Annotated in this window: 93 protein-coding genes and 5 pseudogenes (2 of these 98 cut by a window edge); 79 read left to right on the forward strand and 19 right to left on the reverse strand. The window is 36.5% G+C overall.

The window, feature by feature from the left end:
- The 10 genes from CEF18_RS00520 to CEF18_RS00565 all read left to right on the forward strand — a co-directional run.
- On the forward strand, window positions 1–906 hold the 3' portion of the coding sequence (locus CEF18_RS00520; RefSeq protein ID WP_110937542.1) for a family 4 glycosyl hydrolase. 492 nt of this gene lie to the left of the window's left edge; the window shows 906 of its 1,398 coding nt (coding positions 493–1,398); the start codon falls outside the window, past its left edge; its stop codon occupies window positions 904–906.
- A 436-nt stretch (window positions 907–1,342) separates the two neighbouring features.
- Complete coding sequence (locus CEF18_RS00525) at window positions 1,343–2,299, forward strand: carbohydrate ABC transporter permease (protein ID WP_223292199.1); 957 nt, start codon at window positions 1,343–1,345, stop codon at window positions 2,297–2,299.
- 18 nt (window positions 2,300–2,317) lie between these two features.
- Entirely contained in the window at window positions 2,318–3,136 is an 819-nt protein-coding gene (locus CEF18_RS00530) for a carbohydrate ABC transporter permease (RefSeq protein ID WP_110934660.1), read from the forward strand.
- Window positions 3,137–3,164: 28 nt separating this feature from the next.
- Complete coding sequence (locus CEF18_RS00535; RefSeq protein WP_110934661.1) at window positions 3,165–4,550, forward strand: ABC transporter substrate-binding protein; 1,386 nt, start codon at window positions 3,165–3,167, stop codon at window positions 4,548–4,550.
- A gap of 115 nt (window positions 4,551–4,665) precedes the next feature.
- The gene (locus tag CEF18_RS00540; protein WP_110934662.1) at window positions 4,666–6,474 is read left to right on the forward strand and encodes a cache domain-containing sensor histidine kinase; all 1,809 of its coding nucleotides are present in this window, start codon (window positions 4,666–4,668) and stop codon (window positions 6,472–6,474) included.
- A complete protein-coding gene (locus CEF18_RS00545) occupies window positions 6,471–8,102 on the forward strand; it encodes a response regulator transcription factor (RefSeq protein ID WP_110934663.1) in 1,632 nt (543 codons plus the stop codon). The genes CEF18_RS00540 and CEF18_RS00545 overlap by 4 nt, the downstream gene beginning before the upstream one ends.
- 223 nt (window positions 8,103–8,325) lie before the next feature.
- Window positions 8,326–8,985 carry a YesL family protein gene (locus CEF18_RS00550; protein WP_110934664.1) on the forward strand — a complete coding sequence of 220 codons (660 nt, stop codon included), beginning with the start codon at window positions 8,326–8,328 and terminating at the stop codon, window positions 8,983–8,985.
- 56 nt (window positions 8,986–9,041) lie between these two features.
- The gene (locus CEF18_RS00555; protein ID WP_110934665.1) at window positions 9,042–10,901 is read left to right on the forward strand and encodes a heparinase II/III family protein; all 1,860 of its coding nucleotides are present in this window, start codon (window positions 9,042–9,044) and stop codon (window positions 10,899–10,901) included.
- A 14-nt stretch (window positions 10,902–10,915) separates the two neighbouring features.
- Entirely contained in the window at window positions 10,916–12,049 is a 1,134-nt protein-coding gene (locus CEF18_RS00560; RefSeq protein ID WP_110934666.1) for a glycoside hydrolase family 88 protein, read from the forward strand.
- A 65-nt stretch (window positions 12,050–12,114) separates the two neighbouring features.
- Window positions 12,115–13,962, forward strand: a complete 1,848-nt coding sequence (locus CEF18_RS00565) for a DUF2264 domain-containing protein (protein WP_110934667.1) — start codon at window positions 12,115–12,117, stop codon at window positions 13,960–13,962.
- 216 nt (window positions 13,963–14,178) lie between these two features.
- On the opposite strand, the gene CEF18_RS00570 is transcribed toward CEF18_RS00565, so the two are convergent.
- Both CEF18_RS00570 and CEF18_RS00575 read right to left on the reverse strand, forming a co-directional pair.
- The gene (locus tag CEF18_RS00570; protein ID WP_110934668.1) at window positions 14,179–17,973 is read right to left on the reverse strand and encodes a glycoside hydrolase family 30 protein; all 3,795 of its coding nucleotides are present in this window, start codon (window positions 17,971–17,973) and stop codon (window positions 14,179–14,181) included.
- A gap of 474 nt (window positions 17,974–18,447) precedes the next feature.
- A complete protein-coding gene (locus CEF18_RS00575; RefSeq protein ID WP_110934669.1) occupies window positions 18,448–20,103 on the reverse strand; it encodes a hypothetical protein in 1,656 nt (551 codons plus the stop codon).
- 231 nt (window positions 20,104–20,334) lie between these two features.
- Between CEF18_RS00575 and CEF18_RS00580 the strand changes: the two genes are divergently transcribed.
- From CEF18_RS00580 to CEF18_RS00595, 4 genes are all read left to right on the forward strand, one after another.
- Window positions 20,335–21,495, forward strand: coding sequence for a Gfo/Idh/MocA family protein (locus CEF18_RS00580; RefSeq protein WP_110934670.1), 1,161 nt, complete (start codon window positions 20,335–20,337; stop codon window positions 21,493–21,495).
- A 16-nt stretch (window positions 21,496–21,511) separates the two neighbouring features.
- On the forward strand, window positions 21,512–22,585 hold the full coding sequence (locus CEF18_RS00585; protein ID WP_110934671.1) for a Gfo/Idh/MocA family protein: 1,074 nt from the start codon (window positions 21,512–21,514) through the stop codon (window positions 22,583–22,585).
- An 81-nt stretch (window positions 22,586–22,666) separates the two neighbouring features.
- Window positions 22,667–23,518, forward strand: coding sequence for a helix-turn-helix domain-containing protein (locus tag CEF18_RS00590; RefSeq protein WP_190238671.1), 852 nt, complete (start codon window positions 22,667–22,669; stop codon window positions 23,516–23,518).
- Between the two features lie 43 nt (window positions 23,519–23,561).
- Entirely contained in the window at window positions 23,562–24,422 is an 861-nt protein-coding gene (locus CEF18_RS00595; protein ID WP_110934673.1) for a sugar phosphate isomerase/epimerase family protein, read from the forward strand.
- Window positions 24,423–24,499: 77 nt separating this feature from the next.
- On the opposite strand, the gene CEF18_RS25660 is transcribed toward CEF18_RS00595, so the two are convergent.
- A complete protein-coding gene (locus tag CEF18_RS25660) occupies window positions 24,500–24,658 on the reverse strand; it encodes a hypothetical protein (protein WP_183041100.1) in 159 nt (52 codons plus the stop codon).
- A gap of 369 nt (window positions 24,659–25,027) precedes the next feature.
- On the opposite strand from CEF18_RS25660, the gene CEF18_RS00600 reads away from it, so the two are divergent.
- Window positions 25,028–26,155 (forward strand): Gfo/Idh/MocA family protein, encoded by a 1,128-nt coding sequence (locus tag CEF18_RS00600; RefSeq protein ID WP_110934674.1) that lies wholly within the window; start codon window positions 25,028–25,030, stop codon window positions 26,153–26,155.
- 254 nt (window positions 26,156–26,409) lie between these two features.
- Here CEF18_RS00600 and CEF18_RS00605 read toward each other — a convergent pair whose 3' ends face one another.
- Window positions 26,410–27,477: an alanine/ornithine racemase family PLP-dependent enzyme gene (locus CEF18_RS00605; RefSeq protein WP_110934675.1), complete on the reverse strand. Its 1,068-nt coding sequence runs from the start codon at window positions 27,475–27,477 to the stop codon at window positions 26,410–26,412.
- Window positions 27,474–28,562, reverse strand: a complete 1,089-nt coding sequence (locus tag CEF18_RS00610; protein ID WP_110934676.1) for a DUF1611 domain-containing protein — start codon at window positions 28,560–28,562, stop codon at window positions 27,474–27,476. Before CEF18_RS00610 ends, CEF18_RS00605 begins: the two co-directional genes overlap by 4 nt.
- A 402-nt stretch (window positions 28,563–28,964) precedes the next feature.
- On the opposite strand from CEF18_RS00610, the gene CEF18_RS00615 reads away from it, so the two are divergent.
- Window positions 28,965–29,636 (forward strand): hypothetical protein, encoded by a 672-nt coding sequence (locus CEF18_RS00615; protein ID WP_110934677.1) that lies wholly within the window; start codon window positions 28,965–28,967, stop codon window positions 29,634–29,636.
- 159 nt (window positions 29,637–29,795) lie between these two features.
- Here CEF18_RS00615 and CEF18_RS00620 read toward each other — a convergent pair whose 3' ends face one another.
- Together CEF18_RS00620 and ric are read right to left on the reverse strand one after the other, a co-directional pair.
- Window positions 29,796–30,950 (reverse strand): MFS transporter, encoded by a 1,155-nt coding sequence (locus tag CEF18_RS00620; RefSeq protein WP_407690406.1) that lies wholly within the window; start codon window positions 30,948–30,950, stop codon window positions 29,796–29,798.
- 136 nt (window positions 30,951–31,086) lie between these two features.
- Entirely contained in the window at window positions 31,087–31,797 is a 711-nt protein-coding gene (gene ric, locus CEF18_RS00625) for an iron-sulfur cluster repair di-iron protein (protein WP_110934679.1), read from the reverse strand.
- A 360-nt stretch (window positions 31,798–32,157) separates the two neighbouring features.
- On the opposite strand from ric, the gene CEF18_RS00630 reads away from it, so the two are divergent.
- Together CEF18_RS00630 and CEF18_RS00635 are read left to right on the forward strand one after the other, a co-directional pair.
- Window positions 32,158–32,355 carry a hypothetical protein gene (locus CEF18_RS00630; protein ID WP_110934680.1) on the forward strand — a complete coding sequence of 66 codons (198 nt, stop codon included), beginning with the start codon at window positions 32,158–32,160 and terminating at the stop codon, window positions 32,353–32,355.
- Between the two features lie 15 nt (window positions 32,356–32,370).
- A pseudogene (locus tag CEF18_RS00635) lies at window positions 32,371–32,676 on the forward strand (peroxiredoxin family protein); the annotation flags it as partial.
- 124 nt (window positions 32,677–32,800) lie between these two features.
- On the opposite strand, the gene CEF18_RS00640 reads toward CEF18_RS00635, so the two are convergent.
- Complete coding sequence (locus tag CEF18_RS00640) at window positions 32,801–33,565, reverse strand: DeoR/GlpR family DNA-binding transcription regulator (protein WP_110934682.1); 765 nt, start codon at window positions 33,563–33,565, stop codon at window positions 32,801–32,803.
- A gap of 266 nt (window positions 33,566–33,831) precedes the next feature.
- Between CEF18_RS00640 and CEF18_RS00645 the strand changes: the two genes are divergently transcribed.
- Together CEF18_RS00645 and CEF18_RS00650 are read left to right on the forward strand one after the other, a co-directional pair.
- Complete coding sequence (locus tag CEF18_RS00645; RefSeq protein ID WP_110934683.1) at window positions 33,832–34,458, forward strand: YesL family protein; 627 nt, start codon at window positions 33,832–33,834, stop codon at window positions 34,456–34,458.
- Between the two features lie 24 nt (window positions 34,459–34,482).
- Entirely contained in the window at window positions 34,483–35,406 is a 924-nt protein-coding gene (locus tag CEF18_RS00650; protein ID WP_110934684.1) for an ROK family protein, read from the forward strand.
- Between the two features lie 132 nt (window positions 35,407–35,538).
- On the opposite strand, the gene CEF18_RS00655 is transcribed toward CEF18_RS00650, so the two are convergent.
- Both CEF18_RS00655 and CEF18_RS00660 read right to left on the reverse strand, forming a co-directional pair.
- Window positions 35,539–35,997, reverse strand: coding sequence for a hypothetical protein (locus CEF18_RS00655; protein WP_110934685.1), 459 nt, complete (start codon window positions 35,995–35,997; stop codon window positions 35,539–35,541).
- A 5-nt stretch (window positions 35,998–36,002) separates the two neighbouring features.
- The gene (locus CEF18_RS00660) at window positions 36,003–36,791 is read right to left on the reverse strand and encodes a hypothetical protein (RefSeq protein WP_110934686.1); all 789 of its coding nucleotides are present in this window, start codon (window positions 36,789–36,791) and stop codon (window positions 36,003–36,005) included.
- 314 nt (window positions 36,792–37,105) lie between these two features.
- Between CEF18_RS00660 and CEF18_RS00665 the strand changes: the two genes are divergently transcribed.
- On the forward strand, window positions 37,106–37,660 hold the full coding sequence (locus CEF18_RS00665; protein WP_110934687.1) for a CBO0543 family protein: 555 nt from the start codon (window positions 37,106–37,108) through the stop codon (window positions 37,658–37,660).
- A 202-nt stretch (window positions 37,661–37,862) separates the two neighbouring features.
- Here CEF18_RS00665 and CEF18_RS00670 read toward each other — a convergent pair whose 3' ends face one another.
- From CEF18_RS00670 to CEF18_RS00680, 3 genes are all read right to left on the reverse strand, one after another.
- The gene (locus CEF18_RS00670) at window positions 37,863–38,687 is read right to left on the reverse strand and encodes a squalene/phytoene synthase family protein (protein ID WP_110934688.1); all 825 of its coding nucleotides are present in this window, start codon (window positions 38,685–38,687) and stop codon (window positions 37,863–37,865) included.
- 442 nt (window positions 38,688–39,129) lie between these two features.
- Window positions 39,130–39,459, reverse strand: a complete 330-nt coding sequence (locus CEF18_RS00675) for a cyclic-phosphate processing receiver domain-containing protein (RefSeq protein ID WP_110934689.1) — start codon at window positions 39,457–39,459, stop codon at window positions 39,130–39,132.
- 193 nt (window positions 39,460–39,652) lie between these two features.
- Window positions 39,653–40,507 carry an AraC family transcriptional regulator gene (locus tag CEF18_RS00680; protein ID WP_183041098.1) on the reverse strand — a complete coding sequence of 285 codons (855 nt, stop codon included), beginning with the start codon at window positions 40,505–40,507 and terminating at the stop codon, window positions 39,653–39,655.
- A gap of 143 nt (window positions 40,508–40,650) precedes the next feature.
- Here CEF18_RS00680 and CEF18_RS00685 point away from each other — a divergent pair, with 143 nt between their 5' ends.
- From CEF18_RS00685 to CEF18_RS00800, 24 genes are all read left to right on the forward strand, one after another.
- Window positions 40,651–41,502, forward strand: coding sequence for an amidohydrolase family protein (locus CEF18_RS00685; protein WP_110934691.1), 852 nt, complete (start codon window positions 40,651–40,653; stop codon window positions 41,500–41,502).
- Entirely contained in the window at window positions 41,492–42,454 is a 963-nt protein-coding gene (locus tag CEF18_RS00690; protein ID WP_110934692.1) for an aldo/keto reductase, read from the forward strand. Before CEF18_RS00685 ends, CEF18_RS00690 begins: the two co-directional genes overlap by 11 nt.
- Window positions 42,451–43,467, forward strand: a complete 1,017-nt coding sequence (locus CEF18_RS00695; protein ID WP_110934693.1) for a zinc-binding alcohol dehydrogenase family protein — start codon at window positions 42,451–42,453, stop codon at window positions 43,465–43,467. Before CEF18_RS00690 ends, CEF18_RS00695 begins: the two co-directional genes overlap by 4 nt.
- A 17-nt stretch (window positions 43,468–43,484) precedes the next feature.
- Window positions 43,485–45,773, forward strand: coding sequence for a glycoside hydrolase family 95 protein (locus CEF18_RS00700; protein WP_110934694.1), 2,289 nt, complete (start codon window positions 43,485–43,487; stop codon window positions 45,771–45,773).
- A 190-nt stretch (window positions 45,774–45,963) separates the two neighbouring features.
- Complete coding sequence (gene kduI / locus CEF18_RS00705; RefSeq protein ID WP_110934695.1) at window positions 45,964–46,794, forward strand: 5-dehydro-4-deoxy-D-glucuronate isomerase; 831 nt, start codon at window positions 45,964–45,966, stop codon at window positions 46,792–46,794.
- 152 nt (window positions 46,795–46,946) lie between these two features.
- Entirely contained in the window at window positions 46,947–47,579 is a 633-nt protein-coding gene (locus tag CEF18_RS00710; protein WP_223292200.1) for a bifunctional 4-hydroxy-2-oxoglutarate aldolase/2-dehydro-3-deoxy-phosphogluconate aldolase, read from the forward strand.
- A gap of 5 nt (window positions 47,580–47,584) precedes the next feature.
- Window positions 47,585–48,580, forward strand: a complete 996-nt coding sequence (locus CEF18_RS00715; protein WP_110934697.1) for a sugar kinase — start codon at window positions 47,585–47,587, stop codon at window positions 48,578–48,580.
- Window positions 48,581–48,681: 101 nt separating this feature from the next.
- Window positions 48,682–49,506 (forward strand): sugar phosphate isomerase/epimerase family protein, encoded by an 825-nt coding sequence (locus tag CEF18_RS00720; protein ID WP_110934698.1) that lies wholly within the window; start codon window positions 48,682–48,684, stop codon window positions 49,504–49,506.
- Between the two features lie 403 nt (window positions 49,507–49,909).
- Window positions 49,910–51,445, forward strand: a complete 1,536-nt coding sequence (locus CEF18_RS00725) for a tagaturonate reductase (RefSeq protein WP_110934699.1) — start codon at window positions 49,910–49,912, stop codon at window positions 51,443–51,445.
- Between the two features lie 89 nt (window positions 51,446–51,534).
- Window positions 51,535–52,077 (forward strand): lipoprotein, encoded by a 543-nt coding sequence (locus CEF18_RS00730; protein WP_110934700.1) that lies wholly within the window; start codon window positions 51,535–51,537, stop codon window positions 52,075–52,077.
- A gap of 104 nt (window positions 52,078–52,181) precedes the next feature.
- Window positions 52,182–53,138: a bile acid:sodium symporter family protein gene (locus CEF18_RS00735; protein ID WP_110934701.1), complete on the forward strand. Its 957-nt coding sequence runs from the start codon at window positions 52,182–52,184 to the stop codon at window positions 53,136–53,138.
- A 282-nt stretch (window positions 53,139–53,420) separates the two neighbouring features.
- Complete coding sequence (locus CEF18_RS00740; RefSeq protein ID WP_110934702.1) at window positions 53,421–55,514, forward strand: glycosyl hydrolase 115 family protein; 2,094 nt, start codon at window positions 53,421–53,423, stop codon at window positions 55,512–55,514.
- A 69-nt stretch (window positions 55,515–55,583) separates the two neighbouring features.
- Entirely contained in the window at window positions 55,584–56,879 is a 1,296-nt protein-coding gene (locus tag CEF18_RS00745) for a Gfo/Idh/MocA family protein (protein ID WP_110934703.1), read from the forward strand.
- A gap of 25 nt (window positions 56,880–56,904) precedes the next feature.
- Window positions 56,905–58,032 (forward strand): rhamnogalacturonan acetylesterase, encoded by a 1,128-nt coding sequence (locus CEF18_RS00750; RefSeq protein WP_110934704.1) that lies wholly within the window; start codon window positions 56,905–56,907, stop codon window positions 58,030–58,032.
- Window positions 58,033–58,051: 19 nt separating this feature from the next.
- Window positions 58,052–60,070 carry a beta-galactosidase gene (locus tag CEF18_RS00755; protein ID WP_110934705.1) on the forward strand — a complete coding sequence of 673 codons (2,019 nt, stop codon included), beginning with the start codon at window positions 58,052–58,054 and terminating at the stop codon, window positions 60,068–60,070.
- Between the two features lie 308 nt (window positions 60,071–60,378).
- A complete protein-coding gene (locus CEF18_RS00760) occupies window positions 60,379–61,764 on the forward strand; it encodes an ABC transporter substrate-binding protein (RefSeq protein WP_223292201.1) in 1,386 nt (461 codons plus the stop codon).
- Between the two features lie 289 nt (window positions 61,765–62,053).
- Entirely contained in the window at window positions 62,054–62,950 is an 897-nt protein-coding gene (locus tag CEF18_RS00765) for a carbohydrate ABC transporter permease (protein ID WP_110937545.1), read from the forward strand.
- Window positions 62,951–62,952: 2 nt separating this feature from the next.
- Complete coding sequence (locus CEF18_RS00770) at window positions 62,953–63,798, forward strand: carbohydrate ABC transporter permease (RefSeq protein WP_110934706.1); 846 nt, start codon at window positions 62,953–62,955, stop codon at window positions 63,796–63,798.
- A 20-nt stretch (window positions 63,799–63,818) separates the two neighbouring features.
- Window positions 63,819–64,844, forward strand: coding sequence for a glycoside hydrolase family 88/105 protein (locus CEF18_RS00775; RefSeq protein WP_110934707.1), 1,026 nt, complete (start codon window positions 63,819–63,821; stop codon window positions 64,842–64,844).
- A 204-nt stretch (window positions 64,845–65,048) separates the two neighbouring features.
- Window positions 65,049–65,714, forward strand: coding sequence for a YesL family protein (locus tag CEF18_RS00780; protein ID WP_110934708.1), 666 nt, complete (start codon window positions 65,049–65,051; stop codon window positions 65,712–65,714).
- Between the two features lie 163 nt (window positions 65,715–65,877).
- Window positions 65,878–67,605, forward strand: coding sequence for a cache domain-containing sensor histidine kinase (locus tag CEF18_RS00785; protein ID WP_110934709.1), 1,728 nt, complete (start codon window positions 65,878–65,880; stop codon window positions 67,603–67,605).
- Between the two features lie 30 nt (window positions 67,606–67,635).
- Complete coding sequence (locus CEF18_RS00790) at window positions 67,636–69,273, forward strand: response regulator transcription factor (RefSeq protein ID WP_110934710.1); 1,638 nt, start codon at window positions 67,636–67,638, stop codon at window positions 69,271–69,273.
- Window positions 69,274–69,406: 133 nt separating this feature from the next.
- The gene (kduD, locus tag CEF18_RS00795) at window positions 69,407–70,162 is read left to right on the forward strand and encodes a 2-dehydro-3-deoxy-D-gluconate 5-dehydrogenase KduD (RefSeq protein WP_110934711.1); all 756 of its coding nucleotides are present in this window, start codon (window positions 69,407–69,409) and stop codon (window positions 70,160–70,162) included.
- Between the two features lie 475 nt (window positions 70,163–70,637).
- Window positions 70,638–70,778 (forward strand): YrzI family small protein, encoded by a 141-nt coding sequence (locus CEF18_RS00800; protein WP_110934712.1) that lies wholly within the window; start codon window positions 70,638–70,640, stop codon window positions 70,776–70,778.
- 243 nt (window positions 70,779–71,021) lie between these two features.
- Here CEF18_RS00800 and CEF18_RS00805 read toward each other — a convergent pair whose 3' ends face one another.
- Window positions 71,022–71,816, reverse strand: a complete 795-nt coding sequence (locus tag CEF18_RS00805) for a DeoR/GlpR family DNA-binding transcription regulator (protein WP_110934713.1) — start codon at window positions 71,814–71,816, stop codon at window positions 71,022–71,024.
- Window positions 71,817–72,014: 198 nt separating this feature from the next.
- Here CEF18_RS00805 and CEF18_RS00810 point away from each other — a divergent pair, with 198 nt between their 5' ends.
- The 13 genes and pseudogenes from CEF18_RS00810 (at window position 72,015) to CEF18_RS00870 (ending at window position 87,765) form a co-directional block, all read left to right on the forward strand.
- Window positions 72,015–74,084: a bifunctional aldolase/short-chain dehydrogenase gene (locus CEF18_RS00810; protein WP_110934714.1), complete on the forward strand. Its 2,070-nt coding sequence runs from the start codon at window positions 72,015–72,017 to the stop codon at window positions 74,082–74,084.
- Between the two features lie 43 nt (window positions 74,085–74,127).
- Window positions 74,128–74,496 carry a sensory rhodopsin transducer gene (locus CEF18_RS00815; RefSeq protein ID WP_110934715.1) on the forward strand — a complete coding sequence of 123 codons (369 nt, stop codon included), beginning with the start codon at window positions 74,128–74,130 and terminating at the stop codon, window positions 74,494–74,496.
- Between the two features lie 226 nt (window positions 74,497–74,722).
- Window positions 74,723–75,679, forward strand: a complete 957-nt coding sequence (locus CEF18_RS00820) for an AraC family transcriptional regulator (protein WP_110934716.1) — start codon at window positions 74,723–74,725, stop codon at window positions 75,677–75,679.
- Between the two features lie 190 nt (window positions 75,680–75,869).
- Window positions 75,870–77,282: a rhamnulokinase gene (gene rhaB, locus CEF18_RS00825; RefSeq protein ID WP_110934717.1), complete on the forward strand. Its 1,413-nt coding sequence runs from the start codon at window positions 75,870–75,872 to the stop codon at window positions 77,280–77,282.
- Window positions 77,279–78,535, forward strand: a complete 1,257-nt coding sequence (gene rhaA / locus CEF18_RS00830) for an L-rhamnose isomerase (protein WP_110934718.1) — start codon at window positions 77,279–77,281, stop codon at window positions 78,533–78,535. The genes rhaB and rhaA overlap by 4 nt, the downstream gene beginning before the upstream one ends.
- A 381-nt stretch (window positions 78,536–78,916) precedes the next feature.
- On the forward strand, window positions 78,917–79,795 hold the full coding sequence (locus tag CEF18_RS00835; RefSeq protein WP_110934719.1) for an AraC family transcriptional regulator: 879 nt from the start codon (window positions 78,917–78,919) through the stop codon (window positions 79,793–79,795).
- A gap of 174 nt (window positions 79,796–79,969) precedes the next feature.
- Window positions 79,970–81,475, forward strand: a complete 1,506-nt coding sequence (gene melA / locus CEF18_RS00840; RefSeq protein ID WP_110934720.1) for an alpha-glucosidase/alpha-galactosidase — start codon at window positions 79,970–79,972, stop codon at window positions 81,473–81,475.
- An 85-nt stretch (window positions 81,476–81,560) separates the two neighbouring features.
- Window positions 81,561–81,819: pseudogene (locus CEF18_RS00845) on the forward strand (ATP-binding cassette domain-containing protein); the annotation flags it as partial.
- 869 nt (window positions 81,820–82,688) lie between these two features.
- Window positions 82,689–82,904: a GNAT family N-acetyltransferase gene (locus tag CEF18_RS00850; RefSeq protein WP_407690407.1), complete on the forward strand. Its 216-nt coding sequence runs from the start codon at window positions 82,689–82,691 to the stop codon at window positions 82,902–82,904.
- Between the two features lie 183 nt (window positions 82,905–83,087).
- Window positions 83,088–83,615 carry a hypothetical protein gene (locus tag CEF18_RS00855; RefSeq protein ID WP_110934721.1) on the forward strand — a complete coding sequence of 176 codons (528 nt, stop codon included), beginning with the start codon at window positions 83,088–83,090 and terminating at the stop codon, window positions 83,613–83,615.
- Between the two features lie 548 nt (window positions 83,616–84,163).
- Complete coding sequence (locus tag CEF18_RS00860; RefSeq protein WP_110934722.1) at window positions 84,164–85,774, forward strand: extracellular solute-binding protein; 1,611 nt, start codon at window positions 84,164–84,166, stop codon at window positions 85,772–85,774.
- Between the two features lie 84 nt (window positions 85,775–85,858).
- Window positions 85,859–86,806 carry an ABC transporter permease gene (locus tag CEF18_RS00865; RefSeq protein WP_407690408.1) on the forward strand — a complete coding sequence of 316 codons (948 nt, stop codon included), beginning with the start codon at window positions 85,859–85,861 and terminating at the stop codon, window positions 86,804–86,806.
- A 53-nt stretch (window positions 86,807–86,859) separates the two neighbouring features.
- Window positions 86,860–87,765 carry a carbohydrate ABC transporter permease gene (locus CEF18_RS00870; RefSeq protein WP_110934724.1) on the forward strand — a complete coding sequence of 302 codons (906 nt, stop codon included), beginning with the start codon at window positions 86,860–86,862 and terminating at the stop codon, window positions 87,763–87,765.
- A 146-nt stretch (window positions 87,766–87,911) separates the two neighbouring features.
- On the opposite strand, the gene CEF18_RS00875 is transcribed toward CEF18_RS00870, so the two are convergent.
- Window positions 87,912–88,517, reverse strand: a complete 606-nt coding sequence (locus CEF18_RS00875; RefSeq protein WP_110934725.1) for a YesL family protein — start codon at window positions 88,515–88,517, stop codon at window positions 87,912–87,914.
- A 409-nt stretch (window positions 88,518–88,926) separates the two neighbouring features.
- Between CEF18_RS00875 and CEF18_RS00880 the strand changes: the two are divergent.
- Window positions 88,927–89,037, forward strand: a pseudogene (locus tag CEF18_RS00880) (alpha-N-arabinofuranosidase); the annotation flags it as partial.
- A gap of 542 nt (window positions 89,038–89,579) precedes the next feature.
- Here CEF18_RS00880 and CEF18_RS00885 read toward each other — a convergent pair.
- Window positions 89,580–89,705: pseudogene (locus CEF18_RS00885) on the reverse strand (family 4 glycosyl hydrolase); the annotation flags it as partial.
- Between the two features lie 90 nt (window positions 89,706–89,795).
- Between CEF18_RS00885 and CEF18_RS00890 the strand changes: the two are divergent.
- From CEF18_RS00890 to CEF18_RS00900, 3 genes and pseudogenes are all read left to right on the forward strand, one after another.
- Window positions 89,796–90,209 (forward strand): annotated as a pseudogene (locus CEF18_RS00890) (family 4 glycosyl hydrolase); the annotation flags it as partial.
- Between the two features lie 338 nt (window positions 90,210–90,547).
- A complete protein-coding gene (locus CEF18_RS00895) occupies window positions 90,548–91,258 on the forward strand; it encodes a gamma-glutamyl-gamma-aminobutyrate hydrolase family protein (RefSeq protein ID WP_110934727.1) in 711 nt (236 codons plus the stop codon).
- Between the two features lie 16 nt (window positions 91,259–91,274).
- Window positions 91,275–92,234, forward strand: coding sequence for a dipeptidase (locus tag CEF18_RS00900; protein ID WP_110934728.1), 960 nt, complete (start codon window positions 91,275–91,277; stop codon window positions 92,232–92,234).
- Between the two features lie 150 nt (window positions 92,235–92,384).
- Here CEF18_RS00900 and CEF18_RS00905 read toward each other — a convergent pair whose 3' ends face one another.
- Entirely contained in the window at window positions 92,385–92,753 is a 369-nt protein-coding gene (locus CEF18_RS00905) for a DUF3899 domain-containing protein (protein WP_183041097.1), read from the reverse strand.
- A 134-nt stretch (window positions 92,754–92,887) separates the two neighbouring features.
- Between CEF18_RS00905 and CEF18_RS00910 the strand changes: the two genes are divergently transcribed.
- From CEF18_RS00910 to CEF18_RS00935, 6 genes are all read left to right on the forward strand, one after another.
- Window positions 92,888–94,552, forward strand: coding sequence for a peptide ABC transporter substrate-binding protein (locus tag CEF18_RS00910; protein ID WP_110934730.1), 1,665 nt, complete (start codon window positions 92,888–92,890; stop codon window positions 94,550–94,552).
- A 154-nt stretch (window positions 94,553–94,706) separates the two neighbouring features.
- The gene (locus tag CEF18_RS00915; protein WP_110934731.1) at window positions 94,707–95,645 is read left to right on the forward strand and encodes an ABC transporter permease; all 939 of its coding nucleotides are present in this window, start codon (window positions 94,707–94,709) and stop codon (window positions 95,643–95,645) included.
- Window positions 95,635–96,645 carry an oligopeptide ABC transporter permease gene (gene opp3C / locus CEF18_RS00920; RefSeq protein WP_110934732.1) on the forward strand — a complete coding sequence of 337 codons (1,011 nt, stop codon included), beginning with the start codon at window positions 95,635–95,637 and terminating at the stop codon, window positions 96,643–96,645. The genes CEF18_RS00915 and opp3C overlap by 11 nt, the downstream gene beginning before the upstream one ends.
- 14 nt (window positions 96,646–96,659) lie before the next feature.
- Window positions 96,660–97,685: an ABC transporter ATP-binding protein gene (locus tag CEF18_RS00925; RefSeq protein ID WP_110934733.1), complete on the forward strand. Its 1,026-nt coding sequence runs from the start codon at window positions 96,660–96,662 to the stop codon at window positions 97,683–97,685.
- Window positions 97,678–98,637, forward strand: a complete 960-nt coding sequence (locus tag CEF18_RS00930; protein ID WP_110934734.1) for an ABC transporter ATP-binding protein — start codon at window positions 97,678–97,680, stop codon at window positions 98,635–98,637. Before CEF18_RS00925 ends, CEF18_RS00930 begins: the two co-directional genes overlap by 8 nt.
- Window positions 98,638–98,799: 162 nt before the next feature.
- Complete coding sequence (locus CEF18_RS00935) at window positions 98,800–99,168, forward strand: GNAT family N-acetyltransferase (RefSeq protein WP_183041096.1); 369 nt, start codon at window positions 98,800–98,802, stop codon at window positions 99,166–99,168.
- 145 nt (window positions 99,169–99,313) lie between these two features.
- On the opposite strand, the gene CEF18_RS00940 is transcribed toward CEF18_RS00935, so the two are convergent.
- A complete protein-coding gene (locus CEF18_RS00940) occupies window positions 99,314–99,961 on the reverse strand; it encodes a YesL family protein (RefSeq protein WP_183041095.1) in 648 nt (215 codons plus the stop codon).
- A 385-nt stretch (window positions 99,962–100,346) separates the two neighbouring features.
- Here CEF18_RS00940 and CEF18_RS00945 point away from each other — a divergent pair, with 385 nt between their 5' ends.
- From CEF18_RS00945 to arfA, 6 genes are all read left to right on the forward strand, one after another.
- On the forward strand, window positions 100,347–101,765 hold the full coding sequence (locus tag CEF18_RS00945; RefSeq protein ID WP_223292203.1) for an ABC transporter substrate-binding protein: 1,419 nt from the start codon (window positions 100,347–100,349) through the stop codon (window positions 101,763–101,765).
- A 105-nt stretch (window positions 101,766–101,870) separates the two neighbouring features.
- A complete protein-coding gene (locus CEF18_RS00950; RefSeq protein ID WP_110934738.1) occupies window positions 101,871–102,812 on the forward strand; it encodes a carbohydrate ABC transporter permease in 942 nt (313 codons plus the stop codon).
- 16 nt (window positions 102,813–102,828) lie between these two features.
- Window positions 102,829–103,689, forward strand: coding sequence for a carbohydrate ABC transporter permease (locus CEF18_RS00955; RefSeq protein WP_110934739.1), 861 nt, complete (start codon window positions 102,829–102,831; stop codon window positions 103,687–103,689).
- Window positions 103,689–105,002, forward strand: coding sequence for an arabinan endo-1,5-alpha-L-arabinosidase (locus CEF18_RS00960; RefSeq protein WP_110934740.1), 1,314 nt, complete (start codon window positions 103,689–103,691; stop codon window positions 105,000–105,002). Before CEF18_RS00955 ends, CEF18_RS00960 begins: the two co-directional genes overlap by 1 nt.
- A gap of 53 nt (window positions 105,003–105,055) precedes the next feature.
- The gene (locus CEF18_RS00965) at window positions 105,056–106,033 is read left to right on the forward strand and encodes a glycoside hydrolase family 43 protein (RefSeq protein WP_110934741.1); all 978 of its coding nucleotides are present in this window, start codon (window positions 105,056–105,058) and stop codon (window positions 106,031–106,033) included.
- Between the two features lie 24 nt (window positions 106,034–106,057).
- Entirely contained in the window at window positions 106,058–107,566 is a 1,509-nt protein-coding gene (gene arfA, locus CEF18_RS00970; RefSeq protein WP_220693822.1) for an arabinosylfuranosidase ArfA, read from the forward strand.
- A gap of 51 nt (window positions 107,567–107,617) precedes the next feature.
- On the opposite strand, the gene CEF18_RS00975 is transcribed toward arfA, so the two are convergent.
- On the reverse strand, window positions 107,618–108,550 hold the full coding sequence (locus CEF18_RS00975) for an ArsR/SmtB family transcription factor (RefSeq protein WP_110934742.1): 933 nt from the start codon (window positions 108,548–108,550) through the stop codon (window positions 107,618–107,620).
- A gap of 717 nt (window positions 108,551–109,267) precedes the next feature.
- On the opposite strand from CEF18_RS00975, the gene araD reads away from it, so the two are divergent.
- The 5 genes from araD to CEF18_RS01000 all read left to right on the forward strand — a co-directional run.
- The gene (araD, locus tag CEF18_RS00980; protein ID WP_110934743.1) at window positions 109,268–109,957 is read left to right on the forward strand and encodes an L-ribulose-5-phosphate 4-epimerase; all 690 of its coding nucleotides are present in this window, start codon (window positions 109,268–109,270) and stop codon (window positions 109,955–109,957) included.
- 78 nt (window positions 109,958–110,035) lie between these two features.
- Window positions 110,036–111,526, forward strand: a complete 1,491-nt coding sequence (araA, locus tag CEF18_RS00985; RefSeq protein ID WP_110934744.1) for an L-arabinose isomerase — start codon at window positions 110,036–110,038, stop codon at window positions 111,524–111,526.
- Between the two features lie 299 nt (window positions 111,527–111,825).
- Window positions 111,826–112,950, forward strand: a complete 1,125-nt coding sequence (locus tag CEF18_RS00990) for a GntR family transcriptional regulator (protein WP_110934745.1) — start codon at window positions 111,826–111,828, stop codon at window positions 112,948–112,950.
- Entirely contained in the window at window positions 112,951–114,144 is a 1,194-nt protein-coding gene (locus tag CEF18_RS00995; protein ID WP_110934746.1) for a sn-glycerol-1-phosphate dehydrogenase, read from the forward strand.
- 12 nt (window positions 114,145–114,156) lie between these two features.
- A protein-coding gene (locus tag CEF18_RS01000) for an alpha-N-arabinofuranosidase (protein WP_110934747.1) crosses the window boundary here: on the forward strand, window positions 114,157–115,343 show its 5' portion. It continues 304 nt past the right edge of the window; the window shows 1,187 of its 1,491 coding nt (coding positions 1–1,187); it begins with the start codon at window positions 114,157–114,159; its stop codon lies off the right edge, out of view.

Below are 115,343 nucleotides of genomic sequence, written 5' to 3' on the forward strand. Positions count from 1 at the left end.
TATGCTCCTAATTTAAAGACTTTTGCTTTGTGTGATTCGCATCATATGCCGCATAAGAAAATTATCTATGCTAAAAGAGCAGGGATTATCAATAACTGGAGTGAGTACTCAGAAGAAATTAACCGCAAATTCGATTTACGCATTGGCGGAGTAAATCACTTCACTTGGCTGCTAAAAGCGGAGTATGAAGGAAAAGATGTCCTTCATACTATTGCTCAATCATTGAAGCATTCGGCGGAGAAGGAAACAGTAGGTGGTGACACAGGTGCGAAGGCTCTTCACAATGATGCCATCAGCTATCAACTGTATGACATTTTCGGCTATGTTCCAACTTGTACTGCTCATACAAAGGAGTACGTTCCTTATTGGCAAGGCCTTGGCAAGCTGGAAGATATGATACCGCCATTATCAATTTGGGAAACGGAAGACCGTTATAAGCGTCATGATAAGATGTGGCAGCAGATTGATCGTTTCCTAAGCGGTGAAACACCAATCAGCGAGTATATGAATACATTTGGTCCGGACCATGCGACAGATATTATTGAAAATATGGTGGGTGGATTAAGGAAACCGTTCTACATTAACACACTTAACCAAGGCGCGATAACGAATATGAACGATAATTCATTCCTCGAACTGTTATGTGAAGTCACTATGGATGGAGTAAAGCCTTTACCTGTTGGCGAGATGCCTCGAGGGATTCGCGGGATGCAGGAGCTAGTACTGGATACACATGAATTAACAGCGGAAGCCGTTGTGGAAGGTGACCGCAAGAAGCTTAGGAGGGCTATGCTGACCGATCCTCTCGTTAACTCCATTGCAGATGCAGATCAAATCATTGAAGAACTTTTAGAGTTGGAAAAGGATATTATTCCCAAGCATATGTATGCAAAGGATCTTGTATAAACATCCAGACCAGAGCATTGCACATGTTGTTACACATTCGCACCTTTCACGAGGTGCTTTTTTCCTTGAAAAAGCAAAAAGCTTAAAAGATCTTACATTCCTATACGCCTTCCTCGTTTTCTATTATCACTTCCTTCTAATAATTAGACGATAAACGTACATAGAAGTTTCCTTATTTTTCATTCTTCCAAACAACCATCGATGAAAATAAGGCAAAAACAGAAAAAAAGACACTAAGTTTTTTATCCGTAATTTTAGACGTTATAGAAAATATTTCGAAAAGTCAATATTGTTGCATCAGTAATCAAATGCGTTTCATGTAAGCGAATACACACTGGTGTAAACTAAATTTAACGCATAGAAATGACAATCTAAATCTTACATTCTGTTTTTACTAGTTCATTTAAGTTAGCAAGTTTCGGAGGGGTGAAGTTGATTGGAAGTAGAAAAACGAAATCATAATTTAAATCGTGATAGAAAAGATCAACCTAAAGTAAAGAAACGCAAATATTTAAAAATGAATACGAAAGAGACGTGGGCTGGTTATCTCTTCATAAGTCCAATGGTAATTGGTACATCAATTTTAGTCATATTTCCAATAATAATGGCATTAATCGTTAGTTTTACGGACTGGGTGTTTATAAGAGGCATAGGAGACATGAACTTTGTTGGTTTTGACAACTACACCGCATTATTAAGTGATGATCTATTTATTCAATCAGTAAAGAATAATGTATGGCTCATCTTCGCGGTCCCGATTACAATGTTCCTTTCTTTAATGCTTGCAGTTATTATAAATAAGCATGTATATATGAAATCATTTTTCAAAATTGTATATTTTATGCCGTATATATCAAGTGTTGTCGCAATTGCAATTGTATTTCAATTACTGTTTCACCCATCCTATGGACCGATCAATGAATTTTTAATGGGGATTGGAATAGAAGACCCGCCTCGTTGGTTGGCAGATTCTAACTGGGCATTAGTATCCGTAATTATCATTAGTATTTGGACATCGATTGGGTTTAATCTCATCATATATTTAGCAGCGCTGCAAAACATCCCATTAGAATTGTATGAGGCTGCCGATATTGATGGTGCTGGGATACTGAAAAAATTCAGACATATCATGCTCCCGATGGTTTCGCCTACTACATTTTTTCTGTTGATTACAGGGATTATCTATAGTTTTAAATCTTTTGAACTTATTGTTGTACTAACTAGTGGAGGACCGGGTTATTCCACTTCGGTTATTGTCTACTACTTATACGAACAAGCTTTCGAATATCTGAGATCAGGTTACTCATCTGCGATTTCGATCATGTTGTTACTGATGCTATTTGTAGTAACCGCTCTTCAGTGGTTAGGTCAGAAGAAATGGGTAAATTATTGACGTAAAGGAGGTAAAACTATGAAATATAAATTAATAAAAATAATAATCACAGTGTTTATGTTTATTGTCGGGATTATTTTCCTTTTGCCATTTATTTGGATGTTATCAGCATCATTAAAGCCAGAAATTGAAGTTTTTGCTTATCCTATCCAGTGGCTTCCAAGTGAATGGCGTTGGGGAAATTATGTCGAAGTTTGGAGCGGGCAATTCCCACTATATTATTGGAATTCAATTAAGGTTACAGTTGCTACAACTTTAATATCGGTAATTGTCTCAACGATGGCAGCTTATGGATTTTCCAAAATTGAATTTGCTGGAAAGAATATCATTTTCCTTTTAGTATTAGCTACTTTTATGATACCTGCCCAAGCTATTCTAGTTCCACAGTTTATGCTCTATATGTATTTAGATTTATTTGATACACATTTGGGCTTAATTCTATTAAATAGTTTTAGTGTGTTAGGAACCTTCATGTTAAGACAATTTTTTGTAGGAATTCATGATGATTATATCGCTTCTGCAAAAATAGATGGTGCTGGACACTTTTTAATCTTTCGAAAAGTAGCGATTCCTCTTGTCTTACCAGCTATATCAACGTATGGTATCTTAAGATTCATTTGGACATGGAATGATTATCAAGGTCCACTAATTTTTCTGAGATCTGATCATTTAACTACCGTTCAACTAGGGATCTCAAAGTTTTCATCCATGAGTGGTGAGTTTTACAGTTTAATAATGGCAGGAACAGTGTCGGCTATTCTTCCGCTTTTGATCATTTTCTTCATTGGCCAAAAATATGTTATTGAGGGAATTGCAATGGGTGGAGTGAAAGGATAAGTAAAAAATATGAAACGGAGGGTTTCTTATGCAATTAAGAAAAATACTATTTTTAGTTATTAGTGTCATGTTTATTGGTATCTTTGTAGCTTGTGGAAATGAGGATTCTAATGCAGGTGGTAATGAGCAAGTTGATGAATCAGAGGGATCGGAAGAAAGTGGAAACAATAGTACGGAATCTGCGGAGGAACCGGTTACAATACGATTGCATCACTGGTATAATGAAGAACAAGACAATTGGGATGTAGTCGTAGATGCATTTGAAGCAGCTCATCCACATATTAAAGTGGAAACGGTTACACCTGAAAATAACGATGCAAACGAAACCATGCAGCAAATAGACTTAGCAGCAGCATCTGGAGATCAACTTGATGCAATCATTGTTAACGATGCGGCAAATTATTCTCAGCGAGTTAGTCAAGGAATGTTTGAACCACTCAACGAATATTTGGAAGAAAACGGGATTGACTATGAAGAAGAATATGGAGTCGATACGAGCGTAGATGGCAATTATTACGCATTACCAGGGAAGTTTAATGGTTTCTTCGTAATGCTCAATCAAGACGCTCTAGATGAGGCTGGACTAGATGTCCCAGAGGAATGGACTTGGGATGAGTACATGGATTATGCAGAAATTCTCTCCCAGGGAGAGGGTGCTGAAAGACGCTACGGAACCTTTTTCCACACGTGGATGGATTACTTGAAATTAGCGGCATTTAATCAACATGAAGATAGTAACCTTATTAAAGATGACGGAGTAACGTCCAATATAGATAGTGAGAATATTCGCAAATCATTAGAAATTCGTGAGCGAGGACACGAGGAGAATTCAGCTACTCCATACTCGGATACGATCTCACTTGATTTAAATTATCGACCTCAGTTTTTTGGAGAGAGTGCAGCTATGATTATGACTGGAACTTGGATGATCAATGAACGTGGTGGGGTTGAAGATGATCCAGCATTTACAACAGCTTTTGCTCCATATCCAAAAGCTAAAGAAGGAGATCCGAATACAACGCCTTCTGGAGCTGACTTCTTGACAATGTATTCTGGTTCTGAGCATAAAGATGAAGTATTTGAATTTATAAGATGGTATACAACGGAAGGTATTGTTGAACAAGGTAAATATTTACCTGACTTTAAAGGCGTAGATTTAGAGGAAGTTGTCACGAACATGCTAGAGCAAAGTGAAGAAATAAATATGGATCTAATTAATGTAGATTCACTTATTCATACTTTAGAGGTTCAAGAACCTGCAGATGTGAGTATTCCTCCCGCCTTTATTGGAGAAGTGGAGACCGCTTACCAAAATGAAGTGGAAAGCTTTTTATTAGATGAACAAGATCTAGACACAACTATTGAAAAAGCTCATGAAGCTGTTCAAAGTGTTATCGATCAAAATGTAGATTAATAGACTTACAAGAAGTTAGAAGCAATTTGCTTCTAACTTCTTGAGTATAAAAAAATAGCTAAATTCCAAAAGAGATTTTTAGAATTAATAACACCATGTTTAGGAAGTGAAGGGCATGCAAAAGTTTAAAGAGAAACTACTGTATTATATAAAAATTAATACCTTCAGAAAAAAACTTCTCTTTACTATCATTGTATGTACGGCCATTCCTTTTTTATTTAGTATGGGTCATATCATATACACGAGTCTTGATGTAGTCAAAAAACAAACGATTCAGAGTGAAGAATATAATCTTGATTTAGCGAACCTCACGATGTCAAATGAGATAGATTATATGATTCAAACGATGAATTACATCCATTTTGATGATGAAATTCGAAGTACACTGAATGCTAGCTCTCGGGGCACTTCCATACCTCCGCGAGCTTATTCAACTATAAATTCTAGAATAGACCAATTAACGCGAAATAGTAATGTTGCAATTGCAGTAATTCCCGTAACTGGAGAACACTATTTGTCCAATTATCATTTCAATGGGAAGTTTGAATTTGCGGAATTAGATCATTTATTCGAAAAACTTGAAAAAGTATCTACTTTCCAAGTACTCGGATTTAATGCAGCGGATATCGATGAAGGAAGAAAAGAAGGGCACTTATTAGACACGAATGACCAAACCATATTACTTGGTAAGAGATTAACCAGTTACTCTGGGAAAACAACCGCTTATATTTTTGCTGGTCTGAAGGATCTAAAAAATATTGAAATGGATAATCAGTCAAAACATGATCGGAGTTTATTGTTACTAGATGAAAATGGGTATATCTTATACGACCAGAATAGAGGGAATATAGGAGAAAAATTTCAATATTTTCACCGATTAGAAGACGGTCAAAATTCGAAGATAATCTCTCACGACGGAGAAGACTATTTGTATGTTCATCAGCAAGTTCCGTTTCAAGAATGGACATTGTTGAGTTATATGCCATATCATGATGCGATTGATGAGCTTAGTAATGCTTATACTTTTAATATTTATATCAATACATTTGCATTATTTATCTTAATTATGATACTCCTTTACATCGTCAACCGGTTTACCCAGCCGATTACGACGCTTGCGAGCATTGCTAAAGAAATTGAAACAGGTAATTTACAAATAAGGTCAAATATATCGAGAAATGATGAAATAGGTCGTTTGAGTTTGGCATTTGATTTAATGCTTGATCGCATCCAAGATATGTTTGAAAAATTAAAAACAGAGCAAGAAATTAAGCGTAAGGCAGAAGTTGCTATCCTCCAAGGAAAGATTAAGCCTCATTTTATATTTAACGTATTAAATACAATAAGAATACAAGCTTATAAAAATGGAGATAAAGAGACATCTCACCTGATTATGTCATTTAATAAGTTTTTAAGAATGATATATAAAGGACAGGAATGGATTACTTTTGAAGAAGAAATGAATCACTCTAAAAATTATTTGCATTTAATGAATGCCATGAGGAAAATTCCAGTTTCCCTGTATGTCGATTTAGATCCGGAAACACTTGATATAAACGTCCCTCGTTTTTTTATTCAGCCAATCGTAGAAAATTCGCTTAAACATGGGATTAAGAATGGAAATGGAGAAATTTTTATTGCTGCAGAAATAGAGAGAGCAGAAATGATTGTTACGATTAAGGATGATGGAAATGGCCTAGAGGTTAATGATCTAATGCGAGTGCAAGACAGCCTTAGAGTTAGTAAAGACAGTGTCATAGCAAATTATGATGAAGAAAATGAGCATATGGGGATTGGGTTGAAAAATATCAATGAGAGAATGATCTTAATTTATGGGGAAGATTTTACAATGGAAGTTAAAAGCATGTGGCAGCAGGGTATGACGGTTACTTTTCGTATACCATTAAAGGGGGGACGAGAATGATGAATGCATTACTAGTAGATGACAATTTTCAAATGCTGGAGTATATGAACGATTGTATTCCCTGGTTAGAGAAAGGAATTACAGTGGAATTATGTGAATCGGGAGAGGAAGCATTGAAGTACGCCACAAAGAAAAAACCAGATATTCTTATTACGGATATTGATATGCCTGAAATGAATGGCTTGGAACTCATCGATCTTCTTCATGCGATCAACCCGAACTTAGAATCATTGATTATTTCTTGTCACGATAATTTTAATTATGCTAAACATGCAGTTAAATTAAATGTCACTGATTATATACTTAAAGATATGCTTGAACCTGAGAATTTGGCAGAATCCATTGATCTACTTGTTTCAAAAATCAAAGAAAAAGAAAATTCAAATGGACAAATAGATAAATTAAAGTCTTATATTGATCAAAATCAATGGAGTTTAAAAAGGCACTTGTTACACCAAATACGAGATCATTCATTATCAAACTCTGATAACTTAAAGTCCCAATTAAATAACTTCGGGTTAAAACTTGACGAATTTAGTTATATCCCAGTCGTTGTGCAAATTACCAACAAAGATGATGTAATGAATAAATACAAATCCTCAGAGTTGTACATGTTTGCAATTGACAACATAAGCGCGGAGGTAGCAGTAAATAAAGGGGAAGAAATGATTAGTTTTATGAACGACGAGTATGAATTGATTTGTTTTGTAAAAGTAAAATCATTAATAAAAAATAATCCCTTTGTTGAAATGAAAAAACTCCTGTCTCATGTTGAGGAAGTCATAGATAAACACTTGAATATTGAGATTTCAATGGTTCATTACCATCAACCTATCAGTAATTTAACTCAGATGAAAGAGTCGCTTTCTAAATTAATGAACATAGGCTGCCACTGGTTTTATGTGGGTGGTAATGAAATAATATCTTTCCATGATATTGATTACTCATTTTCACAAGTTAGTATTTTTTCTGAGTATACGACTTTCTATGAAGAAATAAATGACATGGTCACTGACCAGAGTGAAGATAAGGTTAAAGAAGTGATTAAAAAGTGGATAAATTTGTTTGGAGAGAAACGGTATCATCCAGATGAAGTGAAAAGTTTAATCCATAGCATATTAATAAATCTAGCAATTAGACATCAGTATCTTTACCAAAGCGATTCTAATCAAGCAACAGTACTTCACTCACAAGTAAATGCGATAAGTACTATTAATCAAGTGAATTTTCACATGTATAAATATATAAAAGATATGATGGATTACTTGCGTTCCGAAATGGAAACAACTCATGAGGATATATTAAAAGCAAAGAGATATGTTGTGGAGAACATGCATAAAAAGATACGAATGGAAGAGGCTTCAACTTTTTTATATATGAACTCAAGTTATTTCAGCAGGTTATTTAGGAAAGAGACAGGAATGACTTTCACAGAATATGTGACTAAAACTAAAATCGAAAAATCAACAATATATCTTATTGAAACGGAATTAACTGTGGAGGAGATATCTCACAAATTAGGATATGAAAATACTAGTTACTATATTAAGTTATTTAAAAAGTATTTTTCAATCCCACCGATGGAATATAGAAAAAATTATAAGTTTTCTAAAGTTGATATTATTTAATCGCCTGAAACAACGGTCAATATCAATAATTTATTGAGAGATAATTTATAAAATTGGCAGCTACCTTCACACCGCACGTATCAAGGGGAAATCATCCTCCTTTCGAGTAGCACCTACACTCAGTACGTAGGTGCTACTCGGGGCGGCGGAAGCTGACGCTGTATTTAATAAAAGACGCTACGCGTTTTTCTTAACTATCTTACACTTAGAAAGAGTGATTTCTATGCAATTAGGTGGATTAATGGGTGGAATATATAAAATCAGTGATATGGTAATGAAACTGGCTTACCTTAACATTTTATGGTTTTTAGGGGTTCTATCAGGGCTTGTCGTATTTGGAATAATGCCAGCAACTGTTTCATTGTTCAGTGTCATTAGAGGTTGGATTCTAAATGATGATGAGATGACGATTCATAAAAAGTTTATTGAAACATATAAAAAGGATTTCTTTCCTAGCAACATACTTGGTCTAATTATATTATTCGTCGGGTATGGTTTTTTTATTAATTATCAATTTTTAGGAAGCATGAATGAAGAGAGTAGTTTAACACTGATTATACTTGTCGGGAACATACTCGTTGCCATATTGTTAGGAATATTCTTGTTATTTATTTTTCCGATATATGTTCATTTTGATATGAGTCTCCTTAAAAAGATCAAACTATCTGTCATGCTTGGTATTATTTACCCTCATATTACCCTGGTTTTTATCATTACTGTTTTTCTATTTTGCTTACTTTTTACGTTTATTCCAGCGCTCATCTTTTTCTTTAGTGTAAGTGGTGTCGCTTACTGTCTAATGGGAATCTATATGAAAAAAATAAATGATATAGCGGAAAAATATAATAGGAAGGAACAAGTTTTGAAGGAGAGTTTTGAGTGAAACATTATTCGAACTTTCTTGACAGATAAGAAAGTATCAGTAAAAAGAGGGATGATATGCATCGAACACATATTAGATCATTGATAGGTTCCTGTAGTGAAGAAGGGTCATCTCTTCTATTTTCAAGTAAGAATGATCAGCATAGTTGGTTTAAGGAAATTAAGCAAAAAAGTGTTTACAAACCTTTGCTAATGGAAATTGAAGCCGAAGCGCAAAAACTTATTTGTGAAAAAGATCCTGAATTACCTTTTTCATTATTTAAGAAGTATCAAGAAACAGGTTCACGTCTTGAATATCAAGATGTGTATTTTGCTAGAAGAAGACGTTTGAATACATTTACTATCATGACGTTACTTGAACCGGAAAATGTTGAATACTATGAAGCTTTACAAAATACATTATGGTCGATTTGTGATGAATATACTTGGTGTTTACCAGCTCATTTAGAACATAATCCTGAAACTAATACCTCACCAGAAAGGGAATTATCACTCCAACAGCAAACAATTTGGGAGAAAAGAAAGTATACGATAGATTTATTTGCTGCTGAAACAGCTTTTGCATTGAGTGAAATCTTAACATTAACAGAGCATTTGCTTGACCCACTGATCGTTAAAAGAATCAAAGAAGAGGTGTATCGAAGAATTTTTTGGCCCTATCATAACGATGAGTTTGAATGGGAGACAGCTACTCACAATTGGGCATCGGTTTGTGCTGGATCAATCGGTTCTGCGGCTATTTATTTAATGGATGATATGGATGAACTGGCTATTATTTTAGAACGAGTCTTACGATCAATGGATTATTATTTAACAGGATTTAATGACGATGGAGCTTGTTTGGAAGGTTACGGGTATTGGCAATATGGATTTGGGTATTATGTTTATTTTGCTGACCTGGTGAAGAAAAAGACAGGTGGAAAAATCAATTTGTTTCAGGCTGAGAAAATTCACCAAATCGCTCTATTTCAACAAAAAAGCTTTCTAAATAAAAACATCATCGTAAATTTTTCTGATGCAGTTCCAAAAGCAAATGTTTTCTTAGGTCTTAGTCATTATTTAAATAGTATTTATTCTGATGTAGAAGTTCCAGAAGAAGAGCTACGCGTGAAATACACGGAGGATCATTGTAGTAGATGGGCGCCGGCTATTCGGAATTTGTTATGGTTTAATGATGAAAAAAAAGGTAAACCGTGGGAAGAAGGAAGTTATTACCTCTCATACGCGCAATGGTTTATTTCTAGGTACTCCTCGGGTGGAGCTCGGTATGCTTTCTCTGCAAAAGGAGGCCATAATGATGAGCCACACAATCATAATGATATCGGTCACTTCATGCTGTATGGAAATGGGGAGTTGTTTTTAAAAGATTTAGGTAGTGGTGAATATACTAGTAAGTCTTTCGGAGCGGATCGTTACTCTATTTTTTGTAATGGATCTCAAGGTCACTCTGTTCCAATTATTAATAATCAATTTCAGCAAGAGGGAGAGTTATTCCTAGCCTCGCAAGAAGAGTTAACTACGAAGGAGAAATACGAACAATTTAAACTTAATATTTCACAGGCTTATGGCTTAGCTAGTTTACAGAAATTGTTGAGAACGTTTACGTGGGGAAAACATGAGAAACCTAGGCTCACTTTAAAAGACTCGTTTGCATTTTTCGAGGCCCCATGCTCTATTATTGAAAGATTGATAACACCGATTCTTACGATTGAGGAACACGCTGATTGTATCGTTCTTCTAGGGAATCAGAAACAAAAATTAAGAATATTGTTTGATGAAAAGCAACTAAAATTGCAGCTAAACAAGATGCAGTTTCATAATCATCAGGGCGAAAAAGAAACGTTCTATGTTATTGATTTCATTGTTAAAAAGCTAGAAAAGGAATGCACCGTTAAGCTTGTATTTCAATTTGAATAAGGAAGGATGAGAAGATGATAAATCAACAGGAGTGGGTAGAAGAAGCGTGGAGTAACATTATTAAAAAGATTAATAGAACGAGTATAAAAATTGGGGCAAACTTTCCACATGCAAGTGTTAACGGTACATATGAACTTGCACAACCTCATTGGTGGACGGCGGGGTTTTGGCCAGGGCAACTGTGGTTAGTATATCGTGACACAAAAGATGAATCTTTAAGAAGGTTAGCAGAAGAATGTGAAGAAAAGTTAGATAAAGTAATAACAGACTTCTACCGTTTAGATCATGATATAGGTTTTATGTGGACATTAACAAGTATTGCTAGATTTAAACTTATTGGTGATGAAGAATCAAGACGTCGTGCTCTTTTAGCTGCAAATTTGTTAATGGGACGATTTAACGTAAATGGTAACTATATTAGGGCCTGGAATCCTTGGTTTGAAGGCGATGAAAATAGAGGATATGCCATTATTGATTGTGCGATGAACTTACCGATTTTATTTTGGGCTTCGGAACAAACAGAAGATCCTCGTTATAAATCAGTAGCAATGCGACATGCAGATACTATTCTCAATCATTTTATTGAAGCAGATGGTTCTGTTCACCACATCGTTCATTTTGATCCAGCAACTGGAGAAAGAATAGCGTTTATTGGAGGGCAAGGCTATGCACCTGATTCCGCATGGTCGAGAGGGACAGCCTGGGCTATTTATGGTTTAACCTTATGTTATGAATACACAGGAGAAGAGAGATACTTACAGGCTGCAAAAAAGGTAGCTCATTTCTTTATAGCAAATTTACCAGAAGATTCTGTTCCTCACTGGGATTTTCGTATTCCTGAAGAGGTGACAGCCTATCGGGATTCATCTGCAGGAGCAATTGCCGCACCAGGTTTGTTGTTATTAGCTGAAAAAGTACCTTCTGCAGAAGCTGATATTTATAGAAAATCCGGGATAAAAATCCTTCAATCTTTGTATGAAAACTATGGTGACTGGGATAATCCGAACGAGGATGGATTAATTCTTCACGGAACAAGTCATTATCCAGAGCAGAAAAATTTGGATAGACCACTTATTTATGGAGATTACTTTTTTGTAGAAGGAATTGCAAGATTGAAAGGTTATACAGAGTTATTTTGGAGGAGATAGAGCAACGAGTTTCTTTTTCTATTAATATACTTTTTATATCATGTTATCTAAGGAGATTATAATAAATGAGAAATTTTGACTTACCCATCTATAAAAATTCTCTTAAAACGAAAGAGGATGTTAATTTAGCAGTAGAACAAATCTGTCATCCGTTAAAAGACAAATTTAGCAAGGGGAATGCGCATCTTCATGTTGGAAATACAAGTGCTGGTCATCCGGATCCTATTGCTGAGATGGAGGGTTTTTCAAGATTACTTTGGGGAATTGTTCCTCTTCTTGCCGGTGGAAGAGAGTATGATGGCTGGGAAGCTACGTTTCAAGGAATTAAGAATGGAACTAACCCAAGCCATGAAGAGTACTGGGGGAGCATACAAGATTATGACCAGCGGATAGTAGAGGTGGCTGTGTATGGTTTTGCTCTTGCGCTCATACCAGAAAAAATATGGGAGCCATTGAATGAAGAAGAAAAAAGTCATTTTGTTTCATGGATCTCCCAGATTAATGATTGTAAAGTACATGATTGTAATTGGTTGCTGTTTCCTGTTCTTGTGAATCTAGGTCTTAAAGCAGTGGAAGCACCTTATGACAAGGAAAAGATAGAAAATAATTTAGACAGGATTAATGCATTTTATATAGCAGATGGGTGGTATTCCGATGGTGTTGATGCTCACTGTGATTACTATACTTCTTTTGCTATTCATTATTATTGCTTGTTTTATGCGGAACTTATGAAATCGGAAGACCCGGAACGTTCAAAGTTATATAAAGAAAGAGCGGGATTATTTGCCCAGGATTTCATCTATTGGTTTGCAAAAGATGGGTCTGCTCTTCCATATGGAAGAAGTCTTTCCTATAGATTTGCTCAAGTTTCTTTTTGGAGTGCGATGGTTTTTGCGGAGGTGGAAGTGTTTTCGTATGGTCAAATGAAAGGTATTATCTTAAATAACTTACGTTGGTGGTTTAAGCAACCTATCTTTCTTGCCGATGGGACGCTAAGCATTGGCTATGCCTATCCTAATCAAGTGATGGCTGAAAATTATAATTCTCCAGGATCACCATATTGGGGATTGAAAACATTCTTAATTCTAGCATTAAAAGATGACCATCCATTTTGGCAGGCAGAAGAAACGTCGCTTCCACAATTAAAAGAGGTTTCTGTCCAACATCCTGCTCATTTAGTCTTGTGTCGACAAGAAGAAACGAATCACGTACTGGCCTTTAATACGGGCCACCGCTCCACAAATGATCACACACATACTTCTGCAAAATATGAAAAATTCGTCTACTCCAATTATTTTGGGTTTAGTGTACCGAGAGCGGAATGGGGACTTGAGCAAGGTGCATTTGACTCCACGCTCGCATTAAGTGAAGGTGATAATATTTATAGAGTGAAGAGAAAAGTAGAAGAATATAAGATAGATGACAATGTTATCTACACGAAATGGAAACCTTGGGAGAATGTCGTTGTGAGTACGTGGTTAATAACAGGTGCACCTTGGCACATACGTGTTCATCAAATAACAACCCAACGGAAGTTAGACGTAGCTGACGGCGGATTTGCTTTAGGGAAAACAGAGGATGACAGTCTAGAAGTGATGAAGGATAATAATGCTGCAATAGTTAATAATTCATTAGGTAAAAGTGGTGTGAAAAGTTTATATGGGAATGCTAAGGCGATTCTTGTAAACCCTAATTCAAACACAAATCTCATTCACTCACGAACCACTATACCTACAGTGACGAGTAAAATAGATGTTGGAACGAGCTTGCTTGTGTCTGGATTTTATGGAGAACCAAACGGTGAAAAAGGAAGAGGAATGTGGCAGGAAGCACCATATGTAGAGGTTAAGGATAATGAAATAAAAATTTATGCTTCGGATAAAAGTACAGTGGTTTATCGGCAACGCTTATAAATTTTCTATAAGGTTGATAAATCATTTTAAATAGATAGGAATAAGCACTTATAGAAAAATCAAGCTTTCTGTTAGAACCACTGTGGCTAAGCCACAGTGGTTCTAATCGGTTCAGCGCCTCAATACTCTTTTACGAAGCGTTTCAAACAGAAAAAACCTGGGATAAGCAGATTGTTTCTACTTATTTCCCAGGTTCGATAGTGGATAGGTTTGTACTTAATCTGTTGTTATTTCAGTTAAATCTTTCACTGCTGCCTGTAAAGAAGACCTTGCAGCAGCTACTTTCACTAATGATGCTTGCGGGTTTTTTAATGCCGATTTTGCATTTAATAGTGCTGAATGGAAGGATTTCCAACTGTCCTTGGTGTAGTCTTTATGATCTTTTTCTTTGTTTTCATCATACAATTGCTGCAGTTCAGTTTTATCTACTTCCACTTTGTTTTTTCCTGTTATGACGTCCATACCATCTAAAACAAACGTACCGCCTTTTACAACCACTTTAGCAGTATGGTTGGTATCTTTAAGTCCCCGAATGTTAAAAGAGGTTTGTCTGTCCCCTTTAGGGTAAATTCTAAAATCTTCTTCAATTAATTGATCATCGACATAGACGTCAATTAGCGCATCCGGAGTTGCACCAAATAAATTGAATCCAGATCCCTCAAAATTAAAGATCATACTGCTGTTACCTTCTTTAGGGGTGCTGTAAATATTAACACCGCGATAATCCATAAACTCTTCTTTTACTTCATTATCTCCCAATGACACTTTAAGCGTATGTGGTTTTTCTTCCAGGTCTCTAATAGAATAACTTACACCGTCAGCTCCCACGCTGTGGTTGCCTACATCTTCTCCATCAAGCTCAAATTCATATTCTGTATTGTTGTCAGTCCCCAACAGGTAATCTATACCTGTACCAGTGAAGTTAATCATGATATACGGATTGTCATTAAAACTCGCCCAAGCATTGTTACTATTTGAGCCCCAAGTCGCTCCATTCTCTCGATATGCATAAACTGTGTTTTCTTCATCGCCTACATCCGCATCGTCGGATATTGCAACAAAATTATTAGGTGCTAAGGTGGTAACTGCTTCCATAGGGACATCATCAGTAGTCTCTATTTCAGCCCTAGTAAAGCTAGTATAACTGTCTTTAGCTACTACTTTAAGTGTATGTTCTTTTTCTTCAAGGCCTTCAGCTGACCAGACCATCTTTACAATAGAACTATTATTCAAATAGTTCGCTTCTCCGACTAATTCACCGTCTAAATAAATATCTGCTGTACCATTTGTCGGATTCGTCTCACCATATAACCTGATTTCGTTCCCCTTAAATGTAATCTCAAAGGATTCTCCATCCGATCCCCAGGCATTTCCACTGTTCGATCCCCAGTTTCCAGAATAGAAAACCTTGTTAAAGGTCCCTTGTATATTTGTTGTGTCATCGTGTCCTACAGTTATTCCGTTCCAAACTGGAAAGTCTGAACTCGCTGTCATCTGCGTACGATTAAAATGCGCATATCCTGCTTGTGTATAATCCCAGTCTCCAACGTACCCAATGGGATTCCATATATCGTTATTGTTTAAAGCTTCTTCTTCCGTAGCGTAATTCTGTCCTTGAGCACTGTCATATTTGTCAGATTTATAAGTGTATCCTTTAACTGGATCGATGCGCAAGTTATCAATAAGCGTTTCATAATAACCAGACCCTAATGCAACTCTTCCAGCCATAACAGTGGCATCATCGTCCGTATAAGTTGCAATTTCTTCTCCATCAAGATAAAGGGTAAATACATTTTCTTTTGCTTCAAACGCTAAATTATGCCAAACTTTGTTATCAAAATCTTCAATCGTTCCACTGGTTTCGACGTTTCCAAAGTTAAGAATTTCATATCTTCCATCCGAATAAACACGTGCATTGTATGGTGCACTAGAGTCTGCCCAATCAGCTTTCATTTGACGTACCCCAATTAAAGCGTAGTTACTTCTGTCTTCTACTTCAGGTGTATGCGTATCAAGTAAAAAGTCGTAAGAAACTGTATAATTAACCCAGCGGAAATCACCAAGCACGGTGTTTGGATTAACGCTGGACGCAGTTCCATCTCTTCCGCCCCAAACAGACCAATCTGCTCCAATGAGGTCGTGAGCAATTTTCTGTTGCAGCATATTTCCATGGGATTTTGCTTCCGGAATGTCGAGATCCGTACGTTCTGCGCTACCACTAATTGCCTGTTGACTTGCTTTTTCAACAACTTCAAAAGCACCAATCTGATCTGTCGTATAACGCGGTGTCCCCCCGCGACGTTCTACGTAATTTCTGCCTTCTTCATCAAGACCATATTTATTATATTCAAAATCATCCTTATATGGTAAAGGCATAATCGTGTCTTTGGTTAGATCCACTGACTGTGATTGATATTCAAAGTCATTTGTTTCAGACTCCTTATCTAGTGTTGAAATGGTTACGATGGAATAAGGCTTAACTTCTAATTCATATTCGCCATTTGTTGGTGTGATTTTGTTGACATTTTTAAACCAGTTTGCATCATATTTTTCATCTGCGCCTGCTCCGCGTGTTTCCCACACATAGACAGGTGCATCCTCTTTCCCATTTAAATTCTCTGTTTTAATTTTATAGTTACGTGTGTCCTTTGAATTATTTGCAAAGATTGTTGTGTAATCATCCGTTTCGGGATCTTTTAATGTCATATAATTATGAGTACTTGTATCGACATCTACACCGCCATCGAAGAAATTTCCATCACTAAATGTTGCCTCTTTGACATACATCCAGCGCTCACTTTCAGGTGTTGTGTGGTCATCATATCCGACAAAGTTCATCACATGACGAACTCCTTGTAACCCGCCATCTGCTTCGTAAAAGCCAGACCACGGATCAAACGCACTTATCAAATGTTTCGGATTGTATTGAGAACCTTGATAAAACGCAGCCACGGAAGGTTGAAAATCAAAAGAAACGGCATTAAGTGGATTATTGCCTGCGCCCACCCAAGAATACACCGAAATAATACGTGAAGTTACATCGATAATTCCTGCTCGGCCACCAAGCCCATTATAATGTGGCTCCATATTTTCGCGATAACGTGCATTGATCATTGGTGCAATTCCTTCAGACACCCAATTTTCTTTGGGCTGTTTGCCATCAGCAATCAATTGATCTTGTAATTCAGCAAGCTCAGCTGAACCAGTCAGACCATAATGGGAACTAATTACATCAATTTCATCAATTAAATCTTCATTATCTAGTAATGTGCGACTAATCGTTGCTGTGTCTCGATAGCCATCCGCCGCAACAAGTTTAATATTTTTGTAGTCTGACTCATAGTTTGGCTCTTCTTTGATTGTTGAAGTGAAGTATTTCAACCATTCCACTTCATTTTTACCATTACCACCTTGAGCTCTTTCATTTTGAGAGATTCCAACATAGTCTAGTTTAAATCCATACTCATCGTACACTGCATCGATAGTCTGTTTATACCATTGATACCGATTCTCATATTCCTTGTCTGCGGCGCCATTCCATGTCCATCGCGGCTCACCCCAACGCAGAATTTCAGTTGTTATATCTGGATTAATTGACTTGGCATCAGCAGCAAATTGAAACCCTGCTCCTCTCAGCACATTTGCAGGTTCATCTGCATATCGCATGGTTGCAGGCTCCGTTCCAGAAGAGGAATTAATATCGGCACCTAACTCCACTTTCACATGCGCTAATCCTGCTCCTGTGTCTTTATTAAACAATTGATTCATAATTTCCCAATATGCTTCTGGATGCTCTTCTTTGTAATCTAACATTAAACGAGATGTATTATTACCCGATACCGTTCCAAAACCTTTAAATCGATTATATTTATCGACGTCGGTTCCATCAATTGTAATTGTTTTCGTGTTTTCTTCAGCGGAAGATTCATTTTCTACTAGAAAGGTAGCTAAACCAAATACAAGGAAAGTAAAAGCTAAATAACCGATACTTTTTTTAATTATATTTACCATTATTATTATCTTCCTTTCTCGTTGGTTAAGATATAACACGGTAGAATAGTATCTACTGCGATGTTATTAAAAAAATATAAATATACTCTCTATAATAGGGGGGATATGCACACATTACGTCATTTAAAATACTTCACCTCCGTTTTTAAATTAGTAGCTCAATAACAAATCATTTCTATTAGCTTGTTAAGGTACATTATACTAGTTTATGTATACGTTTACATATAACGTTTTTGCTCTATAATGGAAATATTTTGACCTTTCGACATAGTTGAAATTGCGGATAAGTCTTCCAATATGACATCTTCATTCAATATATTATCACTTTCACAGGTATATTTTTATTTTTTAATAGTAATATGACGTTTTTGACTAGGAAAATGTAGTTTTAGGAATTTTTAAAAGGCAGTCTGCTATCTGCAGACTGCCTTAATTGATTTTTTAACAATTGGAAAGTAACTGATTTGAAAATAATTACACTTCGTAATCTATAAAGTTCACGTCTTCACCGTTCACTGTACGTTTGCAGTTTTTTTCTTTCAAATCTAAGGAACTCTCTATACTAAGAGAATCAGTATGGATAGATTGATAGTTAATCTTTAATGTATTGTTATCATTAATTTGAAATATAGCTTTCTGCTTTTCCATGCTAGACTTAAACTGATTAAGTGATGTTATGTTATATTGCGAGGCTTCTTCAGTACTTATTACTTCCATAACAACACCATTTTCTTTCCCTTCACTTTTTAAAAGCATTCTATCCTCTTTTTTCTCGTGGCTAAATGAGTGCATAAGGTGAATGGCAAAATAGCTTTGATCAACAAGACCATATAAATTTGTTTCCTCAATTAGCCAACTCCCTTTAGGTAACACGCCAATGACATGGTTGCATCCCGAGTTAGTTAAGTCGTATGTTGCTGCTATAACATTTTTATTAAACATCACATTACTACGATTGCTTTCATGTCTTTCATCACCTGCAACATAATCTTCACTCGGATGAAAGAAGTAGGCTTGATTGATCCCATCAGTTTGTATTGGAAGTGTAACATCCCAGCGATGCTGCTCATTCATATGTTCTTCTGTTCTCTCCCAAATTCCTCCAAGAGCATAATCAGATGTCATATAGACATAATGATGAATGGCTTCGTGATTTACTTTATCACGCTCCATATACATGTTGATTTTCTTTTTTATTTCCAAAGCTTTCTTATGAGAAGTTGCCCGGTCATTTAAATCGTTTGATACTTGATGATTTAGAAATCCAGCACCTTCTAACCTTGGCAAGGCTTTAGGTATATCGAAATCTCCAAATTGGATGTAATCAATGACATTATTTCGATCCTCAGGGATGTCATGAGGTAGGCCACGAGAATGGGCACCAATCCAAGTTCCTTTGAAATAAAAATCAACACGATTTTTCCATAGGAGGTTTAATAATTTCGATAGGAGATCACTTGACTTAGTATTTACAACAAATTGGCGAGCAAAAGTCACGGCTTGAGTCCAATGCCACAACCAAGGCAGGGCTCCATATTCTCTAAAGCCATACTCGTTAACATGTTCGTATAGCTCTTTCATATTTTTATAGCCTCTATTCGCAAGAGCTTGATCATTAAAATACTGACCAAACATCAATTGATTTGCATATAGTTTGGATTCATGATGACTAAACGATTCAGGGACTCGGTCCAAGAATGTACTTTCATAAATATGTTGAAAGGAACGTTGCAATTCTTCTTTTAAATCAGTGGGAAACGTATCTTGGTAGACATTATAAAAGTGAAGAAAGAAACTGCTAAGGAGTTCGGCCGGCAATGGATGGGGCTGAGCAACTGATGGTTTCGGAGATAGATGAAGGGGCCAATGCCCGTAAGTATCGCTTTCAGGACTTCGATCTTGTAGACGTAATCCGTCTAAAATTACTTCAACTGCAAGTTTTTCCGAGTCTTTTTTGTCGGAAGATAAACTTATTGTATCTTCATGTACAGCAGCATAGAGGTGAGTGGCAAAATAAAAATTATCCCGTAAATCGTCTAAAAACCAAAAATTATCTTTCTTAAAAGGAAGCTTTAGCGCTTGCTCCGCAGCTAATGATATGATTTCGAGTCTTCTTTTTTCGAATGACATTTACTCACATCCTTATAGTTTTTATTTGTTTAAAAATGTTCATATAGGTTTAATTATAACAAAGAACGAAATAGGATTCCGTGTTTTGTGCTTAGTGAATAGTTGAAAACCTATTGAAACACACCAATATCGTATAAATGAAAGACTATTATAATCAATGAGAATGAAGTGAGTGACATGGCTTTTAGTTATAATAAATGTAGGTTATAAAAATGGAAGGATGGATGTTGCATGAATGATGTGCGAGTGGGAATTATTGGTGTGGGATCAATGGGGACGCAACACGCGAAATACCTAAGTACTAAGGAGATTACTGGCGCCAAATTGACAGCCGTTTTCGATCAAAGTGAGGATCATGCAAATTGGATAAAAGAAAATATTTGTCACGAGGTTGCTGTGTTTTATGATTGTGAAGCGTTCTTTCAGTCAGGATTGATTGATGCAGTAATTATTGCAACTCCTCACTACGACCATTCAAAGTATGCTATACAAGCATTTAATCATGGCCTTCATGTGTTAAGTGAGAAGCCGGCAGGTGTTTATACGAAGCAAGTCAGAGAAATGAATGAGGCTGCAAGTAATAGTGGAAAGGTCTATTCTATGATGTATAACCAGCGGACGAATCCGCTTTATGTAAAGTTAAGGGATCTTATCCATTCCGGTGAATTAGGTGAAATACGGCGCATGAACTGGCTTATTACAAATTGGTATCGCTCTCAAAGTTATTATGACTCAGGAGGATGGAGAGCTACCTGGGCTGGAGAAGGTGGTGGGGTTTTAATTAATCAGTGCCCACATCAGTTAGATCTATGGCAATGGATAACAGGAATGATGCCAACGAGAATGAGAGCCTTTTGCTATTTCGGAAAACATCGAAATATTGAAGTCGAAGATGATGTAACTGCATTTGCGGAATATGAAAATGGCGCAACCGGTGTTTTTATTACATCGACAGGTGAAGCACCAGGTACAAATCGGCTGGAAATTGCCGGAGATCAAGGAAAAGTAGTGATTGAAGATGGAAAACTTTCGTTTTGGAGACTCCGCGTTCCAGAATCTCAGTTTAATGAAGAATATAAAGGCGGTTTTGGAAGTCCAGAATGTTGGAAATGTGATATCCCTGTATTAGGAGAAGAAACAGGTCATCAAGGAATTACACAAAATTTTGTGGATGCGATTCAATCAAAAACATCTTTGATTGCCCCAGGGGAAGAGGGAATCAAAGGTCTTATGCTTTCCAATGCGATGCAATTGTCAACTTGGTTGGATAATTGGGTGGATCTCCCAATCGATGAAGACCTCTATTTTCAACAATTACAAGCCAAAATTAAATCATCTACAGTTGAAAAGAAAAACAAAATCACGAGACTAGATGTAAAAGAAACCCATTGAAGAGAGGAAGGATAAAATGAGTCGACAAGATGGCATGAATTATGCACCAAAAGGTAAGGAAAAGAAAGTTGTTCAAAAAGGGGAATTTATTTTCGGTGCCATTGCTTTAGATCACGGCCATATTTATGGGATGTGTAACGGACTAATCGAAGCGGGGGCTGAACTTAAATGGGTATATGATCCGGACCCATTGAAAGTAGAAGCTTTTGTTAAGGCGTTTCCAAAAGTTAAAGTTGCTAGATCCGAAAGCGAAATCTTGCAAGATAAAGAGGTTAAACTAATTGCTGGGGCAGCTGTACCTTCTTTACGCTGTGAGCTAGGCCTTCGAGTGATGGACAATGGAAAAGATTATTTCACGGATAAAACGCCATTTACAACATTTGAACAACTGGAAAAGGCTAGAAAGAAATCAGAAGAAACAGGTTTAAAATACATGGTCTACTACAGTGAGAGATTACATGTGGAAAGTGCAGTATTTGCCGGGCAGCTTATTGAAGAAGGTGCCATTGGAAGAGTCCTCCAAGTCACTGGTTTTGGTCCTCACCGTTTATCTGCGGAAAAACGTCCAGAATGGTTTTTTCAGAAGGAGTATTATGGTGGGATACTTTGTGATATTGGAAGTCATCAAATTGAGCAATTTCTCCATTATGCTCAGTGTAAAGACGGAACCGTCCAATCTAGTAAAGTGGCAAACTATTACAGCAAAGACTATCCTGAACTTGAGGATTACGGGGATGCAACGTTGATTGGGGATAACGGAGCTACGAACTTTTTTCGAGTAGATTGGCATACTCCGAACGGCTTAAGAACATGGGGGGATGGTCGGACATTTATTCTAGGTACCGATGGTTATATTGAAATTCGGAAGTATATTGATGTTGCACGCGAAGACGGCGGAGATCAACTGTTTCTTGTAAATGACAAAGAGGAGAAGCAATATTCACTAAAAAATAAAGTAGGATTTCCATTCTTTGGCGAACTAATTCTAGACTGTTTAAATCGTACGGAAATTGCTATGACTCAAGAGCATGCATTTAAAGCAGCTGAGCTTTGCTTAGAAGCTCAAGAGAAAGCGATAAGAGTTGAATAGACGGTGGTGGGTATTTCTGTATTTTGAATAAAAAATGGATAACTTTATGGTATCATGAGAAAAAATGTAAGTGGAGGCAGTATGTCTATCCCATCTATTACTTCAACGCAACTAAGCCTGTCCTATTGCCGGAATACTAAACCGGATATAAACTTTCATTCTCATGAAGAATATGAAATCTATTATTTTCACGGCGGAGAATGCAACTATATCATTGGTGATCAGATTCATATTCTTTCACCAGGAGATTTAATACTGATGCACGGTTTAACTTTGCATCGGCCAAAAACATTTGAAAACAAAGAGTATCATCGTACCACACTACATTTCGACCAAGTCCATTTCCGCGGGGTGCTTCGTCAAATGGGTATGGAGTACTTATTGAATCCGTTTTTCTCGTTGCAATCTTATCGGATCTCGTTTCGTGATGTAAAAAAGGAAGAAGTGGAACAACTCTTTTTATCTATGAACCAATTTAAACAGATGGATGATGCGATCTCTCAATACCGATTTCAACTCGCTTTTCTGGATATGCTAGCCTTTTTATACCCCTACTGTCAAGAATCGTTAGCTTATAACAGTGAACCACAATCTGAAAAGGAGAAAAATGTTCAAAAGATCATTACATTTATAGAATCTCATTACAAAGAGGACATTACTCTCGACCAACTAGGGGAAGTACTTTTTCTAAGCAAATACTATCTAGTTAAGATTTTTAAAGAAGTGACAGGTGTTACGATTTTTAATTATTTATTTCATCGGAGAATTAATCAAGCAAAAATAGAGTTATTAATGAATACAAAACTTTCGATTACAGAATTAAGTTATCTGATTGGATTTAAACACCCATCTCATTTCAGCAAAGTATTCAAAGAGATTACAGGAGTCACCCCTGAGCATTATAAAGAAGTAATTAAAGCGAAAATGCCTTGATCACTAGAAGCATTACAAATCTATCAAAGAAAGCAGGGGAAATATGAAATTTTCAGTATTTACAGTGATGACACCAGATGTAACCCCAGCAGAGTTAGTAGGGTATCTAAAGGAATATGGTTATGACGGAGTGGAATGGCGTTTTAAGGAAACCCCTTCGGAGATAAAGCAAGAAGAACCAAGCTTTTGGAGAAATAACTTATGTACGATTTCTCCCGATTATACGAATAAAGAACTAGCTGAAATACAATCATTGACAGAAGAAAACCAGATTGAAGTTGTAAGTGTGACACCTTATTTAACAAGTGGTGATTTAAAGGCAACGGAGCAGGTGCTACAAGTAGCAAAAAAGCTAGGTGCGTCGAGTATTCGTTTAGGTGTACCAATATATGACCGGACGCAGGATTATAATGAGTTATTTAATGAAGGCGTAAATTATTTAATAGAAGCTGAAAAAATGTGTAAGCAATACGGAATAAAAGGCTTAGTTGAAACACATCACGGGACAGTAGCACCTAGCGCTGGCCTTGCGTACAGACTAGTAAATCAATGTAATCCAGAGCATATTGGTGTCTTATATGATCCAGGAAATATGGTGCATGAGGGGTATGAGAATTACCGAATGGGTCTGGAATTATTAGGACCTTATTTAGCTCATGTTCATGTTAAAAACGCTAGTTGGCAGGTCGATCCGCAAACGGATGATGGCACAGTGGAATGGAAGGTAACATGGTCTTTAGTAGAAAAAGGAGTTGTAGATTGGAAACAAGTTTTACTCGATTTAAAAGCAGTCGGCTATGATGGATTTATTGGCATGGAAGACTTTAGTGGAGAATGTACAACAAAAGAATCTTTAAAACACAATATGGAATGGATAAAAAAACTTTTGAATGAAATAGAGTGAAGTCCTATAAAAACTTATCGCTAAAAAGAGCACTGAAAAAGTTTACATCGACTTTTTCAGTGCTCTTAAATAGGTACTCACTTTAATAGGAAAGATATAGAAATGATGACAACGGCAATATAAAATACAATCTCAAACCAAGGTTTCATTCGACTGTTCAGCAAGTTAATAGCCTTATAACCACATCTGGCAATGACTATTAGCCAAGCAATTTGAATAATGATTGTTGGAATCATGACATCCCTCCATAAAGTAAGTCAATTCTTTCTATACTTATGCAGAAACCAACATTACAGAACGGACAATCTATAAAATAGTTCGAAGCGATTGTTAAATTAGAATGCAATCAAAAATAATTTCCGTTTTATTAGGATTGACAAGAAATAAATGCCGGTTTATCATAAAATAACAACGTTGTTAAAAACGAACATGATATTTAAAAAAAGAAAAAGTCTAGACGATATGATATTGAAGTATCTGCTGGCGGGCAACTGATCATTGAAGTACATGTGAACAAAATCAATTAGAATGTTTCATTTATCGAATAAAGTGCTAGCTGCTTGCTGAGTTTTCCAATGATATGTGTGCAGAAGGGAAGTTAATTAATGAAAAATGTACGAATTGGCGTTATCGGTTTCGGATCAATGGGTACTAAACATGCTGCTAACATTCAAGGGGAACATATTAAGGGAGCAACACTAACCGCTATCTTAGTGAAAAGAGTGGAGCAGGCAAAGACTTTTGAAGAAAATTCAGGTGAAAAGATCAAAGTGTTTACAGACGAAGATGCCTTTTTCAATTCAGGTAGTGTAGATGCAGTGATTATTGCAACACCACATTATTTTCACTCTGGCTTAGCGATTAAAGCATTTGAACATGGGCTCCATGTATTATGTGAAAAACCAGCAGGCGTATATACGAAACAAGTACGAGAAATGAATGAAGCATCCAAGAAAAGCGAAAAAATCTTTTCGATGATGTTTAACCAACGGACAAATCCGCTTTATCAGAAAGTGAAAGATTTAATTCAATCGGGAGATTTAGGAGAAATCCGCAGAATAAACTGGATCATTACAAATTCGTATCGATCTCAAAGCTATTATGACTCCGCCAGCTGGCGTGCAACATGGGCTGGAGAAGGCGGTGGTGTTCTTATCAATCAGTGTTCACATCAGCTTGATTTATGGCAATGGGTGACTGGAATGATGCCATCTCGTTTAAGAGCTTTTTGTCACTTCGGTAAGTATCGAAATATTGAAGTTGAAGATGATGTCACAGCATATTTAGAGTATGAGAATGGGGCAACCGGTGTTTTTATTTCAACAACCGGAGAGGCCCCAGGTACGAATCGGTTAGAAATTTCCGGTGATCAAGGAAAAATTGTAGTAGAAAATGGAGGATTAACTTTTTGGAGACTTCGTATTTCAGAACCTGAATTTAATCTTGAATTTAAAGGAGGATTTGGTGAACCAGAGTATTGGAAGATAGATGTACCGATCGGTGGTACAACAACTGGACACCCAGGAATCATACAAAATTTTGTCGATGCAATTACTATGGAATCAGCCTTATTAGCACCTGGTGAAGAAGGTATTCAAAGCCTTGCACTGTCCAATGCCATGCAACTATCAACATGGTTGGATAATTGGGTAGAGTTTCCCATCGACGAAAATTTATATTATGAGAAATTACAGGAGAAAATAGTGGATTTGCAAGATAATAATTATATTTAACAAAGGCATCCTTCTATTCTTAGTAATAGCAGAAGGATGCCTTTGTTGGATGAGGGGACTATTTAATCGACATTCATTTAAGAAAAACGGCATAGCCGTCTTTTATTAAATACAGCGTCAGCTTCCACCGCCATCTTTTAAGTAGCAAGGGTTTCCCTTGATACGTGCGGTGTGAAGGTAGCTGCCAATTTTATAAATTCTTATCACTTAAATAAAAAACCGTGACTTAGTAAAGCAGTCACAGTTCCTAAAACTCATATATATTTTTTAGCTACATAAGGAGAGGTCATTGCTGAAAGCAGTGCTCCATAAGAAAGGTTGAAGTCAACTTCATCTCCCACTTCCAAACGGACCTCTTTTGGGTTAAGCAAGGTATGGTCACTGCTTGATCCCAGGACCTCCATATTTAGCTTAGGTTCCAATCCTGAAACAAGTACATCCTGCGAACCGATGCCAAGAATGGTTCTTTTCATTGGTCCTTGATCTGTAAATTGGGGATGGTTCCCGAACGCATCCTGTCCAATCTCTCCGTATGGCAACGATGGTTTTAGTTTAGACTCGATAACTTCGGCAACAAATGTAAATGCATCTGTATATAACCCTGGAATAGCACTGCGGTCAAGGGTTTCGCAGCCTAAGTAGATAGATTCACCGATTCTTAAATTCGTAATATTACCAGTATCTTCTGTGTTCATAAACCAATTGTAATTAGCTGAATTACCACCTGAAATACAAGAAAGTGGAATGTCGTATGTTCTCCTGATAATGTCCGCCAGTGAGGATAATTCAGCTAACTTATCTGTACTTGGTTTGACACCTCCGAAACAGGCAAAGTTAGCTCCTATACCTCTGATTTTAACTCCCGGAAGCGTTAATACTTCTTGAATCACCTCATCGAGATCAGCTGGCATAATCCCCTCCCGTAAATCGCCCATTTCAATCATTAGGATAATTTCATGGACGGAGAAAGAATTGGCAGCTGCTTCAGAAAGCTTTTTAATAACTTCTAGCTCGGTGTTCATGCTAATAGTAGCATATTGAACTACCAAATTTATTTCACTTAAAGCTGGCGTCCTTAATAAAACAAATTCTGCTTTAATGTTAGCCTCGTTCATTTTTTGTAAGTTTGCCAATTTGGTGTCTGCAATAAGTAGAATTCCTTTATCAACCATTAGCTTAGCAATCGCTGGACTTCCACAAACACCTTTTGTAACACCCATAATATCGAGTCCCTTAGTTCCATATAAATGGATGAGTTTATCTATATTATGAGCAATTTTAAGAAGGTTGATTTCGACTCTGGGCGTACCAGAATTGATCAATTATAAAGTGCTCTTTTCTGCTTATTTTTCAAATCAGGATAAGTTTCAAAAATAGATTCAATGAGTTTACCACAACCATGCTTTAGCACATCGGAAGTAGAGAGTTTAAGATCACGTTCGTATTCTGTTACCGCATCCTGTATCTCTTCATCTGACATATTCTCATGATTAATCGTTACCGCGATAACTTTTGCTTGTGAAAAGCCTTCAATAAGTTCGATTTCACTTTCAATGGAAGGCATTGGCATATATTCAAAATCACCTAGATTTTTTCGTTTTGGCGGATGCTGAATAATAACTGAACCAGGTCTTGATCCTCTTATAATTCCACATGAACTTATATATGCAGGATGACTTAATGCTCCTTGACCCTCCACAATAATGATGTCAGGTTCTTCATTTTCATAAGCTCTTAAAACTTGATTCTCAATCTCTCCGGTCATAAATTGAGACGGTATCGCATCAATCGCTACTCCGTATTTTGCACCTTGAATAAGTCCCGTTTGTCCAGTTGCAACAAAGGCAACGTTCAAGCCCATATCTAATAAAGCCTCTTCAAGCAGTACGGATGTTGTTCTTTTTCCTACGGCACTATCTGTGCCTAAAACAGCTACGATCGGTGTTCTTACATCTAATATTCTTCCTGAAAAAAGATGCATGTCTTTTTTAGCAGGCGGTTTTCTAACATCATTTATGCGAACATTACATTTCTCAGCGTGATTCATAAATTCTTCGTCATCCGTTAAGAATTCATGCAAAGGATTTACGATATGCAATCCATTTTCCATTGCTTGAAACACAATGTTTCTTTCCTCATTTTTTAGAAGTCCTTCAGAAGGAGCAAGTCCGAATACGAATTGATCAGGAATCCTTGGCAAGTTTTCGAAAGCGCTATCAAGATTCTCAAATATAGGAATACCATTCTTAACATTCTCCAGATACTCTCCAGCATCCATACCAGCTTTAGTACTATCAATCACACCGGCAATCTTGTAATTCCTAGAGCTTCTAACTAGCCCGTTTGCAGTTTTCCCGTCCATCGTTCCAAATTTACCTTCACAATAAATAATTGCAGTTTCCTTCATGCTTCCACTCCTATCATATTTGCCCGTTTCGTCTTTAAGAGGAAAAATTTTATGGCAATATATATAACAAAAAAACACCTATCCATTTTAGTAGAAAGCTAAGCAGACGAATGGGCAGCAAATGTTAAGGTGTTTTTAATATAAATATCAAACTTTTCTCTCGAATCCCAGTATAACACAGTTAAAGAAACACCCTTTTAAAAGTTCCACTAATTTACATGGAAAAGACTAGTTAAACTGTTAATTATTCAAAAACCGATGATATTCGAGCGATTAATCTAGTTCCTTAGTAACAAAAAAAGATTATGTGAAATTATTTAAAGTATTTCGTTGTTTATCAGTGGGAGAGAAGCTAGTGTGATAAAGTAAGAGAATATATTATCTTTCTTGAAGGAGAACCGTATGATACAGGAACCAGATTATGAAAAGGAAAGAAAGGGCATTCTCGAATTGATTTATGAAGGCTGTATGGTCATATTGGCTATAGGTGCAGTGGCAACCATTTGGCATCAAACGAAATATGATTCCGTGATTATATGGGGAACGTGGGCGATATTTTTCGTTGATTTCCTATATAGAATCTATCATGTCGAGAATAAATTGCAGTTTATTAAAAGTAATCCATTTATCATCATTGCCATTATCCCCTTAGATGCGATATTTCAAATGGCAAGGATTGCAAGAATTCTTCATTTTTTAAGATTAAAAGTAATTACAAAATACTATACAAAACCAGTGATAGAAAAAATACGAAAGCAACACTTTTCAGACATTATACCTGGAGTTTTTTTCGTTTTATTTGCAAGTATTATTCCGTTATATCTACTAGAACCAGGGTTAGAAAGTTATGTTGATGCATTTATAGGTGGCCTCGCATCTCTAGTTTTTTTCGGTTATTCAACGATTGATCCGCAAACAACAGTTGGAACAGTAATCATTACCTTACTGACTATTTTCGGAGTCATTATGCATGGCGTTATTCTAAGCTATTTGTTTAGTATTATTGGATCTTTGAGTGTTGTGAAGAAGTGGAAAGAAAAGAGTAAAATGAATAAACCTCGTAATCATGCCTGACATGGATACGAGGTTTTTGCTTTACTATTAGTCCAGTAACAATAACGGTTACGTAAACGAAGAATCCACGGAAAGAGAGCGGTCATTCTTCCAAACAAGCTTCCATAATAATATAGCAACAAAATAGATATTTAATTCTTAGTTATTTAACAAAAGATGCTACGCGTTTTTCTTAGATATAAATATTGCTGAAACAATAATGACTAGCAAAAGTGCACTCACTAAAAAAGACGAAGAAGGAGTGAGTGCCAGAGATCCGGCAAAAAATGAGCCACCAACAACACCTAAGGAGAAACAAGAATAAAAGACTCCAAATGCTTTTCCTCGTTCCTTTTCCTTTGAAAACTCGATCACAGTCGCACTAGTAGACGGGAAAAGTAAGGCAAATCCTATTCCGTAAACCACCATTGCAAATACCATATGGATCAGAGTGGATGATAATGAAAGAAGGAATAAGGCCAAAGCTATCGTTGCTAGTCCGTAGTTCATCAGTAATGACTTATTCAGCTTATCAAATAATTTATTCGTAGGAAGAAGAAAAAATAATATGGCCACCGTTCCAAAGGTACTTAATAGAATACCTGTTATCTCCGAGCTGATCAGAAGTGCTTCTACCTTTAGAGGTAGTGAATATGTTAGAACTCCTAGTGTGAAAAGAAGTAAGAAAATGGATATGTATGCGTGAAGAAGCGGTTTTTTAAAAAGAGTAAAACCAGTCTTAGTGACAGGCTTTATTTCTTGTAATTTTATAGAAGTTGCCTCACCTGTATTCGGTTTTTCTTTTAAGAAAAATACGGCAAGTAACCCGAAAAAGATCATCGCTGAAGCAATGATATAAAAGAGCCAATCAAACCCGAGTCTCGCACTAATTAACGCTCCGGCAGCTGGACCTAGGATTGCAGCAGTTCCCACAGAGGCACCGGAAAAGGCCATTGTTTTTCCATTAGATTTTCGTTTATCTTTAGAGCCAAAGAAAGTAAATGCTGCGGGAACAATAAATCCTCCTGCTATTCCGTGTAAAAATCGGACGAATAATAACTGATATGGGGTAGTGACAACGGAGTAAAAGAAGACAATCACTCCGACTGTAAGCATTCCGATGCAAAGAACCTTCTTCGGGCCAATTTTATCAGTCCAAATTCCTGATAATATATTGCCGATAATATTAGAAAACGAGTACATTCCAATGATGATACCTATCAAGAGTGGAGTTGCACCAAGACTGCTGGAAAAAGGTGCGATAATAGGCAACTGAGAAAATGTATCGATAAATGCTACTGCAATAATGATGTAAAGTAATTTCAATGGTTTCACCTCAAGCGAAATATTTGAAGTCATCATACCACAAAAAGCGGTTTAGAAATAAACGTAATCACTTAGATTAACCGTGAATAATACAAAAAAATACACGAAGGGTTTCCCTTCGTGTATTTGTAAATGCTAACCGTTTTTATAATGCTTCGTTTGCCAGGCGTGGAAACAGGATATTGTTTTCAAGGTGAATGTGCTGAAATAAATCTGATTCAACCTCTTCTAATTTAAGGTAGGTTAAGGTATACGTTGTGCAAGCACCTTCAGGCAGCAGGTAATCATTCGTTACTGATCGAAGTTCTTTTAAAATATCTCCAGCAGCTTCATGTTCTGACTCCAACACTTCAATCGTTTGAAGGGCAGCATCCAAATCTGACTTAGATCCATTTTTTTCATAGGCAAGTATCTTTGGAAAAACTCTTTCTTCTTCTTGAATCAAGTGATGTTCCAATTCCATTTTAAGTTTATGAAACAGGTTGAAAACAGCTTCCAATTCAGGATGTCCTTCCCCGTGTACTCGGTATACTTTTGTCACAAATCTGCTTAACTCGGGCAAAACATCACTTAGATACGCGTGATGTTTATTTATAATATGGTCAATTAACGTGGAGTAAGTTGCTTCGTTCCAATTCGTGTTTTGATTATTCAATCGTTTTGTTTCTTCGTATAATGTATTTAGTGTTGATAAGACTTCTATTCCATTTAGATTTTTTTCTTTAATGGCTTCACCTATTGGACGGTTTCCACCGCAACAAAAATCAATTCGATATTCTTTAAAAACTTGACTCGCTTTAGGAAAACGGGTAACAATATCACCAGTTTTAGTAGTTTCATTAAATATAGCTTCCATATAAATTCCTCCTTTTTTCTTGTAAGTTAAATGTATCGTATTCGTTTTTGTGAAGATGTGATTTACATCACAAACTAGAAATATTATTATTTATAGGTCTCTATAAAATCCGAACTTTGTTTTTTAAGAATCCTTGAGACCCTGGTGAGCGGATTCGAGCAAACACACTGTTCTAATTAAAGTAACCAAATTCAAGTAAATACCCTTCCTAAAAATAACATTCAATGAACGAAGTCTTTAATAAAAGACGGCTCTGCCGTTTTTCTTATAGTCACAATGTTTATAACATCCTGTTTCCTTGTGAAGATCTTCGTTTAAATGGTAATCTAGGATATAGTAATTCAAGAAAGGGGTTAAATAATGAAGAAATTAATGTTTCGTGGCATAAGTGCTGTATTATTCTTATTAATTGTTACAGCTTGTGCTTCTGATGATGAATCCGGAAGTGAATATAATGCTGATGATTATGACTTTACTCTGTTGAATTCGGCAGGAGAGGAAGTTGATATTTTTACTGATGAAAAAGCATTGTACCTGTATTTTACTGGAGTCACCTGACAACAATGTTTATCTCAGCTAGTTCAGCTGAACTCAAAGTTAGAAGAAATTGAAGAACTTGGTTATTCGGTTTATGCGATTAGTCCAAGTGATCCAGAAAGCCACTTAACACTTCGAGAAGTGAATGGATTGGAATTTCCGGTGCTGTCAGATACAGATTACGCAGTGGGAGTTGAATTTGGCTTCATTGAACTGGAAGAAGAAGCAGTTTACCGAGGTTTTACCGCCGTTAATCCCGAGACTGAAAAGATGACTACTAGGATTGATTATTTAGTGGGAGACAACTTTGAGGAATTATCGGGAATTTTAGAAGACCTTTAAGGGAGTTTTCTTCTTCCATATAAAAAAATGTTGTTTGGAAGAATCCGCGAGACTCCTGCGGATCATCCGCGGAAAGGGAGCGATAATTCTTCCAAACAACCTTTGATGATAAAGATGTAGGAAATTAAAAACTAACTCTTGTTACAGGTACTCCTGATTGTAAAAACTTTTGATAGAGATCATCATTGAGAGAAACATCCGTAATAATATGACTAAGATCTTCGACACTGGCAAATTGAATGAGTGCATCCTTTTCAAACTTCGTTGCGTCAGCTAAGAGAGTAACATGTTCGGAACAAGAAAGAGCCTCTTTTTTCCAATCGGCGTGGATGCCATTAAGCACCGTAAGACCATTTTCAAGAGAAATTCCAGTTGTCCCAAAAAAGATGTTATTCACCCGAATTCGTTTTAGAAGATTAGAGGCTTCGGATCCAAAAAGAGAACCAGAAGTCCCAATCCGGGTGCCACCTACCATCATTAACTGGACACGTTCTTTCGTTAACAACTCGTAAGCGATGTTAATATCATTTGTGATAACAGTGACAGGGAAGTCGCCTAATAATGCTGCAAGTGCTTGTGTAGTACTTCCACCGTCAATTAACAAGGTGTCGTTTTCTTGAATCATTTTCAACGCTTCTTCTGCAATTGCATTCTTCACTTCCCCATGTTGCAATTGTCTTTTTTTAATTGGCAAAATTGGATTCTCTTCCTCAAGAATGGTTGCCCCACCATGAATTCGTTTTAAAAGTCCGTTTTTCTCTAATGTTTCTAAATCAATCCGAATCGTTTTTTCCGTGACTTGAAGCAGTGCACTCAAGTCAGACACTTTAATAATGGTATTCTTATCTAGTTGATGTAAGATTTTTTCGTGACGTTCCACTGAAAGCATTGTTTCCCTCCGTAAGCGCGTATTGTATCCCTCTATTATATGAACAATAATGAATGTTTGTAAACATTACGGAACAAATAGTGTCTTGATAAGTTAATATTGCGTATTTTTACACTGCGTGATGTGTTAAATTAAAGATAGCTCTTCCATGCAGGTTTTCGTATGGATGATCCACGAGTATCTTCGAGCTAAATGCTCTGCGGCGTCTCACTTGAATCGATCAGAACTTAATAAATCTAAAGAAGCTGTAAAAGGAAGTTGATTGTATGGACAATAAAGGATTAATTGGTGGTTTTTATAAATTAACAGAGTGGATTATGAGATTAGCCTATCTAAATATTCTTTGGGTTGTATTTACCTTAGTCGGGTTAGTCGTGTTTGGCTTAGGTCCAGCAACGGCAGCAACGTTTGCTGTAACAAGAAAGTGGATCACGGAAGACGTGGAGATAGCGATTTTTCCGACATTTTGGCGTTCATATCGAACGGAGTTTTTGCGAGCAAATTTCTTTACGTTAGGAATGGCTTTTGTCGGGTGGATACTCTATATCGACTATTCGTTTATCATTACGTTTGAAGGGACAACGTTTTATTTTTTAATGGGAGTATTTTATATCGCTGTATGTATCTTTATTTTGATGTCTTTTTTCCTGTTCCCTGTGCTTGTACATTTTGACCTTAAAACTTTTACCTATTTAAAATATATGATGCTTATTAGTATTTCGTTTCCGCATATGGTTTTTGCGATGCTTGCAGGAACGATTATTATTTTTTATCTTACTTTGAAATTTCCTGCCCTACTTTTCTTTTTTGCGATAAGTACGACAAGTCTATGCATCATGTGGTTCGCAATAGTAACATTTAAAAAAATGGAAGCTAAAAAAGAGCAAGAATAGAATAAGTAAAGGAGAAATTTGACGATGAAAGAGTTTGCGGTAGGGATTGATATCGGCGGAACTAAAATTGCAATTGGTATAGTAGATAGCTTTGGTGAAATACATAAAAGTGAAACGATCAAAATGGATAAAAAAGTAACACCAGATCAAATGGTGAAAAAAATTGCTGCATCTGTGAATCAATTATTGAAAGTAAGTAAGTTGACCGCAAGTGATTTACGGGGGATAGGCATTGGAGCACCTGGTCCTCTAAATCCTAAAGAAGGAATCATTACTGCTCCTCCTAATTTACCCGGATGGTGGGACTATCACCTTGTAAAAAACTTGCAGGACTATTTTCAATCAGGAACAAAGATCATCTTGGAAAATGATGCAAATGCAGCAGCTGTTGCTGAAAAATGGATAGGTGCTGCTACCGATAGTAAAGATTTCGTTTATTTAACGATCAGCACTGGCATAGGTGCGGGCTTTTTCTCCGATTCCAAGCTTTTCCAAGGAACATCAGGAAATGCAGGAGATATCGGACATATCGTCATCGATCCATCTAGAGGGACATGTTCTTGCGGGCAAAAAGGATGTTGGGAATTTATTGCGTCTGGAACAGCTATTGCCAGAAGGGGCTCTGAACTTCAAGGTCAGAGCCTCACAACGCAAGAAGTTTTTAAACTAGCAGACAAAGGTAACCGAGAAATGCAACAATTGGTCGAGCAATCCTTTGAATATATTGGGATGGGATGCGTGGCTCTGATTAACATGCTTGATCCGGAAAAAATCGTTATCGGAGGCGGTGTATCCCAGATAGGAGATCCATTGTTCCAGGCTATTAAAAACTATGTATCGAAATTTGCCTTGAATCCTTCCGGAAGAACAACAGAAATTGTGCCAGCGGGACTTCAACAAAATTCAGGACTCATCGGGGCAGCTTCACTCATCCACGCGAGTTATTGAGGAGTTATAGAGAGGACTCGTAACTTCTCTATGCGGCACAAAGATTCTTCTGCATTTCTAAAAGCTCTCCATGAATCAGTGAAACAAAATAGATATAAAAGTCTGCTAATTTTTGTTTCGGGAACATATTCATCAAATTACTTTGGCTACACCCAAAGCCAGATGTTCCCACAAAATATTTTCCACTAAATCTCCTTCTCTATCTTCACATTCAATAATTAGAATGACCTCAGATTGTTTGCCTCTTAGAACCCTTTTTCGCTTTTTAAGGATAAACTCTGTATACAATCTAATCGCCAATCCTATGACGAAGCCAATAAATGCAGCAATTAACCCTGAAAAAATAGGTCCCCACGCCAATTTAAAACCAATGCTCACACCTATAACAGAGAAAGCAGTTGCGAGTGCAGCTGCTATATCAATGAGAGAGGTACCATCTGACTTATGGATACTGTCAAAGAGCTTACGTTCTTCGACTCGGTTATCAAGTGGAACGGCAAAGATATTTTCTCTTTTTATCCCTTTTTTTTCGAGTATTGAAATAGCCATCTCTAAATAAATAGTATTTTCAAAAGTGGACAATAGCTGCATAGTTACTATTTCACCTTTTTTCCTTTTATAATTTGAAAATTCGGCTGCTGATAATTATCTTTAAGAAATTTCCGTTGTTCTTTTTCAAAAAGCTTATTATTTTCAATCGTATTTACATAGGAATCATAGATTGAAAATCCGTAGGTAGAGGGTAGGAATAAGAACCATTGCACATCTAAAACTGCGGTTGACTGTTGAATATCCCCTAAGAATAAAAAAACTATCGCTTCAAGTGAATGAGAAAAGTAAAGAAATATTAAAGACCAAATAATCACAAAAGAGGCTGTAACAATTCGATGAATATAAAGCTGGCCTAAGCCGGGAATAAATAATGACCAGATTGCTGACATAATAGGATTTCTTTTGTCTAGATAGTTAATTTCCAGTGCAGCAATACTAAATGTATTGAAAGTATGCTGCTCCCGCTCTGCGAGAATATAAATTTTGTTCAAGTCTACCGTCGTTCGATAACTATCCCATATGCCAAAAAAATAAACAGGAGTATATAACAAGACCCACCTCGTATCTAACACGCTTATTGCCGATTCGAAATTCCCTTGAAAGGAATAAGCAATCGCTATATTAATATGCGATTGAAGATTTACAATAACTTCCCAGACAAAAAGTACAAATCCACGAAGGTATTTAGATAAAAGAAGGTGACCGAACCCCGGAAAAGCTGCGCTCCACCAAGCAACGGCATAAGGGTTTCTTTTGTGTAATTGTGTTGTACCAAGAATGCTTACGTGAGCTGTATATCGCCTTGCAGTGTTATCATTTTTATAATTGTCCATATAAAAAACCCCTATAAGAAAAACGGCATAGCCGTCTTTTATTAAATACAGCGTGATCTTTAAAGCCACCCCCCCGAGTAGCACCTACGTAGTGCGTGTAGGTGCTACTCGAATGGATGTGGGTTTCCCTTGATACTTGTGGCGTAAAGATAGCTGCTAATTTTATAAATTCTTATCTTAAAAAAAAGTCCCTTGTTAAAGGATAGGTTTTCCTTAAAAATATCATTTATCCTTGAAATTATTTTACAATGTATATATTTTTATAGAAAACAAAACATAGAGGATAAATAGCATTGGAAAGGTGACTTATATGAATGAATCCCGAAATTATAAATGATATTATTAAAGTTAAGGAAAACTATACTTATTCACAAAAAGAGCACTTTTTTGAAAATGTTCTTTTTTCCCATCAATGGTGGATTCTTTTAATAATTACTATTGCCCTATGGATGATCTGGGTAATTGTGGTGGATCGCAAACGGATAAAATCCATGTTAGTGATAGGGTTGAGTACAAGCACGTTAGCATTATTATTGGATGATATAGGTGCTACATTAGGATTTTGGGTATATCCTTATAATCTATATCCTTCTTTAGGCCAGTTATATACGGTTGATATCGCGATCGTTCCAGTAAGTTATATGCTTTTATATCAATACACAAAATCATGGTTAGCTTATAGTATTTTATTGATACTTTTAGCTTTTTTTGCAGTTTTTGTAGCTGAACCAGCATTTGTTAAAGTGGATATATTTATTCCGTTACAATGGAAGCTTTGGTATGCCGGCCCTATATATGTCGTCATTGGGGTAGTATTGAAAGGCTTTGTTGATCGGTTAGAAACGAAGTTTTTTAAAGAAAGTACTTGAATCTTTCCTAGGTAGACGTCATCAGCGGGCAATGCTTAAACGGGTACCGCGATTATATGTCACCTGCAAACCGATTGTTTCTATTCCTGCAGAACTCGGTGAGAGAAAAAAAGAAAAAAGGAACTATCACGTGGTTCACGTGATAGTTCCTTTTTTGGTAGTACGTTAGCCATCGTATAAAAAAGTAATCATGTCAATTTTATCACTGATTTACTTTGCGAATCTCATCTACAGTTTCTTCGACTTCAGTTCTGGACATCTTTTCTCTGCCGCTTTTCAATGCTTTAAGTGTTTTCTTTGCCAATTCTAACGGAATCTTACAAAATACGAGGATACTCCGGCTGTTTATATCTTTCATGTATTCATCACCTAACGCCAAATTATTCTCTGCGTATTGGAACGTATCATCGATGTCCCAACCATAAGGTATAAAAGAAACACCGCGTTCTTTATCTTCCTCGATATTGCGTAAAATATTAACTGTTTGCAAACCACGGCCATAACCTATCGCAAATTCTCTGTCTGTTTTGGTGCCATCGCGCCATTCCCAAATGTCTGAAAGCATGACACCAACTAAGCCAGCTACATAGTACGTATAATCATTTAGATCTTCTTTTGTTTTTATATGCCAGTTTTTCTTTGCCCAAAGTGCCATACCCTCGGCCATCGTACTTGTTGACTCTTTTACTTTTTCAACTATACCAGTGGGACAGAAGGCAAGCCAATCACCAAGTCTTACTGTCACTTCGGGAAGAAGGCTTTTATATGGAGCTAGTAATTGAGTGTAAGCTTCATTGTCAAAGGTGTTCTTTAAAAGAAAACTTGTCTCTTTTAACAAATGTTGTTTTGTTGCTGAATCAAGCATTTCATTATCTTCAATTTCATCTATCGCACGCATACACAAATACGCGGAGGCTACAGCCTTTTTTAATGTAGGTTCTAGAAGAGTGATCGGTATGTAAAAAGTTCTGCTAGTGAGCTTTAACATATGCATAGCTTCTTTTTGCAATTGCTTTTCGTTACTCAACTTATTCTCCCCCTCAGACATCTTTCTTCATCAAATTAGATTGATGCTGTCTCATTGATTTCAATTTCTATACTCTATTATAACTAATTTGAGGCTTGAAGTCATAGATAATAAATGACAATTAATTATCTCCATCCATAAACTGAAATCAACTTTATCATTTTCGTATGATACTAATCAACTGTTTCGTTATAAGTATTTATGAAATAGGTTATTAAAGATAAAAGGTTTAGATGAGTCAATTAACTTTAGCGAAGGTTGAATGAAGGAAGAGATATGATATTTGCAATTGGAAGGAAATAAAATGATGAGGATATGTATGAAGCACCTAAACGGATACATAACGGTCATTAACCCGTTTAAGTGCACGATAGTAATAAGTCTAGGTAAAAGAATTGTTTGAAGTGTTCATTATAATAGGACAAGATTCAACAAATCGTTCCTATCTTAAAGGTAGTGGACGTAATTTTATGATAATGTTCAGCGGCATTTTCCATTCATCTTGAGCGCTTTTTAAGTACTTATACATCGCTTTTCCGGCACCTACATTTGCTGAGTGAATCGTAATACTCTCCGCAAAAAGTTGTTTGGCGACCATCATTTCCACAAGCATGAAACCATTACGATACTTATTTTCTAAGTCATGATCTAATGATAGTTGGTTTATTTCATTATCCTTCATCATTAGAAGACAATCATCAATAGTTTCCACGAGAAAATAATCTACTGGGCACGTCCGGTAATCATCAAGAAATACATTGATTTTATCCATACTGCCTCCTCTCATGTTCACTTAAAATCTTAACATATTATTCTCTGCGTTAATACAGGTATATTTGAATATACCTAGTGAAAACCCTTTATATAAAGGGTTTTACTAATAGAAGGTAATGAATTAAGATCTGTTTCAGGTCTATTACTACAGGGTGGGAGATTTGTTTTGAAAAGTTCTCGATTATGAAAATTCACTGTTTTTTGCGGAACTCTCTTGGAGTGAGTTTTGTGTATTTTTTAAAAGTCCTAAAAAAATGAGGCATACTTGTAAACCCTGAATTTCTCGCAATTGCTTCAATAGTGTCACTTTCCTCGCTAAGTAATTTTTTAGCGAGGGAGATTCTTTTCATACGAATGAATTCGTTAATATTCATTCCGATATGAAACTTAAAGACTCTGCTGAAATGTGAGGAGGAAACAGCTGCTCTTTTAGCTAATATCTCTAAAGATAGTGAACGAACTAAATTGCTATCAATAAATTGAATTGCTTCTTGTATCCAAGGTGTTTGATTCAAATTTTCATTTTTTGTGTTGGGAACAGAATACCGATGAATGTCTATAAGAAACAGATGTAGTTGTAATATTACAGCTTGTTTGTAGTCAGATCCCATTTCTATATTTTCTTCATTTAAGTTCGATAATTGGTGTTCTAATTCAATGCTATGCTTTGCTGAAAAAGTGTAAAGAAAATTTGATTGATCTTCTTCATTGGATTGAAAAAGCTTAGTGTAAGCAAGATCATTGAAAAATTGAAATTTAGTAACTAGTTCAGGTTTAAAAAATAAGGCGGTAGATGTAATCAACTTAGAAGCATTGGGTGAGGTGAAATGTACTGTGTTTGCGGGAACAACTAATAAATTACCTGCATTTACCTCGTAGAATTCAGGGCTAATATAAAATGTTCCATTGCCTTGATGAATATATATGATTTCATGCCAATCATGAAGGTGATTAGGTAATTCTTGTTGAGCTTCTTTTGTATCTTTATATACAAGGAAGAAAGGAAGGAGATTATGTTCAGGCATTTTCTTGCGAATAACGGTCATTTTCATGTCCTCTTTCGTTTATGAAATTATTTTAAGGCTAAATCTTATCATATCAAAAAAAGGTATAAAGTAAACGGTTATAGCTATAAATATATCTTTTGATTGATGGTATGATAAATGGAAATACAATTGGAGGTTGTGCTATGAGAATAGATGCCCACCAGCATTACTGGGATATATCACGTGATGACTACGGATGGATCACACAAGATCTTTCATTGCTTTATCGCAACTTTTATCCGAGTGATTTAAAAAATGAGTTAATTGATCATAATATTGATCGGACAATTCTTGTTCAGGCAGCAGCAAGTATTTCAGAAACAGAGTTTCTATTAAAATTAGGTAATAAGGAAGATTCTATTGCAGGAATAGTAGGTTGGTTGGATCTAGAAAAGGACAATTACAAAGAGCAGCTTAAAAGCTTTCAGTCAAATTCTAAGTTTTTAGGCATTAGGATCATGATGCAAGATATGGAAGATGAAACAATTGTTTTAAATCAACGATACTTAGAGGCATTTACCTATTTTGCTAACATAGGTTTGCCAGTAGATTTACTTGTAACTCATCAACAACTGGGAACCCTCGTTAAACTGATGGAGGAAGTACCGCATCTGCGAGGTGTCATTGACCATTTAGGCAAACCGGATATTCACAGGCAACTCTTACATCCTTGGTGTGAAAAAATGAAAGCCTTATCATCCTATCCGGAGCTCTTTTGCAAAATATCAGGAATGATTACGGAATCCCGACCAAATTGGGAAACAGATGATTTTAAACTTTATATTGATCACATCATAGAGTGCTTTGGTTCTCACCGAATCATGATGGGAAGCGACTGGCCGGTATGTTTGTTAGCCGGTAGTTATACGGATGTCATTACGATTATAGAAGAAAGTTTACGTGAAAAGCTTAGCAAACATGAAATGGAACTGCTTTTCGGAACAAATGCATACGAATTCTATAAATTAGGGGAAGGTGATCAATTTGAAGTATAGAGCTTTAGGAAAAACTGGACTTTTTGTTTCGCCCTTGAGTTTTGGAGCATCTTCCCTGGGGTCTGTCTTTCGGGATATTGATGAAAAAGAAGGAATAAATACCGTACATGCTGCAGTGGATGCAGGGGTGAATTATATCGATGTATCGCCTTATTACGGCGCAACAAAAGCAGAGGTTGTGTTAGGAAAAGCACTCAAGGAGCTTCCTCGAGACAAAATAATTTTATCCTCTAAAGCGGGCAGATATGGCGGGGATTTGTTTGATTTCTCTTATAACCGGATTATCAAAAGTGGACAGGAAAGTTTACATCGATTAAATACGGATTATCTGGATCTCCTTTATTTACATGATATTGAGTTTGGAAACTATGCTCAAGTGATCGAAGAAGGTATCCCAGCACTTAAATATTTAAAAGAACAGGGCTATATTAGATTTTTTGGTGTATCTGCCCTTCCTTTACCAGTCTTAAAGAAAACAATGGAGGAAACAAACTTGGATGTGATTCTATCGTATTGCCATTATTCTTTAAATGATATGTCGTTATTAGAATTAATTCCCGATTGCATTAACAATAAAGTAGGCATTGTTAATGCATCTCCTTTATCTATGGGATTGTTACACTCAAACGAAACGCCTTCCTGGCACCCCGCAGATCATGAAGTTATTCGCACTTGTAAAAAAGCTGCAGACTACTGCTCAACTCATGGTGAAGACATCGCCAAGCTTGCCATTCAATTTTCTACAAGAAATGAACAAATACCAACAACGTTAGTGAGTAGTGCAAGTGTAAAGAATATGCAGAAAAATATAGAGTGGATGGAAGAGACGGTTAATGAGAGTTTACTTCAAGAGGTTCTTTCCATCCTAGCACCTATTAAAAATAGAACATGGCCTAGTGGAAAGCCTGACTACCATCAGAAAGTTTCTCGACTCGGAGGAGAATATCTATGAAGCAAATAATATGTAATGAACCTGAGAGACTTTCTTTCATAGATGTGGAGAAACCACTCCTGGCTCCAAAACATGCACTGGTAAAAATCCAACGTATAGGTATTTGTGGAACAGATATACACGCTTTTAAAGGAGACCAACCTTTTTTTACCTACCCTAGAATCCTTGGACATGAATTAGCGGGAAAGATTGAAGAAGTGAACGAGATGGAAACAAATTTTGAAAAAGGTGATCAAGTGGCAATTATTCCGTATCTCCATTGTGAAAATTGTTCAGCATGTAAACTAGGAAAAACAAATTGTTGTGCAAGGTTGAAAGTAATTGGGGTGCACCAAGATGGAGGTATGCAGGAATACCTTGTCGTGCCGCTGCAGAATTTAATTCAGGTTAATGATTTGACACTGGATGAAGCTGTATTACTAGAACCACTAGCTATAGGTGCTCATGCAATTCGGAGAGCCAAAATAAAGGAAGGGGACGGGATCCTTGTAATTGGAGCCGGACCTATCGGTTTAGGAGTAATGCTATTAGCTAAAGAAATTGGTGCGAAAGTTATTGCTATGGATGTTAATAAACAGCGGCTTGAATTTTGTGAGGATTGGTTGGGGGTCGAGGAGACAATAGATGCTCTAGGGGCTCCCGTCGAAGAACTGACAGACATCACAAACGGAATGTTTGTTCCGACTGTATTTGACGCAACGGGAAATAAGCAATCTATGGAAACCGCTTTTAATTACATATCTTATGGAGGGCAGCTTATATATGTAGGTCTTGTCAAACAACCTATCCAATTTTATGATCCAGATTTTCATAAACGTGAAACAACATTATTGGGAAGTCGAAATGCCACTTTGGAAGATTTTCAATTCGTCCACGATGTATTGAAGAAACGAAACATTGATATTTCTGCTTTTATTACACATCGAACATCTTTTCACAACGTGATTAAGACATTTCCAAGTTGGTTAAAAACAGACTCAAACGTGATAAAAGCTGTTGTAGAGTTAAATTAATCAAGGAGGTTGAAGACATGAGAAATAAAAAACTTTGGTACAAAGCCCCTGCTAAAGAATGGAATGAAGCATTGCCGATTGGGAACGGACGACTCGGTGGGATGGTATTTGGAACTGTTGAGACTGAAAAAATTCAATTAAATGAGGATTCTGTATGGTATGGCGGACCTCGAGATCGTAATAATCCAGATGCTTTATTGTATTTACCTGAGGTTAGAAAACTATTGTCTGATGGGAAACTTAAAGAGGCAGAAGATTTAGCGAAGCTTTCGTTTCCAGGCTTGCCATCGTCCCAGCGTCATTATGAACCATTAGGAGAATTATTCTTAACTTTGTCAGACAGTGAAAATAATATCTCGGATTATCATAGAGAACTAGATATGAAAACCGGTATCGTTCGAGTAGAGTATACAATGAACAACATCGATTATAAGCGGGAAGTTTACACCAGTTATCCTGATCAAGTGATGGTTATAAGACTTACTTCTTCAGTAAAAGAATCCATTTCTTTTCAAACTTTTTATGATCGCGGTAAAACGAGAAATATCGATAGTTTGGAAGGTTTGTCTTCGGATAAAATCGTAATGAGGGGAGTGACGGGTGGTCAAGGAGGGATTTCCTTTCAGAGTGTTGTGCAAGCAATTCCTGAGAATGGGACTGTAAAAGTCATTGGTAACAGACTTATTGTTGAAAATGCAGATGCAGTAACGTTGCTCTTAACAGCAGCAACATCTTATCGTTTTGAAGGTGTCGAGGCGCAATGTGTCAACACTCTCCGACGTGCTTCAAATAAAAAATATGCTTCTTTATTGCAAACACATCTAGAAGATTACCAATCACTCTTTGACCGTGTTGATTTACGGATAGGTGAGGAAGAAAGTTTTCACCAATTAGCAACGAATGAAAGATTGGAACGTGTAAAAAATGGGGAAGAGGATGATGATTTAATCAACCTGTATTTTGATTTTGGCCGTTACTTATTAATATCATCTAGTCGCCCGAACTCACTACCAGCAACTCTCCAAGGGATTTGGAATGAGAAAATGCTTCCACCTTGGGATAGTAAATACACGACGAATATAAATGTAGAGATGAATTATTGGCCGGCAGAAGTTTGTCAGCTATCCGAGTGCCATAAACCCTTGTTTAACCATATAGAGACGATGAGAAAACCAGGAAGGGTTACCGCTAAAAAGATGTATGGCTGTCGCGGTTTTACCGCTCATCATAATACGGATATCTGGGGTGATACAGCCCCTCAGGATATTTATATGCCGGCAACCATATGGCCATTAGGGGCAGCGTGGATGAGTTTGCATTTATGGGAGCACTATGAATTTACAGAGGATATAGAATTTCTGGAAAACGCTTATGAAACACTTAAAGAGGCGTCATTGTTTTTTGTGGACTTTTTGGTCGAAAATAAAGATGGATTGCTTATAACGACTCCATCCGTTTCACCAGAAAATATGTATATACTGCCAAATGGTGAAAAAGGAACGCTCTGCGAAGCGCCATCAATGGATAGTCAAATCATTTACGCTTTATTCACAAGTTGCATAAAAGCAAGTGAGATCCTTGAAAAGGATAATGAATTTCAAAATGAATTGAGAAAATCACGAGAAAAACTTCCACCTTTTAAAATTGGCAAATACGGACAAATTCAAGAATGGTTAGAGGACTACGAAGAGGAAGATCCTGGACATCGGCATATATCTCAACTTTTTGCGTTGCACCCCGGAGACCAGATTACCCCTTCGAAAACACCGGATTTAGCAGATGCTGCAAAAATAACGTTAGAAAGACGCCTATCACATGGTGGAGGTCATACAGGTTGGAGCAGGGCTTGGATTATTAATATGTGGGCACGTTTAGGTGAAGGTGATTTAGCATACGAAAATATGATGGAGTTACTATCTTTTTCGACTCTACCGAATTTATTTGATAATCATCCTCCTTTCCAAATTGATGGAAATTTTGGAGGTACAGCAGGAATTATAGAAACATTAATGCAAAGCCACGCTGGAGAAATACATCTTCTCCCGGGGTTACCAAAAAAATGGTCATCAGGAACAGTTAAAGGTTTACGAACAAAAGGGGCATTTGAAGTTGATATGGAATGGAGTAATAATAGGCTTCTGCGTGGTAAGGTTCGTTCTTTAAAAGGGAATAAATGCACTCTAAGAGTGAAGGGATCAATAAAAATAATCGATGGAAAAGGAGAAATTAAAGTAAATAAACTAGAAAATAATGTTTACCAATTTCAAACAAAGATCGGGAATGATTATATGATATTGCATGAATAGTTTAAAAGGCAGTAGCTAGTTCATATCTTAAAGTGACTGACCAGTTATTTTCGTTAACCTCTCTCTTTTCTAACCTATCGGTTGCCATTTTCTAAAGCCCTTGTTATAATCGAACTATAACGAACAAAAACAAACTAAAACAATCTGTTTTGAATCAATTATCGATTATTTTTTGAGAGGAGAATGTTAGATGGAAATTAGACATGCAACAAATCCGGAAGATTTCAAGCAGTATACGACGGATAAAATTAAAAAAGAATTCATGATAGAGTCTCTGTTTCAAACGGGGGAACTCAACATGGTTTATTCTCATTATGATCGTGTAGTAGTAGGAGGGGTTATTCCTACCAATAAAACCCTAAAGTTAGATGCGGGGGATGCTCTTCGGACGGAGTATTTCTTAGAACGTCGTGAAATTGGTATCGTTAACATTGGCCCAAAAGGGAAAGTTGTTGTTGATGGTGAGGAATTTGAATTAAACAAACGTGATTGTCTTTATATAGGTTTAGGAAAAAAGGATGTTACATTCCACAGTGAGGATCCTTCAAATCCTGCAAGGCTATATTTTGTTTCCGCTAATGCGCATAAGGAATATCCAACGAAGAAACTTCCAATTAGTGATGCAGCACCTACCAAGCTCGGATCAGATGCAGAATCTAACAATCGTACAATCTATAAATATATTCATGGTGAAGGAATTCAAAGCTGTCAGTTAATGATGGGAATGACGTTACTAGAGCCCAATAACATGTGGAATACAATGCCTGCCCATGTTCATGACCGCAGAGCAGAAGTATATCTCTATTTTGATATGGAAGAAGAATCGCGAGTGTTCCATTTTATGGGCAGACCCGATGAAACTCGTCATTTATTAGTGAAAAATGAACAAGCAATCTTATCACCACCTTGGTCCATTCATTCAGGTGTTGGAACAAATAACTATACATTTATTTGGGCGATGGCCGGAGAAAATTATACGTTTAAAGACATGGATTTTGTTCCAATGGATGAGTTAAAATAATCAATTAATTAGATTTGTCGTACCTGTTTATAAATTCATTCAGGTGCGACTTCTTTCTATTCAGTAGGAAAAATCTAAATTAATAGATTACTTCTATTAAAATGTAAGCGTTCCATGTTAAAATAAACAAAAACACGAAAAAGAGGTTGATGATGGCTAATCTAGTAGAACAACTACAAGCTAAAAAGATTGTTGCAATTATTCGAGGGATTTCATATGAGCAAGGAGACCCAACGGCTCAGGCGCTTTTAGATGGAGGGGTTCATTTTCTTGAAGTAACCTTGAACACAGATGGCGCTTTGAAAATGATCAGTGAAATGAATGAGAAGTATGGAGATAAGTTAAGTATAGGTGCCGGGACTGTGTTAAACCTGGATATGGCTAAAGATGCCGTAGCGGCAGGTTCAAAGTATATTGTTTCTCCTAATTTAGATGAAGCAGTTATCGATTACGGGGTGTCAAAAGGTATCGAAGTTTGGCCTGGAACGTTGACACCGACCGAAATTGTTCGCGCATATGAGATGGGAGCATCAGCAGTTAAGGTCTTTCCAATTGGTTCAATGGGAGATGACTACTTGAAAAATATTCGGGGCCCTCTACCTCATATACCAATGATGGTAACGGGTGGTATAACCATTGATAACATGAATCACTATTTTTCTCAGGGAGCAATTGCAGCTGGCCTAGGAGGTAATCTCGTAAATAAATCGCTTATTCAACAGGGCAAGTATAACGAAATTACTAAACTAGCAAAACAATATATCGATAAAGCGCAGGAGGGATAACCCATATGGCAAATGGAAATCAAGTAGATGTTGTTACGATTGGCGAAAGCATGGTCTTGTTTCAGCCGATGCCAGAGGGGACAATTACTTATGCGCCTTTATATGCGAAGTCAGTCGGAGGAGCAGAATCCAATGTAGCTTTAGCTTTGTCCCGACTTGGCAAAAGAACCCGTTGGATAAGCCGGTTAGGAAATGATCCTTTTGCTGATATTATTTTGTCTACACTAGCTGGTGAAGGGGTCGATATTTCTCAAGTAATTAAGGATCCGGAAAACCAGACGGCTGTTTTTTTCAAAGAGTCAAAAGGTTATGGAGATCCAAACGTATATTATTATCGTAAAAATTCAGCCGCAAGTATGTTATCAAAACAAGACATTGCCGAAACTTGGTTTGAAGGTGCTAAGCATTTACACGTAACTGGAATTACTCCTGCTTTAGGGGAATACACTACAGAGATGATCAAGGAATCGATGAAGCAAGCGAAAGCCAGTGGTTTAACGGTTTCGTTTGATCCTAATCTCCGGAAAAAGCTATGGAGTGAAGAAAAAGCAAAAGAAACGCTGCTCTCACTCATTCCTTTATGTGATATTTTCATGCCAGGGTTGGATGAAGCGGAGTTCCTTTTAGGGGAAAAACAAGAAGCGGATTATTTACATTTATTCCAACAAATGGGGCCCAAAGTGGTCGTCTTAAAACTCGGTACACGAGGTTCTCTGATTCAATATGGACAGGAACAAAAAAAGGAAGAGGTTTACAAAATAGATCATATAGTAGATACCGTAGGAGCAGGAGATGCTTTTGCTGCTGGTTTATTATCCGTCATCCTGGATTCAGAAACTCCGCTTGCGGATGAATCTTTAAACAAGAGTGTGCCGAAAGCGATCAAACGAGCAAATCTTATGGGAGCATTGGCAACTCAATTTAAAGGTGATTGGGAAGGTTCGCCTACACTTGCAGAAGTCGAGAGTCTAGCCGAGGGGAAACAACATACAACTAGATAAAAAGCAAAACCACTTCCCTCTTTAAAAGTTTAAATTCCAATAGTATCTCAGAATCTTACTACTTAAAAAATAGTGAAGGATTACAAAGGAGAGAAATATGTATGTCAGTTGGTGTTCTTGCACATTTATTTGGAAAATTACCTTATAAGGAACTAGCAACAAATATAGGTGAATACGGCTTTGATCATGTTCAATTAGCGCTTTGGAAGGGCATAGATGATTATGATTTCTCTAAACCTGGTTTATTAACACCTAATTTCGCCCAAAAAATAGGGGATGCATTTAATAAAAATGGCGTGTCTATTTCGGTTTTAGCTTGCTATTTACACTTATTTGAAAGAGATGAAAAGGTTAGAAGAGAAAATTTGGAAAGATTCAAAGAACTTATCCGACATGCAAAATTCATGGGTGCTCCAATGGTAGCAGCGGAAGTTGGAAAACCAGATGGCAAAGTAGAAGCAAGCGATTGGAAAACCTTAGTGCAATCTATTGAAGAACTCACTGAGGAAGCGGAGAAGTGGGGAGTCTATCTCGGAATAGAAGCTGCGAATGGTCATTTAATTGGTACAGCTCCAGAATTAAAACAGCTTTTGGATGAGGTTCCTTCTTCAAATATTGGAGTCGTATTAGATCCGGGAAATTTAATGGATGAACAGAATTTTAATCATCAAGACCAAGTAATAGAGGAAGCTTTCTCATTACTCGGTAACCGTATTATAGCCGCTCACGCAAAAGATAGAAAATGGAATGGAAAAACTCTCGATGTGTTACCTGCCGGTCAAGGTACAATGAATTACGAAAAATACCTGCAATTATTAGAGCAATACAAGCCATTTGCACCAATTATTATGGAAGAATGTAAAAAAGAAGAGTTATTGGACTCTAAAACATTTATTGAAAACATTCAATATAAGCTTCGTAACTAGGACAATGTTCATTGTGAGTTGTGTGAAATAGAATAGTCAGTTTAAGACCCCACGGAACAGATTTCCGAAAGAGCGCTAAAGAGGTGTCCGCGGAAAGCATTCATCTGGAGTGAATTAATAAAGCGTGAACATAACCTTCTGATAAGCAACACTTGTATCTGCGGGGTCTGCAGCTGCTGAGCGATTACTCATCTACTCCTGAAATAACAACGTTGTTATTAATCTTTTAGAAACACAGTCTTTTAAAAAAGATGATTTTTAAAAGATAATTTATAAATTGACAGCTATCTTTACGCCACAAGTGTCAAGAGAAACCCATCCTTGATACTTAAGGCGGCGGAAGCTGACGCTGTATTTAATAAAAGACGCTACGCGTTTTTCTTAGATAAAAGGAGGAGTTACAATGGAACGATTAAACGCTGCTATGTCGAGAAAAGAAATATCTGAGGACGTTATTGATGAGAGAATAGCAAATTTACCTGAAAAAGCAATACAATTTGGTGGGGGGAATTTCCTTCGCGGGTATTTGGACTGGATGATCCATCAACTGAACAAACAAGGTCTTTTCAACGGGTCTGTAGCAATTATACAGCCGAATTCCGTCGGTGGAACTATGGAGAAATTAAAAGAACAAGATGCATTATACACGGTTATATTAAAAGGTAGAAAAGACGGAGAAATTGTTAATCAAAGTGAGATTATCTCATCTGTATCACGCATATTAAATGCAAAAAACGAGTGGAATAATATCCTTGAGATAGCTGCCTCTTCTGAGCTTTCGTTCATCTTCTCTAATACAACCGAAGCTGGAATTACTTATAGTGAAGAAGCTTATCCATCCCTTAATGAGGTGCCAGAATCCTTTCCCGGGAAATTAACTGTGTTCTTATATGAACGCTATCAAAAAATACCAGACAGAAAGACTAGCGGGTTAATGATTATTCCGTGCGAATTAATTGAAGAAAACGGTACACGGCTGAAGGAAATCGTTTTGCGAAAAGCAAGTGACTGGAATTTATCAGATGATTTTAAAAGTTGGGTAGAACAGAATAATCAATTTTGCGATACATTAGTAGATCGGATCGTAACTGGCTATCCAAAGGATTCCATTAAAGAATATGAGAATTCGCTTGGCTATAGTGATCTTGCATTAACGGTTGGAGAACCTTATCATATGTTAGCGATTGATGGAAATAACACTGTAAAAGAGGCATTGCCATTGCATCAAGCCGGGATAAATGTAAATTGGGGAGATATTACACCTTATAGAGAATTAAAGGTTAGACTTTTAAACGGACCACATACGATGATGTTTTCAGTTGGTTATCTTTATGGAATTGATACGGTTTTGGAGGTAATGGAAGATAACCATTTAAGCGAATTTGTTCAGTCAGGATTCGATGAAATTCTTCCAACAGTTGATATGCCGTTAGAAGAAAAAACAAAGTTTGTAGAAGAGGTCAAGGAGCGTTTTCTTAACCCTTTTAATAAGCATTATTTAACCGACATAGGCTTGAATGCTTTTTACAAGTTTAATTCTCGATTAATTCCAACCCTAAAAAAGTATACAGAGCAGTATGACGAACTGCCAAAAACAATTGTATTTTCGTTAGCAGCATTAATTGCTTATTATCGTCCTGAAAAACAAGAAGAAGATAGTTTTTTTGGACAACGAAACGAACAGCTGTATCCACTTAATGAAAAAGAGGAAGTACTATTATCCTTAGAAAACTGGTGGATAAAAGTCAAAAATGAAGAGATTACATTACTCGAACTTATTAACAATATTTTAAGATATGAGCTCATTTGGGGAGAAGATCTTACGGAAATAGAGGGGCTTACTCAACTGACAGAAGATTATTTAAAGCAAATTGAAAACAAAGGGATGCCCTCTACTGTGAAAGAATTACTCGCTGTGAAGGGGAATGAGGTAAATTAAAATCACTAAAAAATAACTAGTATTACAGCTCTATTAGATTACTAGAATATGATACAATAAACCCAACTTATAGAGCTAGGGTGAAGAACATGAAAAAACTGATGATAATATTAATATTTGTTGGCAGCGCCTTCTTACTGAGCGCATGTGGAAATGAAGAAGAAGAATTTACTGTTTTGTTTTTTACGGAAGAGTTGAACGAAAAGATTGATGAAGAAGAAATCGAAAAACAGATTCTGGAACAGATGCCAGAAATCGATGAGGAAAATTTCTCATTAGTTTTTCATGTTTCTATGCTGGAAAAACTCTTTATGGAAATTGCAGCTCATCAAGGTGATCTTCTAATAGTTGATGAACATTTATTAGACGCTGCTGCTAATCCCGATGGAATACATCAGTTAGATGACATAGCTCCTATTTCAATCAAGGGGTCCATGGAAGAACCTTATCTGCAAAAGAATCCAGAAACTGGAGAAGAGGAACTGTATGTATTACCGATAAATAATGATACAACTGTTATTCAAGAACTAGGATTGGAACTAGAGCATCAAGTAGGGGGGTTCATTCCAGTTTATGCAGATAATGAAGAGCTATCAAAGAAAGTCTTGGAGTTTTTGGTTAAACAGGATTGATTAGTTGAAGAAATATCGAAGGGATTGAAAAATTGAGTATCACTTTTTCGGTCCCTTATTTTTAAAAGTGACAAATATCATCTAAACCTGGAGTGAAAGAGCTCGTGGATAAAATAAATCTATTTTTGAACGGAAGAATGGCGATAGTGACTCCTATCGTTTTATTTGTCGGTATCTCAGCTTCTTCATGGATTGGAAATTGGACATTCATTGTTCCCTGGTTGTTCATGATCATTACGTTTGCGAGCAGCACAAAGATCGCCCCGATGGAACTAGTTAGAACCATAAGGTCTCCATTGCCAATCGTCCTTTGTATTATTGCATTGCAAATCATTATTCCAGCATTAGCATATGGTATTGGAAGTTTCCTGTTTTCTGATGATCCGATGACGCTGGTTGGAATTGTATTAGCATTTATCATTCCTACAGCAATCGCAAGTTTACTTTGGGTATCCATCTATAAAGGAGATACTTCTTTAGCTTTAACAATTGTATTTATCAATACGTTAGCAGCACCGATATTTATTCCAATTACGTTATACCTTCTATTTCAAACTTCCGTATCATTTGATATACCTGCCTTAGTAACGGGGCTGATTCAAATGATTGTTATTCCTTCTATTTTAGGTGTTCTTGTAAATCATTTTTCAAGAAAGAAATTTGAAAGTCGTCAAATTCCTCTTGATCTTATCGCGAAGCTTTGTTTGTTAACCGTGATTTTAATTAATGGGTCCGTCGTAGCCCCTTATTTTATGCCTTTACAAAGCAATGTTGTGATTATTACCGGTTTGATTTTTTTGATATCTGTTAGTGCATATATGATAGGTTTTGTTCTAGCGAAATTGTTTAAATTTAGTTTTCAAAAGATAGTCGCTGTGATGTTTTGTACAGGAATGCGTAATATTGGAGTCGGATCTGCACTTGCAGTCGTATACTTCCCTGCGGCGGTCGCTCTACCAGTTGTTATCGGAACACTGTTTCAGCAATTATTAGCATCATTTATGGGGAAGGCTCTGTTAAAGTTCAGTGTTGAGAATAAGACAGATTTAAAAAATCAATAAAATGATTTGGTTAACAATAGAATGAAGAGAAGCTCTTGGCTTAATAAATTTAGTTTGCTAAATTAGATGTATAAGAATAATATCAATTTCTCTTTGGAAATCCAATTTTTTTCATTGAATGATAAGAATGTATAAGCTGACAGCTATCTTTAAGCCACAAGCATCAAGGGAAGTTCGCCCTTGATGCTTAAATGATGGTGGCGAAAGATCACGCTGTATTTAACAAAAGACGCTACGCGTTTTTTGTTAAATGAAATCGCTTACTAAAAATGGGGTGATCAGATGTGGAAAGGTCAATTTTTTAGATTAACAGAACATACGGTAATCGATCCACCACGAGAATATTCTAAAGCTGTACAACACGGATTAGATATATTTTGCCGAGATATGACGATTGTCTTTGGAAAAGAACCTAAGATTCATGATACGTCTTCAGGGAGTATTCTTCGTCTTACATATGCAGCTAAAGAAGAATCACTAGGACGGCCGGAAAGCTATCAAATTAAATTTTACGAGGATGTTGATCAGCAGTTAGTCATGGAAATTTCGTGTGAAGATGATCTAGGAATAATTTATGGGTTACTTTATCTTAGTGAGACATATTTAGGAATCGATCCCTTTTGGTATTGGGCAGACCTTCCCATTAGGAAGCATAACTATGTTGACATTCCAATGGAGCATTATAGTTCTCCTGAATCTATGGTGAAGTACAGGGGCTGGTTTGTTAATGATGAAGTCTGCTTAATAGGTTGGAAAGAAGAGTATCCTCCCACAAAAGAAGTATGGCAGCCTGTTTTCGAAACACTCTTAAGGTGTGGAGGGAATATGGTGATTCCTGGTACGGACTTGCCTAAAACAGGGATTCATCAAGAGCTGGCGGTTGAAATGGGATTATGGGTTACCCATCACCATGCAGAACCTTTAGGAGCAGAAATGTTTTTAAGGGCTTATCCGAATGAAACAGCTAGCTACAAAGAAAATGCACCTCTTTTTGAAAAATTATGGATCGATGCGATTAACAAGCAAAAGAATGACAAAATTATCTGGACGCTGTCTTTTAGAGGACAGGGAGATACACCATTCTGGAGTACAGATCCAAGTTTTGATACGCCTCAAAAAAGAGGGGAACTGATTTCAGAAGTGGTTCATCGACAGTTCGAATTAATTAAAGAAAGGGTTAATAATCCTGTATGTTGTATGGCTTTATATGGTGAAATTTCAGAGCTTTATAAAGGCGGTTATATTAACGTACCTGAAGATGTCATTAAAGTCTGGGCGGATAATGGGTATGGAAAAATGGTTTCCAGACGGCAAGAAAATGAAAATCTAAGAATTTCCTCATTACCTATGGATAATGACACTTCTCCTCAAGGGATTTATTATCACGTTACATTTCATGATTTGCAAGCATCCAACCATTTAACGATGACCCCGCTACCGATAGGTATTCTCACGAATGAACTTGAAAATGTTCTGGAGACAGGTGGAAAAGATTTGTGGTTAATAAATAGCGGTAATATACGTCAACATTTATACCCACTCGATCTGATAAAGGACATGTGGAAGAAGGGGAAAATAAACTCGAGTGACCATCGTCGTGAATTTTTAAAACGAACGTATGCTTCTGATTCTAAGAAACTCTCATTACTTTATGAAAAATACAGTGAAGCAACCTTGTATTTCGGGAATCATGAAGATGAAAAAGCAGGGGAACAATTCTATCATCATCCTGCAAGAAGAATAATTAGTCACTGGTTAAGCGGTGAAACCGATACTGCAATGAAATCTCTAAAATGGGCAACTGGTGAAATGTCATTTGAAGAGCAAATCACATGGTTTAAAGACAGACTAACTGTTGGTTTAACGGATTTGCAATCTTTAAGAGAGCAAGCAAACGAAATAATGGATACATTATCAGAAGAAAATAAACAAAGATTCCATGACCAGTTGATGGTATCGATCATACTCCATGAATCAGGATGCAGAGGATTTTTATTGTTACTGAAAGGATATGTTCATAGTTGCTCAGGAAAATATCCAGAAGCTTTTGTTTATGTGACAGAGGCACATCGAGCTTACAAAGAAAGTTTACTTGCTTTGCATCAATCAGAACATGGCAAGTGGCGAGATTTTTATCGTGCTGATTGGCTCACGAATATTGCTAGTACGATAGATAATGTTAATACCGTTCGAAAGTTCTTGCGAATGCATGGAGACAGTCCAGACTTTTTTCAATGGTATAAAGCATTTATAATGCCTGAGACTGAGAAACATATTTATTTAGAAAATACGCATCGTAGAGTCAGGTCGGATGATGAACTTTCCGATCTGCTTAAAGAAGAATTTTTGAAAGATGGCAGAATAAAGCTTTGCTAGTTTTATTCTACTCATTATTAACAACGTTGTTAATTAAGTATGCTCCAAATTAAATAAGGAGGAATGAAGATGAATAGAATAGCAGTTTGTGGATTAAGTAACCGTTCAATGGGGATGTTTATCGAGCCCTGTGTAAAAAAGTACAGTTTAGAAAATAAAGTCGTTGGTTTATTGGATATGGATGAAAAAAGGGTGGCGATCACAAAGAGACGCATTCCAGAATTGACTGATGTCGCATCTTATAACCCAGACCAATTTCATCAAATGATCGATGAGACAGAGGCTAACACAATCATTGTTACTGGTCGTGATGATACGCATATTTTCTATATTTTAGAAGGACTGAAGCGTGATTTAACAGTTATCACGGAAAAACCAATGGTTACAACTGCCTCTGATGCAGCGGAGGTCGTCGAAGCTGAAAAAAACAGTAACGGAAAGGTCATTGTGGCATTTAATTATCGATACAATGCTTTTCACAGAAAAATAAAAGAAATTATTCTGGAAGGTAAAATTGGCAGAGTCACATCGATTGATCTAAATTGGTACATTGATACGTATCATGGCGCAAGTTATTTTAAACGCTGGAATAGAATGAGAGAATTTTCTGGTGGATTATCGATTCACAAATCTACGCATCATTTTGATTTGATTAATTGGTGGGTGGATCAAAACCCGGAGCAAGTGTTTGCATTTGGCGCCTTGAATTACTACGGTCCTGAAAGCGAGCATAATCCTAGTAAACAAAACGGCAGACATTGTGTGATCTGTAGTGAGCAACTTGATTGTGATTATTATTCACGTTGGTTTAGTCGTACGAGTGGAACGACGACTGCAAAAGATGATCATCTTCAAGAAAACAGTTTTGAAGGGGCTTATAATGATTACACAAACTATAGACCGGATCAATGTATTTTTGATGAGGAAATAAAGATTGAGGATACGTATACTGCTACTGTGAAATATGATAAAGGAGCTTTATTGAGCTACTCGATTAACTTTTCTTTGCCATATGAAGGCTACCGATTAGCCATTAACGGAACAAAGGGAAGAATAGAAACAACAGAATTTCACGAGCCAAGCCGGGTTACATTCCCTATTCCTGAACAAACGATTGACTATTTTCCTTTGTTTGGCGGTAAAGAAACGATTCATGTTGTGCAAACAGAAGGAACCCATGGTGGTGGTGATCCTTTAATCCAAGAAGATATTTTTCTTGGCGAAAACCCCAAAAGAGATTTTGATATTTTAGCAGGGGCGGAAGCCGGGGTTTGGTCGATTGCAACAGGTGAAGCTGTTTGGAAGTCCGCAAAAGAAAATAGACCTTACAATATAAAAGAACTTGTCCCACAGATGTATGAATGAATTTAACGAATGGAGCTGAAACGAGTTGAACGATTATTTTCATCAGATTTTTAAACTAAATTGTGATAATAAGCACGTCGATTCTTTAGTAGATGTTACTTCTATAGATTTTAAGAAGGGATGGATCGAAAGAAAACCCCCTAAAAACGATGATGAAACGGAGCCGTCCTTTCCTGGGGAATACGCATCAAAGCCTCAATCTTCTTTCTGCATGAAAGTGCCTAACGGTAACTACCTTGTCACAATGACATTTTCTTCCGATTCATGTGATTCTATGACGACAGTTAAAGCAAATAATGGTCACATAGTATTGAAAGATGTTCATGTAAAAAAGCGGGGAACCAGAAAATTAAGTTTTACTTCCCGTGTGGATGACTACCTGCTAAAACTAGCTTTATTACCAGAAATTAAAGGAGACCTGTCAGTTGAAGTAGAATTGGTTTCTTCTATGCCGACGATATTTTTGGCAGGAGATTCAACGATGACAGATGATTCTTCTTCTATGTATCCTTTTACAGGCTGGGGACAAATGTTTTCTTTATTTTTATCCAATCAAATTGCTGTAGCAAATCACGCAAAATCAGGAAGAAGCTCAAGAAGTTTTATTGAGGAAGGACGCTTAGACAAGATTTGGAAAGACACAAAGCGTGGAGACATCTTAATGATACAATTTAGTCATAATGATGAGAAGCCGGATGAGAGAGGTACGGATCCGAAAACCACTTTTCCTGCTTATTTAATGGAATATATCGTAGGAGCAAGGGAAAGGGGTGTCACTCCCGTTTTAATTACGCCTATGCATAGGCGTTTCTTCGATGAAGGTGGCAAAGTAAAGGATACTCATGGACCCTATATCAAAGCAATTGAAAAATTAAGTATAGAGGAAAGTGTACCTCTTATTCCACTTGATCGAAAAAGCAAAGAGCTTTATGAGAAATTAGGTGTGGAAGGATCGAAAAAATTGTTTATGTGGCTTCAAGAAAATGAATACCCGAATTTTGCAGAAGCTCTAGAGGATAATACGCATTTCAACGTAGAAGGCGCAGTGGAATTAGCTTGTCTCGTTGCTGAAAGTATACAGGAAGAAAATATTCAGTCGTTAATAAAATACTTGAAACTAAAGGAATTTCAAACAGAAGAACCACCATTATAATTTGAAGGGGTGATCTATTATGGTTAAAGAAATTCAAGAAGTACTTCCCTTTATGTCTTACGGTGGAGATTATAATCCAGAACAATGGTCCGAAGATGTATGGCTTGAGGATGCCCGTCAGATGAAAAATGCTGGAGTAAATTTAGTGTCGGTAGGCATTTTCAGCTGGGCAGTGTTGGAACGACAAGAAGACGAGTTTGATTTTGGGTGGCTTGACAAGGTCATGGATATCCTTCATCAACATGGGGTGGGAGTTTGCCTCGCCACAGCGACTGCATCAACTCCGGCTTGGTTTACGAAAAAGTATCCCGATTCTGTGGCGGTAGATAAAAAAGGTGTTCCATACTCCTTTGGGTCTAGACAACATTATTCTCCGAGTAGTCCATCTTACCGAAAGGGAATCAGCAAATTGGTGAGAAAGCTGGCAGAAAGGTATCAGAATCATCCAGCATTAAAAATGTGGCATGTGAATAATGAATATGGTTGTCATCTTTCTGAATGCTACAGTGAGCATTCCTTACGTGCCTTTCACGATTGGCTGAAAGAAAAATATACGAACATTGAAGGTTTAAATGAAGGTTGGGGAACCAATTTTTGGAGCCAACGTTATAATAATTGGGAAGAAATTGACTTCCCAGCCAATCAAGTTACCTTTTATAATCCAGGACAGATGCTTGATTATAAGCGATTTATGAATGATAAAATCTTTGAACTGTATAAAATTGAGAAAGCTATATTGAGAGCGATCACTCCAGATATACCTATTTTCACGAATTTTATGTATCAGTTTAAACCTTTGAATTACTTTGAATGGGCGAAAGAAATGGACCTCGTAACTTGGGATTCTTATCCGGATCCTAGGGAAGGAATACCTGTTTCTCATGCTTTTCATCATGATTTAATGAGAAGCTTGAAAAAAGGACAACCTTTCTTTTTAATGGAACAAGTATCTAGCCACGTAAACTGGAGAGATATTAATCTCACAAAAAAATCTGGTGTGATGCGACTGTGGAGTTATTCTACGATTGCTAGAGGTGGAGATGGCATTATGTTTTTCCAATGGCGCCAAGGTCGCGCTGGAGCGGAAAAGTTTCATGGCGCAATGATTCCTCATTCTAATAGAGAAGATAGCAGAGTTTATAAGGAAGTTAGTCAGCTAGGAAACGAACTAAAAAAATTGGATTCTTTAGTAGGAACGAAGATAGATGCTAAAGTTGCGATTGTTTTTGACTGGGAAAATTGGTGGGCAGTTGAGTTAGAAGGCAAACCTCATAATGACCTTGATTATTTAAGTCGCGTAGAAACATACTATAAGGCTCTATATGCTTTGAACATTGCCGTTGACTTTGTGCAGCCAAAAGATGATCTTTCTTCATATGAAATAGTCATTGCACCAATGCTGTACATCATTGATGAAGCCGAAGTTGCGAATTTCGAAACGTTTGTGAAAGATGGTGGAACGTTAGTTGTATCGTTCTTCAGCGGCATTGCTGATAAGAATGACCGGATTCATCTTGGCGGATATCCTGCCCTTTTAAGAAATCTTCTTGGTCTGTACGTCGATGAATTTGTTCCTTATGAACATGGAAAAGAGCAACTGTTTCGATCAAATATTGATACTTACTCCTGCTCGATGTGGACAGACATGATACGACTGAAAGGTGCGGAGGCAATAGCTAGTTATGATTCTGACTGGATAAAAGATACACCAGCAGTGACGGAGCATACTTATGGAGATGGTAAAGCCTATTATGTTGGAACAGAGCCAGAGTCAAGATGGGTGAAAGAATTTGTAAGTCAATTAGCAGCCAATAAAGCAGTTGTTCCTCCTCTAACTGTGCCAGTTAATGTAGAAGTGACCAAAAGATCCGGTAACTCTGGGGAACACCTTATTTTCATCAATCATAATGAAAATGATAGTGAGATTAAACTGGGAGAAGGAAACTCCTATACTAATTTAGTAACCAATGAGGTTATATCTCAGAATTTCAGTTTAAAAGGAAATGATGTTGCAGTTCTTCTTCTTTCTACTAATTAAGAAGGATAGTTCGTAAACTTTTTTGTTTTTATAATAGTACTCGAATTTGCTCGGAGAGAAATTGAGTACTATTGAGAAAAAATAACAACTTCCTTATCGAATTATACCTGCAATGAATAATCTTAGGAGTAGAATAATGTCTTATTGAGCTAGTGAAATAATTACATTTTAATAGATTCATTGTTTTTTTATAGAAGGTTTGTTGTTTTTCAATATTTATTTAACTTTTATTGTCTACAAACGCTTACAAAAACAAACTATAATATGAATGTAAGCACTTACAAAAACTAAAAGGGGGAAATACTAGTATGAAGATGAACAAATTAAAAGCAGTGGTAATGATGTTTTTACTCGTAGGATTGGTCACGATAATGGTAGCCTGTGGCGGAAACGAAGATTCTAATGCAAATGTAAATAATGGCGCAGACAACAGTGCTGATCCAGAAACAAATGAAGCAAATAACGGTGATAGTGGAGAAAATAATTCAGCAGCAGGTGACGAAGAAGATGTTACGATTCGCGTAGCATGGTGGGGTGGGCAAGAACGCCATGATATGACAATTCAAGCAATTGAATTATTCGAAGCTGAGTATCCGAATATTACCGTAGAACCAGAATACACAAGCTGGGATGGTTATTGGGAAAGATTAAGTACGCAAGCAGCCGGAAATAACTTACCGGATATCATAAACATGGACAACTCAAAATTGATGGAATACAGCAGTAGAGATCTACTCGTAGACCTTCAACCATTAATTGATGATGGACATATTAACATGGATGATGTAGAAGATGTCTATCAAGATATTAATGTCGCTGAAGATGGCACTGTTATGGGAATTTCATTAGGGGCAAATGCTCTTGGAATTGCAGAAAACAAAGATCTACTCGCAGAGCATGATATTAATTTAGAGCCTGGATACACTTACGACGACATGATTGATGCAATGCATAAAATCCAAGACAATACAGATGAAGAATTCTTTGGCTTTGACTTTGGTAATTCGGAATTCGAAATGTTTTTCGTATATGCCCGTCAGCACGGACAATCAGTTTTTAATCCTGAAGGTGATGGACTAGGGTTTGAAGAAGGAACTTTAGTAGAATTCTTTGACATGGTACAGACAATGGTTAATGAAGAGGCGGCAGCTTCACATGATATTATGATGGATTACATTGATGGTGGAAATTCTATGCTTGGAGAAGGAAAAGCAGCAATGAATATGACTGCAAGTAACCAAATCATTGGAATTCAGCAATCTTCCGATATGGAAATTGGTTTAAATGTCATGCCATCGATAGAAGGCGGGGAAGATGGTAACTGGATCCGTCCGAGTATGTCATTCTCGATCTCTTCTCATTCAGAACAACACGAAGCATCAGCAAAATTCATCGATTTCTTTACGAACAATTTAGAAGTAAACGAAATTTTACAAGCTGACCGTGGAGTACCAGTTTCTTCTGTTGTAAGAGAGCATTTGGCAGGAATTGTAGACGGTGCCACTGCAGAAACGTTTGCATATCTTGAGCTTGTTGAAGATTACACAAGTCCTGCAGATCCACTTTCACCAGCTGGAGAGTCAGAAGTACGCGGTTCTTTCCAACGAGTAGTGGAAACATTGAAATATGATCAAGCGACACCAGAAGAAGCGACGCAACAATTTATGCAAGAAGCACAAGCGATTTTACAATAGGTTGATACTGGTTAGTAGGGGCTGTCTTCTAAATGTATAAGCCGCCTAGTTTATGAATCATTGCTATTGAACCTCATCGTTGCGTCGTAAGTCAAGTTCTCACATAGGGAAACCTATTACAAGGGATGATGACTTACGGCGCATCGGTATTTTCAGAGCTGATTTACACACTAAGTGCAAATATTGATTGGATGCTCTACTAGTAAATAGGAGGAAAAATATCATGGCAAAAGCAGATAATGAGGTGAGGATCAACCAAGCACCACCTCCAGATCGTGAAATATTAAGGATGGAGAAGAAAAAAGCTCTTAAAGAAAGCTTAACTGGTTATGCAATTATTTCTCCGTGGCTTTTAGGTTTTTTTGTTCTAGTTTTAGGACCAATCTTAGCATCCTTTTATTTATCTTTTACGGATTATGATCTTCTTTCAAGTCCAACTTGGATAGGATTTGATAACTACGTTCAGATTTTAACGAATGATCCTAGATTCAAAACTTCAATTATTGCAACACTAGTATTTGTGTTTGTTTCCACACCGCTTAAATTGTTATTTGCCTTAGCTTTGGCAGTGTTATTTAATACCGGAAGAAAAGGAACAGGATTTTTTACAACCATTTACTATATTCCTTCTATTATTGGAGGAAGTGTGGCGATTGCGGTTGTCTGGAGACAATTGTTTGGCCGAAATGGTGCTGTGAACGATATATTGGATTCTTTAGGAATTGCAGGATTAAACTGGATTGGAAACCCGGACACTGCGTTGTCGGTTTTAATTATTTTGGTTATTTGGCAGTTTGGTTCACCGATGATTATCTTCTTAGCGGGACTTCGTCAAATACCAACAGAATTGTATGAAGCAGCAAGTGTTGATGGAGCGGGACGTATTCAAACATTTTTAAAAATCACGCTCCCAATGCTTACACCAGTTATCTTCTTTAACTTGATTATGCAAACTATCGGGGGATTCATGTTATTTACACAAGCGTATTTAATTACGCAAGGTGGACCAATGGATTCTACGTTATTTTATGCTCTATACCTATACGAAATGGCTTTTGAATATTTACGAATGGGTTATGCATCTGCAATGGCATGGATTTTATTAGTGCTTATTGCAATTATTACGATAATTATTTTCAAAACATCTAGTAGATGGGTATTCTATGAATCTGAAGGAGGGCGTTAATCATGAAAAAAAAGAATGGAACGCTCTCAGACATAATTTACTATATATTTGTTATCGGTTTCGGCTTTGTTATGATATACCCAATCCTGTGGATGATCGGCAGCTCATTAAAGCCTGAAACAGAAATATTTGGTAATGCAGCTTCGTTAATTCCAGGAGAGTGGCTGTGGGGGAACTATGCGCAAGGTTGGGAAGGTTTTGGAGGGATCGGATTTGATGTATATTTCCGAAACTCTATGATCGTAACCACACTGGTAGTAATAGGTACCGTTTGTTCGGCTAGTATCGTAGCTTATGGGTTTGCGAGAATTAATTTTAAATTCAAAGCAATTCTGTTCGGATGTTTGATGGCGACAGTTATGCTTCCAGTTCAAATTACACTCATTCCGCAATATATTTTGTTTCATAATGTTGGATGGGTAAATACATTCTATCCTTTAATTGTCCCGGCGTTTCTCGGGGGCCAGCCGTTCTTTATCTTTCTTTTGATACAGTTTATTAGAGGGATACCTCGTGAACTGGATGAAGCGGCGATTATTGATGGATGCAGTAAATTCGGTGTATTTTTAAGAATTATCCTCCCGTTACTGAAACCGGCTTTAGTTACAGTGATAATCTTTGCATTTATGTGGACATGGGATGATTTTCTTGCACCTTTAATTTACTTAAATAGTGCAAGTTTGCATACGGTAACTATTGGATTACGTAATTTCATGGATGCTGATGCCGGAACGAACTGGGGACCTTTATTAGCAATGTCATCCCTTTCGTTATTCCCTCAATTTGTACTGTTTGCTTTCTTTCAGAAATATTTAGTACAAGGGATTGCGACCACTGGTATAAAATAAGACGATAGGAGGAGATATATTTGCCTGCTCTAAAATTTGATGAACAGCAAATAAAAGATGTCATTGATAAGGTAGTCGAAAGAACGTTTAATATGGATTTTCCATGGGATTGGCCAGGAGGTGTTGCTTTCTACGGTGTAACAGAGGCGTATGAAGTAACAGGGGAAGAAAAGTATATGAACTATATCAAAGAGTGGATTGATGAAGAACTAGAAGATGGTCTCCCACCTCTAACAGTTAATGCCTCTTCTATTGGGCACATCTTACTTTCGCTTTATAAATATACAGAAGAAGAAAGATATTTAGAGATTGCTACCCAGATGGCAGATTACTTATTGAATGAGGCAGAGCGTTTTGATGGAGATGTATTACAGCATACGGTAAATGGAGAAAAATACAATTTTCCGGAACAAGCCTGGGTAGATACAATGTTTATGGCCGGCTATTTCCTTTTACGAATTGGGAAATTGTTGAATAGGGAAGATTTCTTTGAGTTTGGCTTGAAGCAGTATCACGGTCATGAAAAGTTCCTTCAAGATGATTCAACAGAGCTTTATTATCATGGATGGGATAACATTGCTGGTAATCATATGTCGAGTGTATTCTGGGCTCGTGGAAACAGTTGGGCAGCGATCACTATGGCAAGAGCATTGGAATTAGTGGAAGTGCAACATCCTTCGTATATGATTATTGATGGATCCTTACGTGACCAACAGAGTGCTCTCGTTCGATTACAATTAGATTCTGGTTTGTGGTCCACGGTCCTAACCGATCCTGCTTCGTATGAAGAATTATCCGGTTCGTGTGGCATTGCAGCTTCTTTATTAGTTCGAGGAAAGCTTTACAACAAACATATTCAAAAATCAATTTCGGGTATATTAAGTTATATTCGGGAAGATGGTTCGGTAATGAATGCTTCGGCGGGTACAGCAGTCATGAACAATGAGCAAGGCTATAAAGAGGTGCCGGCAAAACGTGTACAAGGATGGGGACAAGGACTAGCTTTAGTCTTTCTTGCTTCATTATTAAAACGAAGAAATATTTAATATATGAATGTCGAAAAAACCTAAAGGAACTTCCTTTAGGTTTTTTTCGACAGGTCAAACGAAACCCAACTTAGTTTAAATACTCAAATTGTTGTTTTTCAAAAGTCATTTAACATTTTTAAGCTATATATATAAGACATAATTAGGTAAGATGGTATGTAAGCACTTACATTGAATAAAGTGCCTAAGGAGGGACAGATCACTATGCACAAATTTTCGACTGGATTTTATGAAGTATTCGAAAAGTTAATGAATTTAGCAATTTGGAATACCATATGGGTATTGCATACTTTGCTTGGTTTAGGAATATTTGGATGGGCACCAGCAACACTAGCATTGTTTTCGGTGTTACGTAAAAGCAAATTAGAGGAAAATGAGTTTCCAAAAATGAAAACATTTTTCAAAATCTATAAATCTGAGTTTATTCGGGCAAATATCATCGGTTTCTTTATCTTATTCGGGGGATTATCTATCTTTTTCTCTTTTTACACACTATTAGATATGGATATGTGGTTACAAGTCTCGTTTGGAGCACTTTTATTTGTCGTTTTTATTTTGTATATTATTGTAAGTTTATATATTTTTCCGGTAGCAGCACACTATCAAACGTCTTTAAAAGAGCACGTTCGCTATTCATTAATGATTGGATTGGCATATTTACCGCAGTCATTTTTGCTAGCGTTTCTAGTTGTTTTAATAGGCTTTATCTATCAAGCGTTTCCGGGATTGATTTTATTTTATTTAGTTAGTTTTCCAGCTACTTTAATGGTATCAATTGCCTTACATGTCTTTCAAAAAATTGAAGAATCGAATCGGAAAGCAGATGTTATGGAAGGCAAAAGTCACTCCTTGGCTAATTTACAACAATAAAACATGTAATTAAGTCACTTTGTAAACGATATCTTTGTTAAAATGAAAAATGGACTACCATTATGAATGTAATAAATGAGGTGCTCCTTATATTACTCGTCGATTAAATATTAACACCTACACCGATCGTCTCTAGGTGCTAATCGAGGATGTGGAGGTAACGATGAATGTTTTTAAAAAATATCGGATTAACAGTATTTTTTTCGGGAGCTTTTTTTTATTTACTCTATTGATCTTAATTATTATTATATTATTTAGTTACAGATACTCGGCTAATCAAATTGTAGAAACAACAACAGAGCATCAGAAAAATAATTTATACCGACTTAGTGAAGAATTAGGAAGTAATCTTAAAACATTTCAAGACTATTCAGTTATTTTATCCAGACAGCAAATGTTTCGTGAAGTTATAAGTGGTCGGCAATCGAGTGATACAACTTCACTAACGAATGATTTTTCTAATGTTATCTATAGTGTTCCTGCTATTCATTCTGTAGAAATTTATATGAACTCACCACCAGTGGATAATGTTCAATATCCTGTCCGTTATTTTGAACTTGACGAAGTTTATGAAGCAGAATGGTATAAAGATTTAGAGAATATTTCTTATTCTTGGTTAGGAACGAGAGACGTTGAAACGATGGCGGGACAACATTCGGTTATAAGTTTGGGGCGAAAAATAAATTCCTCTCGTGGAGAACTGCAATCGATGATTGTGATTAATTTAGATCCAGTTACTGTAGAAAGCTGGTTGAGAAAATATCATGAAGATTCACATATGGTTCTATTAGATGAAAAGGGTTCAATTGTCTCTTCTACTGGCAATAATGACATTGGTGATGAACAATACCAGGAACTCATTGATTTCTCTCATACAGAAGAAACCTTTTTTGATTCCCCTTCGCAGGATCAAGTGCAAATCGACAATGATATCATAGTGACTACGTCAATTCCAGCTGTTAATTGGACAGTAATGGAAGTGACACCTTATGAAGATATCATTCAGGGAAGCAAGGAAATGGCTAGAACCTTAATCGTTATTGGTTTTTTAGCAACAATAATTGTATTATTTGGGACCATGTTTTTAACGAAAAAATTTACTGATCCAATTCTCGAGTTAACGAAGGTAATGAAATCCTATCAATTAACGAAATCTCGAGTGAGCCTTCCGAGCGGATATAAAAATGAATTTGGCGAATTATTTAATGGTTTTGATGAATTAACCAATAGAGTGGAAGAATTATACGCTTCTTTAGATGAACAGCATCAACATCAAAGAAAGGCAGAAATAAAGGCACTGCAAGCAAATATAAATCCTCACTTTTTATACAATACGTTAGATCAAATAAATTGGGTCGCTATTGAAAAAGGGAATATTGATATTAGTCGAATGATTGAATTACTTGGCAATATGTTACGTATAGGTCTTTCTAAAGGAGAAAGCATTATATCAGTAGGTGATGAGCTGAAGTATTTGGAATATTATATGAAGCTTCAAGAAATCCAATTAGAAGATCGATTCAGCTACTCAATCGATAGTCCGAGAGAAGTGCTGGATTATTTTATTCCTAAGCTTACTTTACAGCCATTTGTGGAAAATGCGATTATTCATGGTTTTCGTGATCGTAGAGAAGGAGTAGTAAAATTAGCAATAACAGAAGAAGACTTTCAAATAAAGATTGAAATTTCTGATAACGGAATCGGCTTCCCGACAAATATAAACTTGCAGAAGGAAAACGACCTCGGAGGATATGGTATTAAAAATGTGATGGAACGTCTTCATATATATTATGGGGAAAAGGCAACAATGAGTATAGATAGTAATGATAAAGGAACATCTATTTTCATTCTAATTCCAAAAGTTAATGATAAAAAATTATTATCAGGTTAAAAAGTCTACTTTCATGAGGAGGTTAACTACATGTGGAAAGTAACGATTATTGATGATGATGACAAAGTTCTACGGGGAATGAAGAATATTATACCTTGGGATGAGCTATCCTGTGAATGGGCAGGAGAAGCAAGAAATGGGCAAGAAGGTTATGAATTAATTAAACGAGAAAAACCAGATCTAATTATTACAGATATATATATGCCAGTTTTAAATGGATTGGAAATGATTAAAAAACTAAGAAACGAAGGAATTGATAGTAGAGTTATTATTTTGAGCGGTTACAATGAGTTTGAATACGCACGTCAAGCGATGAGATTAAATATTGATGACTATTTATCCAAACCAGCATCCCCTGATACGATCAAAGAAGTGCTGGAGAAAAGTGTAGCGAAATTGGAAAGGGAAATTAGTGAAGAAATAGAAATGTGTGACCTCAGAGAAAAGGTGAGTTTGTATGAACCTCTAGTGGAAAAAGAATGGATAAAAGCGATTGTAACTGGTGCGAGTACCAATTTTACAAATTTACCGCTAACTGTCGATAAGATCACAAAAAAATGGTCGAAGCAAAAACATGTAGTTATGACATTAACCTATGACCGGTCATTGGAGGAATCTTCCTTTTATCGTTCAGACTGGTACCTTTTCAGATTTACTACTAACAACGTTATCAAAGAAGCAGTACATGCCTTTTTTGACGACATCCATTACATTGAACTTCATAGTCACCAAACAGCTATTTGCATTCATTTGAATAAAGAGAACAATGATGATTTAAAACAATCACTTGAAAAACTTCAAAAAATTTTAGTAGAGAAATTTCAGGAATATTTTCAAGTACATGTGTTAATCAGTACTGGCAGTATAAAAGATGATTGGGGTAATATGGCGGATTCGATGAGAGAAGCTTTCGCAAAAATATCTGATAATAGACAGATGAATGACCCTTCATCAATGTTAGGACAAAACCCGGAAGTAGCATTAGTTGATAAAGATCATAAAACACTGTGGTCTGATTCTATGGAAGCGAATCAACAGATGTCTGAATCTATTCGTTATGCTGACGAAAAAGGTGCGATGGCAGTCATTGATAGGATTTATGAACAAAACAAACATGAATCGTTTTCTCGGGGAGAGGGGATAAGGCTTGGTATTGAAATGTGGACAATTATGACTTATTCTCTCTACGATATTGGGATAAAAATCGATGAGATGTACTCTGAAGAATTTGATTTTCATGCAGAATTATTAAAGACCAATACCTGGATTGAGTTTAAGGACTATATGGATGGAGTTGTACGACACATTTGTGAACACCAGCAGTGGGATGAAAATCTTAAACATCGTCAGTTGGTAGAGCAAATGCTAGATTATATACAAAAAAATGTAGGTGAAAATATTACACTTCAAGATATAGCCGATGACTTGTTTATTTCCAGAAATTATCTAGGACAAATTTTCAAGAAGATCGTGGGGGAATCATTTAAAAACTATCTGACTCGTGTACGAATGGAAAAAGCTAAAAAAATGATTCAAGAGGGAAGTTACTTAATCTACGAGATATCCGAAAAAGTAGGTTTTATTAATCCTGCATACTTTACCACAACGTTCAAAAAGTACACCGGATATACGCCAACAGAATTAATTAATAGAAGAACCATATCTTAAAGGAAAGAAGAGATTTTACTAGAATGAAAATGGATAGCTAGATGTTCATTTCAATTTCTTGCGGTCCATGATATAATCGAACTATAACGAACGCAAACGAACATATAAGGAATCTAGTGGAGGAGTGAGTATATTGGATAATCAATTTTCATTACAAGGAAAGGTCGCGGTTGTGACAGGTGCGACAAGAGGATTAGGTCAAGGTATGGCTGTTGGCTTAGCTAAAGCAGGAGCGGATATTATTGGCGTAGGTTTTAGTGAACAAACAGAAACAAAAACAATAATAGAAGATTTAGGTCGTAAATTCTATGAAATTAATGCAGATCTATCAAAACAAGATGAATTAGCTTCAGTGGTTCAGGAAGCGATCAATAAAACTGGTAGAGTTGATATACTAATAAACAATGCAGGGATTATCCGTAGAGAACAAGCAGAAAACTTTTCTGATCAAGACTGGGATGATGTCGTTGATGTGAATTTGAGTGCGGTTTTCCGTTTAACGCGTGATTTTGGAAAACATATGATTGAAAACGGTTCAGGAAAAATTATTAATATTGCTTCGATGCTTTCGTTTCAAGGTGGTATGAAAGTACCCGCTTATTCGGCAACAAAACATGGAGTGGCTGGACTAACTAAGTCATTCGCTAATGAATGGGCAAGTAAAGGTATTAATGTGAATGCAATCGCTCCAGGATATATGGCAACAGACAATACAGCCCCTCTTAGAGCTGACAAGGATAGAAATGCGTACATTACTTCTCGTATTCCTCAATCAGAATGGGGAACACCGGAAGATTTAGCGGGTCCGGCAGTTTTCTTAGCTTCAGAGTCGGCAAGATATGTAAACGGGCACATCTTATGCGTTGACGGTGGCTGGATGGGATCATAAACAATAATAGATTGAAACTTTAATTCTTTTATTTATGATTTATTAATAAATTGGATAAATAATCTAAATTGTCGTTTACTTCCAGTTATATATAAGGTATGATAAGAAAAGTAGAAAAAACGACTAGAAAAAGGAGGCTTTACAATGATGACAGTATCAAAAACAAACCTAAACAAACTTTATATGTCTGATTTTTCAGCCTCCGTTAAGATGATTCGTAAATAATAATTTATGACAGTGAAATATTTTGATGTCATGCGTTTACGTAGCAAAATGTATTTTAAGTGATACGTTAAAAAAGGGAGGCTGAATATACCATTCGGTCTCTTTTTTTAATGGAATGAAAAATGCTTTTTTGTCATATCATTCATTATTGAAAACCAAGGCCGATTGCTGCCTTGGTTTTTTTTGATGGGTAACAAAATAGATATAAAATAAAGAATCAATGTTTATTAATTGAAGGAGGTGATATCCTATGCAGATTCATATTTTCTTTTTTACAATTTGGATTAGAAAGCGGAAATATACACAAGAAGACGCTGAACGTGAAAAACATTTTCAAGATTGTGTTGAACGTAAAAGGGCTCTCGATGTGAAGCATTATTTTCATTACTAAGATTTAAAAATACTTAAGAAGAAAGGAGAAGATAGCTATGATTAATTTTATCTTATCGTCATTATTAAAGGTTAAACTGCCAAAGGGGAAGGGGTTTGTTTAGCGAAGTTAAAGTTAAAATCTCAAATCTCAAATCATAAATAATCCACAAATTATAACAGACCAAAAAAAGCAAGGACGTCTTATATGACGTCCTTGCTTTCTTCATTCCAGTCGCTCATTTAGTGTAAGAAAAATATTGCACTAAATTTCGGGGTTTACAACGATGACTTCAGTCACTTTTTCTTGATATCTATCCAGTTGTTCTTTTGATAACGCGTCATCTGTTATCACCATACGGACATTTTCAATAGGTAACCAACGAACTAATGATTTTTGATCAAATTTACTATGATCGGCCAGAACAATGATTGATTCGCTAAGGTCTGCAATACGTTTCTTTGTTTTTGCTTGCATTTCATGACTGTCGCTTATTCCCCATTCACTGTGAATCGCCGCACTGGAAATAAAAAACTTATCGATATGATAATCATTAATGACCTTATCTGAAGAGACACCGACCAATGACATAGATTCATGTCTTAAATATCCACCAGTTAAGATTACGGTTATCTTTTTTTTCTTCGCGAGTTCAATAGATACTTGAATCGAATTGGTGATCACAGTAAGTGGTTTATTTTCTATGTTTTTGGCGATTTGCAAACAAGTGCTGCTTGCATCGATTGCAATAATTTCTCCCTCTTCAATAAAGCTGCATGCCTTTTTTGCAATGGCATTTTTTTCAGGTAAATATTTTCTTTCGCGTTCTAATGCGGGTGTCTCAAATCCTTCAGATTTCTTTTCAATGGCACCACCGCGAATTCTAATTAAAAAATTCTGCTCTTCTAGGATTTCTAGATCCCTTCGAATTGTTTCTTCTGTAACTTCTAATGAACTGCTCAACTCTGTAACCTTTAATTTATCTTTATGATCAAAAAAACGCAGAATTTTTTTGTGCCTCTTATCTGCCTTTGATTCTTTACCATTATTTAGAGACATTACTGCCACCACTCCATGCGATTCGTCTTGTTTACTATTATATATCCATAACTAGGTTTAAGCCAAGTATATAACGAAGATTATTTTTGAAAAATAAAAAATAATCTTCGTAATAAAGAAAATAATGTTGTAAACAGAAAATAATAGTTTTATAATAGACGTAGTGAAGAATCTATTACATTCAAAGCGGAGGTTATTATGGTTAAAAACTTATGGGATAAGCAAGAAGCTACGGCATTGAATACTGGTTTAGATGAGTTAGTGTATCGTTCTAATTTAATTGGTTCTGATCGTGCAGTCTGTAACTGGGGCGGCGGAAATACATCTATGAAAACAATCGAAAAGGATTTCCGTGGACGGGATATCGAGGTAATGTGGGTGAAAGGAAGCGGGTCAGATCTCGCTACCATGAAGCACAAGAATTTTACCGGATTGAATATGGAGGATATTCGTCCTTTGCTAGAACGTGATGAAATGCCAGATCAAGAGATGGTAGATTACTTGTCTCATTGTATGATTGACAGTAAACATCCGCGTTCTTCGATAGAGACGCTATTACATGCATTTTTACCATTTAAACACGTGGATCATACACATCCCGATGCAATAATCAGTCTATGTTGTGCGGATAATGGTAAAGAACTTGCGAAAGAAATATTTGGTGATAGATTTGTATGGGTTCCATATGTACGGCCTGGCTTTACGCTTTCTAAAATGATTGCAGAAGGTGTGCAAAACAATCCAAATGCAGACTTGGTATTGATGGAAAAACACGGTTTGGTTGTTTGGGGAGAAACATCAAAAGAAAGTTATGATAAAACAATCTCTGTGATTAACGAAGCAGAGGCATTCATTAATGAAAAAGCAAAAGGACAAGAAGCATTTGGTGGAGCGAAATACACTAGTCTTTCTAAAGCAGATCGAGAAGATGTATTCGCTTCGATCTTGCCATATTTAAGAGGACAAGTGTTTGAAGAGAAAGCAATGATTTTGGCTTTTGATGATAATGATGACGTGCTTGAATTTGTAAACAGTCATAATGCGAAATCACTTTCTCAAGTTGGAGCTGCTTGCCCGGATCATCTCGTGCACACAAAACGTGTTCCATTATATCTTGACTGGGATCCAGCTTCAAAAGATATAGACGCATTAAAGGCAACGATTGAAGCAGGCGTTCAGGCTTATAAAGAGGACTATCAAGCATATTTTGAAAGAAATAAAAATGAAGGAGATGTTATGTTTGAACCATCTCCGCGTGTCATTTTAATTCCAGGTCTAGGTTTGGTGAAAACAGGTAAAAACCTTACGATGGCAAATGTAAGTGGTGCTCTTTATAATCGAGCTGTTCAAGTAATAAAAGGAGCGACAGCATTAGGAGAATTTGTGTCTCTCAGTGAGAATGAATCCTATGAAATCGAATACTGGCCACTGGAGCTTTATAAGCTATCGTTAGCACCTGCTGAAGCAGAATTTTCACGTAAAGTAGCTCTTGTAACCGGTGGAGCAGGTGGAATTGGCAGTGAAACATGCCGTACCTTTGTTGAGCAAGGAGCACACGTTGCGGTTACTGACTTGAATCTTGAAGGTGCTGAAAAAGTAGCACAAGAAATAAATGAGAAGTATGGTGAAGGCCGTGCTACAGCAATTAAAATGGATGTAACGAAAGAAGAAGATATTCAAGCGGCATACAGAACCGTTGCCTTAACATATGGTGGTGTAGATACGATCGTAAATAATGCTGGATTAGCAACATCTAGTCCATTCGAAGAGACAACGTTGAAAGAATGGGAATTGAACATGAATGTGCTCGGTACAGGTTATTTCTTAGTAGCACGTGAAGCATTCAAGCAAATGAAAATTCAAGGGTACGGTGGAAGTATGGTATTTGTTGGATCGAAAAATTCTGTTTATGCCGGTAAAAGTGCATCTGCCTATAGTTCTGTGAAGGCGCTTGAAACTCATCTCGCACGATGCATTGCTGCGGAAGGTGGAGAACATGGAATTCGTGTAAACTCGGTCTTACCTGATGCTGTTCTTCAAGGCTCTGCTATTTGGGGATCAGCTTGGAGAGAAGAGCGGGCAGCTGCCTACGGTATTGAACCACATGAATTAGAAGACCACTATAAAAAACGAACAATTTTAGGTGTACACATCCTGCCTAAGGATATCGCTGAGACAATCTCATTCCTTGCATCATCTAAATCAGCTAAAACTACTGGTTGTATGGTTACGGTTGATGGCGGTGTGCCAGCAGCATTTACAAGATAAAAAGTTTTATTCCAACCAGCAATAATAACAGGGGGACAGGATCATGAGTGAAAGACTTGGTCAAAAGAATTGGTTTATTGCCGATGGGTTTATTCCACCAATAAGTAACGGAGATCAAGAAAGTCATGAATCTATATGTGTGTTAAATTGTAATCTCGAGCAAGTTGAACTCGAAGTAATTGTTTATTTTGAGGACCGCGATCCTTTAGAAGGATTATTTTATTCAATAGAAGGAAGAAGAACGAAGCATATACGTACTTCTTGGTTGAAAAATGACCAAGGAGAACAAATTCCACTAGGGGTTCCATATGCGATGGAAATACGGAGTAATCAAGCTATTATTGTCCAATATAGTAGATTGGATTCTACTCAAAAAGAGTTGGCATTAATGACAACCATGGGATATTCGTAAATAAAAAGAGCTGACATCTTTACGTTGATGTCAGTTCTTTTTTTGGTTGTTGATTCCATTTGAACAGAGAATTCGAATTCGCTCTAGGTGGACGCTTCCGTCCATGATAAGAAGGTAATTAAAATAGATAAAAATCACATAGTATTTTTACCTCTGTGCAAATAAAGACTATCTATCCTTCCTATGATAAGATGAGATTAATTGCTCTGACAGGGAGATGGATAGATTGAAAAGCAATCTTTTAGACGAACTAATGACACTGACAGAAGAAGAAAAAGAGATTCTAGAATTTAAAAATAATGTGATGAAAGATATCTATACGAGTCAAACTAATTTTGTTATTGAAAGTGAGAAGTTTCTTTCAAAGGACCATATGATTACGTTGCGTAAACATACACGTTTCATTGATTTCCCTAAACATAAGCATGATTATATTGAGATAAATTATGTGTACAATGGAAATTTTCATCAAAGAATCGGAAATGAAGAGATTTCTTTAGGAAAAGGAGAAATGGTGTTTTTAAACCAGCATATCGAACATGAAATAAAAGCATGCTCGGAAGAAGATATCATTATTAACTTTATTATTCAACCCCGATTTTTCGAATTTATTTTCTCATATTTAAATTCGGAAAACATGGTTAGTGATTTTTTAATAAATAGCCTTTACAGCTCTACTCAAAAAGGGCAGTACCTCTATTTTCAAGTAGCGCATATCGATAACATACAGGATTTAATGAAGAAAATTATCGACGAAATGATGCGTCCTACATTATTATCTGACTCTTCCATCAAGCTGTATATGGGTCTGTTTATTATCGAACTAATCAAGAATTCTGATAAGATTGTAAAAAAACATACCTATTCCATGCAGCATTATTTGATTGTAGAAGTGTTGAAGTATATTGAAGAGAATTACCGTAACGCTACACTTTATGAGGTTTCTGATCGTCTTAATCAAACTCATTATTCGTTAAGTAAAGCTATTAAAAAGGCAACTTCATTTACATTTAAAGAACTATTGCAGGAACGCAGGCTTAATAAAGCGAAGGAATTTCTTGAAAATACAACATTACCAATTGCGGAAATTGTAGATAAAGTAGGATATGAAAATATCAGTTATTTTTATCGTATTTTCAAAAAGAGATATCATCTTACCCCGAAAGCATATCGAGACCAATAATGCAGGTAAGTATGGATTTAAAAGATTTAATCCATTCCAAGGATAGCGAGGTAAATCCTATCTCTTTCTTCTAACTATTACGAATGAGTGCAAATAAGGACATAAAAAAGATGAGAGACGTTATTTCCTGATCATGAAGTAGCACGTAAAATAGAGATTAAAGTAAACGTTTGCAATTAGGAGGGTGTTTATGAACAAGACTAGCATAGCCGTGGATATCGGAGCTTCCAGTGGAAGATTAATAGCTGGAAGCCTGGAGGCTGGTAAATTAAAGCTAGAAGAAGTCCATCGCTTTAATAATGAATTAATCAAAAAAGGCGATCATTTCTGTTGGGATATTGATAAACTATTTTCCGAAATCAAAACAGGACTGAAAGAGTGTCACGCCAAAGGTATCACGCCATCTAGTATCGGCATTGATACATGGGCGGTGGATTTTGTATTACTTGATGAGAATGATAACCTTCTGACAGATGCAGTAGCATACAGAGATCCTCGAACAGATGGAATGATGGAAGAAGTCTTCGAAATTATATCGAAAGAAAGACTATATTTAGAAACAGGAATACAATTTCAAAAGTTCAATACAATTTACCAATTATATTCCTTAAAGAAAAACGATCCGGAAGTTTTAAAGAAAGCAAAAACATTTTTAATGATTCCGGATTACTTAAATTTTTTACTTACAGGCATAAAGTCTAATGAATATACAAATGCGACATCCACACAACTTGTTAATGCCTTTACGAAAAAGTGGGATATGGAATTAATAGAAAGTCTGGGGATTAACAAGGAAATGTTTCAAACAATTAAACCACCAAAAACAATCCTAGGTCCTTTTAAGGCATCTATAGTTGAAGAAACCGGAATCGATATGGATGTTGTCCTTCCGGCCACCCATGACACAGGTTCAGCAGTTATTGCTGTTCCGGAAATAGAAGGAACCATTTACATTAGTTCTGGAACCTGGTCACTAATAGGGGTTGAAAATCACTTTCCTATCTGTGTGACAAAAGCACTCGATTACAATTTCACCAATGAAGGCGGCATTGATTACCAGTTTCGTTTTTTGAAAAATATCATGGGTCTTTGGATGATTCAGGAAGTAAAACGAAATTATCAGGATCAGTACACATTCGCAGAACTCGTAAAACTTGCAAAGGAACCAGAACACTTTACCTCAACTGTAAATGTGGATGACGAGAGATTCCTTAAGCCAGAAAATATGATTGAGGAGATCAAAAATTATTGCAGCGAAACGAATCAGAGTGTTCCTGCAACACCTGGGGAGATATCTAAATGTGTCTTTGACAGTTTAGTTGTTAGTTATCAATCAGCAATTCGTCAAATTGAAGAAATTTACGAGAAGCAGTTTACTAAAGTGAATGTCATTGGTGGAGGCTGTCAAAATGAATTATTAAATCAACTCATTGCTAATGCGACGGCCAAAGAAGTAAATGCAGGACCAATAGAAGCAACGGCAATTGGCAATGTTACAGCCCAACTCTTAGCTTTAGGGGAGTTAAAAAATGTAAGAGAAGCCCGTTCGATAATCAAGGAATCATTTGATGTAAAAACATACACAAGGAGTGAGTTAGGATGACAGTAAAAGAAAATTTTGAACTAGCTAAAAAAGCATATGAAAAATGGGATATTGATATTGATCACGTATTTGCACAATTGAAGCAAGTACCGATCTCGATACATTGTTGGCAAGGAGATGACATTGGTGGTTTTGAAGTGAATCAGAGTGAACTCTCAGGTGGAATAGAAGTAACGGGTGACTATCCGGGAAAAGCTACAACTCCTGAAGAATTACGGCAGGATATTGAAAAAGCATTATCATTAATCCCTGGAAAACATCGGATTAATCTGCATGCGATTTATGCAGAAACAGATGGAATCGCAGTTGAGCGGGATGAATTAGAACCAAAACACTTTGAAAAATGGGTGCAATGGGCAAAGAAAAATGGTTTAGGATTAGATTTCAACCCTACTCTCTTTTCCCATGAAAAAGCATCTTCAGGATTGACATTATCTCATCCGGATAAAGAAATTCGTCAGTTTTGGATAGATCATTGTATCGCCAGCCGAAAAATAGGAGAGTATTTCGGGAAAGAGCTTGGTACACCATGCCTAACAAATATTTGGATTCCAGATGGATATAAAGATACTCCAAGTGATCGATTAACACCACGAAGAAGATTAAAAGAATCTTTAGATGAAATATACACTGTGAAGCTTGATGAGAAATTTAATATTGATGCTGTGGAAAGTAAAGTTTTCGGGATTGGTTCGGAATCTTACGTTGTAGGTTCTCATGAATTTTATTATGGATATGCATTGAAAAATGATAAATTGTGTTTACTGGACACAGGACATTATCATCCAACTGAAATGGTATCAAATAAGATTTCCTCTATGCTTTTATACAGTGAAAAATTAGCGCTACACGTATCAAGACCAGTTCGCTGGGACAGTGATCATGTAGTCACATTAGATGATGAATTAAAAGAATTGGCGTTGGAGATTGTAAGGAATGACGCTCTCAATCGAGTGATTATTGGCTTGGATTTCTTTGATGCCAGTATTAACCGCGTTGCGGCGTGGACAATTGGTACGAGAAATATGATTAAAGCATTGATGCTTGGAATGCTTATGCCAAACGAGCATTTAAAACAACTTCAGGAAGACGGAAATTTCACAGAACGTTTAGCACTTCTAGAGGAGTTTAAAACATATCCATTTGGTGCCATTTGGGATTATTACTGCGAAACAATGGGAGTACCAGAAAGAGAAAACTGGTTAAATGACGTGAAGCAATATGAGAAAGAAGTATTATCACACAGAGAGTAAATAATATAGTTCAAAACGTTAATTCTGTTACAGGAATTAACGTTTTTTTTTAGAGATTGTTGTTTTCGTCGAATAAAGAAACTCGAATCCGCTCTAGGCGGACGCTTTCCGCGGGCAATGCTTCAGTCTCCTCGGGAAAGTTCTTCCCTGCAGGGTCTTCGCTATTGCTTTCCCCACAGGAGTCGCCGCCTTCGCTACTTCGATTTATTTTTTTAAAAATGAAAGTCAACGTAGACAGTCTTTCTAAATGTTTATCGACTTCCAAATTAGGCATAAAAGTTTATTAAGATTAAACAATGCAGTTTTTCTTAAGCTTTTGCTAGTTTAACTGATATAAATCAAAACTCTTATAAGGTATGATAAAGAAAGAGGTGATAGTCAGTGAAGGAAACGAGCTTGTATCAAACTCTGTCAAGAGAAAGAGAAGTCCACCCTGAAGTAACCTTCTACTATTTTAAACAATGGAGTAATTATGAAATGTCAGAGGCCCACGCTCATGAAGCGATTGAGATAATGTACGTACTATCCGGGAAGGCTCAAGTAGAGATCGAACAGGATTCGTTCATGCTAAAAGAAGGTCAGTTCATCTTGATTGATTCCTTGATTGCCCACAGGCTTATCGCTAAATCTTCTATTCCGTGCAGAATGTTGAATGTGGAGTTCACTTGGAAAAGTAAAGAGGGTAGTTTTCCATCTTTGAAGGACTTAGCCAAGGAAAATGATAATCTGTTAGAATTACTAAAAACACCAATATCCTTTCTTCTTCTTCAAGATGGTAATGACATCGCAACGACATTAAAACGTTTAGTCCTCGAATTAGATTCGAAAGTGAGTAACCCAATAATGGTACAACTGATGTTTACGGAACTCTTCCTACAAATAGCTACATTAAAAAAATCGGACGCTACTTTTTCCTCTCAACTAAAAAATCGAAATGTGTACATAAAAAAAGCTGTTGAATATATTCATCATCATTATGACCGTCCACTCTTAATTGATGATATTGCAGAAGTAATTCATTTGAATGCTAGCTATTTGCAACGTATATTCAAAACAGAGATGGGCTGTACTATTATGCAGTATTTAACGTCGATACGGATTGAAAAAGCAAAAATGCTGTTAAGAAACTCTGTTATTCCAATCACTGAGATCTCGGAGTATATCGGTTTGAATAGTAGACAGCATTTTAGTTATTTATTCAAAAAAGAGACCGGGTATAGTCCAAGTAAGTTTCGAGGTGACATTGAGTTGAAACGGTAAATGCAGTTTTAGCAACAAATTTTATTGTCTTTGGTCAGAATAAGAGAGTCCTTTGGAATGTCAAATGTCAGAATTTCTTACCTTTGTAATTAAATTAGTTATTATTTTGAAAGCGTTACAACGCCAATTTGAATTAGAATTAAACTAATCTTAATTATAGGAGGACTGAAAAACATGTCATTTAAAGTTACATTTATTGGTGCAGGTAGTATTGGATTTACTCGTGGGTTATTAAGAGATTTACTTGCTGTAGCGGAGTTCAAATCAATTAGGGTAGCTTTTACAGATATAAATGAGCGGAATCTTGAAATGGTAAGGGAGCTTTGTCAACGCGACATTAAAGAAAACGGATTGGATATTCAAATCGAGGCGTCGACAGATCGGCGCCAAGCCTTAAAAGATGCTAACTATATTTTTAATGTTGTTAGAATTGGCGGATTAGAGGCTTTTGAATCAGACATTGAAATTCCTCTCAAGTACGGTGTTGACCAATGTGTCGGGGATACCCTTTGTGCCGGTGGAATTATGTATGGACAACGCGGGATTGCAGAAATGTTACTTATTTGCGAGGACATACGTGAAGTTTCCGACCCAGAATGTCTTTTATTAAATTACGCGAACCCAATGGCCATGATTACGTGGGCGTGCAACAAGTATGGTGGAGTAAAAACAGTTGGTTTATGTCACGGTGTACAAGGTGGGCACAAACAAATTGCTGACGTGTTTGAGCTCGAAAAAGACGAAGTTGATATTATTTGCGCTGGAATTAACCATCAAACTTGGTATATTAGCATTCAACATAACGGGGACGATCTTACAGGAAAGGTCCTAGATGCTTTCGAAAATCACTCGGAATTTAAAGATACAGAAAAGGTACGTATCGATATGATTCGCAGGTTTGGTTATTATAGTACCGAATCTAACGGTCATTTAAGCGAATATCTTCCTTGGTATCGGAAGCGATCAGAGGAGATCAAGGATTGGATTGATTTAGGAACATGGATTAATGGAGAAACTGGTGGCTATTTAAGAGTTTGTACGGAAGGACGTCATTGGTTTGAAACAGACTTTCCTAACTGGTTAAAGGATCCTGCTCTTGAATATAAAGAAGAAAATCGAAGTGAAGAACATGGTTCTTATATTTTAGAAGGGTTAGAGACTGGAAGAGTTTATCGAGGACACTTCAATATGGTAAACGATGGTATCATTACAAATTTGCCGAATGACGCAATCATAGAAGCCCCAGGATACGTGGATCGAAACGGAATTAATATGCCAGTAGTGGGTGAATTACCGATGGGACCAGCGGCAGTCTGTAATGTAAGTGTGTCTGTGCAGCGACTGGCAGTAGAGGGGGCCGTTCACGGAGATGATATGTTACTTCGTCAGGCATTCATGATGGATCCTCTTGTGGGGGCTGTTTGCAATCCACCTGAAATTTGGCAGATGGTGGATGAGATGTTAGTTTCACAGCAGGAATGGTTACCTCAATTTAAGGAGGCGATAGAATCGGCAAGAAATAGAATGGAATCAGGAGATCTCCTTCCAACGAAAGAATATCAAGGTGCTGCTCGGGTCAAGACGAAAACAGTAGAAGAAATGCAGGAAAATCGTGATGAAGCAAATCGAAATGCGGGAGAAGCGGATAAGGCGAAGGAAAGACCAGCAAAGCAAAAATAGGAAACGAATAACTGGAAGGAGTATGGAATGACTTCATCCGTTTATTGCTTTTAGGCAGACCCAAAAGGTTTTTTGAACCTTTTGGGTCTGTAATGTTTCCTTTGAAATATATGAAGGCGAAACTTTAGATCTTGTTGGTGAATCTGGTTGCGGAAAATCGACGATCGGTCGTACTATCTTAAATTTATATCAGGCAACTAGTGGAGAAGTTAATTATAAAGGAAAGAACTTGCAAGAAAAGCTCTCAAAAAAAGAGAAAAAGTTTTATCAAGACAAGATCCATACTCATCATTAGATCCTCAGATGACTGGTCTGGAGATTATGCTGAAGGTATAAAAGTTCATCAAAGTAATCTCCGTATATGGGCACTCAGTTTTTTCAGGACCAATATTCGATTTATTATTTGCTTAGTCATTAAAGATTTTCCATTTCTGTTTTAATTGGACATATTTTTATAGATTATATTGGAAGTGGGGTAGCTTTTTTTATCCTAATGTAAAAAGGAAGTTTAGTTTCTATATCATCACAAGCGTTGGTTTTATCATTATATTAACCTTACTTCTTAGTGTTATCGTTGGATTTTTTTCACCCGAAAGGTAAGTTAATTATTATTTTGATTGGTACTATTATTACCTGTTTATATTTAGCTTTTTATCGATCACTAAAGTCCAACTTGAAAATACATTAAAAAGTAAATATGATGATTGTGAAATTAAGTTACTGGTTACCCAAGTTTTAATCAATTCGGTACATGGGGTTTTCGGGTAAGAACTAACGAGGTATTGGTAAATGTGTATTCTTCTATTTATAAAACAGAAATACATATCGACAGTGAAAGAGAAGTAGGTTTGTAATTTATCCACTCTTCAACAAGACTTAAGAGAGAGGGAACCTTATCCGAGGTTCCCTCTCTAATTGTACTAAAATAATATTATTATTTAACATAGCTAACAAAAAAGAAAGTGCTCATCATTAAAGTTAGAAGATTCGTAAAAAGTGATACATCTAACCATTGCTATACTCTTTAGAGAAACAATTATTACTATCAACAAAGGTGACTATTCAACGCAATAACTTGAAATATGGGCGAACAGCACTTTGAGTTTACAAGAATGGGAAACTCAACTGGGAAGTAGTTTTACCTTTGTAGTAGTTCACGGGGGTGAAATAAGAGTTTTGGAAATTTAGCCTGCACAGAAGAAATTGATTTATTATATACACACAAATTCAAAGAGAAGGGATTGCCGCTAACCTGTTAACTCAATTGGAGATGACTGCTAAATCAAATGGTTTTACAGAAATAGATACAGAAGCTAGTATCACAGCGAAACCATTTTTTGAGTCGAAAGGTTATCAGGTCAATCAAAAACAAAATAAAAGTGTAAAAGAGGTAAATTCACCTAATTTTGTGATGAAGAAAACATTGTGATCGGTAATTATATGATTTCTCCAAAGTGAAATTAAAACTACAAAATATTGTATTCTATTAATTCTTGATCATGAACTTTTACTATTGAATCGTAGCATTAGAAAGCTCCTATATACACTACTTCGGTTAATTCAATTGATTATGATACAATCAATGCAAAATAAATTAGTTAGGATGAGAGATATGAAAAAAAAAATTATTACACTAATTATCTTTAGTTTTACTATATTAGTGAGTGCGTGCGGGAGTGATGAAGATGGGTTTGAAATATTATTTTTTACAGAAGAGTTGGGTACAAAGATGGATGAAGAAATGTTAAAAAAAATGATCAAACAAAAGATACCAGAGATTGAGGAAGAAAACTTCTCAATCATTTTTCATGTAGCATTAGCAGAGAAATTTTTTATTGAAATTGCAGTACATGAAGGTGATCTTATCTTTGTTGATGAAGACATTTTAAATGCTGTTGTTGATCTCGAGGATCTAGCCCTACCTCTAGATTCGATTGTCTCATCAGGATTTGATAAGAATCTGAAAGAATCGGAGACAGAAGAAGAAAACACTTATGCTCTTCCTCTCAACAATGAGGCAAGAATAATTAAAGAATTGAATCTGGAATTAGAAACACAAGTCGCAGGATTCATTCCGGTCTATGGTGGCAATAATGATTTATCAAATGAAATAATGGAATACTTAGTAAGTCAAGAATAATTGATTTATGTTGGAATGAAAATTAAGTTATGCTGGAAAATAGAATAATTTAAGTGGTCATTAAGTAAAAAATTATTATTGTAAAATATGTAAAATGGATATTCTAAATATAATTATATATAAAAAGAAACTAGTAGATCTTATATTCCATAATAGTTTTTAGTAGATATCTTTATCATTAGTTCAAATACACCTTTCACTTATTTAAGTGAAAGGTGTATTTGTTCGAAAATTATAACTAACTAGTATTCAAGATTAAGCACAATACAAAAAAACTATGTTTACTAAAGTACTTTTGGTCATTTATATATAGTAATAATGTTTAATATTAATGTTATCATTTATTATTAAATTTGGTCTAAAAATATAAGTTGACATCTACTCATTACATCACTAATATAATGAATGTATACGTTTTCAAACGCAAGTATTTCGAATTGGTGAAGTATTGATTGCTTTAATAATCTAGGAGATTCACATCGTTTATTGTAAAATTATAATTTATTTATTATTTGGTTAACAAAAAAGTTAAATAAGGGGGAATAAGGATGAAAAAGTTTTCGGCAATGTTTTTAGTTTTTGGTATCTTTATATTTACATTAGTAGCTTGTAGCGGGAATTCTAATGAAGAAGCAAGTGAAGAAACAGAAGATGGTGTAGTCCAGCTAACGGCTATAATGCTAAAGCATCCATTAACAGAAAGTTTAGAAAATATGGAGTGGTTAGCAGAAGCAGAAGAAAAAGCAGGTGTTGATATCCAATGGGAAGAAGTTTCTGCTGATTGGGACGAGAGAAAAAATGCGATGCTTGCCGGTGGTGATATACCTGATCTAATCGTTGGACCTAACGCCATTACAGATGGAGATTTCGCGCAATTTACTGGTTTATTTCAAGATTTAAATGAATTAATGGAGCATGCTCCAAATGTACAAACGATGTTTGATGAAAAGGCGGAACTTGAAATTATTGCAACCCAAGAAAGTGGGGAAGTTTATGGGTTGCCTAAATATCAAAGATATTGGCCTGAATCAGCTACTATGCAATTTATTAATACTGACTGGTTAGATAATGTAGGTATGGACATGCCTACTACTTGGGATGAATTACATGAGGTTTTACTAGCGTTTAAAGAAGAAGATGCAAACGGTAATGGAGATACAGATGATGAAATTCCATTTGATTGGGCTCCGGTAGGAACAGGAGGTTTTGGATTTTTCCATCCAACAGTTCTTTTAGGTAGTACAGGCATTACACCATCGGAAAGTGGAACTGGATATTTTGCAGAAGATGGTGAACTTAAAAACTTTTTTATGGACGAAAGATATAAAGAGGTAGTAGTCTTCTTGAATAAGCTTTACGAAGATGGGTTAATCAACCAAGAAGTCTTTACTCAAGAATACACAAATTATCAATCTACAGCCCGGGGTGACGGAGACACTGCGAAAGTAGGTTACACCTATGGTTGGGAAGGTACAGATAGATTTGGTAAAGCATTAGCTCCACAATACACTACAATGGAGCCGTTGAAAATGTCAGATGATTCCACTGATGATCTTAGATGGGCTTATGATAATAACGTATTGAATTACGGCACGAATATGATTCAAATGTCGGCACAAACGGAAGAAAAAGAGGCAGCTATGAGATTCATAAATGAATTGTATGACCCAGAAACAAGTATGCAAGTTTTATTTGGATCAATCGGAGAAAGTATTGAAGATCATGGAGATGGCACTTTTAGTGTCTTACCGCCGGCAGATGATTCAATGGACCCGGGCACTTGGAAATGGACGAAGAGTTGGGCTGATAATGGACCAATGTATATCTCAGATTCACTAGAATTAGAACTAGGAACGGATATGCAAGCAGGTAATCTCCAACAAGAGGCATATCAGGATGCTTATTCTCGGACTGATCTAGAGTTAGATGTGTATCCAGGTATATTTCTCAAATACAGCCAAGAAGACAACAACACTATGAGTCTTCGAAATACAGAGCTAATGAATTTAGCAATGGCAAAATTCGCTCAATGGGTTACTGAAGGTAATATAGAAGATGAATGGGATGGATACCTAGACCAATTAAATACAATGGGGATGCCAGATAATCTTGAATTAATGCAACCTTACTATGATGAGTACTTGAGTGAAATTGAATAATAGCTTTATTGAGAGAATACTAAACCAATATGGTTTAGTATTCTTCCTTAAATAAGGGGGGGACAAATAATGGCCATTATAAAAATGGAAACAAAATCGAGTGATCTAACTATTATTACTAAACCAAAAAAAGATACTATTTTTAACACATTCAAACGCGACTATCAATTATGGCTGTTAATTTTGCCTGCAATCATCTGTGTGGGCATATTTAATTACATACCAATGTACGGTATTCAATTGGCCTTTCGTGAATATGACTTTACAGCAGGTCTTACGGGTGGTGAATGGGTTGGATTAAAATACTTTATTCAATTCGTTAATAGTCACCTATTTTATGACCTAATGAGAAACACACTTATGATTAGTATCACAACGATTGTGGTAGGTTTTCCAGCACCAATTATATTGGCTCTAGTAATTAATCAAATTAGAGTTCAACGAGCTAAAAGGGTTTTGCAGACAACGGTTTATTTACCACATTTTATTTCAATCGTTGTATTAGTTGGTATGATGAACGTTATACTAACGCCTTCTGGTATAGGGGGTAATGTAATGAGTGCAATCGGACTTGGTGACATTAATTTATTAGCTTCTGTAAAAACATTTATTCCTGTTTATGTCCTATCTGATGTTTGGCAACATGTAGGATGGAATAGCATTATATATTTAGCTGCTCTGTCAGCTGTAGATCCACAACTTTATGATTCTGCAAAGGTTGATGGAGCTAGCAGATGGCAAATTATTCGGAATGTGGAAATCCCAGCGATTACTCCGACTATTGTTATCCTCCTTATTTTAAATATGGGTACTATTATTAGTACAGGTTTCGAAAAAATATTTCTCATGCAAAACTCTTTAAACTTGCCAATTTCAGAGGTAATAGAAACTTATGTCTATAAAATAGGTATCGTTTCAAATCAATTTAGTTATGCTGCAGCAATTGGATTATTTAATACACTTATTAACTTCTCGTTGCTAGTTGCGATGAATTACCTTGCTAAAAGAACTTCAAGAATAAGTTTATGGTAATTAATTATTAAATTATTTTAGTGCCATCTATACTTTTGTAAGGAGGGAAAGACATGAGTATCTTCAGTCTAAAAAGAAAAAGTCTTTCAGATGTATTTTTTGATATATTTATCTATGGAACATGTATAATTATGTTTTTGGCCGTTGCATATCCTTTATGGTTTGTAATTATTGCATCAGTCAGTGATTCAGGGATGGTTGCAAGCGGCCAAGTGTTATTGTTTCCTAAAGAATTTAGCCTTTTTGGGTATAAAGAAATCTTCAGTGATAGTAGAATATGGAATGGTTATAAAAATACTGTGGTATATGCAACGTTAGGAACAACAGTTAACTTGCTGTTGACAATACCAGCAGCTTATGTGTTATCGAGATATGAATTTAAAGCACGACGTTTATTAATGTTTTTCTTTATTTTCACTATGTTTTTCAATGGTGGTCTAATACCTACTTATCTATTAATGAAGGATTTAAGTTTAATAAACACCATGTGGGTTTTCATTTTTAACCCTTGGACAGTAAACGTCTTTAATCTTATAATTGCCCGAACATTTTTTGAGCATACTATCCCTAAAGAAATGTACGAAGCCGCAGCTATAGACGGTTGTAATCATTTCAGGTTCTTTTCTCAGATAGTTTTACCTCTTTCAAAAGCTGTCCTTTCCGTTATTGCTCTTTACTATTTAGTTTATCATTGGAATAATTTCTTCACTGGTTTGATTTACGTGAGGGACTCTGGTATCCAACCACTGCAAATTATTTTAAGGGACATTCTCATATCAAACCAAGTATTCGGTGAAGGTGCTGGTACTGGGGGTGCTGATGGAGGTTATGCACAGAGATATGCAGATCAAATTAAGTACGGAGTTATCATTGTATCTACATTACCGGTTTTAGTTATTTATCCTTTCATGCAAAAATACTTTGAAAAAGGGGTTATGATTGGATCTGTAAAAGGTTAAGGGATAATCTAGTCTATTAAAATTTTTGTGTTTATAAATCCAACTAAATTTGAAGCACCCAAAAAAGTCAAAAATTGAGGATGTCCAAAAGTTATTTTGAGCTTTTGGACATCAGCTTTTATAAGTGTAGTTAAGTATAAACTTGATTAATTAAGGGTGCCACTTTTTTCTGGAAAAGAGAGTGATGCTGTTTTCATAATAACCAGACTAATTAAACTAACCCCGAACACAGGTATCAAGCCAGGTAATATCGTATATAAAAATATTACTATTGCTAATACTATCATCATAACTATAGTCTTTAATGGGCGTCCTATTGCTAAGATAAAAGCATGTTTTGGATATTGTAAAACCTTCAGATCAAAGTGTACAAACACTGGAAAGATGTACAAAAAGATAAGTAAATATACAAAGCCGATGACAAAGGTAACAATAGATAACGATACATGAAAAAGATTGTTGTCTAACTGTTGTAGTACTCTTATATCTAAGTATAAAATAAACCCACAAATAGAAAGTATAAATCCTACCAGATTTGACTTTAAGAACTCTGATTTAAATTTACTCCAAAATAATCTAATAACCTCTAAAGTAGAAAGATCATCCGTTTCCATTATTAAATTTCTTAAAACTGAAAATAAAGCCGCAGTAGCTGGAAATAAACCAAAAATGATTAGTCCCAATAAAGAAAAGATGAACCACAGTAAATTCAATAGAAATACATTAAAGATCCATACGCCTATACGTATCATGGTTTTAAATCCTCCATAGTTTTAGACTTTTTATTGTTAGTATGTAAAGACCGCCCATTGGTGATAATTGGATAAATTTATGGAGAATTACTAATTGAAAAAGTAAGGCCTGCACATCGACAATATTACACTAATTCCTTGATTTCGTAAACAAAACGATTAACTATACGACTGTGTGAGAAAATTATATATTTCAAGTTGTCTTTCCAAATAGCAATTGACGTTGCTCTGGTCCTAGTACTTAAACATTTGCAATAATTCTAGTGCCGACGATGTTTTAGATAGAGGCACAAAAAAGTATAATTCAGTCTGAGTTTCTACATCTGCCTCTTAATTTTTTATTTAGTTAACATTTGTATAAAGTTACTAATATAAATAACAACTAAGGGGTTTGGTATGATGGAAAAAAATATTTAATTTGACTTATCATAATCCAATTTTGAAGCAACGAGCAGATCCATGGATCTATAAACGCACGGATGGATATTATTACTTTACTGGTTCGGTTCTGGGATATAACTAATCTGAAGAATACTAAATCGTGGAACACATTGAGTTGGAACATGATGATATAAAAGAAACGAATACATATGTAGAAGAAAAAGTAAAACCGCACACTCATGGATCTTCTATTTTAAAAAATGGAATAATTATGAAATGCCAGAGGCCCACATTCATAAAGCAATAGAGAATATGTACTTACTATACACGGGAAGGCTCAAGTAGAGTGAACAGGAATCGTTTTTGTTAAAAGAAGGACAGTTGATCTTGATTGAGTCCTTGATTTCCCACAGGCTTATCGCTAATCCTCCATTCCGTGCAGAATGTTGAATTTGGAGTTTACTTGGAAAAGAAAAGAGGGTAGTTTTCAAATCTTTGAAGGATTTGGCCAAGCTTTCAGAATTACTAGAAAAGCCAAATCCCTTTCTGCTTCTTCAAGATAACAAGGACATCGAAACGTCATTAAAGCGTTTAGTCCTTGAATTAGATTCACAAGGGAGTAATTTATTAATGGTACATCTAATGTTTACGGAACTCTTCCTTCAAAATGCTACATTAATATCCGTTTCGATCCACGTATCCTGGGGCTTCTATGATTGCGTCATTCGGCAAATTTGTAATGATCCCATCGTTTACCATATTGAAGTGTCCTCGATAAACTCTTCCAGTCTCTAACCCTTCTAAAATACAAAAATCGGGATGATGAATGTATTCAACAGCATTTTAATGTAAACATTTTGGTTTTTAAGTCGAGAGGATAAAGCAACGTCAGCTTTAATTAATATGCCAGTAGTGGGTGAATTACCGATGGGACCAGCGGCAGTCTGTAATGTAAGTGTGTCTGTGCAGCGACTGGCAGTAGAGGGGGCCGTTCACGGAGATGATATGTTACTTCGTCAGGCATTCATGATGGATCCTCTTGTGGGGGCTGTTTGCAATCCACCTGAAATTTGGCAGATGGTAGACGAAATGCTAGTTTTACAGCAGCAATGGTTACCTCAATTTAAGGATGCGATAGAATCTGCGAGTATCAGGATGGAATCAGGAGATCTCCTTCCTACGAGAGAATATCAAGGTGCTGCTCGCGTCAAGACGAAAACAGTAGAAGAAATGCAGGAAAACCGTGACGAAGCGAATCGGAATGCGGGAGAAGCGGATAAGGCGAAGGAAAGACCAGCAAAGCAAAAATAGGAAACGAATAACTGGAAGGAGTATGGAATGACTTCATCTGTTTTAGGCAGATCTAAAAGGTTCAAAAACCCTTTTAGGTCTGCCTTTTACTTTTCCAAGTAAATCTTTTAACGACATTTGGCTTGCTACATTAAATGAGTTTGTCTAATTATCTAACAAAACTATAGCAACAATATACTGCATCAGATAATCTTACTATTACTAGCTTGTTAAAATTAACCAATGGTAATAAAAGTCAAAGAAGATGTATATTACATATTAATCATCGAAATTCTTTAACGAGTATATTCATTGAAAAGTCAGAAAAATTATTTAGGCAACAAGAGGAGGCAAAAGAAATGAAACCGTTAATTGGTATTACCTCATCTACCGAAGTAGATGAGGTGCAATTATTAGTTGGCTCCGATAATATTAATGCTGTTTCTCGGGCTGGAGGACTTCCTGTTATCCTACCTAATCTAGCAGACGAAATCGATATTCTGGAATTTGCAGAAAAGATTGATGGCTTAGTGCTAACAGGAGGGTATGATATCGATCCTACTCTGTTTGGTGAAGAGCCTTATCCAAATCTGGGAACAATCATCCCTGCAAGAGATATATTTGAGATTACACTAATTAAAGAATTACTGGAAATGAATAAACCTATTTTAGCAGTTTGTCGAGGCTGTCAAATACTAAACATTGCAGCCGGTGGCGATATGTACCAGGATATGTATACACAAATAAATAGAGACTTGTTGCAACATGCACAAAACGCCCCTAAAGGACATGGATCCCATTATGTGACTGTTGTAAAAGATTCCTTGTTGAACCGTTTGACAGGGGTAGAAAGGTTAAAAGTGAACAGTCGACATCATCAAGCTAATCGCAGAGTATTGGACCCCTTTACGGTTAGTGGAATTGCCAGTGATGGAATTATCGAATCTATTGAAAGTAAAGAGCACTCCTTTGTCCTTGGATTACAGTGGCATCCAGAGAATATGGCAAAAGTAGATGATTTTGCATCAGTGAAGATATTCGAAGGATTTATAGCAGCTTGTCAGATTTAGGAGGAGGTGTGGGGGGATGAACATAATAGATACTCACTGCGATGCATTACTGAAATTGCAAATTGCGAAAAACGGGAAATATTACGGGGAAAAACCATTAGACTTTCGTTCTGCTCAAAATTTAAACACGAATCTTGAACGATTAGCATTAGGACAAGCAAAAGCGCAGTTTTTTGCGATATTCATTTATCCGGATACCCCCGAAGATCAAAAATGGCAACAAGCACTTGATCAAATCGACTTGTTTTTTACAGAAGTATTGGGAAAAAATCAAGAAATGAAGCATATTACCAGGTGGGAAGATTTTGATACGTTAAAAGAAGGCGATATCGGTGCTGTCCTTACTTTGGAAGGTGCAGATGCTTTCGGGAACGATTTGGCTAAATTGCGTCATTTGTACCGTGTTGGTGTTTTATCAATCGGGTTGACATGGAATAATGCCAATCTCTGCGCAGATGGAGCAGGAGAACCCCGTGGTGGGGGTTTGACATTGCTCGGTAAAAAGGTAGTTACATTAAATAATACCCAACAAGTGTTAACAGATGTGTCTCACTTATCAATTAAGGGATTTTGGGATGTGGTTGAATTAGCAGATTATCCTATTGCCAGTCATTCTAATGCAAGAGCAATTTGTGATCATCCTCGAAATTTGTACGATGATCAAGTAGAAGCTTTATTTGCTAAAGGAGGGTTAATAAACGTTGTTTTTAACCCTCCATTTATTGTTAAAAACAGCAAAAAATCATCTTTTGCAGATCTAATAAAGCATATTGATCATTTATGCTCACTAGGAGGTGTAAAACTAATCGGTTTTGGCTCTGATTTTGATGGAATCGCTTATTTCATCAAAGATTTAGAAGATGCATCCAAGTATCAAAATCTGATCAACGAGTTGTTGAAATATTTTTCAGAAGACGATGTAAAAGGCTTTGCCTATCAAAATTTCTTAAGTCAACGTCCTAAGTACCTATTTTAAGAGATTTATAAGTTGACAGTTAACTTTAGGGCACGCGTGTCAAGGGAAACCCACCTCCTTTCGATTAGCACCTACACGCACTACATAGGTGTTAATCGGGGGCGGTGGAAGCTGACGCTGTATTTAATAAAAGACGGCTAGCCGTTTATCTTAAATAATCACTAAAGAAATCATGGTAGAAAGAGCGAGCAGAATTACACCTGCACAGACGATTGGGACTCGTATTGGTAGATTAATAGAGTCGATAGCTTTGTATCGATCGTTTCTGCGCTCTAATTCGCTAATGACTTCTTCTGTGCGGTTGATCCTTCTAAGGAAGTAATTGAAATTTTTAATAAAACTGTTAAAGAAGCCAACTTGAATAATATGTAATATCGCCCCTCCCATCGTTACTACTAGTGAAAAAATAAATAGTATATTAACCCAATTAAGTAAGGTAAACGCTGTAGAAAAAAAGAAGGTTGTAACAATTGAACTGAAAAAGATGATAAGCATGATTAGAAAAATAATAATGATCATAAGTGTTACCTCCGTAAATAAATGGTTAGATTCCATTATAAGATATTTAGTTATACAAAGTATATCGCACTTTGGTTAATTATGGTAAAATTAATTTCAATACTTTCAGAAAATTCTGTTAAGGGGGATTTATAATGAAAAATCTTTTATTTTTACTAATGCTCATGGTTATTATTGGATTAGCAGGATGTAACTTCGGAGGAGACTCTTCAAATGAAAGTTCCACAGAAGATACGATAGAAAATTCTAGCGAAAATACAGGAACCGTAGGAGAAGAAACTAGCGGAAAAGTTATAAATCTTACTTCCGATGGTGATATCCCTACATTAGATTCAGCACATGCCCATGATGGAATTGCATTTACAGTATTGAATAATGTAAATGAAGGACTTTATCGGGGAGATGATGCTCATAATCCAGAACTGGCGATGGCTGAGGATCATCAAGTTAGTGAGGATGGACTTGTACACACATTTTTGATTCGTGATGCCCAATGGAGTAATGGTGAAGCAGTAACAGCCAATGATTTTGAATATGCTTGGAAACGTGTTTTTGAAGAAGTAGGACATTACAATGTCATGTTCGAAACAGCCGGTATCAAAAACGCTTCAGCTATCATAGCGGGAGACATGACACCGGATGATTTAGGTATTGTAGCGCTAGATGAAAAAACACTTGAGATTACCGTAGAAAACCCAAGTGCTTTATTAAACCAATTACTAACTTTTCCGATATTCCTACCATTGAATCAAGCGCATGTTGAAGAAGTAGGTGATACGTTCGGTACAGAAGCCGAAACTATTTTATCAAATGGTCCTTTCTTGTTGGACTCTTGGCAGCAAGATCAGGGTTGGGTTTATAAGAAAAACCCTGATTATTGGGACGCTGAAACTGTTAGTCTTGATCAAATCAACGTCAACGTTGTAAAAGAAGTTTCTACAGCAGTAAACCTATGGGAATCAGACGCTGTCGATCGTATTACAATATCATCTTCCTATGTAGATGAATATGAAAACGATGAAAACTTTGCCAATGTCGTACGCCCAGAAGTTATTTTTATGCGTTTTAACCATAACCATGAACATTTTGCAAACGAGAATATTCGTAAAGCAATTGATATGACAATTGATAAAGAAGGTTTGACGAACACTATTTTAAATAATGGTTCTGTACCGTTATATTCGTTGGTACCTCAAGAATTTTCTTATTCTCCTAATGAGGAAGTTGATTTTAGAGAATTAAATGGAGAATTCAATCAAGGATCTGTAGAAGAGGCAATTGCATTATGGGAAGATGGACTGTCGGAAATTGATAGTGATGGATTTGAAATGAGTTTAATGTCTTCAGACGATGACAACCATGTCAAATCAGCTGAATTTATAAAAAATCAATTGGAATCTAACTTGGAAGGTATCACGGTGAATATTAAGACGGTTCCATTTGAGGCGCGTTTAGAGAATGAAAAAGCTGTCGAATATGACATGGTCATTTCTTCTTGGGGACCTGACTATAGTGACCCAATGACTTATATCGATATGTGGGTTACTGATGGTCCTGCTAACAGAATGGATTTTTCTGATGATGAGTTTGATAGTATTGTAGCTGAGGCTAATGTTGAAACCGATGCAGAAGTACGGTATCAACTTTTGTTAGATGCTGAGAAAAAACTAATGGATGAAATGCACATCGCTCCCCTATACCAAAGTGCTGACGCACTACTTACACGTAGTAAGATCAAAGGTATTGTACGTCACCCTTCTGCCCCGGAATATGAATACAAATGGGCTGATGTAGAGTAAGTTTTGCAATGAAAGAAGATGGGGAGATATTGCAAGGGCACTGAAAAAGTACAAATGGACTTTTCAGTGCCCTTATTTGCAACTTTTTATTTATTATTTAAACATTGTTCTATAGCAATAAATGCTAAACATTTTGCTCAAATGAGGTGGAAATATGGGCCGTTATGTCGTCCAACGAATGGGATATATGGTAATAACACTATTAATCATTGTTACAATTACCTTTTTTTTAATGCAGTTGTTACCAGGTACACCTTTTAGTAATCCAGAGAAGCTAAGTGAACGTCAGCTAGAATTAATGAGTGCAAAATATGGGTTAGATAAACCATTAGCCATTCAATATATGACGTATATAGGAAACCTGATACAGGGAGATTTAGGACTCTCCTTTCAATCGGAAGGTCGTACAGTCATTAGTATGATCGGCGACCGTATCGGACCTTCTGCTTTGATTGGTGGACAGGCAGTTGTAATAGGTGTTCTATGTGGATTTATTCTTGGTGTCATCTCGGCATTAAAACACAATACCATCTTTGATTATGGATCGGTTTTTGTTGCTGTAATAGGTATGTCAATCCCATCCTTTGTGTTTGCAGCATTAATGCAATACTACATCGGGGTTCAGTGGGGCTTACTACCTGTAGCACTTTGGAAAGATTACAGTTACTCGATAATGCCATCCTTAGCGTTATCAGCAATGGTTATTGCGACAGTTGCACGTTTTATCAGATCAGAGATGCTTGAAGTTTTAGGTCAGGAGTTTGTCACTACAGCGCGAGCTAAAGGAATTACGGAGTTTGTTGTAATTATTAGACACGTGCTTCGCAATGCTCTTATACCAGTTGTTACGGTGCTTGGACCTTTGACAGTTAGTATTATGACAGGGACACTTGTCATCGAAAAAATCTTTGCCGTCCCAGGCTTAGGTGAACAATTCACGCTATCTATTCTTGTCAACGATTATAGTGTGATTTTGGGCATTACACTTTTTTATAGTGCTTTATTTATATTTATAGTTTTTATCGTAGATATCCTTTACGGCATTTTAGATCCACGAATCAGTATGGGGGGTGGAAAAAAGGATGCAGCATAATCGACCGAAAATCACAAAAGACCTTTTTGTTCACGAACCTATGAAAAAGCGATCTGCGGAAGAGATTGAAGGCCCGCCATCAAGTTTCTGGAAAGAGGCGAGAGTAAGGCTTTTTAAAAATAAAGGAGCTGTATTGGGACTTATTATCATTATCATTATCTCAATTATGGCTATTGTAGGGCCAATGATGAATAATTTTCATTATGACGATCAAGACTTACTTCGATCTAACTTACCACCGCTTGTTCCAGGTATGGAATGGCTGGGCTTAAATGGTGAAAACAGTCACGGCACTAATATATATGAGGAAAATTCGATTACCGATAACAATGCGTGGATTGGAACCGATGAATTCGGCAGGGATTTGTGGACCAGACTTTGGAGCGGTACTCAAATCTCATTATTCATCGCATTGACAGCTGCTTTTCTTGACCTAGTTATTGGCGTTCTATACGGAGGAATATCAGCGTTTTACGGCGGGAAAATTGATGACATTATGCAAAGAATTGTCGAAGTGTTAATCGGAATTCCTAACTTAATACTTATCATCTTGTTTATCCTCATTTTAGAACCTGGAGTTACATCCATTATTTTAGCAATGGTCATAACTGGTTGGGTTAATATGTCAAGAATAGTACGTGGACAAGTACTTCAATTAAAAGGACAAGAATTTATTCTTGCTTCTAAGGCGCTAGGTGCTTCTAATAGTCAGTTAATTTGGAAGCATTTAATTCCTAATGTAATGGGACCGATCATTGTGACATTGATGTTTACAATACCGACAGCTATTTTCTTTGAAGCCTTTCTTAGTTTTATAGGGCTGGGGATACAACCGCCCCTTGCCTCACTAGGAACATTAATAGAGAACGGCTATCAGGAAATGAGGTATTTTTCCTATAAATTAATTTTTCCGGCAATCGTGATTAGTGCCATCATGATTAGTTTCAACGTCTTAGGTGACGGATTAAGAGATGCGCTCGATCCTAAAATGAGAAAATAAAAGGAGAGACAATTATGGGGGAGACAATTTTATCAGTAGATAACTTAGACGTATCTTTTCAAACAAATAGCGGGCTGATTAAGGCTGTACGAGGTGTAAGTTTTGACCTTAAAAAAGGAGAAACATTAGCTATTGTAGGTGAATCTGGATCCGGTAAATCAGTTACTGCAAAAAGTATTATGCAACTTTTACCGAAACAGTCAACAAGGATAGATAGTGGATCTATTGTTTATGGAGGAAATGATTTGTTGGAATACGGGAATAAAGAAATCGAGAAAATTCGTGGTAAGGAGATCGCCATGGTTTTCCAAGATCCAATGACATCATTAAACCCAACAATGAAGATAGGTAAACAAGTGATGGAAGGCTTGATAAAACACAATAACATCCGCAAGAAAGAAGCTAAAAAACGTTCGATAGAATTGTTGACAGAAGTTGGGATTCCTTATGCCGAAGAGCGGATGAATTCATTTCCTCATGAATTTTCTGGTGGAATGAGACAGCGTGTTGTAATAGCGATGGCTTTAGCCTGTGATCCCAAGGTTCTGATCGCCGACGAACCGACGACAGCTCTCGATGTAACGATTCAAGCACAAATTCTCAATTTAATGAAGGAACTTCAAAAAAAGACAGGGACTTCTATACTGATTATTACTCATGATTTAGGTGTAGTCGTAAATATGGCACAGCGTATTGCGGTGATGTATGCAGGTGAAATAGTTGAAACAGGTACGCTAAGGGAAATCTTTTATAAACCTAAACACCCTTATACTTGGGGGCTTCTGCAATCTATGCCTAAGATGCACCAGGATCAATCGGTTCCACTCATTCCTATTGCTGGTTCTCCACCTGATGTGAGTCTTATGCATGATGGTTGTCCTTTTGCAGCACGTTGTCCATATGTAATGAAAGTTTGCCACAATCACAAACCAGATCAAACTCAAATTTCAGTTACTCATGCAGCCGCATGCTGGTTAGAAGACGACTGGGCTCCAGAGATTAAACAACCAGAGAAGATAGGAGGGGTTAGCAATTCCTAAACAGAAGTTATTGGAAGTTAAAAATCTAAAAAAATATTTTAATGTTGGCAAGAAACAATTAAAGGCAGTAGATAATGTTTCCTTTGAAATATATGAAGGGGAAACTTTAGGTCTTGTTGGTGAATCGGGTTGCGGAAAATCGACAATTGGTCGTACTATCTTAAATTTATATCAGGCAACTAGTGGAGAAGTTAATTATAAAGGAAAGAACTTACAAGAAAAGCTCTCGAAAAAAGAGAAAAAGTTTTATCAAGAAGAAATACAGATGATTTTCCAAGATCCATACTCATCACTAGATCCTCGGATGACTGTTCTTGAGATTATCGCTGAAGGTATAAAAATTCATCAAAGTAATATGATTGGGAAGGAAAGGCTAGAGCGAGTTTATGAACTATTGGAACTAGTCGGTTTAGATAGGAAACATGCAAAAAGGTATCCTCATGAGTTCAGTGGAGGACAACGACAGAGAATCGGGATTGCTCGCTCATTAGCCGTCAATCCAAATTTAATTATCGCTGATGAACCAATTGCTGCATTGGATGTATCCATTCAAGCACAGATCGTTAATTTATTGAAAGAGCTACAAAAAGAGCGTGGACTAACCTATTTATTCATCGCACATGATCTATCAATGGTGAAATATATTAGTGATCGGGTAGGTGTCATGTATCTGGGAAGTATGGTTGAGTTAGCCAGTAGTGAGGAACTTTATAATAACCCCCTCCATCCTTATACGAAAGCCTTGATGTCAGCTGTACCTATTCCTGATCCGGATATCGAAGAGAAGCGGGAACAAATCATTTTGCAAGGAGATATGCCAAGTCCTTTGAATCCTCCGAGTGGCTGCCGGTTTATAACTCGTTGTCCCGCAGCGATGGATATGTGTGCGAAGCTATCGCCTGAATGGACGGAGGTAGAAAAAGATCACTTTGTAGCCTGTCATTTATTTTAAATTAGAGAAAAAATTATTAACAATAAAAATGTCCAAAACCTTATTTGAATAAAAAAGAAGGTGCTCATCATGATAGTTAGAAGGTTCAAAATAAGCGATACGTCTTCCATTGCTAAACTCTTTAGAGAAACAATTTTTACTATCAACAAAGGGGACTATTCAATGCAACAACTTGAAGTATGGGGGAACAGCACTTTGAGTTTACAAGAATGGGAAACTCGACTGGAAAGTAGTTTTACCTTTGTAGCAGTTGACGGGGGTGAAATAAGAGGTTTTGGAAATTTAACCTGCACAGGAGAAATTGATTTGTTATATACACACAAAGATTATCAAAGAAAAGGGATTGCCGCCAATCTGTTAACTCAATTGGAGACTACTGCTAAATCAAAGGGTTTTATTGGAATTGATACAGAAGCTAGCATTACTGCGAAACCATTTTTTGAGTCGAAAGGTTATCAGGTCATTAAAAAACAAAATAAGTGTATAAAAGATATGTTTTTCCTTAATTTTGTGATGAGGAAAACATTATAAATATTTAGTTTTATGGATCGATATTCGGTACATGAAAGATATATTGAAGAAAAGACGGCGTTAAATGGAATATTCCATTTAACGCCGTCTCTTCTATTAAATAATTCGTTTCTTTGCTTTGATTCCCAAAATTAGGCAGATATCACTATTCAACAGCTGATTCCATTTGTAGATGTTCTTTCTTTTCTTCAATTTTTCCAAAACCTTGTAAGAAAGACCACATATTAATTGCACCAAAAATACTGGCACCTATGATCGGAAAAAGGATTGGAATAGTAAACAATAATAAAACTGTTATTGCGTTAGTAATAATTAAGAGGAAAAACCTGAAAGGCTGTAATAAACTAAGATAAAAAGCGCGTTTGTAATATTCTTTAAAGGAAAGTTTAAAATGAGTTAAAACTGGAAAAATATTGACGATAACAAATAGATAAACTAGTCCTATCATACCAAGAATAACGAGTAAGGCATTGCTCATCCAGTTCGATATTTCAATTAATATAAGAAAATCAACATATAGAAAGATACCTATCATCAAAAGTGGAATTCCTATTACATTTGAATTCTTGAAATTTAGTTTATACTCGTTCCAATAAGTACCGAAAACCGGAAATTCTTCTTCACCTCGAAACCATCTTCTAAATAACGAAAACATGGCTATAGTTGAAGGCATAAAGCCAAAAACAACACCACCCAACAGTGTAAAGACAAACCACAATACATTTACATAAGTAAATCGTACGAACCATTCGGCTATACGCATGATTCCAGCGTAAGGGTTACTAGTATTCATAAAAACCTCCTTAAAAATGTTCTTCATTTCAGTAACATATATACTCTCTATTATAATGTTTACATTTATATAAATATTAAAGGAGTCAGAGTTTCCGAGCACAATACTTTTATAAAGATATTTCAAACTGTCTGTGAAAAGAAAAATATAACGGATACACTCTCTTATATTATACCTTTAATGGTATTTACACAAGATGAAAATAAAAATAAGTATCCGCTTACATTATTTCTAAAAATACCATTGACTTTAATGATTAATAAAAATACAATACTAATATAAAGCGAATTAATTAATGATAATGTTAATTAGTTTGCGAGATGATTTCTCAAAAGGAATTTCATCTTTGTAAAATATAATTTTATTATAGATTAAGGGGAGGTCAATGATGGAGATTTCGAAAAAGAAAATGGGTGCGTTTTCAATGATTATGGCATCATCAGCGCTACTATTTGCTTGTAGTGGTAGTGGAAGTACAGGTGGTGTGGAAGATAGTGAGGTTGATGAGGACGGAGTTACACATATCAGTCTATCAACTTGGGGGATCCCAGCGGAATTAAAGGTTATGGAAGAGTTGGTTACTAATTTTGAAGAGGAAAACCCTGATATTAACGTAAATTTATTACACATTCCGGATGATTACACAGGTAAAATGAATACGATGCTAGCAGGTGGAACAGCACCTGACGTTGTATTCGCATCAGATGGAGATTTTGGTGGATGGGCACGTGCAGGATTGTTTTTAGACATTCAAGAAATGGCTGAAGAAAGTACGATTGACCTTGACGATATGTGGGACACAGCACTCGATCGTTATCGATGGGATGGAAGTCGTCGTGGACAAGGTAATTTGCATGCGCTACCAAAAGATATCGGACCGTCTGCTATCTACTATAATAAAGACCTCTTTGATGAAGCAGGAGTTGAATACCCAGATCCAGTAGAACCTATGACTTGGGATGAGTTGTTAGAGACCGCAAAAGCATTAACTGATGCTGAAAAAGATCAATTTGGTCTTGGACCTATCTGGTGGGAAGGCTTTGTATGGTCAAATGGAGGAGAGTTCCTTAGTGAAGATCTAACTGAGTTTATCCTTCATGAAGAAGAAGGTGTTGAAGCATTGCAATTTGTTGCTGATTTAACAAATGTTCACAAAGTAGCTCCGAATTCGCATCAACTTGATGCGATGGATGCAGACCAAATGTTTGAAACTGGACGTATAGCTATGAACATGGCAGGTCGTTGGATGGTTCCAGATTATCGTGAAATGAACTTTGACTGGGATGTAGCTCCAATGCCACAAGGGCCTACAGGAATTTCAACAAACTGGTCAGGTTCTGTAGGTTATGCAATTAATGAAAAAACAAATTTCCCAGAAGCTTCATTTAAACTGGTTGAGTATTTAGCTGGTGAGCGTGGTCAAGAGATTCAAACAGAACTTGGCTTTGCAATTCCAACTTATGAATCATTAGCAGAAACAGATGTCTTTCTTCAACCAGATCAAAAACCAGCGAATGCGGAAGCTTTCATTATCGGAGCAAAAACGCAACGCCCTGGACCTTGGAATATCACGCCGAATAATCGTTGGTTAGATGAATTGAACCAAAATTTAGGTGACGTTATGAATGGTGAAAGATCTGCTGAAGAAGTGTTAAATGAAATACAGCCTGCCGTTCAAGAGTTCCTTGAGGCTGGCAACCCTGAAATCTTTGGTGAAGAAGTAACAGAGGAAGATCTTGAACTTCATATTGATGAAGACATTGAACTTGATGATGAACTTAAAGAATTAGAAGAAAGAGAATAATTAGATAATTACGGACTAAAAGAATATTTTAAATATCTATATCGGGGGGGATAGAACCCCTCGATATTTTCGTAATAAAACGTAATGTAAGGAGAGGTGAGATCTGTGGCTGCGAATACATCAACAAACGAAGAAAAACCGTTAAATAGTGGACCTGAAGTTCCGTTAAATAAGAAAAAAAAGTGGAATAAAGAATATACATGGGGCTACCTATTTATAGCTCCACCGCTTATTGGATTTGTGCTATTTGCTTTTCTACCAATACTTTATTCAGTATATGTAAGTTTTACTAATTATGATTTGTATAATGATCCTGTTTGGATTGGGGCAGATAACTATACGCGTTTGTTTTTTGAAGATGCTCTTTTTAGGAAAACAATTGTTAATACATTTTATGCTGCAGTAGGGATTCCTTTGGGGATGATCGTTTCCTTAGGGATTGCTATGGCACTTAACCAGAAAATTAGAGGGATTTCTATATTTAGAACGGCATTTTTTCTCCCGGCAGTAAGTTCTGTCGTTGCAGTCACTCTTTTATTCCGTTGGATTTTTAATGCAGACTTCGGGCTATTAAACATCGGTCTTGGTTTCATCGGAATTGATGGACCTAACTGGTTAACGAGTGAAACATGGGCGATGCCTGCTTTGATCATTCAAGGTATATGGGGTGGTCTAGGTATTAACATGATATTATATCTGGCAGCATTGCAAGGTGTAAATAGAGCATTATATGAAGCAGCAGATATCGATGGAGGAAATGGGTGGCAAAAGTTCCGCTTCATAACAATCCCTTCGATTTCACCAACAACGTTCTTTATTTTGATTACATCGACGATTGGTGCTTTGCAAGATTTCCAAAGGTTTATGATTATGACAGAAGGTGGACCGAACTATTCAACTACCACCGTAGTTTATTATATTTATAACAATGCCTTTAGTTATATGGAAATGGGCTATGCCTCAGCGATGGCTTGGCTTCTCGGTATTATCATACTGATCATTACACTGATTAACTTTAAAGTAGCGCAAAAATGGGTTCATTACTAGAAAGGGGTGGAGAGACATGGCAGATCAACGCAATTGGTATCAAAGTAAAGAAAAAGTAAGGAAAATGAAAAAATTATTCTCTTACATCTTCCTGACTATTGGTGGATTATTTATGGCTATTCCAGTCATTTGGATGATTTCAACTTCCTTAAAAAATAAAGGTGATATTTTTACAATGCCTCCGGAATTTATTCCGATGAATCCTACGTTTGACAACTACATACGAATTTTTGTTGAATCGGATATCGTTCGAGGGTTTATGAACACGATGATTATTATTCTACCAACGACGTTTATAGGTGTTTTCGCAGCTGCTTTGGCTGCATTCGCATTTGCAAAATTAAATTTCCCTGGAAGAAACAAGTTATTTTTCTTTCTTATCGCAACAATGATGTTACCTGGTATTGTTGTATTAGTTCCGCAATTTATCCTTTTCCGTACGATAGGATGGTTAGATACGTTCCTTCCACTTATGGTGCCTGGATTCTTTGGTGCTGCAATGGCAGTTTTCTTCTTACGGCAATTCTTTATGGGAATTCCAGACGATTTAATTGAAGCAGCAAAAATTGATGGACTGAGTTACTTTGGTATCTTTCGCGTCATCATGGTTCCGTTAGCTAAACCGGCCATTGTTACACAGGTCATTCTGGGATTACTAGCTGGGTATAATGATTTTATGGGTCCATTAATATATTTAAATTCACCAGAAAACTTCACATTACAGCTTGTTCTAGCTTCATTTCGAGGTTATTATACGTCAGATTGGGGCCTAATCATGGCGGGTTCTGTATTAGCTTTGATTCCGACGTTACTGGCTTTCTTCTTTGCTCAGAAACAGTTTATTGAAGGGATTACCATGACTGGAGTGAAAGGATAATGAATAAATCGGGTGATGCACTTTCGAAATCTCCAATGAATTGGGGGAGTTATAATTGTCATGATCCGTCTATTTTCAAAGCTAGCTCTGGCACATACTATATTTTTTCGACAGATACAAAATCTCACTCTAATACACATACCTTTCCAGGAGGTTGTCAGATTCGTACTTCTGAAGATCTTGTGCAATGGACTTGGAAAGGTACTGCATTAGATGGGGTTCCGAGTGAGGCTTATGCTTGGACAAGTGCCCAAGGACTTTGGGCCCCAGAAGTTGCCTTTTGGGATAATGTATATCATTTGTATTATAGTGCTTCTCAATTTGGCAAAAACCAATCATTTATTGGCTTAGCAACTAGCAATTCTATCGAAGGACCTTGGGAAGAACAAGGTGTTGTAGTAAAGACAAAGAATGGTGTGTCTGCACCAAATGCTATTGATGCGAATATTGTTTTTGATAAACAAGAAGAACCTTATTTATGTTATGGATCTTTTTTTGGGGGCATTTATTTAAAGAAACTAGATCGACAAACAGGAAAGCCTCTTTCTGAAGGCGATGGTTCTTGTATTGCAAAAAGAGACAATATCACACGAGAAGGTGCAGTAGAAGGACCTTATATTTATTATCACTCTCAACATGATTATTACTATTTATTTGTTTCATATGACTCTCTCTTCACGAACTATCATATTCGAGTTGGGAGAGCACGTTCTATTGAAGGTCCTTATTTTGATTCTAAAGGTTTCATGATGACAAATGACTCTGTGGAAGTTGCAGACGAAGTTGGAGAAAAAATTCTTTCGGGCTATTGTTTTTCTGACGAAACAGGATGGATGGCTCCAGGGCATAATTCAATCTTGGATGACGGGGAACAAACCTTTCTAGTTCATCATGCCAGAGAATTAAATGAAAAAGATCTATTTTCTCTTCATATTAGAGAATTAAAATGGCTTTCAGATGGATGGCCTGTAGTAGCAATTGAAAGGTATAAACGAATTCCTGATGATGATATGAGTCTTTCTCCAGTAGGTATGTATGAAGGCTTTCTTTTTGGTAATGCCTATAATGGTATTCATCAATCAGTCATATTGAACCGGGAATCTATAAATGCTCTTACAATAGATGAAGAACCCTTTGAACTAGTGGGTAAAAATGAGGAAAACCAATTATATCGGTCGTTACTAAATAACGAAAATACAATGGAGTGTATTGAATTTAAGGGGTGGGATTGGGAATTACAACAACCTACTTGGCTTATTTCCGGAAGATTATCAAATAAAACCTCCTTTTCCTTTAAAAAGAGGGTAAACTGATGTATTATAGTTAATGAATATATTAATTGATTTATATGAATGGAGTGTATTATATGGCGGTTACGCAAAAAAAGACAACGTATCATAATCCGATTGTAAAGCAACGCGCGGATCCATGGATCTATAAACATACCGATGGATATTATTACTTTACTGGATCAGTTCCTGAATATAATCTTATTGAACTAAGAAGAGCTAAAACAATAAACGGTTTAGAAGATGCAGAAACAAAAGCAGTATGGCATAAACACACTGAAGGACCTATGAGTGCAAATATATGGGCACCTGAAATTCATTATATTGACGGGAAATGGTACATATATTTTGCAGCAGCTAAATCAGCTGAAACAAAAGAAGGTCTTTTCGATCATCGAATGTATGTTTTGGAAACCGATGCAGAAAACCCGCTAGAAGGTGAATGGGTAGAAAAGGGACAAATCAAAACGAAGTGGGAAACGTTCGCATTAGATGCAACGAATTTTGAACATAAAGGGGTAAGGTATCTTGTCTGGCCACAAAAAGATCCTGAGATAATCGGGAATTCCAATCTTTATATCGCAGAAATGGAGAATCCATGGACGATTAAAGGAGAGCAGGTAATGATTACAAAGCCTGAGTATGATTGGGAAATTAAAGGGTTTTTAGTTAATGAAGGGCCAGCTGTTATAAAGAGAAACGGGAAAGTATTTATTTCCTATTCTGCTAGCGCAACAAATCATCATTATTGCATGGGGCTTTTATCAGCTGATGAGGATGCTGATCTGCTGGGCTCGTGTAGTTGGGAAAAAGCAAAGCAACCTGTTTTTCAGACTAATGAGACGACGTCCCAATATGGACCAGGGCACAATAGTTTTACTGTATCTGAGGATGATAAAGAAGATGTGATTATTTATCATGCTCGTAATTACAAGGAAATAGAAGGGGATCCTCTATATGATCCAAATAGACATGCGAGAGCTCAAGTATTTAGTTGGGATCAAAATGGGACTCCTTTCTTTGGAATTCCAGAGCCGGATTCGATAAAGAAATAATAATCTAAGAAAGGATGAGAGAAAATGGCGGAAAACAAAGCAAAAATGATAATCGACAAGGAATTTCGTATTTCTGAAGTTGATGAGCGTATATACGGTTCGTTTATTGAACATTTAGGCAGAGCTGTATATGGTGGTGTGTTCGAGCCGGATCATCCAGATGCAGATGAAAATGGTTTTCGCAAAGACGTTATTAAACTAGTACAGGAATTACAAGTACCTATAATCCGTTATCCTGGTGGAAACATGGTATCTGCTTATGATTGGGAGGATGGAGTAGGTCCAAGAGACAAGCGACCGAAACGTTTAGAGCTTGCATGGAGAACAGTGGAAACGAATCAGATGGGAACAAATGAATTCGTAGACTGGTCGAAACAAGTAAATGCAGATGTAATGATGGCAGTAAACTTAGGCACCAGAGGTATCGATGACGCAAGGAACTACCTCGAATATTGCAATCATTCAGGGGGCACATACTATAGTGATCTTCGTAAGAAACACGGCTATGAGAATCCACATAATATTAAAACTTGGTGCCTTGGAAACGAAATGGATGGACCTTGGCAGGTAGGGCACAAAACCGCTGATGAATACGGAAGACTTGCATTAGAAACTGGAAAAGCTATGAAACTAGTGGATCCCTCAATCGAGTTAGTCTCTTGTGGAAGTTCGCATACAAAAATGCCAACTTTTCCTGAATGGGAAGCTACGACGTTGGATCATACTTATGAAGTGGCTGATTACGTATCCCTTCACCAATATTACGGAAACCCGGAGAATGATACGGCAAATTACTTAGCGAAATCAATGGATATGGATCATTTTATCAAAACGGTCATCTCTACGTGTGATTATATAAAAGCAAAGAAACGTAGTAAAAAAACGATGAATCTAAGTTTTGATGAGTGGAATGTTTGGTATCATTCTCACCAGCAGGATCAGGAGATTGATCCTTGGTCTGTTGCACCTCCACAATTGGAAGACGTTTATAACTTTGAAGACGCCTTATTAGTAGGATCTATGCTTATGAGCTTTTTGCGACACGCTGATCGAGTGAAAATGGCGTGTATGGCTCAGTTAGTAAATGTTATTGCGCCTATAATGACAGAAAATGGTGGAAAAGCTTGGAAACAAACCATTTTCTATCCATATATGCATGTTTCCGTATTTGGCAGAGGAGTTTCTCTTCAGCCTGTCATTTCTTCACCAAAATATGACAGTAAGGAATTCACAGATATTCCTTATATAGATTCAGCAGTTGTATATAACGAAGAGAAAGAAGAGTTAAATGTTTTTTTAGTGAATCGTCATTTAACGGATAACATAGATTTATCTATTGATGTACGTAGTTTTGTAGAATATCAAATCGTGGAACACATTGTATTGGAACATGACGATATGAAAGCAACGAATACAGTGGTAGAAGAAAAAGTAAAACCGCACACTAAAGGATCTTCTATTTTAAAAGACGGAATGTTAGAAGGAAGATTGTCAAAAGCATCATGGAACGTCATTCGATTGAAAAAGTATTAATAATAGTAAAAATCCCCGGCCTGATAGATTATCGGACTGGGGATTTTTTTCTTACCTTTTTTTAGAATCTGGATTCAAATCTTTAGTATGAAATAGTCTGAAAACGATATCTTGATTATAGTTACCGAAGTTGGAACCAAAAATGGTCACACCACCAACATTTTTGGCTTCTTCCGGTACGGATACTCGAAAAGACCACTGCTTGGAACGAATTTGAACATCCTGAATGGATACATCGGAGAGCTTCATACCATCCATAAAAGTTCCTTCTTCTGTCACTCTAATAAACTTAAGTAGTCCATACTGATTAATAATCTTAGGCCACCAGTCCGGGGTGTATTTACCTGGACTATCACCGAAATCACCGGGACTTGTCCAAGTCCCAAGATCAATATTATTCAAGTAAAAAGTAATGTCAGACGGCCAGTTTTCATTGGTGAAAGGAGCTTCTGAAGACATTTCTAAAGAGATCTCAAGTGCCTTTGGTGTTTCGGTTGACGTCAGGAAATTAGGGATCTTATATTCAATGTATCCTTTACTGAACCACAAAATTTTCGCGTTAACTCTTTCTGGATCCAGAAAATACCTTGGTTCATCAAATTCACCAATAATTTGTTCTGTTGAAGCTAAACCGCAGGTAGGTTCAACATCAAAATCAGTATAATGTCCAACAGATAAAATGGTTTCATGAAATTGCGTCAAGCTTTCTGTTTTTGGGGGGAAATGAATGTCAATGTGGTCTACGTCTAAAATACATAGCTTTTGTATACCGGCTTTTCCCGGAACCATTTCCGTACGTATAATACCCGATTTCTCTAACTTTTTAATATGCATAGTCATAATTGCACTACTTAAACTCACAGCTGCGGCCAATTCTCTAATGTTCATTGAACGCATTGTAAGTTGCTGAATAATTGCTAACCTGACTTTGCTGGCAAGTGCTTCATAAACAGGCAATGAATCAGTCGAAATATCTAATTGCATGCTAGTTCCTCCGTTACAATAGTATGGAATAATCTCCTCTAAAAACAGTATGTTCTAAGTACCCTTCAATTTCTAGTTATAGCTTATCATAATTTAATGGGCTTAAAAGAATAATGTACATTTTCAGGCTTGTTTACTCACTTTTACCAAAATTAATCGGTCTATACAGTGAGCTATATAAGATAGTAAATTGATGCCTTATTCATATTTTAATTAGAATACCTTCATTATAATATTAACATTTATGTTTACTAAATGAAAGAGTATATAATAAGGTTTTATTAGTGAATTTTAGTTTAATTTTTCTATACTTGTACAAAAACACCATTTTATTAATAAAAATATAAAATGAATTACAGAAATTATGACTAAGTACTTCCAATTGTTATCAATTTCATATAAAATAAACCTTATACGTATAAGTTATTTCCTGAGGAGGGATTTTTAAAGGTTAATTTTCATTCTCAATGTAGCGATTTTCTCTAAAAAACAGAGTGATTTGAACAATTCATGCTATAAAGCGGAATAATTAAGCTATGAAAATAAGTAAAAAATGAAAGTCTTAATTGAGCAATGGTATTACATGCAGTTTAATAAAAAGTAAAATAATTAGAAAGGGTTTTCATTTATTTTTATAAAAAGGATGAAAAATCATCCGTACAAGTTTATAATGAAAATTATATTATTATTTAATTTCATGGAAGGGAATGAAGCATCATGCTACAGCAGTTAAAAGAAACTGTATTTAAAGCGAATTTAGCACTTCCGAAATACCAATTGGTAACGTTTACGTGGGGAAATGTAAGCGGTATTGACAGAGAAAATGGTTTGGTTGTAATTAAACCAAGTGGTGTCGAGTATTTTGAGATGAAGAGTAAGGATATGGTCGTTGTAGACTTGGATGGGAATGTGGTTGATGGGGAACTTAAACCGTCATCGGACACACCTACTCATCTAGCATTATATAAAGCGTTTGAAAATATTGGTGGAATTGTTCATACACACTCAGCTTGGGCGACTTCATGGGCACAAACCGGACAAGGTATTCCTGCTTATGGAACGACTCATGCGGATTATTTCCAGGGTGAAATTCCTTGCACACGACCGATGACAGAAAAAGAGATTAATGGCGATTATGAATTGGAAACCGGAAACGTAATTATTGAAGCTTTTGAAAACATGAATCCTTTGCATACACCAGGAGTTCTCGTAAACTCACATGCTCCTTTTGTGTGGGGGACTGATCCGATGAATGCTGTTCATAATGCAGTAGTTATAGAGGAAGTTGCTAAGATGGCAGCAAAAACCCGATCCATAAAAGCGGACACTCCTCCTATGGATCAAACTTTGTTAGATCGTCATTTTAATAGAAAACATGGTAAGGATGCTTACTACGGTCAAAAATAACAAAAGCGCAAAAAATGGGAAGAGTCCAAGACGAAACAAACGGACAAAAAATATATCTAATTCCAGGGAGGAATAACAATGTTAAAGACAAAAAAGTATACATTTTGGTTTATTACAGGGAGTCAGCACTTATATGGAAAAGAAGCAATTGATGAGGTAGAAAGCCATTCACAGGAAATTGTTGATAAATTAAATAAGGGAGCGAATTTCCCTTCTGAAATTGTTATCAAACCGGTTTTAACCAATCCACAGGCGATTCGCCAAATGGCAATTGATGCAAATAGTGATGAAGAGTGTGCGGGAATTATCACATGGATGCATACTTTTTCACCTGCAAAAATGTGGATCGCAGGATTGAAGCAATTGAATAAACCTTTATTGCATCTTCATACGCAATTTAACAGAGAAATCCCATGGGAAGATATTGATATGGACTTTATGAATTTAAATCAATCGGCACATGGTGACAGAGAGTATGGATTTATTGGAGCGAGAATGAATATTGCGAGAAAAGTAGTCGTCGGTCACTGGGAAAACGACGATGTGAGAGAGCGAATTGCAGGGTGGATGCGAACTGCGGTTGCTGTCACAGACGGACATAATCTTAAAGTTGCTCGTTTTGGGGACAATATGCGTGAAGTTGCTGTAACAGAGGGAGACAAAGTAGAAGCGCAGATCAAGTTTGGCTGGTCTATTACTGCTTTTGGTATAGGCGATCTTGTAGAGCGTATGAATAAAATCTCAGATGAAGAAGTAAATGCTTTGTTTGAAGAGTATCAAGAGCTATATCTATTGGATGATGCGATCAAGCAATCCGATGAGGTAAAAGCATCCGTCCTTGAACAGGCGAGAATTGAATTAGGTATGAAAGCATTTCTAGAAGAAGGTGGCTTCTCTGCTTTTACAACTAACTTCGAAGATTTACACGGTATGAAGCAGCTACCAGGTCTAGCGGTTCAACGATTAATGGCTGAAGGATATGGTTTTGGTGGTGAAGGCGATTGGAAAACTGCGGCATTAATGCGTATGATGAAGATTATTTCTGATGGTAAAGGTACTTCGTTCATGGAAGATTACACGTATCATTTAGAAGAAGGAAATGAGCTTGTTGTAGGATCTCATATGCTTGAAGTGTGTCCAACAATTGCTGCTAACAAACCTAAAATCTTAGTACATCCTCTTTCTATTGGTGGAAAAGAAGATCCTGCAAGATTAGTGTTTGATGGAGCAAGTGGACGTGCGTTGAATGCTTCTTTAATTGATATTGGCCATCGTTTCCGTCTAGTAGTCAATGAAGTTGAAGCTGTGACAGCACCGAAAGAAACGCCTAAATTACCAGTAGCTAAAGTATTATGGAAAGCCAAGCCATCTTTAAGTGAAGCGACAGAAGCTTGGATTCATGCAGGTGGAGCACATCACACAGTGTTTAGTTTTAACGTTACTCCTGAGCAACTGAACGATTGGGCAACATTAACAGATGTTGAAGTTGTGTTTATTAATGAAAGCACGAATGTAATGAACTTCCAAAATGAATTGAAATGGAATGAAGTGTATCACCGACTTTCATAGACGAGTACTAACTTAGACCCTCTAAAAAGAAAAATAGCTGTTTTCCTAAACCTTGTTGTTTTTTGCGGAAAAGGGGTCACTCTAGTGGGTCATGAAAGCTTCAAACTCCACAGTGTTATTTTCCTGAGGAGTTTGAAGCGTTGACCACGGAAAGAGTCTGCCCTAAACAAATTCAAAAGATTTCATACCCTTTAGTAAGCAACATATTTTAGAAAACAGCTAAATAGATTGAATAAAATAGTTGATGTACTTAAATCTTATCCTAATGGTATGAAATGCATCAGTGTGTGAGGTGGAGAATGGGAACAAAATATAACTATGTTAAAAACAATATTCGATCAAAACTTTTAGAGGGCTTTATCATTGCTCATCAAAAAATAGGTTCTGAAAATGAATTAATGAAAGAATATCATGTAAGCCGTCACACCATCAGGAAAGCAATTGATGATTTAGTCAATGAAGGTTTACTTTATCGGAAACAAGGAGCAGGAACTTTTTGTGCGGACAGATCATTGCATGTGGATCGTAGTCAGGAGTCAGGAAAAAATATCGCCGTTATTACTACATATTTCTCGGACTATATTTTCCCGTCGATTATCCGTGGTATTGAAGGTTTCCTTAGTGAAAAAGGCTATCATATGACTGTCTTCAGCACCAATAACAATCCCGAACAAGAAAAAAGATGCCTGGAATCAATCTTGTCTCAGAATTATGATGGATTGATCGTAGAGCCTACGAAAAGTGCGCTTCCTAACCCGAATATTAATTATTACTTAAATATAGAACGTGTGGGTATTCCTTATGTAATGATAAACGCTTATTATGAAGAGTTGGAACCTGTTCATATCATGATAGACGATATTTTAGGTGGTATGAAACAAACAGAGCATCTCATTGACTTAGGGCATAAACATATTGTTGGTATTTTTAAGAATGATGACATTCAGGGGACCAAGAGGATGAAAGGGTTTATTAAAGCGCATCGAAAGGCTAATCTACCTATCTCTCCTCATAACATCATTACGTATACCACAGAAACAAAACATGAAGAGCCTCACCAGAAATTGAAAAAATTGCTTCAAGGTAAAGAACTCAGCCCCACTGGGATTGTTTGTTATAACGATGAATTAGCCCTTAAATTTCTTGACATTGTTCGTGAAATGGAACTGACAACTCCAAATGATATTTCAATAGTAGGGTATGATGATTCTTTTTTATCTGTAGCATCAGAAGTGAAATTAACGACAATTACACATCCAAAAGTAGATATGGGTGTTGCTGCCGGGAAAAAGATTATCCAACTAATTCAATGTAAACAAGAGAATAGTTCACTAATAAAGGAAGCGGAATCGTCAATTATTTATACACCTGAATTAGTGCTTAGAAATTCAACGAAATCAATTGAGATGATGGAGATGAAGTAGATGCATGGATGGAAGGAATCGTATAACCATTTAGCAAACACGTGTCAGTGTGGGAATACACATTATCCTCTACCCGTTGAAAAGATCATTGTAGAAAACAACGCTATAGACAAAGTATCCGAATTTTTAAAAGTGAAAAGGTTTCTAAAGGCCGTTTTAGTCGTTGATCAAAATACGAATGACAAAGCTGGTAAAAAACTAGTTAATCTTTTGACAGATGAAAATATCGATGTGACCATATCGGTGGTAGGTGAGAATGGGCAAGGCGATGTCATTGCTGACGAGCGTTCTATTGTACAAGTATTACTTGATGTACCACAGGATACCGATGTACTAATTGCTGTCGGTTCGGGAACATTGCATGATATTACTCGTTTTGTGAGTTTTAAAATGATGAAAGCGTTTATCTCCGTTCCAACAGCCCCATCGGTGGATGGATTTAATTCCATGGGAGCTCCGATTGTTGTTAATAAGAAAAAACTAACTTTTCAAACGCATGCACCGCTTGCTGTTTTTGCTGATTTAAATATTTTGGCGAATGCTCCTAAAGAAATGATAGCTGCTGGGTTTGGCGATATATTGGGAAAATACACCTCATTAACAGATTGGCGATTTAGTCATCTGGTAAACAATGAACCATATTGCGGTGCAGCTGATAAAATGACCCGAGCAGCATTGAATACTTGTATTAGTAACTTTGATGCTATAACAGAACGAGAAGATAAAGGCATTAAGCATTTAATTGAGGCACTTATTCAATCCGGATTAGCGATGTCATTGTTCGGACATTCACACCCAGCGTCTGGGGCAGAACATCACTTGTCTCATTTTTGGGAAATGGAATACATTCAACAGGAGCGACCGCAACTTTTGCATGGAGCCAAGGTAGGAGTATCAACTAGTATTATTGCTGATTTCTATAAGTCCAAAGTGTTTCTGGAACTAGTGAAATCTTTGCTAGAAAAATCTAAAATTTCAGAGAACGAACTAAAAGAAATTGAAAAGCTAGTTCATGAGATTCCAAGTAAGGTTGAAATGGAACAGATGCTTGAAAAGCTTGGAGGTCCCGGAAATGCAGCGGCTTTAGGTATTAGTGATGATCTAATTAGAAGAAGTGTAAAGGAAGCTCATTTGATCCGCGATCGGTGTACGATGCTATATTACTATAATACGAAAGTGACAGAAAAAATTTAGGAGGACGAAGAGATGACAAAACAAATTATTATTAATACAGATATCGAAAAAAGTACCATTAATAAAAACATTTACGGGCATTTTGCCGAACATTTAGGAAGATGTATTTATGAAGGGTTTTGGGTAGGGGAGGATTCACCGATACCTAACACAAACGGCATTCGCAATGATGTTGTAGAAGCTTTGAAAAATATTAATATTCCCCTTCTTCGCTGGCCTGGTGGTTGTTTTGCCGATGAATATCATTGGAAGGATGGCATTGGTCCACGTGAAGGTCGTAAAAGAATGGTTAACACTCATTGGGGCGGTGTTGTTGAAAACAATCACTTTGGAACACATGAATTTATGTTGCTCTGTGACATGCTTGGTGCGGAGCCTTATATTAATGGTAATGTTGGGAGTGGTACAGTTCTGGAGATGCAAGAGTGGATCGAGTATTTGACATTCGAAGGTGAATCACCGATGTCCAACTTGCGTAAAGAAAACGGAAGAGAAGAGCCATGGAAAGTGAAATATTTTGGAGTAGGTAATGAGAATTGGGGATGTGGTGGAAACATGCGCCCACAATATTACTCTGATCTTTATCGTCAATTCCAAACGTATGTCAGAAATTACGGTGATAATAAGCTTTATAAAATTGCAGGTGGCGCGAACGTTGATGATTACAATTGGACAGAGGTCCTTATGCGGGAATCTGCTCCTTTAATGGATGGTCTTAGTTTGCATTACTATACTATTCCAGGGGACTTCTGGGAAGGCAAAGGTTCTGCTACTGATCCAAGTGAAAGCGAATGGTTCATCACAATGCAAAAAGCGTTACATATGGATGAATTGATTACGAAGCATTCTACCATCATGGACAAGTATGATCCAGATAAACGTATCGGGATGATTATCGATGAGTGGGGAACTTGGTTTGATGTAGAGCCAGGTACGAACCCAGGTTTCCTTTATCAGCAAAATACGATTCGCGATGCTTTAGTAGCAGGTTTACACTTCCACATTTTTCATGAACATAGTGATAGAGTTCACATGACAAATATTGCTCAAACTATTAACGTTTTGCAGTCAGTGCTGTTAACAGAAGGGGAGAAAATGATATTAACCCCGACTTATCATGTCTTTGAAATGTTCAAAGTTCACCAAGATGCACAATTCCTGTCTGTATCAGCTGATGTTCAGTCTTATAAAATGGATGA

This window comes from Salipaludibacillus neizhouensis (assembly GCF_002886185.1).
Classification (GTDB): domain Bacteria; phylum Bacillota; class Bacilli; order Bacillales; family Salisediminibacteriaceae; genus Salipaludibacillus; species Salipaludibacillus neizhouensis.

Bases quoted from the DNA above. Each gene is read 5' to 3' on its own strand.
- opp3C (WP_110934732.1), top strand. From the start codon at position 95,635: ATGCAGCATAATCGACCGAAAATCACAAAAGACCTTTTTGTTCACGAA.
- CEF18_RS00780 (WP_110934708.1), top strand. From the start codon at position 65,049: ATGCACAAATTTTCGACTGGATTTTATGAAGTATTCGAAAAGTTAATG.
- CEF18_RS00600 (WP_110934674.1), top strand. From the start codon at position 25,028: ATGAAAAATGTACGAATTGGCGTTATCGGTTTCGGATCAATGGGTACT.
- CEF18_RS00580 (WP_110934670.1), top strand. From the start codon at position 20,335: ATGAATGATGTGCGAGTGGGAATTATTGGTGTGGGATCAATGGGGACG.
- CEF18_RS00730 (WP_110934700.1), top strand. From the start codon at position 51,535: ATGAAAAAACTGATGATAATATTAATATTTGTTGGCAGCGCCTTCTTA.
- CEF18_RS00595 (WP_110934673.1), top strand. From the start codon at position 23,562: ATGAAATTTTCAGTATTTACAGTGATGACACCAGATGTAACCCCAGCA.
- CEF18_RS00665 (WP_110934687.1), top strand. From the start codon at position 37,106: ATGAATCCCGAAATTATAAATGATATTATTAAAGTTAAGGAAAACTAT.
- CEF18_RS00785 (WP_110934709.1), top strand. From the start codon at position 65,878: ATGAATGTTTTTAAAAAATATCGGATTAACAGTATTTTTTTCGGGAGC.
- CEF18_RS00675 (WP_110934689.1), bottom strand. From the start codon at position 39,459: ATGGATAAAATCAATGTATTTCTTGATGATTACCGGACGTGCCCAGTA.
- ric (WP_110934679.1), bottom strand. From the start codon at position 31,797: ATGGAAGCTATATTTAATGAAACTACTAAAACTGGTGATATTGTTACC.
- CEF18_RS00615 (WP_110934677.1), top strand. From the start codon at position 28,965: ATGATACAGGAACCAGATTATGAAAAGGAAAGAAAGGGCATTCTCGAA.
- CEF18_RS00915 (WP_110934731.1), top strand. From the start codon at position 94,707: ATGGGCCGTTATGTCGTCCAACGAATGGGATATATGGTAATAACACTA.
- arfA (WP_220693822.1), top strand. From the start codon at position 106,058: ATGGCGGAAAACAAAGCAAAAATGATAATCGACAAGGAATTTCGTATT.
- CEF18_RS00680 (WP_183041098.1), bottom strand. From the start codon at position 40,507: ATGACCGTTATTCGCAAGAAAATGCCTGAACATAATCTCCTTCCTTTC.
- CEF18_RS00995 (WP_110934746.1), top strand. From the start codon at position 112,951: ATGCATGGATGGAAGGAATCGTATAACCATTTAGCAAACACGTGTCAG.
- CEF18_RS00590 (WP_190238671.1), top strand. From the start codon at position 22,667: ATGTCTATCCCATCTATTACTTCAACGCAACTAAGCCTGTCCTATTGC.
- CEF18_RS00745 (WP_110934703.1), top strand. From the start codon at position 55,584: ATGAATAGAATAGCAGTTTGTGGATTAAGTAACCGTTCAATGGGGATG.
- CEF18_RS00540 (WP_110934662.1), top strand. From the start codon at position 4,666: ATGCAAAAGTTTAAAGAGAAACTACTGTATTATATAAAAATTAATACC.
- CEF18_RS00545 (WP_110934663.1), top strand. From the start codon at position 6,471: ATGATGAATGCATTACTAGTAGATGACAATTTTCAAATGCTGGAGTAT.
- CEF18_RS00800 (WP_110934712.1), top strand. From the start codon at position 70,638: ATGCAGATTCATATTTTCTTTTTTACAATTTGGATTAGAAAGCGGAAA.
- CEF18_RS00760 (WP_223292201.1), top strand. From the start codon at position 60,379: ATGAAGATGAACAAATTAAAAGCAGTGGTAATGATGTTTTTACTCGTA.
- CEF18_RS00710 (WP_223292200.1), top strand. From the start codon at position 46,947: ATGGCTAATCTAGTAGAACAACTACAAGCTAAAAAGATTGTTGCAATT.
- CEF18_RS00565 (WP_110934667.1), top strand. From the start codon at position 12,115: ATGAGAAATTTTGACTTACCCATCTATAAAAATTCTCTTAAAACGAAA.
- CEF18_RS00975 (WP_110934742.1), bottom strand. From the start codon at position 108,550: ATGCAATTAGATATTTCGACTGATTCATTGCCTGTTTATGAAGCACTT.
- CEF18_RS00955 (WP_110934739.1), top strand. From the start codon at position 102,829: ATGGCAGATCAACGCAATTGGTATCAAAGTAAAGAAAAAGTAAGGAAA.
- CEF18_RS00855 (WP_110934721.1), top strand. From the start codon at position 83,088: ATGAAAAAAAAAATTATTACACTAATTATCTTTAGTTTTACTATATTA.
- rhaB (WP_110934717.1), top strand. From the start codon at position 75,870: ATGAACAAGACTAGCATAGCCGTGGATATCGGAGCTTCCAGTGGAAGA.
- CEF18_RS00790 (WP_110934710.1), top strand. From the start codon at position 67,636: ATGTGGAAAGTAACGATTATTGATGATGATGACAAAGTTCTACGGGGA.
- CEF18_RS00815 (WP_110934715.1), top strand. From the start codon at position 74,128: ATGAGTGAAAGACTTGGTCAAAAGAATTGGTTTATTGCCGATGGGTTT.
- CEF18_RS00740 (WP_110934702.1), top strand. From the start codon at position 53,421: ATGTGGAAAGGTCAATTTTTTAGATTAACAGAACATACGGTAATCGAT.
- CEF18_RS00700 (WP_110934694.1), top strand. From the start codon at position 43,485: ATGAGAAATAAAAAACTTTGGTACAAAGCCCCTGCTAAAGAATGGAAT.
- CEF18_RS00805 (WP_110934713.1), bottom strand. From the start codon at position 71,816: ATGTCTCTAAATAATGGTAAAGAATCAAAGGCAGATAAGAGGCACAAA.
- CEF18_RS00990 (WP_110934745.1), top strand. From the start codon at position 111,826: ATGGGAACAAAATATAACTATGTTAAAAACAATATTCGATCAAAACTT.
- CEF18_RS00560 (WP_110934666.1), top strand. From the start codon at position 10,916: ATGATAAATCAACAGGAGTGGGTAGAAGAAGCGTGGAGTAACATTATT.
- CEF18_RS00715 (WP_110934697.1), top strand. From the start codon at position 47,585: ATGGCAAATGGAAATCAAGTAGATGTTGTTACGATTGGCGAAAGCATG.
- CEF18_RS00695 (WP_110934693.1), top strand. From the start codon at position 42,451: ATGAAGCAAATAATATGTAATGAACCTGAGAGACTTTCTTTCATAGAT.
- CEF18_RS00575 (WP_110934669.1), bottom strand. From the start codon at position 20,103: ATGTCATTCGAAAAAAGAAGACTCGAAATCATATCATTAGCTGCGGAG.
- CEF18_RS00935 (WP_183041096.1), top strand. From the start codon at position 98,800: ATGCAACAACTTGAAGTATGGGGGAACAGCACTTTGAGTTTACAAGAA.
- CEF18_RS00720 (WP_110934698.1), top strand. From the start codon at position 48,682: ATGTCAGTTGGTGTTCTTGCACATTTATTTGGAAAATTACCTTATAAG.
- CEF18_RS00610 (WP_110934676.1), bottom strand. From the start codon at position 28,562: ATGAAGGAAACTGCAATTATTTATTGTGAAGGTAAATTTGGAACGATG.
- CEF18_RS00945 (WP_223292203.1), top strand. From the start codon at position 100,347: ATGATGGAGATTTCGAAAAAGAAAATGGGTGCGTTTTCAATGATTATG.
- CEF18_RS00630 (WP_110934680.1), top strand. From the start codon at position 32,158: ATGAAGAAATTAATGTTTCGTGGCATAAGTGCTGTATTATTCTTATTA.
- CEF18_RS00725 (WP_110934699.1), top strand. From the start codon at position 49,910: ATGGAACGATTAAACGCTGCTATGTCGAGAAAAGAAATATCTGAGGAC.
- CEF18_RS00585 (WP_110934671.1), top strand. From the start codon at position 21,512: ATGAGTCGACAAGATGGCATGAATTATGCACCAAAAGGTAAGGAAAAG.
- araD (WP_110934743.1), top strand. From the start codon at position 109,268: ATGCTACAGCAGTTAAAAGAAACTGTATTTAAAGCGAATTTAGCACTT.
- CEF18_RS00660 (WP_110934686.1), bottom strand. From the start codon at position 36,791: ATGGACAATTATAAAAATGATAACACTGCAAGGCGATATACAGCTCAC.
- CEF18_RS00555 (WP_110934665.1), top strand. From the start codon at position 9,042: ATGCATCGAACACATATTAGATCATTGATAGGTTCCTGTAGTGAAGAA.
- CEF18_RS00870 (WP_110934724.1), top strand. From the start codon at position 86,860: ATGAGTATCTTCAGTCTAAAAAGAAAAAGTCTTTCAGATGTATTTTTT.
- CEF18_RS00900 (WP_110934728.1), top strand. From the start codon at position 91,275: ATGAACATAATAGATACTCACTGCGATGCATTACTGAAATTGCAAATT.
- kduI (WP_110934695.1), top strand. From the start codon at position 45,964: ATGGAAATTAGACATGCAACAAATCCGGAAGATTTCAAGCAGTATACG.
- CEF18_RS00765 (WP_110937545.1), top strand. From the start codon at position 62,054: ATGGAGAAGAAAAAAGCTCTTAAAGAAAGCTTAACTGGTTATGCAATT.
- CEF18_RS00910 (WP_110934730.1), top strand. From the start codon at position 92,888: ATGAAAAATCTTTTATTTTTACTAATGCTCATGGTTATTATTGGATTA.
- CEF18_RS00650 (WP_110934684.1), top strand. From the start codon at position 34,483: ATGAAAGAGTTTGCGGTAGGGATTGATATCGGCGGAACTAAAATTGCA.
- CEF18_RS25660 (WP_183041100.1), bottom strand. From the start codon at position 24,658: ATGATTCCAACAATCATTATTCAAATTGCTTGGCTAATAGTCATTGCC.
- CEF18_RS00965 (WP_110934741.1), top strand. From the start codon at position 105,056: ATGGCGGTTACGCAAAAAAAGACAACGTATCATAATCCGATTGTAAAG.
- CEF18_RS00755 (WP_110934705.1), top strand. From the start codon at position 58,052: ATGGTTAAAGAAATTCAAGAAGTACTTCCCTTTATGTCTTACGGTGGA.
- CEF18_RS00655 (WP_110934685.1), bottom strand. From the start codon at position 35,997: ATGCAGCTATTGTCCACTTTTGAAAATACTATTTATTTAGAGATGGCT.
- CEF18_RS00570 (WP_110934668.1), bottom strand. From the start codon at position 17,973: ATGGTAAATATAATTAAAAAAAGTATCGGTTATTTAGCTTTTACTTTC.
- CEF18_RS00770 (WP_110934706.1), top strand. From the start codon at position 62,953: ATGAAAAAAAAGAATGGAACGCTCTCAGACATAATTTACTATATATTT.
- CEF18_RS00645 (WP_110934683.1), top strand. From the start codon at position 33,832: ATGGACAATAAAGGATTAATTGGTGGTTTTTATAAATTAACAGAGTGG.
- CEF18_RS00875 (WP_110934725.1), bottom strand. From the start codon at position 88,517: ATGATACGTATAGGCGTATGGATCTTTAATGTATTTCTATTGAATTTA.
- CEF18_RS00535 (WP_110934661.1), top strand. From the start codon at position 3,165: ATGCAATTAAGAAAAATACTATTTTTAGTTATTAGTGTCATGTTTATT.
- CEF18_RS00895 (WP_110934727.1), top strand. From the start codon at position 90,548: ATGAAACCGTTAATTGGTATTACCTCATCTACCGAAGTAGATGAGGTG.
- CEF18_RS00940 (WP_183041095.1), bottom strand. From the start codon at position 99,961: ATGAATACTAGTAACCCTTACGCTGGAATCATGCGTATAGCCGAATGG.
- CEF18_RS00865 (WP_407690408.1), top strand. From the start codon at position 85,859: ATGGAAACAAAATCGAGTGATCTAACTATTATTACTAAACCAAAAAAA.
- araA (WP_110934744.1), top strand. From the start codon at position 110,036: ATGTTAAAGACAAAAAAGTATACATTTTGGTTTATTACAGGGAGTCAG.
- CEF18_RS00905 (WP_183041097.1), bottom strand. From the start codon at position 92,753: ATGATCATTATTATTTTTCTAATCATGCTTATCATCTTTTTCAGTTCA.
- rhaA (WP_110934718.1), top strand. From the start codon at position 77,279: ATGACAGTAAAAGAAAATTTTGAACTAGCTAAAAAAGCATATGAAAAA.
- CEF18_RS00860 (WP_110934722.1), top strand. From the start codon at position 84,164: ATGAAAAAGTTTTCGGCAATGTTTTTAGTTTTTGGTATCTTTATATTT.
- CEF18_RS00925 (WP_110934733.1), top strand. From the start codon at position 96,660: ATGGGGGAGACAATTTTATCAGTAGATAACTTAGACGTATCTTTTCAA.
- CEF18_RS00685 (WP_110934691.1), top strand. From the start codon at position 40,651: ATGAGAATAGATGCCCACCAGCATTACTGGGATATATCACGTGATGAC.
- melA (WP_110934720.1), top strand. From the start codon at position 79,970: ATGTCATTTAAAGTTACATTTATTGGTGCAGGTAGTATTGGATTTACT.
- CEF18_RS00810 (WP_110934714.1), top strand. From the start codon at position 72,015: ATGGTTAAAAACTTATGGGATAAGCAAGAAGCTACGGCATTGAATACT.
- CEF18_RS00640 (WP_110934682.1), bottom strand. From the start codon at position 33,565: ATGCTTTCAGTGGAACGTCACGAAAAAATCTTACATCAACTAGATAAG.
- CEF18_RS00960 (WP_110934740.1), top strand. From the start codon at position 103,689: ATGAATAAATCGGGTGATGCACTTTCGAAATCTCCAATGAATTGGGGG.
- CEF18_RS00550 (WP_110934664.1), top strand. From the start codon at position 8,326: ATGCAATTAGGTGGATTAATGGGTGGAATATATAAAATCAGTGATATG.
- CEF18_RS00530 (WP_110934660.1), top strand. From the start codon at position 2,318: ATGAAATATAAATTAATAAAAATAATAATCACAGTGTTTATGTTTATT.